This is a genomic window from Massilia sp. SYSU DXS3249 (assembly GCF_053668055.1).
Map to the genome: position 1 here is coordinate 56,355 of NZ_JBSIPX010000006.1, position 115,343 is coordinate 171,697.

Annotated in this window: 95 protein-coding genes and 1 tRNA gene (2 of these 96 cut by a window edge); 74 read left to right on the plus strand and 22 right to left on the minus strand. The window is 67.0% G+C overall.

Annotated elements, in window-relative coordinates; genetic code table 11:
• The 6 genes from ACWCIA_RS09190 to ACWCIA_RS09215 all read left to right on the plus strand — a co-directional run.
• A protein-coding gene (locus ACWCIA_RS09190) for an ExbD/TolR family protein (protein ID WP_454162889.1) crosses the window boundary here: on the plus strand, window positions 1-71 show its 3' portion. It extends 370 nt beyond the left edge of the window; 71 of the gene's 441 nt are visible here — the last part of the coding sequence; its start codon lies beyond the left edge, outside the window; its stop codon occupies window positions 69-71.
• Window positions 72-139: 68 nt separating this feature from the next.
• Complete coding sequence (gene lpxK / locus ACWCIA_RS09195) at window positions 140-1,174, plus strand: tetraacyldisaccharide 4'-kinase (RefSeq protein WP_454162575.1); 1,035 nt, start codon at window positions 140-142, stop codon at window positions 1,172-1,174.
• Window positions 1,155-1,325, plus strand: a complete 171-nt coding sequence (locus ACWCIA_RS09200; protein ID WP_379749236.1) for a Trm112 family protein — start codon at window positions 1,155-1,157, stop codon at window positions 1,323-1,325. The genes lpxK and ACWCIA_RS09200 overlap by 20 nt, the downstream gene beginning before the upstream one ends.
• Before the next feature lie 10 nt (window positions 1,326-1,335).
• Window positions 1,336-2,088 carry a 3-deoxy-manno-octulosonate cytidylyltransferase gene (gene kdsB, locus ACWCIA_RS09205; RefSeq protein ID WP_454162578.1) on the plus strand — a complete coding sequence of 251 codons (753 nt, stop codon included), beginning with the start codon at window positions 1,336-1,338 and terminating at the stop codon, window positions 2,086-2,088.
• 275 nt (window positions 2,089-2,363) lie between these two features.
• On the plus strand, window positions 2,364-3,020 hold the full coding sequence (adk, locus tag ACWCIA_RS09210) for an adenylate kinase (RefSeq protein WP_454162579.1): 657 nt from the start codon (window positions 2,364-2,366) through the stop codon (window positions 3,018-3,020).
• Window positions 3,021-3,311: 291 nt separating this feature from the next.
• On the plus strand, window positions 3,312-5,504 hold the full coding sequence (locus ACWCIA_RS09215; protein WP_454162581.1) for a sodium-translocating pyrophosphatase: 2,193 nt from the start codon (window positions 3,312-3,314) through the stop codon (window positions 5,502-5,504).
• 288 nt (window positions 5,505-5,792) lie between these two features.
• On the opposite strand, the gene ACWCIA_RS09220 is transcribed toward ACWCIA_RS09215, so the two are convergent.
• Window positions 5,793-6,308: a DsbA family protein gene (locus tag ACWCIA_RS09220; protein ID WP_454162583.1), complete on the minus strand. Its 516-nt coding sequence runs from the start codon at window positions 6,306-6,308 to the stop codon at window positions 5,793-5,795.
• A gap of 94 nt (window positions 6,309-6,402) precedes the next feature.
• Between ACWCIA_RS09220 and ACWCIA_RS09225 the strand changes: the two genes are divergently transcribed.
• Window positions 6,403-6,597, plus strand: coding sequence for a DUF1059 domain-containing protein (locus ACWCIA_RS09225; protein ID WP_454162585.1), 195 nt, complete (start codon window positions 6,403-6,405; stop codon window positions 6,595-6,597).
• 36 nt (window positions 6,598-6,633) lie between these two features.
• On the opposite strand, the gene ACWCIA_RS09230 is transcribed toward ACWCIA_RS09225, so the two are convergent.
• Complete coding sequence (locus ACWCIA_RS09230) at window positions 6,634-7,956, minus strand: acetyl-CoA hydrolase/transferase family protein (protein WP_454162587.1); 1,323 nt, start codon at window positions 7,954-7,956, stop codon at window positions 6,634-6,636.
• Between the two features lie 198 nt (window positions 7,957-8,154).
• Between ACWCIA_RS09230 and ACWCIA_RS09235 the strand changes: the two genes are divergently transcribed.
• The 5 genes from ACWCIA_RS09235 to ACWCIA_RS09255 all read left to right on the plus strand — a co-directional run bounded on the left by ACWCIA_RS09235 (window position 8,155) and on the right by ACWCIA_RS09255 (window position 16,775).
• Window positions 8,155-8,808 (plus strand): hypothetical protein, encoded by a 654-nt coding sequence (locus ACWCIA_RS09235; RefSeq protein ID WP_454162588.1) that lies wholly within the window; start codon window positions 8,155-8,157, stop codon window positions 8,806-8,808.
• A gap of 149 nt (window positions 8,809-8,957) precedes the next feature.
• Window positions 8,958-9,716 (plus strand): 3-hydroxyacyl-CoA dehydrogenase, encoded by a 759-nt coding sequence (locus tag ACWCIA_RS09240; protein ID WP_454162590.1) that lies wholly within the window; start codon window positions 8,958-8,960, stop codon window positions 9,714-9,716.
• A gap of 100 nt (window positions 9,717-9,816) precedes the next feature.
• Window positions 9,817-11,592: a gamma-glutamyltransferase gene (gene ggt / locus ACWCIA_RS09245; protein ID WP_454162592.1), complete on the plus strand. Its 1,776-nt coding sequence runs from the start codon at window positions 9,817-9,819 to the stop codon at window positions 11,590-11,592.
• A gap of 189 nt (window positions 11,593-11,781) precedes the next feature.
• Window positions 11,782-16,029 carry a two-component regulator propeller domain-containing protein gene (locus ACWCIA_RS09250; protein WP_454162594.1) on the plus strand — a complete coding sequence of 1,416 codons (4,248 nt, stop codon included), beginning with the start codon at window positions 11,782-11,784 and terminating at the stop codon, window positions 16,027-16,029.
• A gap of 65 nt (window positions 16,030-16,094) precedes the next feature.
• Window positions 16,095-16,775, plus strand: a complete 681-nt coding sequence (locus ACWCIA_RS09255) for a response regulator (protein WP_454162596.1) — start codon at window positions 16,095-16,097, stop codon at window positions 16,773-16,775.
• A 10-nt stretch (window positions 16,776-16,785) separates the two neighbouring features.
• On the opposite strand, the gene ACWCIA_RS09260 is transcribed toward ACWCIA_RS09255, so the two are convergent.
• The 3 genes from ACWCIA_RS09260 to ACWCIA_RS09270 form a co-directional block, all read right to left on the minus strand.
• Complete coding sequence (locus ACWCIA_RS09260; protein ID WP_454162598.1) at window positions 16,786-17,418, minus strand: DedA family protein; 633 nt, start codon at window positions 17,416-17,418, stop codon at window positions 16,786-16,788.
• Between the two features lie 119 nt (window positions 17,419-17,537).
• A complete protein-coding gene (locus ACWCIA_RS09265) occupies window positions 17,538-17,705 on the minus strand; it encodes a hypothetical protein (RefSeq protein WP_454162600.1) in 168 nt (55 codons plus the stop codon).
• 369 nt (window positions 17,706-18,074) lie between these two features.
• Window positions 18,075-18,149, minus strand: a tRNA-Arg gene (locus ACWCIA_RS09270).
• Window positions 18,150-18,408: 259 nt separating this feature from the next.
• Between ACWCIA_RS09270 and ACWCIA_RS09275 the strand changes: the two genes are divergently transcribed.
• From ACWCIA_RS09275 to ACWCIA_RS09405, 27 genes are all read left to right on the plus strand, one after another.
• The gene (locus ACWCIA_RS09275) at window positions 18,409-20,325 is read left to right on the plus strand and encodes an ATP-binding cassette domain-containing protein (protein WP_454162602.1); all 1,917 of its coding nucleotides are present in this window, start codon (window positions 18,409-18,411) and stop codon (window positions 20,323-20,325) included.
• Window positions 20,326-20,749: 424 nt separating this feature from the next.
• On the plus strand, window positions 20,750-21,946 hold the full coding sequence (gene epsL / locus ACWCIA_RS09280; protein WP_454162604.1) for an XrtB/PEP-CTERM-associated polysaccharide biosynthesis outer membrane protein EpsL: 1,197 nt from the start codon (window positions 20,750-20,752) through the stop codon (window positions 21,944-21,946).
• Between the two features lie 9 nt (window positions 21,947-21,955).
• Window positions 21,956-23,338, plus strand: a complete 1,383-nt coding sequence (locus tag ACWCIA_RS09285) for an undecaprenyl-phosphate glucose phosphotransferase (RefSeq protein WP_454162606.1) — start codon at window positions 21,956-21,958, stop codon at window positions 23,336-23,338.
• A gap of 335 nt (window positions 23,339-23,673) precedes the next feature.
• The gene (fcl, locus tag ACWCIA_RS09290; protein ID WP_454162608.1) at window positions 23,674-24,648 is read left to right on the plus strand and encodes a GDP-L-fucose synthase; all 975 of its coding nucleotides are present in this window, start codon (window positions 23,674-23,676) and stop codon (window positions 24,646-24,648) included.
• Window positions 24,649-24,852: 204 nt separating this feature from the next.
• On the plus strand, window positions 24,853-25,902 hold the full coding sequence (locus tag ACWCIA_RS09295; RefSeq protein WP_454162891.1) for an EpsD family peptidyl-prolyl cis-trans isomerase: 1,050 nt from the start codon (window positions 24,853-24,855) through the stop codon (window positions 25,900-25,902).
• A 43-nt stretch (window positions 25,903-25,945) separates the two neighbouring features.
• Window positions 25,946-26,734, plus strand: a complete 789-nt coding sequence (gene epsE / locus ACWCIA_RS09300; RefSeq protein ID WP_454162610.1) for a polysaccharide export protein EpsE — start codon at window positions 25,946-25,948, stop codon at window positions 26,732-26,734.
• Between the two features lie 15 nt (window positions 26,735-26,749).
• Window positions 26,750-28,159 carry a chain length determinant protein EpsF gene (epsF, locus tag ACWCIA_RS09305; RefSeq protein ID WP_454162612.1) on the plus strand — a complete coding sequence of 470 codons (1,410 nt, stop codon included), beginning with the start codon at window positions 26,750-26,752 and terminating at the stop codon, window positions 28,157-28,159.
• A gap of 12 nt (window positions 28,160-28,171) precedes the next feature.
• Window positions 28,172-29,038: a chain length determinant protein tyrosine kinase EpsG gene (gene epsG, locus ACWCIA_RS09310; RefSeq protein WP_454162614.1), complete on the plus strand. Its 867-nt coding sequence runs from the start codon at window positions 28,172-28,174 to the stop codon at window positions 29,036-29,038.
• Entirely contained in the window at window positions 29,039-30,076 is a 1,038-nt protein-coding gene (gene xrtB / locus ACWCIA_RS09315) for an exosortase B (protein ID WP_454162616.1), read from the plus strand.
• A complete protein-coding gene (gene epsI / locus ACWCIA_RS09320; protein ID WP_454162618.1) occupies window positions 30,073-30,876 on the plus strand; it encodes an exosortase-associated protein EpsI, B-type in 804 nt (267 codons plus the stop codon). Before xrtB ends, epsI begins: the two co-directional genes overlap by 4 nt.
• Window positions 30,873-32,327: an O-antigen ligase family protein gene (locus tag ACWCIA_RS09325; RefSeq protein ID WP_454162620.1), complete on the plus strand. Its 1,455-nt coding sequence runs from the start codon at window positions 30,873-30,875 to the stop codon at window positions 32,325-32,327. Before epsI ends, ACWCIA_RS09325 begins: the two co-directional genes overlap by 4 nt.
• Before the next feature lie 122 nt (window positions 32,328-32,449).
• The gene (locus ACWCIA_RS09330) at window positions 32,450-33,988 is read left to right on the plus strand and encodes an oligosaccharide flippase family protein (protein WP_454162622.1); all 1,539 of its coding nucleotides are present in this window, start codon (window positions 32,450-32,452) and stop codon (window positions 33,986-33,988) included.
• Window position 33,989: 1 nt separating this feature from the next.
• Complete coding sequence (locus ACWCIA_RS09335) at window positions 33,990-35,216, plus strand: glycosyltransferase family 4 protein (protein ID WP_454162624.1); 1,227 nt, start codon at window positions 33,990-33,992, stop codon at window positions 35,214-35,216.
• Window positions 35,200-35,967: a glycosyltransferase family 2 protein gene (locus ACWCIA_RS09340; protein ID WP_454162626.1), complete on the plus strand. Its 768-nt coding sequence runs from the start codon at window positions 35,200-35,202 to the stop codon at window positions 35,965-35,967. Before ACWCIA_RS09335 ends, ACWCIA_RS09340 begins: the two co-directional genes overlap by 17 nt.
• 428 nt (window positions 35,968-36,395) lie before the next feature.
• A complete protein-coding gene (locus tag ACWCIA_RS09345) occupies window positions 36,396-38,633 on the plus strand; it encodes a heparinase II/III domain-containing protein (RefSeq protein WP_454162628.1) in 2,238 nt (745 codons plus the stop codon).
• 246 nt (window positions 38,634-38,879) lie between these two features.
• Window positions 38,880-40,178 (plus strand): glycosyltransferase, encoded by a 1,299-nt coding sequence (locus tag ACWCIA_RS09350; RefSeq protein ID WP_454162629.1) that lies wholly within the window; start codon window positions 38,880-38,882, stop codon window positions 40,176-40,178.
• On the plus strand, window positions 40,172-41,455 hold the full coding sequence (locus ACWCIA_RS09355) for a phenylacetate--CoA ligase family protein (protein WP_454162630.1): 1,284 nt from the start codon (window positions 40,172-40,174) through the stop codon (window positions 41,453-41,455). The genes ACWCIA_RS09350 and ACWCIA_RS09355 overlap by 7 nt, the downstream gene beginning before the upstream one ends.
• A gap of 118 nt (window positions 41,456-41,573) precedes the next feature.
• On the plus strand, window positions 41,574-42,647 hold the full coding sequence (locus ACWCIA_RS09360) for a glycosyltransferase family 4 protein (RefSeq protein ID WP_454162632.1): 1,074 nt from the start codon (window positions 41,574-41,576) through the stop codon (window positions 42,645-42,647).
• The gene (locus tag ACWCIA_RS09365) at window positions 42,644-44,653 is read left to right on the plus strand and encodes an alginate lyase family protein (RefSeq protein ID WP_454162634.1); all 2,010 of its coding nucleotides are present in this window, start codon (window positions 42,644-42,646) and stop codon (window positions 44,651-44,653) included. Before ACWCIA_RS09360 ends, ACWCIA_RS09365 begins: the two co-directional genes overlap by 4 nt.
• A 49-nt stretch (window positions 44,654-44,702) precedes the next feature.
• Window positions 44,703-45,830: a non-hydrolyzing UDP-N-acetylglucosamine 2-epimerase gene (gene wecB / locus ACWCIA_RS09370; RefSeq protein ID WP_454162636.1), complete on the plus strand. Its 1,128-nt coding sequence runs from the start codon at window positions 44,703-44,705 to the stop codon at window positions 45,828-45,830.
• Window positions 45,830-46,591 carry a WecB/TagA/CpsF family glycosyltransferase gene (locus ACWCIA_RS09375; RefSeq protein ID WP_454162638.1) on the plus strand — a complete coding sequence of 254 codons (762 nt, stop codon included), beginning with the start codon at window positions 45,830-45,832 and terminating at the stop codon, window positions 46,589-46,591. The genes wecB and ACWCIA_RS09375 overlap by 1 nt, the downstream gene beginning before the upstream one ends.
• Window positions 46,592-46,756: 165 nt before the next feature.
• Window positions 46,757-47,755, plus strand: coding sequence for a UDP-glucose 4-epimerase GalE (galE, locus tag ACWCIA_RS09380; RefSeq protein ID WP_454162640.1), 999 nt, complete (start codon window positions 46,757-46,759; stop codon window positions 47,753-47,755).
• A 73-nt stretch (window positions 47,756-47,828) separates the two neighbouring features.
• The gene (locus ACWCIA_RS09385; RefSeq protein WP_454162642.1) at window positions 47,829-48,980 is read left to right on the plus strand and encodes a sugar phosphate nucleotidyltransferase; all 1,152 of its coding nucleotides are present in this window, start codon (window positions 47,829-47,831) and stop codon (window positions 48,978-48,980) included.
• Between the two features lie 11 nt (window positions 48,981-48,991).
• Window positions 48,992-50,410, plus strand: a complete 1,419-nt coding sequence (locus tag ACWCIA_RS09390) for a mannose-1-phosphate guanylyltransferase/mannose-6-phosphate isomerase (protein ID WP_454162644.1) — start codon at window positions 48,992-48,994, stop codon at window positions 50,408-50,410.
• Window positions 50,411-50,602: 192 nt separating this feature from the next.
• Window positions 50,603-51,358 carry a PEP_CTERM-anchored TLD domain-containing protein gene (locus ACWCIA_RS09395; protein WP_454162646.1) on the plus strand — a complete coding sequence of 252 codons (756 nt, stop codon included), beginning with the start codon at window positions 50,603-50,605 and terminating at the stop codon, window positions 51,356-51,358.
• Window positions 51,359-51,368: 10 nt separating this feature from the next.
• Entirely contained in the window at window positions 51,369-52,469 is a 1,101-nt protein-coding gene (locus tag ACWCIA_RS09400; protein WP_454162648.1) for a TIGR03790 family protein, read from the plus strand.
• 167 nt (window positions 52,470-52,636) lie between these two features.
• A complete protein-coding gene (locus ACWCIA_RS09405; RefSeq protein WP_454162650.1) occupies window positions 52,637-55,645 on the plus strand; it encodes an ExeM/NucH family extracellular endonuclease in 3,009 nt (1,002 codons plus the stop codon).
• 106 nt (window positions 55,646-55,751) lie between these two features.
• On the opposite strand, the gene ACWCIA_RS09410 is transcribed toward ACWCIA_RS09405, so the two are convergent.
• Window positions 55,752-56,027, minus strand: a complete 276-nt coding sequence (locus ACWCIA_RS09410) for a hypothetical protein (protein ID WP_454162652.1) — start codon at window positions 56,025-56,027, stop codon at window positions 55,752-55,754.
• 332 nt (window positions 56,028-56,359) lie between these two features.
• Here ACWCIA_RS09410 and ACWCIA_RS09415 point away from each other — a divergent pair, with 332 nt between their 5' ends.
• The 12 genes from ACWCIA_RS09415 to ACWCIA_RS09470 all read left to right on the plus strand — a co-directional run bounded on the left by ACWCIA_RS09415 (window position 56,360) and on the right by ACWCIA_RS09470 (window position 66,564).
• Window positions 56,360-56,782, plus strand: a complete 423-nt coding sequence (locus ACWCIA_RS09415) for a hypothetical protein (protein ID WP_454162654.1) — start codon at window positions 56,360-56,362, stop codon at window positions 56,780-56,782.
• Between the two features lie 140 nt (window positions 56,783-56,922).
• Window positions 56,923-57,378: a type II secretion system major pseudopilin GspG gene (gene gspG / locus ACWCIA_RS09420; protein ID WP_454162656.1), complete on the plus strand. Its 456-nt coding sequence runs from the start codon at window positions 56,923-56,925 to the stop codon at window positions 57,376-57,378.
• Between the two features lie 29 nt (window positions 57,379-57,407).
• The gene (locus tag ACWCIA_RS09425; RefSeq protein ID WP_454162658.1) at window positions 57,408-58,595 is read left to right on the plus strand and encodes a type II secretion system F family protein; all 1,188 of its coding nucleotides are present in this window, start codon (window positions 57,408-57,410) and stop codon (window positions 58,593-58,595) included.
• Between the two features lie 11 nt (window positions 58,596-58,606).
• Entirely contained in the window at window positions 58,607-60,301 is a 1,695-nt protein-coding gene (locus tag ACWCIA_RS09430) for a GspE/PulE family protein (RefSeq protein ID WP_454162660.1), read from the plus strand.
• A complete protein-coding gene (locus tag ACWCIA_RS09435) occupies window positions 60,294-61,112 on the plus strand; it encodes a hypothetical protein (protein ID WP_454162662.1) in 819 nt (272 codons plus the stop codon). The genes ACWCIA_RS09430 and ACWCIA_RS09435 overlap by 8 nt, the downstream gene beginning before the upstream one ends.
• Complete coding sequence (locus ACWCIA_RS09440; protein WP_454162664.1) at window positions 61,109-61,666, plus strand: hypothetical protein; 558 nt, start codon at window positions 61,109-61,111, stop codon at window positions 61,664-61,666. Before ACWCIA_RS09435 ends, ACWCIA_RS09440 begins: the two co-directional genes overlap by 4 nt.
• On the plus strand, window positions 61,663-62,256 hold the full coding sequence (locus ACWCIA_RS09445) for a hypothetical protein (protein WP_454162666.1): 594 nt from the start codon (window positions 61,663-61,665) through the stop codon (window positions 62,254-62,256). The genes ACWCIA_RS09440 and ACWCIA_RS09445 overlap by 4 nt, the downstream gene beginning before the upstream one ends.
• Window positions 62,253-62,786 carry a hypothetical protein gene (locus tag ACWCIA_RS09450; protein WP_454162667.1) on the plus strand — a complete coding sequence of 178 codons (534 nt, stop codon included), beginning with the start codon at window positions 62,253-62,255 and terminating at the stop codon, window positions 62,784-62,786. The genes ACWCIA_RS09445 and ACWCIA_RS09450 overlap by 4 nt, the downstream gene beginning before the upstream one ends.
• Entirely contained in the window at window positions 62,786-64,912 is a 2,127-nt protein-coding gene (locus ACWCIA_RS09455; RefSeq protein WP_454162669.1) for a secretin N-terminal domain-containing protein, read from the plus strand. Before ACWCIA_RS09450 ends, ACWCIA_RS09455 begins: the two co-directional genes overlap by 1 nt.
• Entirely contained in the window at window positions 64,909-65,409 is a 501-nt protein-coding gene (locus ACWCIA_RS09460; protein ID WP_454162671.1) for a prepilin-type N-terminal cleavage/methylation domain-containing protein, read from the plus strand. The genes ACWCIA_RS09455 and ACWCIA_RS09460 overlap by 4 nt, the downstream gene beginning before the upstream one ends.
• 4 nt (window positions 65,410-65,413) lie before the next feature.
• Window positions 65,414-65,800, plus strand: a complete 387-nt coding sequence (locus ACWCIA_RS09465; RefSeq protein ID WP_454162673.1) for a type II secretion system protein — start codon at window positions 65,414-65,416, stop codon at window positions 65,798-65,800.
• On the plus strand, window positions 65,794-66,564 hold the full coding sequence (locus tag ACWCIA_RS09470; protein WP_454162675.1) for a type II secretion system protein: 771 nt from the start codon (window positions 65,794-65,796) through the stop codon (window positions 66,562-66,564). The genes ACWCIA_RS09465 and ACWCIA_RS09470 overlap by 7 nt, the downstream gene beginning before the upstream one ends.
• Here the strand turns inward: ACWCIA_RS09470 and murJ are convergent, their stop codons facing one another.
• Window positions 66,565-68,121, minus strand: a complete 1,557-nt coding sequence (murJ, locus tag ACWCIA_RS09475; RefSeq protein ID WP_454162677.1) for a murein biosynthesis integral membrane protein MurJ — start codon at window positions 68,119-68,121, stop codon at window positions 66,565-66,567.
• Between the two features lie 210 nt (window positions 68,122-68,331).
• Here murJ and rpsT point away from each other — a divergent pair, with 210 nt between their 5' ends.
• Window positions 68,332-68,598, plus strand: a complete 267-nt coding sequence (gene rpsT, locus ACWCIA_RS09480) for a 30S ribosomal protein S20 (protein ID WP_056339242.1) — start codon at window positions 68,332-68,334, stop codon at window positions 68,596-68,598.
• Window positions 68,599-68,780: 182 nt separating this feature from the next.
• On the opposite strand, the gene ACWCIA_RS09485 is transcribed toward rpsT, so the two are convergent.
• Window positions 68,781-69,584 carry a DUF2243 domain-containing protein gene (locus ACWCIA_RS09485; RefSeq protein ID WP_454162679.1) on the minus strand — a complete coding sequence of 268 codons (804 nt, stop codon included), beginning with the start codon at window positions 69,582-69,584 and terminating at the stop codon, window positions 68,781-68,783.
• 439 nt (window positions 69,585-70,023) lie between these two features.
• Between ACWCIA_RS09485 and ACWCIA_RS09490 the strand changes: the two genes are divergently transcribed.
• Window positions 70,024-72,255 (plus strand): NADP-dependent isocitrate dehydrogenase, encoded by a 2,232-nt coding sequence (locus ACWCIA_RS09490; protein ID WP_454162681.1) that lies wholly within the window; start codon window positions 70,024-70,026, stop codon window positions 72,253-72,255.
• 94 nt (window positions 72,256-72,349) lie between these two features.
• On the opposite strand, the gene ACWCIA_RS09495 is transcribed toward ACWCIA_RS09490, so the two are convergent.
• The gene (locus ACWCIA_RS09495; protein ID WP_454162683.1) at window positions 72,350-72,910 is read right to left on the minus strand and encodes a pseudouridine synthase; all 561 of its coding nucleotides are present in this window, start codon (window positions 72,908-72,910) and stop codon (window positions 72,350-72,352) included.
• A gap of 202 nt (window positions 72,911-73,112) precedes the next feature.
• Here ACWCIA_RS09495 and icd point away from each other — a divergent pair, with 202 nt between their 5' ends.
• Window positions 73,113-74,366 carry an NADP-dependent isocitrate dehydrogenase gene (gene icd / locus ACWCIA_RS09500; RefSeq protein WP_454162685.1) on the plus strand — a complete coding sequence of 418 codons (1,254 nt, stop codon included), beginning with the start codon at window positions 73,113-73,115 and terminating at the stop codon, window positions 74,364-74,366.
• Between the two features lie 199 nt (window positions 74,367-74,565).
• Here the strand turns inward: icd and cspE are convergent, their stop codons facing one another.
• Window positions 74,566-74,769 carry a transcription antiterminator/RNA stability regulator CspE gene (gene cspE, locus ACWCIA_RS09505; RefSeq protein ID WP_020653506.1) on the minus strand — a complete coding sequence of 68 codons (204 nt, stop codon included), beginning with the start codon at window positions 74,767-74,769 and terminating at the stop codon, window positions 74,566-74,568.
• Window positions 74,770-75,137: 368 nt separating this feature from the next.
• Between cspE and clpS the strand changes: the two genes are divergently transcribed.
• From clpS to ACWCIA_RS09525, 4 genes are all read left to right on the plus strand, one after another.
• Window positions 75,138-75,440, plus strand: a complete 303-nt coding sequence (clpS, locus tag ACWCIA_RS09510) for an ATP-dependent Clp protease adapter ClpS (RefSeq protein WP_192056713.1) — start codon at window positions 75,138-75,140, stop codon at window positions 75,438-75,440.
• On the plus strand, window positions 75,437-77,737 hold the full coding sequence (gene clpA, locus ACWCIA_RS09515) for an ATP-dependent Clp protease ATP-binding subunit ClpA (RefSeq protein ID WP_454162688.1): 2,301 nt from the start codon (window positions 75,437-75,439) through the stop codon (window positions 77,735-77,737). Before clpS ends, clpA begins: the two co-directional genes overlap by 4 nt.
• Window positions 77,738-78,032: 295 nt before the next feature.
• Entirely contained in the window at window positions 78,033-81,407 is a 3,375-nt protein-coding gene (locus ACWCIA_RS09520; RefSeq protein WP_454162690.1) for a S41 family peptidase, read from the plus strand.
• 148 nt (window positions 81,408-81,555) lie between these two features.
• Entirely contained in the window at window positions 81,556-83,127 is a 1,572-nt protein-coding gene (locus tag ACWCIA_RS09525; RefSeq protein WP_454162692.1) for a methyl-accepting chemotaxis protein, read from the plus strand.
• Between the two features lie 119 nt (window positions 83,128-83,246).
• Here ACWCIA_RS09525 and ACWCIA_RS09530 read toward each other — a convergent pair whose 3' ends face one another.
• Together ACWCIA_RS09530 and ACWCIA_RS09535 are read right to left on the minus strand one after the other, a co-directional pair.
• On the minus strand, window positions 83,247-84,425 hold the full coding sequence (locus tag ACWCIA_RS09530) for a trans-sulfuration enzyme family protein (protein WP_454162694.1): 1,179 nt from the start codon (window positions 84,423-84,425) through the stop codon (window positions 83,247-83,249).
• The gene (locus tag ACWCIA_RS09535; RefSeq protein ID WP_454162696.1) at window positions 84,422-85,810 is read right to left on the minus strand and encodes a pyridoxal-phosphate dependent enzyme; all 1,389 of its coding nucleotides are present in this window, start codon (window positions 85,808-85,810) and stop codon (window positions 84,422-84,424) included. The genes ACWCIA_RS09530 and ACWCIA_RS09535 overlap by 4 nt, the downstream gene beginning before the upstream one ends.
• 400 nt (window positions 85,811-86,210) lie before the next feature.
• Here ACWCIA_RS09535 and ACWCIA_RS09540 point away from each other — a divergent pair, with 400 nt between their 5' ends.
• Entirely contained in the window at window positions 86,211-86,903 is a 693-nt protein-coding gene (locus ACWCIA_RS09540) for an Lcl domain-containing protein (protein WP_454162697.1), read from the plus strand.
• A gap of 32 nt (window positions 86,904-86,935) precedes the next feature.
• Here the strand turns inward: ACWCIA_RS09540 and prpR are convergent, their stop codons facing one another.
• Window positions 86,936-88,558 (minus strand): propionate catabolism operon regulatory protein PrpR, encoded by a 1,623-nt coding sequence (prpR, locus tag ACWCIA_RS09545; protein WP_454162699.1) that lies wholly within the window; start codon window positions 88,556-88,558, stop codon window positions 86,936-86,938.
• A 146-nt stretch (window positions 88,559-88,704) separates the two neighbouring features.
• Here prpR and ACWCIA_RS09550 point away from each other — a divergent pair, with 146 nt between their 5' ends.
• From ACWCIA_RS09550 to ACWCIA_RS09580, 7 genes are all read left to right on the plus strand, one after another.
• Entirely contained in the window at window positions 88,705-89,013 is a 309-nt protein-coding gene (locus ACWCIA_RS09550) for a DUF485 domain-containing protein (RefSeq protein ID WP_454162701.1), read from the plus strand.
• Between the two features lie 11 nt (window positions 89,014-89,024).
• Window positions 89,025-90,686 (plus strand): cation acetate symporter, encoded by a 1,662-nt coding sequence (locus ACWCIA_RS09555; protein ID WP_454162703.1) that lies wholly within the window; start codon window positions 89,025-89,027, stop codon window positions 90,684-90,686.
• Between the two features lie 246 nt (window positions 90,687-90,932).
• On the plus strand, window positions 90,933-91,820 hold the full coding sequence (prpB, locus tag ACWCIA_RS09560; protein WP_454162705.1) for a methylisocitrate lyase: 888 nt from the start codon (window positions 90,933-90,935) through the stop codon (window positions 91,818-91,820).
• Window positions 91,821-91,844: 24 nt separating this feature from the next.
• On the plus strand, window positions 91,845-92,996 hold the full coding sequence (gene prpC, locus ACWCIA_RS09565) for a bifunctional 2-methylcitrate synthase/citrate synthase (protein ID WP_454162707.1): 1,152 nt from the start codon (window positions 91,845-91,847) through the stop codon (window positions 92,994-92,996).
• A 15-nt stretch (window positions 92,997-93,011) separates the two neighbouring features.
• The gene (acnD, locus tag ACWCIA_RS09570) at window positions 93,012-95,612 is read left to right on the plus strand and encodes a Fe/S-dependent 2-methylisocitrate dehydratase AcnD (protein WP_454162709.1); all 2,601 of its coding nucleotides are present in this window, start codon (window positions 93,012-93,014) and stop codon (window positions 95,610-95,612) included.
• Window positions 95,613-95,757: 145 nt separating this feature from the next.
• On the plus strand, window positions 95,758-96,948 hold the full coding sequence (gene prpF, locus ACWCIA_RS09575) for a 2-methylaconitate cis-trans isomerase PrpF (protein ID WP_454162711.1): 1,191 nt from the start codon (window positions 95,758-95,760) through the stop codon (window positions 96,946-96,948).
• Window positions 96,949-97,125: 177 nt separating this feature from the next.
• Window positions 97,126-100,026 (plus strand): EAL domain-containing protein, encoded by a 2,901-nt coding sequence (locus ACWCIA_RS09580; RefSeq protein ID WP_454162712.1) that lies wholly within the window; start codon window positions 97,126-97,128, stop codon window positions 100,024-100,026.
• 131 nt (window positions 100,027-100,157) lie between these two features.
• Here the strand turns inward: ACWCIA_RS09580 and xth are convergent, their stop codons facing one another.
• Complete coding sequence (xth, locus tag ACWCIA_RS09585; RefSeq protein WP_454162714.1) at window positions 100,158-100,922, minus strand: exodeoxyribonuclease III; 765 nt, start codon at window positions 100,920-100,922, stop codon at window positions 100,158-100,160.
• A gap of 441 nt (window positions 100,923-101,363) precedes the next feature.
• Between xth and ACWCIA_RS09590 the strand changes: the two genes are divergently transcribed.
• Together ACWCIA_RS09590 and ACWCIA_RS09595 are read left to right on the plus strand one after the other, a co-directional pair.
• Complete coding sequence (locus ACWCIA_RS09590) at window positions 101,364-101,702, plus strand: hypothetical protein (RefSeq protein ID WP_454162716.1); 339 nt, start codon at window positions 101,364-101,366, stop codon at window positions 101,700-101,702.
• Complete coding sequence (locus ACWCIA_RS09595) at window positions 101,702-101,890, plus strand: DUF1653 domain-containing protein (RefSeq protein WP_454162717.1); 189 nt, start codon at window positions 101,702-101,704, stop codon at window positions 101,888-101,890. The genes ACWCIA_RS09590 and ACWCIA_RS09595 overlap by 1 nt, the downstream gene beginning before the upstream one ends.
• A 164-nt stretch (window positions 101,891-102,054) precedes the next feature.
• On the opposite strand, the gene ACWCIA_RS09600 is transcribed toward ACWCIA_RS09595, so the two are convergent.
• On the minus strand, window positions 102,055-103,551 hold the full coding sequence (locus ACWCIA_RS09600) for a leucyl aminopeptidase (protein WP_454162719.1): 1,497 nt from the start codon (window positions 103,549-103,551) through the stop codon (window positions 102,055-102,057).
• Window positions 103,552-103,618: 67 nt separating this feature from the next.
• Between ACWCIA_RS09600 and lptF the strand changes: the two genes are divergently transcribed.
• From lptF to ACWCIA_RS09615, 3 genes are read left to right on the plus strand one after another with little or no spacing between them, the layout of a single operon-like run.
• Window positions 103,619-104,773 (plus strand): LPS export ABC transporter permease LptF, encoded by a 1,155-nt coding sequence (gene lptF, locus ACWCIA_RS09605; RefSeq protein ID WP_454162721.1) that lies wholly within the window; start codon window positions 103,619-103,621, stop codon window positions 104,771-104,773.
• 10 nt (window positions 104,774-104,783) lie between these two features.
• Entirely contained in the window at window positions 104,784-105,977 is a 1,194-nt protein-coding gene (lptG, locus tag ACWCIA_RS09610) for an LPS export ABC transporter permease LptG (protein WP_454162723.1), read from the plus strand.
• A complete protein-coding gene (locus tag ACWCIA_RS09615) occupies window positions 105,977-106,360 on the plus strand; it encodes a sirohydrochlorin chelatase (RefSeq protein WP_454162725.1) in 384 nt (127 codons plus the stop codon). Before lptG ends, ACWCIA_RS09615 begins: the two co-directional genes overlap by 1 nt.
• Before the next feature lie 113 nt (window positions 106,361-106,473).
• On the opposite strand, the gene yghU is transcribed toward ACWCIA_RS09615, so the two are convergent.
• Window positions 106,474-107,310: a glutathione-dependent disulfide-bond oxidoreductase gene (yghU, locus tag ACWCIA_RS09620; RefSeq protein WP_454162726.1), complete on the minus strand. Its 837-nt coding sequence runs from the start codon at window positions 107,308-107,310 to the stop codon at window positions 106,474-106,476.
• Window positions 107,311-107,613: 303 nt separating this feature from the next.
• Between yghU and ACWCIA_RS09625 the strand changes: the two genes are divergently transcribed.
• On the plus strand, window positions 107,614-108,075 hold the full coding sequence (locus tag ACWCIA_RS09625) for a hypothetical protein (protein WP_454162728.1): 462 nt from the start codon (window positions 107,614-107,616) through the stop codon (window positions 108,073-108,075).
• Window positions 108,076-108,170: 95 nt separating this feature from the next.
• Here ACWCIA_RS09625 and cobA read toward each other — a convergent pair whose 3' ends face one another.
• The 6 genes from cobA to ACWCIA_RS09655 are packed head-to-tail and all read right to left on the minus strand — an operon-like array spanning window position 108,171 to window position 114,209.
• Window positions 108,171-108,953, minus strand: a complete 783-nt coding sequence (cobA, locus tag ACWCIA_RS09630; protein WP_454162730.1) for a uroporphyrinogen-III C-methyltransferase — start codon at window positions 108,951-108,953, stop codon at window positions 108,171-108,173.
• A 12-nt stretch (window positions 108,954-108,965) separates the two neighbouring features.
• The gene (locus tag ACWCIA_RS09635; RefSeq protein ID WP_454162732.1) at window positions 108,966-110,285 is read right to left on the minus strand and encodes a sulfate adenylyltransferase subunit 1; all 1,320 of its coding nucleotides are present in this window, start codon (window positions 110,283-110,285) and stop codon (window positions 108,966-108,968) included.
• Window positions 110,285-111,223 (minus strand): sulfate adenylyltransferase subunit CysD, encoded by a 939-nt coding sequence (gene cysD / locus ACWCIA_RS09640; protein WP_454162734.1) that lies wholly within the window; start codon window positions 111,221-111,223, stop codon window positions 110,285-110,287. The genes ACWCIA_RS09635 and cysD overlap by 1 nt, the downstream gene beginning before the upstream one ends.
• Window positions 111,224-111,246: 23 nt before the next feature.
• A complete protein-coding gene (locus ACWCIA_RS09645; RefSeq protein ID WP_454162736.1) occupies window positions 111,247-111,963 on the minus strand; it encodes a phosphoadenylyl-sulfate reductase in 717 nt (238 codons plus the stop codon).
• Window positions 111,964-111,973: 10 nt separating this feature from the next.
• Complete coding sequence (locus tag ACWCIA_RS09650; protein ID WP_454162738.1) at window positions 111,974-112,531, minus strand: DUF934 domain-containing protein; 558 nt, start codon at window positions 112,529-112,531, stop codon at window positions 111,974-111,976.
• Window positions 112,524-114,209: a nitrite/sulfite reductase gene (locus ACWCIA_RS09655; RefSeq protein ID WP_454162740.1), complete on the minus strand. Its 1,686-nt coding sequence runs from the start codon at window positions 114,207-114,209 to the stop codon at window positions 112,524-112,526. Before ACWCIA_RS09655 ends, ACWCIA_RS09650 begins: the two co-directional genes overlap by 8 nt.
• Window positions 114,210-114,391: 182 nt before the next feature.
• On the opposite strand from ACWCIA_RS09655, the gene ACWCIA_RS09660 reads away from it, so the two are divergent.
• A complete protein-coding gene (locus ACWCIA_RS09660) occupies window positions 114,392-115,330 on the plus strand; it encodes a CysB family HTH-type transcriptional regulator (RefSeq protein WP_454162742.1) in 939 nt (312 codons plus the stop codon).
• Window positions 115,331-115,339: 9 nt separating this feature from the next.
• Window positions 115,340-115,343 carry the start of a class I SAM-dependent methyltransferase gene (locus ACWCIA_RS09665; protein ID WP_454162744.1) on the plus strand. It continues 659 nt past the right edge of the window, so 4 of the gene's 663 nt are visible here — the first part of the coding sequence; the start codon lies at window positions 115,340-115,342; the stop codon falls past the right edge of the window.

The following is a 115,343-nucleotide window of genomic DNA, read 5'->3' on the forward strand; positions in this document are numbered from 1 at the left end:
TGCTGGAAGCGGCGCGCATCGCCGGTTACGACAAGCTGACCTTCGCTGCCCAGACCGGCGGCAAGAAGTAAGCAGCATTGACAAAGTACAGCCAGGCAGCGCGGGACGCCTGCCTGGCTGTTTCTTTTTCCACTACACCATGTCCAAGAACGCTACCCTCGAATCCCGCCTGACCCGCGCCTGGCTGCGCCGCGGTCCGCTCGCCTGCGCGCTGTGGCCGCTGTCGCTGCTGTTCCGGGCGCTGGCGGCGCTGCGGGCCGGTCTCTACCGCGCGGGCGTGCTGAAGGCCGGTCGCCTGCCGGTGCCCGTCATCGTCGTCGGCAATATCTTCATTGGCGGTACGGGCAAGACGCCGCTGACGATCTGGCTGGCGCAGGCGCTGCGCGAGGCCGGCTTTCGTCCCGGCGTGATCTCGCGCGGCCATGGCGGGGAGGGGGAGGCGCCACGTGAAGTCACCCTGGATTCCGATACCCGCGAAGTGGGCGACGAGCCGCTGCTGATCGCGCGCCGCGCAGGCGTGCCGGTGGTGGTCGGGCGCAAGCGTGTCGAGGCGGGCAGGGCGCTGCTGGCCGCCCACCCGGAGGTGGACGTCGTCCTCACGGACGACGGCCTGCAGCATTACGCCCTGGCGCGCGACATCGAGGTCGTGCTGTTCGACGGCCGCGGGGTCGGCAACGGCTGGCTGCTCCCGGCGGGGCCGCTGCGCGAAGCGCCCTCGCGCCGGCGCGATTTCACGGTGGTGAACGCGCCGGAAGTAACGTCTACGCTGGCGCGGGCCGTCGGCGGCGAGCCGTTCCGGATGCAGTTGAGCGGCGATACAGCCGAGCGCCTGGCGGATCCGGGCGAGCGCCGTCCGCTGTCCGCGTTTGCCGGCCAGCGCGTGCTGGCGGCGGCCGGCATCGGCAATCCGGGCCGCTTCTTCGCCCTGCTGCGCGGCGCCGGCCTGCGCTTTGCCGAGCTGCCCTTGCCGGACCATTACGATTTCCGCGACGACCCCTTCGCAGGTAGCGATGCCGATGTCATCCTGATCACCGAGAAGGATGCAGTAAAATGTGGGCAACTTGAAAACCTGAAGGGCGATCCGCGGCTGTGGGTCGTCCCGGTGACGGCGCGCATCGATGCCGCCCTGGCCGAACAAATTGTGGAGAAATGTCGTGGACGCTCGCCTGCTTGATATCCTGGTCTGCCCGCTGTGCAAGGGACCGCTCGAATACGATAAGAAGGCGCAGGAGCTCACTTGCCGCCCGGACCGCCTGGCCTTCCCGATCCGCGACGGCATCCCGATCATGTGGGCCGACCAGGCGCGCAAGATCGAGCCGGTCTGAGCATAGCAATATGAGTTTCACCGTCATCATTCCGGCGCGGCTGGCCTCGACCCGCCTGCCGAACAAGCCGCTGGCCGACCTCGGCGGCAAGCCCATGGTGGTGCGGGTCGCCGAGCGCGCCCGCGAGTCCGGCGCGGCGCGCATCGTCGTCGCCACCGACCACGCCGACATCCTGGCCGCCTGCGCGGCCCACGGCGTCGAGGCCCGCCTGACCCGCGCCGACCACCCGTCCGGCACCGACCGCATCGCCGAGGTGGCGCGCGAGCTGGGGCTGGCCGACGACGCCGTCGTGGTCAACCTGCAGGGCGACGAGCCCCTGATCGACCCGGCCCTGCTGGCCGCCTGCGCCGCCCGCATCGGTGCGGATGTGCCGATGGCGACCTGCGCCCATCCGCTCGATGCGGTGGCCGAGGTGTTCAATCCCAACGTGGTCAAGGTCGTGCTCGACAAGGCGGGCAGGGCCCTGTACTTCTCGCGCGCCACCATCCCCTGGCACCGCGACGCCTTCGCCGCCTCGCGCGACGCGCTGCCGGCGGGCTATGCGCCGCTGCGCCACATCGGCCTCTACGCCTACAGTAACGCCTTCCTGCAAGCCTACCCCGGCCTGGAGCCGGCGCCGCTCGAACAGGTCGAGGCGCTCGAACAATTGCGCGTCCTGTGGCACGGCTATCCGATCGCAGTCCACATCACCGACGGCGCGCCGCCGGCAGGCGTCGACACGCCGGAAGACTTGGCGAGGGTGCAATTGCACTACGCGTCTTGATCTGTGTGGCAATTGATTCTCGGACCGTCTGCGCTAGATCAAGAAACTGATTTTGCAGCTGCCGTGATTGGCGTTGGCGATTACTTTTGTGGTAAGTTTCGTACCAAGGTGATCAGATATGCATCAATTGCAATTCGCTGCCAACACAATAGGGCAGCTCGCAAAACCGTAGCGAACGACAACACTCTCATGCCAGTGGTTTTATCCACAGTGCAACACGCTCAGGTTTTTCAAGCTGTCCAATAAAATTTTTAACATCTGTCTTAGGAATCTTCATGCGTCTCATTCTGTTAGGAGCGCCTGGCGCCGGTAAAGGCACCCAGGCTAACTTCATCAAGGAAAAATACAATATCCCGCAGATCTCCACCGGCGACATGCTGCGCGCGGCGATCAAGGCCGGCACCGAGCTGGGCCTGGCGGCGAAAAAAGTAATGGACGCGGGCGGCCTGGTGTCGGACGACATCATGATCGGCCTGGTGAAGGATCGCCTGAAGGAAGCAGACTGCGCCAACGGCTACCTGTTCGACGGCTTCCCGCGCACCATCGCGCAGGCCGACGCCATGAAGGACAACGGCATCAACGTCGACTACGTGCTGGAAATCGACGTGCCCGACGAAATGATCGTCGAGCGCATGAGCGGCCGCCGCTCGCACCCGGCCTCGGGCCGCGTGTACCATACCAAATTCAACCCGCCGAAGGTCGCCGACACCGACGACGTCACCGGCGAGCCGCTGGTCCAGCGCGACGACGACAAGGAAGAAACCGTCAAGAAGCGCCTGGCGGTCTACCACAACCAGACCGAGGTCCTGCTCGGCTACTACAACAACTGGGCCCAGTCGGGCCTGCCCGGCGCCCCGAAGTACCGCAAGATCACGGGCGTGGGACCGGTCGAACAAGTACGTGACGCGGCCTTCGCCGCGCTCTCCGAGTAAGGCCAGGAGCGGACAGCGATGTCCGCTTTTTTTTCGCCCCGGATGACATCCGGGGGCGCCTGACAAAGGCTCTAGGGCAATCCCCAAGGGGGAAGCGACATCGTCGAAGACAGTACGCCAGTACGGCGAGACGAATGCAACGCCGCCATAGAGTCTTTGTCAGGCGCCCCCAGCACGAATGGTTTGAATCAAAGTGGTGCAGTACGCAGTGAGGCAGACTGCTTCGCCGAAGAGGTGAAGGGTCTTTCAATGTGTGGTTGTGAATACTTGATCAAAATCTAAGGGGACGAAATGGCAGCAAACTTTCTCACGTTCGCCGTGGCGTGCGGCGTCATCGCCGTCATCTACGGACTCTGGGCGCGCGCCTGGATCCTGCGCCAGGACGCCGGCAACACGCGCATGCAGGACATCGCGCACGCGATCCAGGAGGGCGCCTCCGCCTATCTCGGGCGCCAGTACCGCACCATCGGCATCGTCGGCCTGGTGCTGCTCATCGCCATCTACGCGCTGCTCGGTCCCATGACCGCGCTCGGCTTCTTCGCCGGCGCCGTCCTGTCGGGCGCCTGCGGCTTCATCGGCATGAACGTCTCGGTCCGCGCCAACGTGCGCACCGCCCAGGCGGCCGCCACCGGCATGAACGAGGCGCTCGGCGTCGCCTTCAAGGGCGGAGCGATCACGGGCATGCTCGTCGTCGGCCTCGGCCTGCTGGGCGTGACGCTGTTCTACTGGTACCTCACCAGCAACGCCGATGGTGGCAGCGCGACGCAAACCCGCCACGACGTCATCGAGCCGCTCATCGGCCTCGCCTTCGGCGCCTCGCTGATCTCGATCTTCGCGCGCCTGGGCGGCGGCATCTTCACCAAAGGGGCCGACGTCGGCGCCGACCTGGTGGGCAAGGTCGAAGCCGGCATTCCCGAGGACGATCCGCGCAACCCGGCCGTGATCGCCGACAACGTGGGCGACAACGTCGGCGACTGCGCCGGCATGGCGGCCGACCTGTTCGAAACCTACGTCGTCACCCTGATCGCCACCATGCTGCTCGGTGCGCTGGTGGTGAGCGACAGCGTCGGCGAGGCGATGCTCTATCCGCTGCTGCTGGGCGCCGTCTCGATCATCGGCTCGATCGTCGGCTGCTCGATGGTGCGCGCGCGGCCCGGACGCAAGATCATGTCGGCGCTGTACACGGGCCTGTGGTGGGCCGCCGGGCTGTCGCTGCTGGGCTTTGTCGTGGTGACCTGGCTGGTCTGGGAAGACCCAGCCATGCGCGCCGCCATGCTCGGCTGCGCCATCGTCGGCATCGTGCTCACCGGCCTGATGGTCTACATCACCGAGTACTACACCGGCACCGAATTCAAGCCGGTACGCCATATTGCCGAAGCATCGACCACCGGCCACGGCACCAACATCATCGCCGGCCTCGGGGTGTCGATGAAGTCCACCGCCTACCCGGTGCTGGCCGTCTGCATCGCCATCCTCGTGGCCTACCAGCTGGGCCACCTGTACGGCATCGCGATCGCCGCCACGTCCATGCTGTCGATGGCCGGCATCGTGGTCGCCCTCGACGCCTACGGGCCGATCACCGACAACGCCGGCGGCATCGCCGAAATGGCCGGCATGCCGGACGCGGTGCGCGCGATCACCGACCCGCTCGACGCCGTGGGCAACACGACCAAGGCCGTCACCAAGGGCTATGCGATCGGCTCGGCCGGCCTGGCGGCCCTGGTCCTGTTCGCCGATTACACCCATGCGCTCGACTCGGTCGGCAAGTCGATCGTGTTCGAGCTCTCCAACCCGATGGTGATCGTGGGCCTGTTCATCGGCGGCCTGATCCCCTACCTGTTCGGGGCGATGGCGATGGAAGCGGTGGGGCGCGCTGCGGGCGCGGTGGTGGTCGAGGTGCGGCGCCAGTTCCGCGACATCCCCGGCATCATGGCCGGCACCGGCAAGCCCGAGTACCACAAGGCGGTCGACATGCTGACCGCCTCGGCGATCCGCGAAATGGTGCTGCCCTCGCTGTTGCCGGTCATCGTGCCGATCGCGGTCGGCATGCTGCTGGGACCGGCCGCGCTGGGCGGGCTGCTGATGGGCACCATCATCACCGGCCTGTTCGTCGCGATTTCCATGACCACCGGCGGCGGCGCCTGGGACAACGCCAAGAAATACATCGAGGACGGCCATTACGGCGGCAAGGGCTCGGACACGCACAAGGCGGCCGTCACCGGCGACACGGTCGGCGACCCCTACAAGGACACGGCCGGCCCGGCGGTCAACCCGCTCATCAAGATCATCAACATCGTGGCGCTGCTGCTGGTGCCGCTGCTGCCGGCCGCGGGCTGGATCTCGATGTCCGAGCCGCAGATCGCCCAGCTCAAGCGGCCTGCGCACCAGGTCGTGCAGCCCGCGGGCGCCTCCGTGGCGGGCCCGGCGGCGGCCTCGACCGCTGCGACGACCGTGGCGGTCGAAGCGGGGCGGGCGCAGCAGTAAATGCCGCTGCGGCGCTGGTTTCATCAGAGTTTCCAGCGGCGCATATCGTAGGGTGAAAAAACGCGTGGAGTCAGGAGCGGTTCGCCGCCCGCTCCACCCTACATCTAGCGCGATGCGTAGGGTGTGAGGGGGGCGCCGAGCCTCCCGACTCCACGCGTTTGGAAACCCTTGCACACCCATGCTGCCTGGGCTCAGCAAATGGGCTTCATCGACCGGCATCAGGCTCCAGGCCTCGATGCCCGCACGACGCGTGCGTTTCCAAGGCCGGGATCAACCCGCCTTGGCGTCTCATGCACCACCCAACGCCTTGTCAATCGCCGCCGCCAGCGAGGCGTGATCCGAATCCCCCTGATAGCGCTCGCCATTGATGAAGAAAGTCGGCGTGCCGCTCGCACCCAAGGCATGCGCCTGCTCGACGTCGGCCTGCACCCGGGCACGGTGCCGGCCGTCTTCGAACTCGCTGCGAAAGCGCCGCCCATCGAGCTGCAGGTTGGCGGCGACGGCCGGCAGGGCGTCCTCGTCGAGCATGCCCTGGTTCTCGAACAGCGCGTCGTGCATCTCCCAGAACCTGCCTTGCGTGCCCGCGGCCTCGGCCGCTTCCGCCGCCGGCTGGGCGAAGGGGTGCAGGTCCGTCAGCGGCAGGTGGCGATACACCAGCGTCAGGCGCCCGGCGTGGCGGCGCTGCAGCTCCGTCAGCGCCCGGTGCGCTCTGGCGCAGTAGGGGCACTGGAAGTCCGCATATTCGATCAGGACCACCTCCGCGTCCTTGTCGCCGCGCACGTGGTCGTGCTCTGCGATAGCCATCCTTTCATCCATCTTTCCTCCGATCGTGTTGTCAGCTTGAAGATGCGCGGCGCCTGCCTACACTGAAGCCAGAGCCACGCGACAGGAGGTCATCATGGCACGCAAATACATCGATTGCCGCGAGTTTCCGAGCGACACGAAGTGCTCGGTCACCATTGCGGCCGACAGCGAACAGGAACTGATGGAGGTGGCGGTCCAGCATGCAGTGAGCGTCCACGGGCATCGGGACACACCGGAATTGCGCCAGCAGCTGAAAGGCACGATGCACGAGGGCCGTCCGCCGGAGTGACGGCAGCGCCCCACAGGCGGCGCCGTCACGCCGCGATTAAAACACGCACATTTTGTTCGCCTCCTCGCGCAACTGCCCGCGGAAGTCCGGGTGGGCAATCGCGATCAGCTCCTGTGCGCGCTGCTTGGCCGACTTGCCGCGCAGCTGGGCCACGCCGAATTCGGTCACCACGTAGTTGACGTCGTTCTTGCTGGTCGTCGCGTGGGTGCCCGGCGTCAGCGTCGGCACGATGCGCGAGATGGTGCCGTCCTTGGCAGTCGAAGGCAGCACGATGAAGGACTTGCCGCCGCGCGAGCGGTTGGCCGCGCGCACGAAATCGACCTGGCCACCGGTGCCGGAATAGGGCAGGTGGGCGATGCTCTCGCTGCCGCACTGTCCCAGCAAATCGACCTGCAGGCTGGCGTTGATCGACATCAGCTTGTCGTTTTGCCCGGCGATATACGGATCGTTGGTGAAGTTCGACGGGTGCATCTCGAGCATCGGATTGTGGTGCATGAACTCGTACAGGCGGCGCGAGCCGAGGGCGAAGGTGGCCACCATCTTCCCGGGCAACAAGGTCTTGCGGCGGTTGGTCACCGCGCCGCATTCGACCAGCCGCAGGATGCCGTCGCCGATCATCTCCGTGTGCACGCCCAGGTCGTGCTTGCCGGTCAGTTGCATCACCACCGCGTCCGGGATGCCGCCGTAGCCGATCTGCAAAGTCGAGCCATCCTCGATCATGTCGGCCACGTACTTGCCGATCGCCTCCTGCACCGGGCCGATGTTTGGGAGCCCGACCTCCAGGATCGGGTCCGTGCTCTCGACCAGCGCCGTCACCTGCGAAATGTGGACGTGGCATTGTCCGTGCGCGAAGGGCACGTTGGGATTGACTTCCAGCACCACGACGCGGGCGCGGGCGATCGCCGCCATCGTGTAGTCCGTGCCCAGGCTGAGCGAAAAGTAACCCTGCGCATTCATGCTCGAGGCCATGGCGAACACGACGTCGCAGGGCATCAGGCCGCGTTCGATGAGGACCGGGATCTCGGAAAAATAGTTCGGGATGAAATCGCACCAGCCGCCCTGGCCGCTGGCACGGGAGGCGCCGCCGAAGAACAGGGCCGCGTGGCGCACGTGGTGGGCGCTGTCCTGGTCGAAATACCCGTACTTGCGCATCGCCAGGATCTGCGCTACGCGGATGCCGCGCCAGCGCGTGCGCTCGTTCGAGAGCGCGGTGAGCAGGGCTGGCGGCTCGCCGACGCCGGTCGGCACGATGATCATGTCGTTGTCGCGCAGCTGCGCCAGGGCGTCGATCGCGCCGACGCGTTTTGCCTGGTAGGCCGCCTGGTATGTCGTCTCGTTTTGCTGGTGCTTCGTCTGCATTGCCGTCTCCATCCTTGTGATGGCCGCCATGCCCTCGGTGCGGGCAGCGTGCCTGCTTGTGCGGCCAGCGTAACGCGCCAAGCTGACACGTACATGACGACAACACGAAGGCCGGGCACAAGCGCGCGCCATCGCCGCCCCTGCGGGCAGATAATCGGGCCATCGGCCTAGTGCCAATCCGCTGCATGGAGGTCCATCATGAAGCACGCCAAACATCCGAAACCGCTTCGGGTCGCGCAGATCGCGCTGGCCCTGCTCGCCGTGCTGGCCGCCAGCACCGCCGCCGGGCAGGCGCCGCAGCGTACCCAGGAGCGTACGCACGCGAGCGGGCAGCAGGCCGCGCCGCACACGCCTGCCGCCCAGCAGCGCCCGCCGGCCGCGACCGGGCCGAGCTATGGGCCGGTGCTGCACCCGCAGACGACCCGTTCCGAACCCGGTGCCCAGCCCGAACAGAGCCCGCAAGCCCAGGAAGAAAAGGCCGGCGCGCAGCCGATGAACCGGCAGCAGGAAGTCGATCCGTCGGCGCGGCCGGCGCCGCAGCCGGTCGACCTCGCCAAGCCGGAAGCAAAGAAGCCGGCGAAGAAACAGGCGGCCCGCAAACCGCGCCGCTCGGTCGAACAGCGCATCGCCAGCGTGCCGGAAGTGCTGCCCAGCCCACCGCTGCCGCCCGCCGCGCCGCCGCCGCCGCAACCGGTGCCGGCGGTCGCCGGCCCGGCCCAGATCAACAGCTGCCTCGGCGGCACCTGCACCGACACCGCCGGCGGCACCTACAACACCGGCGTCGGCAACGCGGCGGTGAACAATGCCGGCCGCCTCTGCACCCGCACCGGCAACACGATGCAATGCTTCTGAACGCTTAGGCACACCCCCGGCGGAACGCCCGTTCCGCGATGCTTTTAAGACAATCGTGGTTTTTTCCCGTAAAAGTTCGCTACAATCCTGCGCGTTGACGTTAACGTAAACGTCAAAACGAAGGCACAACGGGACAACAAAGGAAAACCATGCAAATTCAGAATAATGTGTTCATCGTCACCGGCGGCGCGTCGGGCCTGGGAGCGGCCACCGCACGCATGATCACCGAAGCGGGCGGCAAGGTCGTCATCGCCGACGTGCAGGCCGAAGCGGGCGCCGCGCTGGCGGCCGAGCTGGGCGGCCAGTTCGTCAAGTGCGACGTCACCTCGGAGGAAGACGGCAAGGCGGTCGTCGCCGCGGCGGTCGGCATGGGCACGCTGCGCGGCCTGGTCAACTGCGCCGGCGTGGCGCCGGCCGTCAAGACCGTCGGCAAGGACGGACCGCACCCGCTGGACGTGTTCCAGCGCGCCGTGAACATCAACCTGGTCGGCACCTTCAACATGTCGCGCCTGGCCGCCGAAGCGATGGGCAACACGGAAGCAGGCGAGTACGGCGAGCGCGGCATCATCATCAACACCGCCTCGGTCGCGGCCTTCGACGGCCAGATCGGCCAGGCCGCCTACGGCTCCTCGAAAGCGGCGGTGGCCGGCATGACGCTGCCGATGGCGCGCGACCTGGCGCGCAGCGGCATCCGCGTGATGACGATCGCCCCCGGTATTTTCGAAACCCCGATGCTGATGGGCATGCCGCAGGAAGTGCGCGACTCGCTCGGCAAGATGGTCCCGTTCCCGCCGCGCCTCGGCATGCCGAAGGAGTACGCCCACCTCGCCAAGGCGATCATCGAAAACGTCATGCTCAACGGCGAAACGATCCGCCTGGACGGGGCGATCCGCATGCAGCCGAAGTAATCGCAGGAATATGCCACCTGACAATTTGATGTAGGATGCCAGGGTTACCGGGCGTGCACGGCTGCTTGCCGCGCACGCCCGTTTTGCTTTTGGAGACCCGATGATCAAATTGAAGATGCTTGCCTGCGCCACTGCGCTGCTGCTCGCGGGCGCCGCGCCGGCCCTGGTCCAGGAGGTCGCCCAGCGCGCCCCCGAAATCGCCACCGGCTACGCCGAAAAAAGCGGCTGGGCCGCCCGCAAGTACATGGTGGCCGCCGCCAATCCGCTCGCCGTCGAGGCTGGCTACCAGATGTTGAAGAAGGGCGGCAGCGCCATCGATGCGGCGATCGCCACCCAGCTGATGCTGACCCTGGTCGAGCCGCAAAGCTCCGGCATCGGCGGCGGCGCCTTCCTCATGCACTACGACGGCAAGAAGGTGCAGGCTTTCGACGGCCGCGAGACGGCGCCGATGGCCGCCAACGAACACCTGTTCCAGAACCCGGACGGCACGCCGCTCTCGCGCACGGCCGGCGTCGTCGGCGGGCGTTCGGTGGGCGCGCCCGGCGTGCTGCGCATGCTCGAGCTGGCGCACAAGCAACACGGCAAGCTGCCATGGAAGACGCTGTTCGAGCCGGCGATCCGCATGTCCGAGCGCGGCTTCCCCGTCAGCGCGCGCCTGAACGGCCTGCTGACCTGGGACGCCCACATCCGCAAGGACCCCACGGCGGCCAGCTATTTCTACGACAAGGACGGCAAGCCCTGGCCGGTCGGCCATGTCCTCAAAAATCCTGCGCTGGCGAAAACCCTGCGCGAGATCGCGCACGGCGGCGCCGACGCCTTCTACAAAGGCCACATCGCGCGCGACATCGCCGCCAAGGTCAAGTCGCACCCGACCAACCCCGGCCTGCTGACCAGTACCGACATCGCGAATTACCGCCCCAAGCTGCGCGAGCCTGTGTGCAGCGACTACCGCGTCTATACCGTGTGCGGCATGCCGCCGCCATCCTCGGGCGGCATCGCGGTGGCCCAGATGCTGGGCATGTTCGAGAACCGCGACATGGCCAGGCTGGCCCCAGCCGACGGCGTGCCGGGCGTGGATGCCGTGCACCTGTTCTCCGAAGTCGGGCGCCTCGCCTATGCCGACCGCAATCGCTACGCGGCCGATACCGATTTCGTGCCGCTGCCCGGCCGCGGCGTGCCCAGCCTGATCGACAAGGCTTATCTCGCGCAGCGCGCCGGCCTGATCAAGGAACGCTCGATGGGCGAAGCGCCGGCCGGCACGCCGCCCGGCATGGAAGTCGCCTGGGGCAAGGACAACGCCATCGAAACCCCGTCGACCTCGCACCTGGTGGTGGTCGACGGCCATGGCGCCGGCCTGTCGATGACGACCACGGTCGAAGACGCCTTCGGGTCGCGCCAGATGGTCGGCGGCTTCATCCTGAACAACCAGTTGACCGACTTCTCCTTCGATTCGCGCGACGCCAACGGGCCGATCGCGAACCGGGTCGAGCCGGGTAAGCGCCCGCGCAGCGCCATGTCGCCGACCGTCGTGTTCGACAAGCAGAGCGGCAAGCTGGTGCTGGCGGTCGGTTCCCCGGGCGGCCCGGCCATCATCAATTACGTTGCAAAAGTCCTGGTCGGCACGCTCGACTGGGGCCTGAACGTGCAGCAGGCGATTTCCCTGCCGAACTTTGGCAGCCGCAACGGGCCGACCGAGCTGGAAGCGGCGCGCTTCCCGCAGGCGACCGTCGACGCCCTGAAGGCGCGCGGCCATGCGGTGCGCCAGAGCGAGCAGAATTCCGGGCTGCACGGCATCATGCGCCTGCCCATCCACGGCGAGCCATGGTGGTTCGGTGGTGCGGATCCGCGACGCGAAGGGGTTGCAAAAGGCGACTGAGGCTAGCCGAAAGGCAATAAATCCCCTCTTGGTCGATTTTGTTTGCTAACCTTATGGTGTGGACAGCAAACGAAACCCCGGATCGACGCTGGCCGGAAGTGGTGCATGCCGCTTCCGGCCTGTTTTATTGCCCGCGCGGCCAGCGCAGGGGCAGGGCTTCGCCGTATCCCTACCGGCCCTGCCTGCCCCATGAAGACACTGCTGTTCGCCCTGCTGCTGGCGCTGGCCGGCTGCCTTGCCGCGCCGGCCGCGGCCGCACCGGCGCCGACCCTGCGTTTCGAGCACCTCAGCGTCGAGGACGGCATGGCCCAGGAGTCGGTGTTTTCGATGGTCCAGGACCCCGACGGCTTCATGTGGTTCGGCACCCAGTACGGGCTGTCGCGCTTCGACGGCTACCGCTTCGTCAATTTCCGCAACGTCGTCGGCGACCCGACCACGCTCCCGAACAACTGGGTCAAGGTGCTGCACCTGGACCCGAAAGGGCGCCTGTGGATCGGTACCGACGGCGGCCTGGCGCGCTACGACCCGGCAACCGGGGGCTTCCGTCACTACCTGCCGGAAGAGCCGGCCCGGCGCGGCAACGGCAACCTGCACGTGCGCGCCATCGTCGACGACCGCAAGGACGGCCTGTGGGTGGGCACCGCCGACGGCCTGCAGCATTTCGACATCGCACAGGGCCGCTTCACGACCTGGCACCACGTTCCCGGCAACCCGCAGAGCCTGTCGAGCGACGAGATCCTCACGCTGGCCCTCGACAAGCGCGGCCGCCTGTGGATCGGCAACGAGGGCGGCCTCGACAGTTTTGACCCGGCGACCGGGCACTTCGAGCACCATCGTGGCGGCGCCGGCCGCCGGCCGCCGGTGCAGGCGCTGCTGGTCGATGCCGCCGACACCCTGTGGATCGGCCTGCTCGACGGCCTGGAACGGATGCCGCTGTCGGGTCCCGATACCGGCAAGCGGCGCTACTTCGGCCCGGCGGAGGGGATTCCACGGGTCTGGATGTCCACGCTCTACGACGACGGCCACGGCCAGGTCTGGGCCGGCGCCCACGACGACGGCGCCTACCGCTGGGACGCGAAGCAGGGCCGCTTCGAAGCGCACCGCAAGGTTGCGACCGACCGCAACAGCCTGGCGGACGACCACATCACCTCGCTCTACCGCGACCGTCTCGGCACCTTCTGGGTCGGCACCTGGTATGCTGGCGTCTCGCGCGTCGACCTCGGCAGCGGCGGCTTTGCGCGCATCGTGCGCGAGCACGACGGTCCCGGTGTGCCGGCCGACAACCGCGTGCGCGGCATCGCCGAGGACGGCAGCGGCCGCCTGTGGCTGGCCTCGGCCAACACCCTGCAGCTGTACGACCCGGCGCAGCCGAAAGAGAACGCGTACCGCATCTGGCGCCACGACCCCAACGATCCAAACAGCCTGATCGACGGCTCGGTCAACGCCGTCGTGCGCGACCGCGACGGCATCGTCTGGATCGGTGGGCGCACCGGCATCACCCGCTTCGACGTCGCGGCGGGGCGCTTCACGCGCCAGGTGCTGGTGCCTCGTAATATCAATGCGAACAACGTGCGCGCGATGACGCTCGGGCGCGACGGCGCGGTCTGGATCGCCACCCGCGGCGGCCTGCACCGCCTGGAGCCGCGCACGCGCGCGCTGGAATCCTACACCCACGACCCCAGCCGGCAGTTCAGCCTGTCCGACAACATCGTGCGCCCGGTGCTGGAAGACCGGCGCGGCCGGATCTGGGTCGGTTCGTTCAACGGCCTCGACCTGCTCGACCGTACGAATAAACGTTTCCGCCACTTCCGCCACGACGCCTACGACCCGAGCAGCCTCAGCCACGACGAAATCCATGCGCTACTGGAAGACCGGGCCGGCAACATCTGGGTCGGCACCGCCGCCGGCCTGAACAAGATGATCACGGCCGCCGACGGCTCGGTCAGCTTCGTGCGCTACAGTACGCGCGACGGCCTGGTCGACGACTCGGTCGCCTCGATCCTGGAAGACCGCGACGGCATCATCTGGATCAGCACCACCACCGGCCTGTCGCGCTTCGACCCGGCCCGCAACCGCTGGCGCAGCTATAGCGGGGCGGACGGCACCATCGACGGCGCCTACTTCGACGGCTCGGCCCTGCACGCTTCGGACGGCACCCTGTACTTCGGCGGCTTCAACGGCATCACCGCCTTCGACCCGCGCGCGCTGCGCGACAACGGCGTGGCGCCGCGCGCCGTCATCACCGGCATCCAGGTCTTCAACCGTCCGGTGCAAACCGCGTATCCGCAGCTGCTGGCGGGGCCGGTGGAAAGCGCGCGCGCCATCACCCTGTCGAGCGAGCACTCGGTGTTCTCGCTCGAATTCTCGGCGCTGCACTATGCCGCCCCCAAGCGCAACCGCTTCGCCTACCAGCTCGAAGGCTTCGACCAGGGCTGGGTCCAGGCCGACGCCGGCAAGCGCTTCGCCACCTATACCAACCTCGATCCGGGGCACTACGTGTTCCGGGTGCGTGCGGCCAACAAGGACGGCGTCTGGAGCGACACCCCGGCCGAACTGGCGATCACGATCGAACCGCCGGCCTGGGGCACCTGGTGGTTCCGCACCGGCGCGCTGCTGCTGGTGGCGGGCCTGTGCTATGCAGCCTACGCGCTGCGCGTGCGCGGCCTGTCGCGCCAGAAGGCGCGTCTCGAGCGCCAGGTCGGCGCCCGCACCGAGGAGATCGCGCTGCAGAACCGCCTGCTGGAACGCCAGACCGAGGAGCTGCGCGAGCGCGAGCGCGAAGTGCGGCGCAATACGGTCGAGCTGGCGGATGCCAACCGCGCCCTCTACGAGAACGAGCAGCGCCTGCGCCTGGCCAAGCAGCGCGCCGAGGATGCGGCGCGCCAGAAATCCGAATTCCTGGCCAACATGAGCCACGAGATGCGCACCCCGCTGGCCGGCGTGATCGGCATGCTCGGCTTTGCGCTGCGCGACGAGCGCCTGCGCGAGGGGACCCGCGAGCAGATCGTGCGCGGCCAGGCCAATGCCCAGTCGCTGCTGGCGATCATCAACGATCTGCTCGACTTCTCGAAGATCGAGGCCGGCAAGCTGAGCATCGAAAACATCGACTTCGCACTCGACGCGGCGATCCAGAACGTGGTCGGGCTGTTCGCCGAGCAGGCCGCCGCCCACAGCGTCGGTTTCGCGATCGAGCTCGACGACGACCTGCCGCGCTTCGTGGTGGGCGACCCGACGCGCCTGCGCCAGGTCCTGATCAACCTGGTCGGCAACGCCTTCAAGTTCACGCCGCAGGGGATGGTGACGCTCAGGGTCGAGCGCCGGCCCGAGGACCAGGCGCAGGGGGGAACCCCCGATTCGCCGCACATGATACGTTTTTCGGTGGAGGACACCGGAATCGGTATCGAATCGAGCGCGCTGCCGCGCCTGTTCCAGAAATTCGAGCAGGCCGACGCCACCACCACGCGCCGCTACGGCGGCACCGGGCTCGGGCTGGCCATCTGCCGCCAGCTGGTCGAGCTGATGCAGGGTTCGATCGGCGTCGAAAGCCGCGTGGGCGAGGGCAGCACCTTCAGTTTCGTGCTGCCGCTGCTCGACGGCGTCGAGCCGCCGACCGTCGAGCACGCGCCACGCACGCCGCACACGCACCGCCTGCGCGTGCTGTGCGCCGAGGACTTCGCCACCAACCAGATCATCGCCCGCATGATGGTCGAGGAGATGGGGCACGAGATCGACATCGTCGACAACGGCGCGCTGGCGGTGGCGGCCTGCGCGCGCACGCGCTACGACATCGTCCTGATGGACGGGCGCATGCCGGAAATCGACGGCGCCACTGCCACCCGCCTGATCCGCGCCGGCGGCACCCTCGACGCCACGGTGCTCGACCAGCACCTGATGATCGTTGCGCTCACCGCGAATGCCAGCGACGAGGACCGCGACCGCTATCTCGCCTGCGGCATGGACGCTTTCCTGACCAAGCCGATCGACGAGGCGGCGCTGCACTTCCAGTTGAGCCGGGCGATCGAGCGCCAGCTGCAGCGCGGGATCGAACTGCCCCGGATGACGGCGCGTCCGCCCAGCACCGCCGAGCTCGACGCCATGTTCGGCATCACGGCGCCGGACGACGCCGTCCATGCTGCGCCCGTGCTGCCCGTGCCGGGCCGCGCCGCCTTCCAGAGGCATCTGCGCGCCGCCTTCGCCGCCGACCTGCCGCGCCGCCGCGCCGACCTGCGCGCCGCGCTCGAAGCAGGCGACCCCGAGGCGGCGGGACGCGTCCTGCACGGCTTGCGCGGCAGCGCCGGCCATCTCGGCGCCGCCGAACTGGTGGCGCTGTGCGCCCGGCTCGAGGAAGCGGCCGACGCCGGCCGCCTGGCCGAGGTCAGGGACGCCTTGCCGGGCCTGGAGAACCTGCTCGCCAGCATCGAGCAGCTTCCCGCCTGAGACCGGGAGTTCCGTATAATGTTCTTCAGAGCAATAAACGAAGCACAGAAACCTGAAGGAATGCGATGAAGGTGCTGGTGGTGGACGACGACGTGGTGTCGCGCATGATGCTGATGCATCTGGTCGACAGCTGCGGCAAGTACGAGATCCTCGAGGCCGAGGACGGCCTGGACGCCTGGCGCCAGCTGGAGGACGGGCTGCGTCCCGCGATCACCTTTTGCGACCTGCGCATGCCGCGGCTGTCGGGCACCGAGCTGCTGGCGCGCGTCAAGGCGCATCCCGGGCTGGCCGGCATGCCTTTCGTGCTGGTCTCGGCGGCCAACGACGGCGCGACCATCGAGGAGGCGGGCGCCCTCGGGGCGGACGGCTACGTGCTCAAACCCTTCCGGATCGACAGCCTGCGCCCGCACCTGATGGCGCTCGAAGCGGACGAAGACCCGGCGGCCAGCGCGCGCCGGCTCGGCATCGACGCGGGCCGCCTGGCGCTCTACCTCGACGCGCTCGACCGCCAGCTGCTCGACGCTGGCCCGGCGGTCGCGGCATGGCTGGCGCAGGGCGACGCCAGGCAGGCCGCCGAACGCCTGGCCCGGCTGCGCGGCGGCTGCGCCACCCTTGGTCTGCATGGCGCCGCCGCCCGGCTGGCGCATGCGGAGGCGGCGCCGCGTCCGGCAGTGGCGGCACATGCCCTGGCCGCGGCACGCGAGGCCGTGGCCCGCCAGGCCGGATTGCTGGCGTCAGGCAACTAGCGCCTGCGCGTCAGCGCACCTCCTGTTCGCTGGGCTTCTCCGTCTTCGCCGGCGTACGGTAGGTGATCACGCGGTACAGGTACCAAGCGAGCAGGGCGCCGAAGATGGTTTTCGAGACCGGATCGACGTATTTCGCGACCTCGGTGTACTTGTTTTCGAGCAGGAAGCCGGCCGCCATCAGGATGCCGGTCCAGGCGAGCGAGCCGATGCCTGAATACAGGAGGAAGCGTCCGAGCGACATGTCCGCCAGGCCCGCCGGCACCGAAATCAGGGTGCGCACGGCGGGAATCAGGCGCCCGAACATCACGGTCATGCGTCCGTGGCGCTTGAAGGTGTCAAGCGCGTGGTCGATGTCCTCGGGATCGATGGTCAGCCAGCGCCCATGGCGTTCGGCCAGCCGCTTGAGCCGCTCGCAGCCATACACCTTGGCCGCGTAGTACCAGGGCAGGGCGCCCGCCACCGAACCGGCCGTGCCGGCCAGCAAAACACCAACCAGGTTCAGGTCGCCGCGGGCGACGACGAAGCCGGCAAACGGCATGATCATCTCGGACGGGATGGGCGGGAAAATGTTTTCCAGGGCCATCAGCGCGAAGACGCCGAGGTAGCCGCTCTTTTCCAGGAACCCGGTAATGAACTCGAACATCGCACTCTCCAGGCAAGCACAGGTTTGGCGATCATATACCGGACCCGCGGCCGTGGACGGCACGATGCATCCAGGAAAAACCCGCAGCGCTCCGCTACGGCCGCCTGGCGCGGGGCATTTCAGCCCATCAGCAGATAATAAGCCCCGCCGCAGGTGAGGGCGGCACTCGCCAGGATCAGCGCCAGGCCCAGCAGGGGATAGCCATTGACGGGTGCCGGTGCGCGCTCGGTGGGCGCGCAGGTGTCGAGGGTGTCGCTGATGTGCTGGATGTCGCTGAGGTTGCTCATGTTGCTGGTACGGGTGATGCGCAAGCCTGGCTGTGGAAGCGAAGGGACGACAGTCGTCGGTTCGGCGGCAGGACGTGGGCTTGGGCGGTAAGGAGGAAAATGAAGGTCGTTCGATCCCTGGCGGTTTGCTACCGTCTAGGAAATAATGTTGCGTAAAAGAACACTATATCTTGCTTAGAGTAAATTCACAATCGGCGGGCAATGCTGCTGGTTGGCAGCAGTTTCGGCGCGCGAAAGACAAGCCGCAGCGCACGGCGGCGCGTACTGTCAGTGACTTACGGGAAATGTGGACAACGGGTGCGGAAAGGGCGGGTAACGCAGGCGGAAGGGGAGCGTTGCGCTCATCCGGGTCCTGGATGACCAAGTGGTTGGTCCCCCCGACTGGAATCGAACCAGTATCCCACGCTTAGGAGGCATGTGCACTATCCATTGTGCTACGGGGAGGACGCATGTGCTGCCGGTGGCGGCACGGTAACGCAGGCCGGGCCTGCAGTTCGGCGAGCGGACCCTGCATGTATCGCTGAGCAGGCCGGTATCGTGAACCGACTGCAATTATAGCCGAGGAAAGCGCGTTAATTGGAAGCTTAGTTGAAGCTTAGTTGCTGGTATGCGTGCCGCAATCGGTACAATGGGCGCTTCTTTCACATCCCCGCTGCGCCGCAAGCCCGTCCAGGCATGCGCGGCCGGCTCGTTCACACAGATTATGGCTGTCATTTCCCTCTCGTCCGCGCAACTCGCGTTCGGTCACGTCGCGCTGCTCGACCACGCGGACTTCTCCCTCGAAACCGGCGAGCGCATCGGCCTGATCGGCCGTAACGGTACCGGCAAATCCTCGCTGCTGAAAACCATTGCCGGCCGCTTCAAGCTCGACGACGGCCTGCTCGTCATGCAGCAGGGCATCAAGATCGCCTATGTCGAGCAGGAGCCAACCTTCGACCCCGAGTCGACCGTGTTCGACGCGGTGGCCGCCGGCATGGGCGAGCTGCAAGGCATGCTGGCCGAATACGAGGCCCTGACCGGGCAGTTCGGCCAGGGCGACGACGATGCCCTGATGGAACGCATGCACGTCATCCAGGTCAAGCTCGACGCCACCGATGGCTGGAACCTCGGCAACAAGGTCGATACCACCCTCGACCGCCTTGGCCTTTCGGCCGAAGCAAAGATGGGCACGCTGTCGGGCGGGATGCAAAAGCGCGTGGCACTGGCCGTGGCACTGGTCTCGGCGCCGGACGTGCTGCTGCTCGACGAACCGACCAACCACCTCGACTTCAAGTCCATCATGTGGCTCGAAGGCCTGCTGCGCGAATTCCGCGGCTCGGTGCTGTTCATCACCCACGACCGCAGCTTCCTCGACAACGTCGCCACCCGCATCATCGAACTCGACCGCGGCAAGCTCTTGTCCTTCCCCGGCAATTTCTCGACCTACCAGGAACGCAAGCGCGAGCTGCTCGCCAACGAGGAAGTCGAGAACGCGAAGTTCGACAAGTTCCTGGCGCAGGAAGAAGTCTGGATCCGCAAGGGCGTGCAGGCGCGCCGCACCCGCGACGAGGGCCGCGTGCGGCGCCTGGAAGCCTTGCGCCTGCAGCGCCAGGCGCGCCGGGATACGCAAGGCCAGATCAAGCTCGACGTCGGTACCGGCGAACGTTCCGGCAAGATCGTCGCCGAGCTGGAAAACGTGTCCAAATCGTTTGGCGAGAAAGTCATCGTCAGCAACTTCACGGGCACCATCCTGCGCGGCGACAAGGTCGGCCTGATCGGCCCGAACGGCGCCGGCAAGACCACGCTGCTGAAGATCATCCTCGGCGAGGAAAAGGCCGACAGCGGCACCACGCGCCTGGGCACGAAACTGAACGTGGCCTACTTCGACCAGATGCGCTCCCAGCTCAACGAGGAAGCCAGCCTGGCCGACACCATCGCGCCGGGCAGCGACTGGGTCGAGATCAACGGCCAGCGCAAGCACGTGATGACCTACCTGAACGACTTCCTGTTCGCGCCGGAACGCGCCCGTTCGCCCGTGAAATCGCTCTCCGGCGGCGAGCGCAACCGCCTGCTGCTGGCGCGCCTGTTCGCCAAGCCGGCCAACTGCCTGGTGCTCGACGAACCGACCAACGACCTCGACATCGATACCCTGGAGCTGCTGGAAGAGCTGCTCGAGGAATACACCGGCACCGTTTTCCTCGTCAGCCACGACCGCATGTTCCTCGACAACGTCGTGACCCAGGTGATCGTCGCCGAAGGGCAGGGCCTGTGGCGCGAATACGTCGGCGGCTACAGCGACTGGGAACGCGTCAAGGCAAGCGCGCCGCAGCCGGCGGCAAGCCCGGCCAAGCCGGCGCCGGCCAAGGCCGCCGAGGCCGCTCCGGCCGACACTGCGGCGCCGAAAAAGGTCAAGCTCAGCTACAAGGAACAGCGCGAACTCGAGGAACTGCCGAAGCAGATCGCCCTGCTCGAGGACGAGCAGTCGGCCATCACGGCGCAACTCAATTCGCCCGACTTCTACAAGAACAGCCCGGGCGACGCGCGCCGCATCAACGAACGCTACGCCGAGATCGACGAGCAGCTGCTCGAACTGCTCGACCGCTGGGAACGGATCGAGGCACGCTCGCGCGGCGAAGGGTAATCCTCCGGCGCCACGGGCAACGAACCCATGGCGTCGCATCGTCCACGGAGCCGTTCTCATCGATACGGCCCGTAGGGTGGACGGCTCCACCCTGCAGGTCGCATTCGTGGGGCGCCGGCGCCGTCCACGCGTTCAACCGGCACATGACACGCCGCACCTTTGTTCCCGGCTCCCGCACATCACCGCAACAAGCTTAGCACCCCTTCGATCGCACCTCCCCCGGTACATCAACTCCCCTCACGGAACTCAGGCGTATCGCCCCGAGTCTCATCCCTAGCCACTCATGAAGCAGCGGCGCGCGCCATCGCAGCCTCCGTGGCCGCCTCGCGCCAGCCCGCACGCATTGATGTAGCGCAGGCTTGATATCCCGCTTTTGGTCAGTATCGTCCTCTGAACAGCGCATTGCCTTTGAAAGACAAACGCCATGTCGAGAATTCGGTTGCATCCGTTCGCCCTCCTGGTCGGCGCCGTCGTGTCCATGCCGGCCTGCGCGATCCCCGGCACCGAGCTCGACCTGTACGGCCGCATCGGCTGGGCGCGCGACGACAACCTGCTGCGCATCCCCGAGGACGCGCCGGCCTTCGACAACCGCCGCGCCGACTCCTGGATCACGACCGAATTCGGCGCCGTCTACGACAAGAGCTACCGGCGCCAGCGCCTGCTCGCGGTGGCCAAGCTGTCGAAGGTGAAGTTCGACCATTTCCGCCAGCTCGACTACGACGGCAAGGATGTGCAGGCCACCTGGCACTGGCAGCTCGGCAACCGTTTCAATGGACAGCTCGGCGCGACCTACGTGCAAACTCTGGCGCCGTACACCGACTTCCGAAGCAACGAGCGCAACCTGCGCGAGCAGCGCCGCGGCTTTTTCGAAGGCGCATGGAAGCTCCATCCGCGCTGGGAGGCGCGCACGGCCTTGTCGCGCGAGCGCTTTGACTACGAACTGGCCGTGCAGTCGTACAACGACCGCACCGAGGACGTGTTCGAGCTGGAAGGGCGCTACCTGGCGCGCAGCGGCAGCACCGTCGGCCTGGTGCTGCGCCGCATCGAAGGCGAGTATCCGAACCGGCGCCCCTTCCTGCAAACCCTGCTGACCGACGACTTCACCCAGGACGAACTGAAGGCGCGCGTCGACTGGAAGGCAGGAGGGGCCCTCACGGTGCAGGCACTGGCGGGCTACGCGCGGCGCAGCCAACCATCCTTCGGCAGCGGCCGCACGAGCGGCGCCAACGGGCGCATTACCGCGCTGTATGTGCCGCGCGGCGCCTTCGTCTACCGCGCCTCGGCCTGGCGCGATTTCGCCCCGCTCGAGAGCACGGTGGTCAGTTACACGCTCAACAAGGGCCTCAGCCTCGGGGCCACCTGGAACGCGAGCGCCAAGGTCCGGGTCGACGCCGACGCGGTCTACGAGCGCCGCAACTACAACCCGCGCGCCGGCTTCGACGCCGCCGGCGGGCTGGAAGACTCGCTGCGCACGGCAAGCGTGAAAGCGAGTTGGGCCGTCAGGCGCAAGATCCTGCTGTCGGCCGGCTTCGTACACCAGCGGCGTGGCGGTTCGCCCGTGCTCGGGATCGGCAACTTCAAGGCCAACACCGTCGCGATCAACGCCAGCGCACAGTTCTGATTCCTTCGATTGATGGTCAACGACATCCCGATCATCTCGTTTTTCCAGCGCGTGCTTGATCCCTTGATCATCATGGGGGCACTGTACGTGTCCTCGGTGGCCTTCGAGGAGCCGTTTTCCGGCTATTCGCTGGTATTGATGATCCTCGCCTTCTTCATTTCCTCGGCCGTCTACCAGCACATCGACCCCTACCGCACCTGGCGCAGCGGGCGCATGCTGGCCTACGCGCGCGACATCGTGTTCGGCTGGTGCGTCACCATCGGCGTGCTGTACTTCCTCGGCTCGGCCAGCGGCCTCAAATACTTCTACGACGAGCGCGTGCTGCTGGCCTGGATCATCGCCACGCCGGCCACCCTGCTGGCCAGCCACATCGTCGTGCGCCGCGCCGCCGGACGGCCCGACCGCAGCCGCGAAGTGCGCTCCGTGGTCGTGGTCGGCGCCAACGAGGTCGGCGTCAAGTTCGCCGGCATCTGCGAGCGCCACCCGAACCTGTTCATGCAGGTGCACGGGTTTTTCGACGACCGCGCCGGCAGCCGCCATCCGCCCGGCCTGCGTCACCCGATGCTGGGCAAGATGGCGGAACTGAGCCAGTACGTCCGTACGCACAACATCAAGCTGATCTTCATCAGCCAGCCGATTTCCGCCCAGCCGCGCATCCGGCAACTGATCGACGAGCTGCAGGACACCACCGCCTCGGTATATTTCCTGCCCGACGTGTACGTGTTCGACCTGATGCAGGCGCGCTTCGACAACGTCGGCGGCATGCCGGTCATCGCCATTTGCGAAACACCGTTCATGGGCCTGAACAGCATGATCAAGCGCGCCAGCGACATCGTGCTCGGCAGCCTGATCCTGGTTGCGCTGGCGCCATTGATGCTGGCAATCGCGGTGGCCGTGAAATGCACCTCGCCGGGGCCGGTCCTGTTTCGCCAGCGCCGCTACGGCCTGTATGGCGAGGAAATCCTGGTCTACAAATTCCGCTCGATGCGCGTGCTCGACGACGGCGGCACCATCGTCCAGGCACGCAGGGACGATCCGCGCGTGACCCCGGTCGGCCGCTTCCTGCGCCGCACCTCCCTCGACGAATTGCCGCAATTCGTCAACGTCTTGCAGGGCAGCATGAGCATCGTCGGGCCGCGTCCGCATGCCGTTGCCCATAACGAGCAATACCGAAAACTGATCAAGGGCTACATGCTGCGCCACAAGGTCAAGCCCGGCATCACCGGCTGGGCCCAGGTCAACGGCCTGCGCGGCGAAACCGCGACCCTCGACAAGATGGAAGCGCGCATCCAGTTCGACCTCGACTACCTGCGCAACTGGTCGGTGTGGCTGGACCTGTGGATCATTTTGAAGACAATCCGCGTCATTTTGACGCGAGAGAACGCGTTTTGAAGCGAACCGCTTAACGCCGGCTTAAACGCCTCCGCGCGATGCAGTCGCCTGCCGTGCGCGGGCAGGCCGGCGCCTAGCATTGTCCTGATACGGCCTTTTTAGTTCCCCAAAAACCCTCGACGCGAGTCAAGCGGCAGGAAAGGCGCGACAGGTACGCTTGCAGCGGCGTTGTCGATGCTGGCTTAACGATTTTGGTAACGCTGCAGCGCTGCAACACAGGCGTCACAGCGGCAGAACAGCGACGTCACGGCGACATCGCCTCGCGCCGCGCCATCCAGCCCGGCACCGACGAGCGGCACCGCATGGTTTCCACCTCACACAATGGGAGTGAACCGTTGAACAATCCAGACCCCCGCATTTATGTTGCCGGCCATCGCGGCCTGGTCGGTTCGGCGATCATGCGTGTGCTGCGTGCCCGCGGCCACACGAACATCGTGACCCGCACCCACGACGAGCTCGAACTCACCGACCAGGCCGCGGTACGCGCTTTCTTTCGCGCTGAACGGATCGACCAGGTCTACCTGGCCGCGGCCCGCGTGGGCGGCATCCACGCCAACAACACCTATCCCGCGGAATTCATCTACGACAACCTGATGGTGCAGGCCAACGTCGTGCACGAGGCCTGGCGCGCCGGCGTCGGGCGCCTCCTGTTCCTCGGTTCCTCCTGCATCTATCCGCGCCTCGCGCAGCAGCCGATCCGCGAGGAATACCTGATGGACGGCGCCCTGGAACCGACCAACGAGCCGTATGCGGTGGCCAAGATCGCCGGCATCAAGCTGTGCGAGAGCTACAACCGGCAGTACGGCACCGACTTTCGTAGCGTCATGCCGACCAACCTGTACGGTCCCGGCGATAACTACCACCCGCAGAACAGCCACGTCATTCCGGCGCTCGTACGGCGCTTCCACGAAGCCAAGGCCGACGGCGCGGCCGAAGTCGTGATCTGGGGCAGCGGCAAGCCGATGCGCGAATTTCTCTACGTCGACGACATGGCCGCGGCCAGCGTGCACGTGATGGACCTTCCGCCGGAGCGCTACCGGGCGGTCACCGATCCGATGCACTCGCATATCAACGTCGGCAGCGGCACCGACGTCAGCATCCACGAACTTGCGCACCTCGTGAGCGAAGTCGTCGGCTTCACGGGCCGCATCGTCTTCGATGCCACCAAGCCGGACGGCACGCCGCGCAAGCTGCTCGACGTATCGAAACTGCGCGCTCTCGGCTGGAGCGCCGGCACGCCGCTGCGCGAAGGCCTGCACCGGGCCTACGCGGCGTTTCTTGCAAGGCAGGTCGCAGACGCAACAGCATAAGACGGCCTGCAGGCCGGCAACCAGGGCGCAGGGCGGGTCGCTTCTTTTCATGATCGGAGACGTATGGTGAACATGGTGTGGACATCGGGCGGGGCGGGCGGGTACAGGCCGGAACTGCGCGGGGCAGCGAGCTTGCCGGCCTTGCCGGCTTGGCTGTTGTCCGTGCGGACGCCGTTGCGGACGTACTTGCGGACGTTCTTGTTTGTGTTGCTGGCGGCATGCGTGCTGGCCGGCTGCGGCGACAAGGCGCCGCCCACCAAACCGGGGCAGGCGCTGGTGAACGTCAACGGCGAAGAAATCACGGTGCTGCAGCTGAACGAGGAATTGCAGCGCGCGGGCGTGCCTGCGGCGCGTCAGGAACAGGCCAGCAAGCAATTGCTGCAGGGACTGATCGACCGTGAACTGCTCGAGCATGCAGCGCTCCAGGAAAAGCTGGACCGCGACCCGAAAGTCATCGGGGCGATTGAACGCGCCCGTGCGCTCATCGTGGCCCAGGCCTACATGCAGAAGCGGCTGGCCAACGTGGCCCGGCCGACGCCGGCCGAGGTCGAAGCCTATTACAAGGAGCATCCGGAATTCTTCGAAAAGCGCAAGCAGTTCAGTCTGAACCAGCTCGTCATCGCGGCGGGCGACCTGACGCCCGAACTGCGCGCCGCCGCCGACAGCGCGCGTTCGCTGGAGGAGGTCGCCGTCTGGCTCGACGCGCACGACATCAAGTACGGCCGCGCCCAGGTCACGCGCAGTACTGCCGACCTCAACCCCGAGTTGTCGAAGAAACTGCTGGCCATGGCAAAGGGGCAGCTGTTCAGCGTCAGGGAAGGCGAGCGCGCCATGCTGCTGTCGATTGCCGAGGTGAGCGATGCGCCCTTGCCCCTGAGTGTGGCGGCGCCCCAGATCACGCAGTTCCTGGCGACCAAGAAGCACAAGGAAGTGGCGGCGGCCGAGGTCGAGCGGCTGCGCAAGACGGCAAAGATCGAATACGTGAACCAGGACCTGGCGCAGGGCGCCAGGGCGGCGCCGGCCAGCATGACGACGCCGCGCGCGGGCGGGCCCGGCGCGACCGCCGCAGGTGCAGCCACGTCCAGCGCAAGCGCGGGTGCATCCGGCGCAGGTGCTGCATCAGGCGCGGGTGCGGGTGGGACTGCATCGCCTGCGGCCGTCGATGCTGGAGGAGGCGGCAACGTCAAGCCGGGTCCCGATGACGCGGCCGCCGAGCGCGCCGCTGTCGAGCGTGGTGTCTCCGGCCTGAAGTAAGCATACGGAAACAGGCATACAAGCGACGTCAACAGGAGTAATCATGAAAGCATTTGCACACTGGATTGCCGCGGCTGTATTGGCCCTGGGCGCGGGCATGGCCGGCGCCGCCGAAGTACTGCTCGGACCGGGCGATGTGGTACGCCTGTCGGTGTACGGCAGCCCCGACCTGTCGGTCGAGACCCGCGTGAGCGAAAGCGGGACGATTACCTTCCCGCTGCTGGGCCAGGTGAGTGTCGGCGGGCTGCCGGTAGCGGAGGCGGAGAAGAAAATCGGCAGCCTGCTCGAAAAGGGCGGCTATCTCAAGAAGGCCGAGGTCAACATGCTCATCACCACGCTGGCGAGCCAGCAGGTATCGGTGCTGGGCCAGGTGAACCGGCCCGGGCGCTACCCCGTCGAAGGGCGGCGCAAGGCGCTCGACCTGCTGGCGATGGCCGGCGGGGTCAACCCCGAAGGAAGCGACCTCATCACGCTGGTGCGCACCCGCGACGGCAAGACCGTGCGCGAGACGATCGACGTGGTCGACATGGTGCGCAAGGGCGAGCTGGACAAGGACGTCGAGGTCGCCGGCGGCGACATCATCTACGTCGAGCGGGCCCCGCGCGCCTACGTCACCGGCGAGGTGCAGCGGCCGGGAGCGTTCCGCATCGAGCGCGGCATGACGGTCCAGCAGGCGATCTCGGCCGGCGGCGGCCTGACCCCGCGCGGCAGCGACAACGGCATGCGCATCACCCGCCGCAACGCCGACGGGCGCGCCGTCACGCTCGAGGCCAAGGCGACCGACCCGGTGCTGGTCGACGACGTCATCACCGTGCGCGAAAGCTGGTTCTGACCGCCCGGTGCCGCCATGAACCTCCGTCAATTCCTGATGCTGCTGCGCGCCCGCAGGCGGCTGATCCTGGCGACGCTGTTCGCCACCGTCCTGCTCGCGCTCGGCTGGAGCCTGGTGCAGGGCAGGTCCTATACCGCGACAGCGTCGGTCCTGCTGAACTACAAGGGCGTCGACCCGCTGACGGGCCTGACCATGCCGGGCCAGCTGCTGCCGGGCTACATGGCGACCCAGATCGACATCATCAGCAGCAGGAACGTGGCACTGCGCGTGGTCGACCGCCTGCGCCTGTCGACCAATCCCGTCGTGATCGAACAGTTCCAGGAGGCGACCGACGGCAAGGGCACGGTGCGCGACTGGCTGGCCGAGCTGCTGCTGCGCAAGCTCGACATCAAGCCGGCGCGCGAGTCGAGCGTTGTCGAGATCAGCTTCGAAGGCGCCGACCCCGCGTTCGCGGCCGCCGTCGCGAACGCGTTTGCCGAGGAATACCAGAACGCCAGCGTCCAGCTCAAGACCGAACCGATGAAGAAGGCAGCGTCCTATTTCAACGAACAGACGAAGCAGTTGCGCGACAACGTCGAGACCGCGCAGGCACGCCTGTCGAAGTACCAGCAGGAGAAGGGCATCGTCAGCCTCGACAACAACCGGGTGGACGTCGAGCTGGCGCGCCTGGCCGACCTGTCGAGCCAGCTGGTGGCGGCACAGGCCGCTGCGCTCGAGGCGACCTCGCGCGAGCGCATGGCCGGCGGCGCATCCGTCAATTCCCCCGACGTGGCGAACAACCCCCTGATCCAGAACCTGCGCGTGGCGCTGGCGGCGGGCGAGGCCAAGCTGGCCGAGAGCGCGGCCCGCTACGGCAGCAACCACCCGCAGTACCAGGCGGCGCGGGCCGAGGTCGACAAGATGCGCGCCGACCTCAACGCCGCGCTCGGCACGGTGTCGAGGAGTGTCGGCGGCAACGCCCAGGTGCTGCGCCAGCGCGAGGCCGAACTGCGCGCCGCGCTGGCGGCGCAAAAGACCCGCATTCTCGAGCTGAACCGTTCGCGCGACGAACTCGGCGTGCTGCTGAAAGACCTCGACAGCGCGCAGCGCGCTTTCGACGCCGCCAGCGGGCGCTTTTCGCAGACCCGCATCGAGGCCCAGGCCGAACAGTCCGACATCGCCGTGCTCAACCCGGCGGTGGCGCCGGCCGAGCCGTCCGGTCCGCGCGTGCTGCTCAATACGCTGGTGGCCATCCTGCTCGGCACCGTGCTCGGGCTCGGGCTGGCCCTGCTGCTCGAACTCCTGCACCGTCCGGTGCGCTCCGGCGGCGACCTGCAGGAACTGCTCGGCATCCCGGTGCTCGGCACCATCGAATGGGGGGCGCCGCAGCCGCGCGGCGGCCTGCGCGCACTGATCGGGCCGCGCCGCCCCTTGCGCCTGAACTGAACGGAGCTGGCGATGAACTCACCGATCCTCTCACCGCTGCCGGCCGATGTGCTCGATACCCGCATGGGTGCGCTCCTGGTCGAGTCCGGCAAACTCACGGCCGAGCATGCCGAACGCGTGCTGCGCATGCAGAAGGAACTCGGCATCCGCTATGGCGAGGCGGCCCTGCGCCTGGGGCTGGTCAGCGAAGACGACATCCGGCAGGTGCTGGCGCGCCAGTTCGGCTATCCCTACGTGCAGCCGGGGGAGGCCGGCCTCTCGCAGCGCCTGCTGGCCGCGTATGCGCCGTTTTCGCCGCAGGTCGAGGCACTGCGCGCGATCCGCAGCCAGGTGATGATGCGCTGGTTCGCGCGCGGGCGGCGCTCGCTCGCGATTGTCGGCGCCGACCCCGGAGACGGCGCCGCGCTGTTCGCCGCCAACCTTGCTGTGGTCCTGTCCCAGCTCGGCGAGCAAACCCTGCTGGTGGACGCCAACCTGCGCACCGGGCGCCAGCAGGAACTGTTCGGCCTGAAACCGGGGCCGGGACTGTCGGACCTGCTCGCCGGCCGCGCCGACCTTGACGCCATCGAGCGCATCCCCGGCTTTGCCGACCTGTCGGTGCTGGCGGCGGGGACCCTGCCGCCGAACCCCCAGGAACTGCTCAACCGCGAGGCCTACCGCAGCCTGCATACGCTGCTCGAAAGCCGTTACGATGTCGTCCTCTACGACCTGGCGCCGTTCGGCGCCGGCGCGGATGCGCTGGCGGCCAGCGCGCGGGCGGGCGGGGTGCTGCTGGTCGCGCGCAAGGACCACACCCGGGTGCACGATGCCGCGCAGATGGTGGAGCAGTTCGTCGAGACCGGCGCCGAGGTCGTCGGCGCCGTGGTCGTGGAGTTTTGAATGACGAGCGAGGCGCGCTCGCGCAACCGTGCTCCCGGCGCACCCGGCAGGGCGGACCGGGCGGCGGCGCCGGCCGCCGCCGGCGAGGCCTCCGCCCGGCCTTTCCCCGGCGGCGTGCTCGAACGGAGCCGCATGAACGTGCAGGCGGCCTGGCCCGAGTGGTGGCCGGTCTGGCTCGGGCTGGCGGTGTTGTTCGTTCCCACCTTTGCCGACCTGTTCACCGGCGCCTGGATCGGCGAGGAGCAGGGGCACGGGCCGATGATCTTCGCGCTCGCCCTCTGGCTCATGTACCGCAAATGGCCCGAGCTCGCGCTGCTGCCTCCCGCCACGTCCGGCACCTCCAGTTCCTCCGCCCCCGGCTGGGTCGTGCTGGTGCTCGGGCTGGCGCTGCACCTGCTCGGGCGCACGCAGCACATCCTGATGTTCGAGATCGGCGCCATCCTGGTCGTCCTGGCCGCGGTGGTGCTGGTCAAGCGCGGAGCGCGGGCCCTGCGCGTGCTGTGGTTCCCGTTCTTCTTCATGCTGTTCATGGTCCCGCTGCCCAGCGAACTCGTCGCGGCCGTTACCATGCCCATGAAAATGGCCGTGTCCTGGGCCACCGAGCAGCTGCTGTTCGCGGCCGGTTATCCGATCGGGCGTTCCGGCGTGGTGCTGCAGATCGGCCAGTACCAGCTGCTCGTGGCGGACGCCTGCGCGGGCCTCCAGACCCTGCTCACCCTCGAGGCGCTGGGCCTGTTCTACCTGAACCTGATGCGCCACCCTTCGGCGTTTCGCAACGTCGGGCTGGCGCTGCTGATCATTCCGATTTCGTTTTGCGCCAACGTCATCCGCGTCATCGTGCTCACGCTCGTGACCTATTACCTGGGCGACGCCGCCGGCCAGGGTTTCCTCCACGGCTTTGCCGGGATGGTGCTGTTCCTGACGGCGCTCGCCCTGATCCTGGCGGTCGATTCCAGCCTGCAATGGGCGGCACGCCGGCGCACGCTGCAGCGGGGAGCGGTGCGCGAGCAGCGCGCGGCAAAGGGGGAGGGCGCATGAACCGCCGCTTCGGCGCCAGCCTGGTGCTGGGCCTTGCCATGGCCGGCACCTCTGCCCTCACGGTAGCCCTGACGCCTTCGCCCAAGCCCATGGCGGCGCAAGCCGGGTTCAGCCTGGAGGCGATGATCCCGGCGCGCTTCGGCTCCTGGCGGATCGACCCGACCATCGTGCCGCTGACGCCCAATCCCGAGCAGCAGGGCGCACTCGAGCGGATCTACGACCAGACCCTGTCGCGCACCTATGTCGACGGGGCGGGCCGGCGCGTCATGCTGTCGATCGCCTACGGGGGCGACCAGAGCCGTGCGCTGCAATTGCACCTGCCCGAGGTCTGCTATGTCGCCCAGGGCTTCCAGGTGGCGGGCGAGGGCAGCGGCGAACTGCGGACCCGCTTCGGCGCGCTGCCGGTCCAGCGCCTGGTCGCCAGCCAGGGCGAGCGCAACGAGCCGATCACCTACTGGATCACGATCGGCGAGCACGCCACCCGCTCCGGCATCGAGCAAAAGCTGCGCCGGCTCGCCTATGGACTGTCGGGCCAGATTCCGGATGGGATGCTGGTGCGCATTTCGAACATCACGAGCGACGAGCCGGCCGCGTGGCGCCTGCACGACCGCTTCGCCGCCGAGCTGCTTGCCGCGCTCGCCCCGCCCGACCGCAAACGCCTCATCGGCGCCAGGCCCGCCGACTCCGTGCCTGCCACGCCAGGCGCACAAGCCGCGGTACAGCCCGCTTCGCAGCCGACCTCACAGTCGACCTCACAGCCCGCTTCACCGCCGGCCTCACAGCCCGCTTCACAGCCATGACCGACGCCTTGCTCGGCTATTTCTTCACCTCGCTGCCCTTCCTGGCCGCCGCGCTGCTGGCGCTGCTTGCGGTGGCCGGCGTCGGTCTCGGGCTGGTGTGGCCGCGCCTGCTCGTCTACCCCTACCTGTGCGTCTTCTTCTGGATGAATTCGACGAGCTACGGCAGCCTGTCCGTGTTCGCCACGCCCGGCGTGTACAGCCGCGGGTCCGGACTGCTGTTCTTCCCGGTGGTGCTCTGGTACGTGCTGGGCGCCTGGTGCTGCGCCCGCGTGGCGGCCGGCTTTCGTCGCAGCGGCGTCGCCGAATGCAACCTGGTCCCCTGGTTCTGGGGCTGGGCCGTGCTGCTGGTTTGTCACGCCGGCGCCGCCCTGGTGGCCGGGGTGCCCCTGAAGGATGCGCTGGCGCCGTCGGGCTTTTCGAACATTGTCTGGATGGGACCGCTGGTATCGCTGATGCTGCTGTCCTTCCGCACCCATGGCGAAGCCGTCGAGCTGGCGCGCTTCATCATGCTGGCCGGGCTGGCGCGCGCCCTGTTCGGCCTGGGACGCTGGGCCGCGTTTGGAGGCGATCCGAACAATGTGTACGCGAACATGAACGCAATCGGTATCCGCCTGACCTTTTTCGATATCAACGACAGCCTGCTGTGCATGATGGCGGCCGCCATCGCAGCAGTCAGCCTGTTCGGCGAGCGCCAGGACCACACCCGCGGCTGGCGCATCCTCGCCTGGCTGGCGCTCGGGGCCAGCGCCGCCTGCATCGTGCTGTCCTACCGGCGCAGCGCCTGGATCGGCTTCGTGTTCGGCTGCGCCGTCGTGCTGTGGCGCTTCCCGCTGCGCGGGCGCCTGCAGCTGACGCTGGCGGCGCTGCCGCTGGCCGGTGCGGCGCTCGGATACGCGGCCCTGCGCCGGCTAGGGGAAACGCCGGGGCAGGGCGGCATGAAGGGCCTGCTCTACGACATGCAGTCGCGCCGCTTCGGTCCGGAAAGCGAGCGGGTGCTGGAACTGAAGCTGGCGCTGGCCGACATCCTGTCCCGTCCGTTCACCGGCATCGGCGCCTGGGGACGCTATACCGGCTACCAGCACATTTCGTGGCAGTCCAATCCGGACGGCGGGCTGTTCCTGCACAGCGGCGTGCTGCATGTGGTGCTCAAGAGCGGCTTGCCCGGACTGGTCCTGTTCGCCGGCACGATCTGCGCCTTCGTGCTGGTCGCGCGGCGCGCGCTGCGCAGTCTGCCGCCCGATCTGCTGGGCCTGGGGACGGCCGGGGTGGCGGCGCTGGCCTTCATGGTGCCGGACGTGCTGATCGGCACGCCATTTCCGCAAGTGCGGACGACGCAGATGCTGGCCATCGCCCTGGCCCTGCCGTATGTGGCGCTGGCCGCCAGCGGCGTGCCGGCCGTACGCCGGGGAGCGGTGCGCCTGCGCCTGCGGCCGGACGTGGCGCCTGCCTGAGCAGGGCAGGGCCATGCGCAATCCTGCCCGCACCCATCCCGCCGTGCGCCGTCCATGCCGCAGCCACCGCCCATGCCATCCACGCCGCCGACGCGTGCCCCGGCAACTGCGAGCCTTGCCCGATGAACCTGCGCCTCTTCCATAACGCCTGGTCCAACCTGCTCGGCGCAGCGGTGCCGGCCCTGGTGGCGCTGGCCACGGTGCCGCTGATCGTCTCCAGCCTGGGCGATGCCGGCTACGGCGTGTACTCGCTGGTCACCGCCATCGTCGGCTACTTCGCCATCATCGACATCAACGTCACCGCCGGGTCGGTCAAGTTCATCTCCGCCCAGCATGTGCGCGGCGAGCACGACCGGGTGGCCGAGACGCTGTGCTTCGGCCTCGCGGTCTACGCCCTGATCGGCCTGTGCGGGGCGATCGGCCTGTTTGCCGGCGCCGACCTGCTGGTCACCCGCGTGTTCACGGTGCCGGCCGGCCTGGTCGCCGAGGCGGACGCCTGCCTGCGCCTGGCCGCGCTCGGCTTCTTCTTCGGCCAGTTGCAGAGCTACCTGCACAGCGTCCCCCAGGCCCTGATGCGTTTCGACGTGTCCAGCCGCCTCGAGATCGTGTTCGGCACGCTGGTGCCGCTGCTGACGGTGGCGGTGCTGCTGCTTGGCGGCGGGCTGTTCGAGGTGATCCTGCTGCGGGTCGCGGCCAGCGCCGCGCATTGCCTGGTGCTGTGGCGCGGGGTAGGGCGGCTGCTTCCCGGCCTGGACTGGCGCTGGCCGGGGCCTGGCCTGCGCGGCAACATCCTCGGCTTTTCGGCCTATTCCTTCCTGTCGCGCTTCGCGACCCTCTCGTATGCGCATGGCGACAAGCTGATCATCGGCGCGCTGGTGGGCGTCACCGGGCTGGCCTATTTCACGGTGGCGGCGACCCTGGCCAACCGCGTGCTCGGCCTGACCTTCCGCCTGTCCGGCGTGTTCTTTCCCGCCACCAGCGCGCTGGCCGCCGGCGGCGAGCCAGCGCACATGGAACACCTGGAGCGCGCCTACCTGAAGGCGACCCGCTATGTGGTCTACCTGAACGCGAGCATGCTGGTGCTGCTGGCCGTGTTCGCCCATGCGCTCCTGACCTGGTGGATGGGGGCCGCCTTTGCGCACGGCGGCGCCACCGTGCTGGCGCTGATGGCGCTGTCGCAGTTCGTCGATTCGCTCACCAGCCTGCCGTCGCTGGTGAACGACGGCATGGGACACCCGCGCCTGTCCGGGCTGTTCGCGGTGGGGCGCGCCCTCGTCGGGCTGGCGATCGTCTACCTCGGCGTGGCCGGCTGGGGCATCGATGGCGCCGCCTGGGGCCACCTGATCGCATCCGTCGTCTTCACCTCGGCCTTTCTCCTCGTCGTGCACGGGCGCACGGTGCCGACCCGGCTGGCCCGGCTGTGCGCGCAGGGCTACCTGCCGGGTTTCGGTGCTGCGGCATGCGCCGCCCTGGCGGCCGGCCTGGCCCGCGAGTGCTGCGCCCGGGACGCGCTCGGCTTCGCGCTGGCCCTGGGGGCGACGGCCGGCCTGCTCGCCGTGCTGGGCATGGCCTTCGTCGTCGAGCACGACGACCGCCGCTGGGCCTGGGCGCAGTTCCGGGCGCAGGTGAGGGCGCAGTTCCGGACCCCGGGAGGAGGCTAGCGTGCGCATCCTGCTGGTATCGGAAGATTTGCCGGGCGAGCAGCTCGGCGGCCTCGCCAGGCACGTCGTCACGCTCGGCAATGCCTTGCTAGCCGCCGGCCACGAAGTCGCCATCCTCGGGCGCAGCGACCGCGGTGGATGCGATGCGGCCGCTTGCGCCGCCCGGATCGGCTTCGCCGGCCGCTTCATCCCCGGTTTCGACTATGCACGCCCGGGCTGGAAGGAGGCGCAGCTGGGCGCCTTCAACCCGCTCAAGCGGCCCTATTTCGCCCGCAAGGTCGCGCGCGCCATCCGGCGCCATGCCGGCGAGGCCGATGTCGTCCATTACCACGGCCACCTGCCGATGGTCGGCCTGTATCTCGACCCGGGCATGAATTTCGTCCAGACCCGCCATGACCAGGGCAGCGAGTGCGTGATCCACCTGCGCTTTCGCGATGGGGCCGTGTGCGAGCGGCGCGATGCGCGCGCCTGCGCCGGCTGCGCCCACCCCAGCCCGGGGCCGCTGCGCACGTTCCTGTCGGCGCGGGCGGTATCAAGCTACCGCACGGATACCGCGCGCGCCTTTGCCCGCCACAAGACGATCTTCGTGTCGGATTTCCTGCGCCGCCAGTTCCTGCGCACCCTGCCGGACGCGGACCTCTCGCGCTCGCGCGTGATCCACAACTTCATCGACTACGGCAAGCTCGCGGCCCAGGCGGCGCAGGCAGGTCCGCCGCGCGCGGGGCAGGTGCTCGTCGCCGGCCGCATCGACACCGGCAAGGGCTTCGGCGAATTCCTCGCCGCCGCCGAGCGGCGCCTGCCGCCCGGGGCCCGGGTGCTGGTGGTGGGCGACGGTCCGGCCCGGGCCGCGCTCGAGGCGCGCTTCGCCGGCGAACAGGTGCGGTTTCTCGGCTGGCGGGCCAACCCCGAGGTGGCCGCGCTGACCGCCACCAGCCATGCCTGCGTCGTGCCTTCGGTGTGGGAAGAGCCCTGCGGCACCACGATCCTGGAAGCGCTGGCGCTCGGCCGCCCCTGCGTCGCCCTGGCGCGCGGCGGCAACCCGGAGCTCGCCGCCTATGCCGCCTGGCCCGGCCAGCTGCGCCTGGCGCCCGGCATGGACGGCCTGGTCGAGCACCTGCTTGCCGAACTGGCGGCGCCGCCACGGCCTGCGGCGCCGCCGCAACAGCCGGGAATGGACGTGCGCCAGGCCCTGCCACAAATACTGGACTTCTATGCCTGCCAGCCCTGAGTTTTCGATCGTCACCTGCACCTGGAACAGTGCCGCGACCCTCGGCGACACGCTCGCCTCGCTGCGGGCCCAGACCTGCCAGGACTTCGAGCACATCTTCGTCGATGGCGGTTCGAGCGACGCCACGCTGGCCATGCTGGCAGCCTGTCCCGGCGACAAGCGCGTGCTGCACGGCGTCCAGGGCGGCATCAGCCGGGCCATGAACGCCGGCATCGAGGCTGCGCGCGGCGCCGTCGTCGCCCACCTGCACGCCGACGATTACTATGCCGCGCCCGACGTGCTGGAGCAGGTCGCCCGCCGTTTCGCCGAGAGCGGCGCGGCCTGGGTGGTCGGCAACATCCAGGTCTTGCGCGACGGGCGCCTGGCGCCGCCGTATCCGATGCGCCCGTTCAGCTACCGCGCCTATGCGGCCGGCCACGCGACCATCCCGCATCCGGCCGTCTTCGTGCGTCGCGAGTGGTTCGCGCGCGTCGGCGCCTTCGATACCTCGCTGCGCTACGCGATGGACATCGACCTGTGGCTGCGCCTGGCCGCCGCGACGCCGCCGGCGCTGCTCGAGCGTACGCTGACGGTCTTTCGCGAACATCCCGGCAGCGTGTCCTCGGCCAACAAGATCAAGGCGCGCCAGGAGGAATTCGCGGTGCGGCGGCGCCATGCGCGGCAGGCGCCGCTGGCCTTCGCCGTGTATTGCCTGCGCTACCTGAAACGCATGCGGGCGCTGCGCGCCGCGGACCCGGCTCGGAGCGCCTGACGAAACCTTCATGGCTGGCTTGCAGCGTCCCGCCGTACAGACAGTCTGTCGTCGACGCTGCGCCTTGCGCGCGCCCGCAGCCGCCGAAAGCCGCGCCAGGCGCTCCCGGGCAGGACAGGTCGCGCGCGGACATGTTTGTGGCCCGGCGGCACAAGCAGTTTGCGAACAAAACACAGCAGTTATATGTCTGAAAATGATGATCCGACAAGCTTGACAATCGGACGTTGGATTTCTGCGATGCAATACAAAAAAAGGATGATTAACGGAAAAAAGTTGCCGCTGTTCAATTTCTTAGTGCGGTAACATCATTTCGTTCAAGCGGCGTGAACAGTAACGTCAGCAGTCAATACGCCGCTTCGCGCAGCATCGCAGGCCTGCCTTTCTGGCCGGCCTGCCTGGAAAGTCATCCATCGTTCGGAGCCTCATTCATGAAATTCAACCGACAGGGCCTGGTCCAGGCCCTCGCCCTGGCATCGCTATGCGTTTTGTCGCTGAACGCGCGTGCCGACTGGGCACAAGCGACCGACCCGCTGATCGTCCAGCCGGGCCCGGCAGGCGGTGCCGTCCAGGCGCAGAACCCGCCCGGCATTACCTGGGCGCGCCACCCGACGGGACCGGCCTCCTATGACATCGAAATCACCCCCGCGGGCGGCGCCCCAACGCTGGCCGTCGTCGAGCGCAACTGGTACCTGCCGACCAAGGCCCTCGCGCTGGGCAATTACAGCTGGCGCGTGCGCCCGACCGGCAGCAGCGACTGGTCGACCCCGCGCACCTTCTCCGTGACGACGCGCTCGACCGTGTTCGAAGTGCCCGACAACGTCACGCTGCGCTCGCGCATCAGCGCCAAGCCGCGCCCGCGCGCGCTGCCGCCTTCGTTCAACCTGTATTCGGGCTGGAGCGCCGAGAAGAAGGCGCAGCTCGATCCCTACGTCAGCCGCATGACGAACGAGATCAAGCTGCAGATCAATGCGCTGCCGGCCCTCTCCGACAGCCGCTGGCCGATCATCATCACGACCCCGCTGACGGCTGCCATGGCCGCCCAGCAGACCGACATCCGCCAGCGCATCAACGAGGCCAGCCGCCAGCTGGAAGCGGCCAGCGTGATGTGGCGCATGAAGCGCGACCCGATGTTCCTGACCGAGGCGCTGCGCAAGGGCGACCAGCTCGCCGCCCTCAATACCAGCGGCCCGACCAGCTACGTCAACCAGGACCAGGCCACGCGCCAGATCTCGGTATCGCTGATCAAGGCGGTCGACACACTCGCCGGCGACCTCGACAGCGCGCGCAAGGCGAAGTGGCTCGAGACCGTGCGCATGCGCACCGAAGAGATCTACCGCAACCTGGCCGGCGACAACGGCCGCCTCGACCAGTACCCGTTCGACTCTCACGGCAACACCAGCCTCGTATTCCTGGTGCTGATTTCCTCGCTGTCGCTGGGCGACATCCCGGAAGCGCAGAAGTGGTTCGATTTCTCGTTCCGCGCCTACGCCAACGCGCCGTCGCCATGGGCCGGCCCGGAAGGCGGCTTTGCCAACGGCACCGCCTACGCCGAGTACGCGGCCGGCTACCTGGTGCAGCTGTGGGACCCGCTCGTGCAAACCACCGGCGTGAACTTCTACGCCAAGCCCTGGGCGCTCGGTTTCCTCGACTTCGCCACCCAGTTCACGCCGCCGGGCTCGAAGGTGCATGCCTTCGGCGACGGTTCCGAGACCAAGCCCGACACCCGCGTGTTCCATGCCTTCGGTTCGCGCATGGTGTCGCCGCGCGCCGCCTGGTACGTGAAAAACCTGGGCGGCACCGAAGACACGCTCTCGCTGCTGCAGGCGCCGTACCCGATGCCGGTGGCCGATACCAAGGTCCTGTCGCCGCCCTCGAGCACCGCCTACTACCCGAGCACCGGCTGGGTGTCGATGCACAGCGATATCGGCCTGACCTCGCGCAGCTCGCTCTACTTCAAGTCCAGCCCCTACGGCTCGTTCAACCACAGCCATGGCGACCAGAACGGCCTGCTGCTGTCGGTGGCCGGCCAGCCGCTGCTCGTCAAGGCCGGCTGGTACGACTGGTACGGCTCGCCTTACTGGACCGACTGGTACCACCAGACCCGCTCGCAGAATGCGGTCACCTTCGACGGCGGCAAGGGCCAACTGGTGACCGGCTACCGCGAGCAGCTGCAGCGCAACGGCAAGATCATCGGCTACGCCGCCCAGCCCAGCTATGACTTTGCCGAAGGCGACGCCACCGCCGCCTATGGCGGGCAGCTGACGATGGCGCGGCGCCAGGTCTGGCACCTGCGCAATGCCGGCAATGCGATCCTGGTGCGCGACCGCCTGTCGGCAGCCGTGCCGCACACCTACGAGTGGAACCTGCACGCCCCGGTGGCGATCGCGGTGGAAAGCCCGAGCGCGGTCAAGATCGCGATCAACGGCCAGTCGGTCTGCATCCGCTCGCTCAACAGCAACGCCACTTTCGCCAAGTGGATCGGCCCGGGCGCGAAGACCAACGTGGTCGAGGACCACGGCGCCTTCTACCTGCCGAACGACGGCAAGTCGACCGCCGAGTTCCTGGTCCTGCTCGACGTCGGCTGCAAGCTGCCGGCGGTGCAGGTCTCGACCTCGGGCACGGTGCGCACCGTCACCGTCGCGGGGCAGAGCGTCACGCTGAACTGACCCAGGGCGGGGCCGGTCCCGCACAGGCCTGGCGCCATTCCCACGTCCCCGCGGCCGCGTGCCCCGGGGGCGTTTTTTATGGCCGGGTGCGCGGCAGCAGGGCGGGCCGGCCGGCTGCTGGAGAGCGAGTCCCGGCCTCCCTCTCTTGATCGTCCTCAATCGGGCGGGGCGCGCGCTTGCGCCCGGGGAGGGCTTCCGGCAGGGCGCCTGCGCTAGTATCGACAGCGCTACCTCGACAGGGCTTCCATGCACACCAGGCCGCTTTCAATTGCCTTCATCGTCCGCGATCCGCTGCCGCCGCTGCGCGCCGACGTGCTGACGCTGTTCGGCCGCGAGCTGCCGCGCCATGGCATCCATGCCGAGCTGGTCGGGCAGCGAGCGGACGCTCCGGAAGCCCAAGATTCCCCGAATGCGGCCTGGCAGGCGGGCGGCATGCACCTCGTCGGCAGCCTGCGCAGCCGGTTCGCCAGCCTGCTCTCGCCGCTCTGGGACGCCCTCGGCCTGCTGCGCGCGCTGCGCCGCGCCCGTCCCGACTGCATCCAGGTGCGCGACAAGATCGCCAGCGCAATGTTCGCCTGGCTGGCCGCGCGCCTGCTGCGCGTGCCCTTCGTCTACTGGATGTCGTTCCCGATCGTCGAGGGTTACGAGGCGCGGCGCGACGCTCTGGCAGGGCGGGGCAGGGGAGCACTTTGGCTGGCACACGCGGTGCGCGCCCGGGCCGCGCGCTGCGCCGCCTACCGGCTAGTGCTGCCGGGCGCCGACCACGTCTTCGTGCAGAGCGCGGCCATGCGCGACTGGCTGGCGGGGCAGGGCATCGCGCCCGCGCGCATGACCGCCGTGCCGATGGGCGTGGACGCCGCCCTGTTTGACCGCGGCGGCATCAATCCGAGCACCGACCCGCGTCTCGACGGCCGACGCGTCGTGCTGTATCTCGGGCGCGTGGCCCAGTCGCGCCGCTCCGACTTCCTGCTCGACGTCGCCGAGCGCCTGCGCGCGCAGCTGCCCACGAGCCTGCTCGTGATCGCCGGCGACGCGCCCTCCAGCGACGAAATGGCCTGGATGCGCGCCGCGATCGCCGCGCGCGGCCTGCAGGAGCACGTCCTGCTGACCGGCTGGCTGCCGCAGCGGCTGGCGCTGGGCTATGCGGTGCGCGCCGAAGTCGGGCTGTCGCCGATCCCGCGCGGCGTGCTGTTCGACGTGTCCTCGCCGACCAAGCTGGTCGAATACCTGGCGCTCGGCATCCCTGGCGTGGCCAACGACATTCCCGACCAGGCCCTCGTCATCGCGGAAAGCGGGGCCGGCCTGTGCGTGCCGATGCAGGCCGACGCCTTTGCCGCCGCCGCCCTGCGCCTCATCGGCGACCCGGCCCTGGCCGCTGCCTGCGCCGCACGCGGCCCGGCCTGGGTGCGCGCGCACCGCAGCTACGAGATCCTGGCGCGCGACGTGGCCCTGGCCTACAGCCGCATCCTGCCGCCTGCGTCCAGCGCCACCCTGGCGTCCGTCGCGCCCCCTTCACCTCCTTCGCCTCCTTCGCCGCCATGCTGACCTGGAGCCTGAAGTTCACCCTGCGTTCGATCGTGCGCACGGCGCTGCGCGGCCTCCCGGCGCGCCTGCTGGTCACCCCGCGCCTGCTCGCCGTCGAACGCTCGCCGCAACGCCTGGCCGCACTGATCGAGCGCCGCGCGCGCCGCCTCGGCATCGCCTTCGACCTCGAGGGCACGCGCCTGCGCCGCCTCGATCCCTCGGCCCGGCTGCTCACGAAAAGCGAACTGCGCCGGCGCTCGGAACGCTTCGTGCGGCCACGCACGCCGGCAACCTTGCTGCGCAACACGATCCGTACCAGCGGCACCTCCGGCAGCCCCCTGAGCCTGGTGCAAAGCCTGGGCGCCGTGATCCGCGAGGAGGCCTTCCTGCAGCGCCAGCTGCACTGGACCGGCTGGCGTCCCGGCCAGAAGCGCGCCTGGATCCGCGGCGACATCGTCTGCCCGGCCGAGCCCCCGGACGGGCGCTACTGGTGCCACGACTGGTTCGGGCGGGTGCTCATGATGTCCTCCTATCACTTGTCGAACGCCACCATCGGCGCCTACATCGCGGCGCTCGAGCGCCACGATCCGGTGCTGATCCACGCCTATCCCTCCTCGATCGCGCTGCTGGCGGCCTGGCTGGAGCGGGGCGGGCGGCGCTACAGCGGCTCCTCCCTGCGCGGCGTGCTCACCTCCTCGGAAACCCTGGAGCCGCAGGTGCGCGCCGCGGTCGAACGCAGCTTCGGGGTGCGCGTCTTCGACTGGTACGGCCAGGCCGAGCGGGTCGCGGCCATCGGCACCTGCGAGCGCGGCAACTACCATGTGCTGACCGATTACGGCGGCGTCGAGCTGCTCGAAGGCGAGGACGGCCTGTGCGAGCTGGTCGGCACAACGCTGAACAACCCGGCCATGCCCCTGCAGCGCTACCGCACCGGCGACCGGGTGCTGCCCGGGGCGGGCCGGCCCTGCGCCTGCGGGCGCGTGTTCCCGACCGTGGAAGCGGTCGTCGGGCGCCAGGAGCGCAGCCTCACCCTGCCGGACGGGCGCATCGTCACGCGTCTGGACCGCGTGTTCCAGGGGCTCGACGCCCACCTGCTCGAAGGCCAGGTGTTGTATCGCAGCGACGGCAGTTTCAGCCTGCGGGTCGTCACCACGCCGGGATTCGGCGCCGCCGACGAAGCGGCCCTGCTGGCGGCCTTCCGCTTGCGCGTGCCGAATGTGGCGGTGCGCGTCGAACCGGTGGCAGCCATTGCCCGTGGGCTAAACGGGAAATTCGAATTCATTGCCATCGACACCTGAACCGTGCGCGGATCGGGTAACACTTGATGTATGATCGAAATATTGTGCCTTTATCAAGAATCGTGAAACCTTCGCCCGCCATCGATCTCGCAGTCCCCCCGAACGCCGGAGTGCGTGCATGACAGCGCGCGCGCCGCGCATCCTGATGCTTGGCACTGCGCCCGACGGGCGCGGCGGGGTGGCGGCACTGGTATCGGTCCTGCAGGCAGGCGGCCTGTTCGAACGCGCCGCCGTGCGCTACGTCAGCACCCACCGCGAAGGCGGCCTGCTGGCGAAACTCGGCGCCGCCGCCAGCGGCTTCTGGCACGCCGCCCGCGCCTGCCTGTTCGAGCGGCCCGCGATCGTCCATGCCCATGCCTCCTCGGGCGCCAGCTTCGTGCGCAAGTCGCTTCTGCTGCTGCTGGCCCGCGCGAGCGGCTGCCAGACCATTTTTCATTTGCACGGCGGCGGCTTTCGCCAGTTTGCCGCCGTCCGCTCCGGCGCCCTGATGCGGCGCTGGATCCGCCACACCCTCGAGCGCAGTTCACTCGTCATTGCCCTGTCCGACGGCTGGGCGAACTTCGTACGCAGCTATGCTCCGCGCGCGCGCGTGACCGTGGTCCCGAATGCGGTGCCGCTCCCGAAGCAGGCAGCCAACCGATTCGAGCCAGGGCGCATCCTCTTCCTCGGCCGCGTCGAAGCGGCCAAGGGCGTGGCCGAACTGCTCGATGCCCTTGCGCTGCTGGCGCCGCGCTTTCCGCAGCTGCGCCTCGTGCTGGCCGGCAGCGGCGACCTGGCGCCCTGGCGCGAACAGGCCGCGGCGCGCGGCCTCGGCGCGTGCGTCGAGCTGCCCGGCTGGCTGGACGCGGCAGGACGCGACGCGGAGCTGGCGCGCGCCGCCGTATTCTGCCTGCCCTCGCATGCCGAAGGGCTGCCGATGTCGCTGCTGGAGGCGATGGGCGCCGGGCGCGCGGTCGTCGCCAGCAGCGTCGGCGCCATTCCGGACGCCGTGCGCGACGGCGACAACGGCCTGCTGGTGCCGCCGCGCGACACGCCGGCGCTGGCCGCGGCCCTGGCGCGGGTGCTGGACGACCCGGCCCTGGGCGCACGGCTGGGGAGCAGGGCGCGCATGACGGTGGAACAGCGGTATTCGACAGACGCGGTATGCGGCCGGTTGGCGGCAATCTATAACGAGATGGCGGGGACGAGATGAACGCAACAGTACGCATGGTGTGGTGGGTCAACCGCCTGCGCTGCATGTCGGTGGCCGAGATCGGCTACCGGGTGCGCCAGGCAGCGCGGACAAGGATGGCCCGCAGCGTCGTCCGCGGCGCCGCCGGGCGGACCGCGCCCGAACCGCTGCCGCGCGCACGCCACTTCCGCATCCAGGGCGCGCCGCAGCTGGCCCCGAGCCAGGTCGAGGCGCTGCTGGCCGAGGCCGACCGCATCTGCGCCGGCCACGTGGTCCTGTTCGCGGACCGCAGCTTCGACGTCGGCGTGCCCACCGTCTGGAACCGCGATCCCGACAGCGGCATCACCGGCCCTTCCATCTTTTCGGGCGACATCGCGATCGACAAGCGGGAGCTGGTCGGCGACATCAAGCATGTCTGGGAACTGAACCGCCACCTGCACCTCGTGCGCCTGGCCCAGGCCTGGAGCGTGAGCGGCGACGTGCGCTGGCTGCACGCACTCGAACAGCAGCTGCGCAGCTGGCTCGACCAGTGCCCGCCGCTGGTCGGCCCCAACTGGACCAGCCCGATGGAACTCGGCATCCGCCTGATCAACTGGGCGCTGCTGTGGCAACTGGTGGGCGGCGAGGCGAGCAGCCTGTTCGCCGGCGAATCCGGCCAGCGCCTGCGCGCCGACTGGCTCGACAGCATCCACGCCCACTGCCGCACGATCGCGAACAACCTGTCGCGCCATTCGTCGGCCAACAACCACCTGATCGGCGAGCTCAGCGGCCTGTTCGTGGCCGCTTCGGTCTGGCCCTGCTGGAAAGCCTCGAGCGGCTGGATGGAGCAGGCGCGACGCGAGCTCGAGCAGCAGGCGCGCCTGCAGTATTCGCTCGACGGCGTGAACCGCGAGCAAGCCTTCGGCTACCACGTGTTCTCGGCCGAATTCCTGTTCGTGGCCGGCCTGGTCGGGCAGACCGTCGACGTCCCGTTCTCGCGCACCTACTGGAGCGTGCTGCAGCGCGCGCTGCGCTTCCTGCGCTCGGTGCGCGACGTCGGCGGCCATGTGCCGAACGTGGGCGACAGCGACGACGGCAGCGTGTTCCGGCTCGATGCCGCCGGCAGCGACCGCGCGGCCCAGCTGCTGGCGCTGGGCGACACGGTGTTCGCCGCCCACACCGGTGTCCATGCCGGCGCGCCCATCGGTGCGCATTCGGCCCTGCACCCCGGCGTGCGCTGGCTGCTGCACGCGCTGCCCGGGCGCCGGCCCGACGCCGACACCCACGAACCGGATACCGGCTGGGCCTTCCCGGACGGCGGCTATCTGCTGTTCGGCTCGCACTTCGGCGAGCAGAACGAGATCAAGGGCATGCTCGACTGCGGCCCGCTCGGCTACCTCGGGATCGCCGCCCACGGCCATGCCGACGCGCTGGCGCTGACGCTCTCGGTGGCCGGCGAAGAGGTGCTGGTCGACCCCGGAACCTACTCCTACTGGCAGGACCAGAAGTGGCGCGATTATTTCCGCGGCACCTCGGCCCACAACACGGTGCGGGTGGACGGGCGCGACCAGTCGGTCTCGGGCGGGCGCTTCATGTGGCTGCGCAAGGCGCGCGCTACCATCGAGCGCATGCCGGCCTCGCCTCACGAATTCGATTTCCGCGGTTCGCACGACGGCTACACGCGCCTGTCGGACCCGGTGCGCCACCTGCGCAGCGTGCGCTTCGATGCGGCCACCTCGACTTTGGTGGTGCGCGACGAGGTAGCCGCCAAGAAGGCGCACCCGATCGAACTGTTCTGGCATTTCGCGCCTGAACTGAACGTGCGCCTGACCAGTTCGGGCCTGCACGTGCGGGGCAAGCGCTTCGCGCTGCAGATGCACGCCACCGGCGCCGACCTCAAGCTGGAACTGGTGCGCGGCGCCGAAAATCCGCCGCTGGGCTGGTACTCGCGCTGCTACGAATCGAAGCAGCCGAGCGACGTGTTGCGGCTCTCCACCGTATCGTCCGCCGTTCCGGTCGAGTGCAGGTTTACAATAACGTTTTTTTAACTATTAACATTTTTTCATAATTACTATAGTTGCAGGGAAGTCCAAACACATGCTTATTTATCTGGTCGCGGGCGCAAGGCCCAATTTCATGAAGATTGCGCCGATCGTCCGTGCGCTGCAGGCCCAGCAGGCACTGTCCTTCAAGATCATCCACACCGGTCAGCACTACGACCGCGAAATGAACGACGTCTTCTTCGAAGAACTCGGCATTCCCCAGCCTGACGTGTTCATGGCCGCCGGCGGCGGCAGCCACGCCCAGCAAACCGCGAAGATCATGGTCGGCTTCGAAGAGCTGTGCATGGCCGAGCGTCCGGCCGCCGTCCTCGTAGTCGGCGACGTCAACTCCACGCTGGCCTGCTCGATCGTCGCCAAGAAGCTCGACATCCCGGTCGCCCACGTCGAAGCCGGCCTGCGCAGCGGCGACATGTCGATGCCGGAGGAAATCAACCGCCTCGTCACCGACAGCATCTCGGACTGGTTCTTCGCCACCGAGCCGGCCGCCGTCGAGCACCTGCGCCGCGAAGGCAAGGCGGATTCGGCCGTGCACTACGTCGGCCACGTGATGGTCGACAACGTCCTGTTCCAGGCCGACAAGCTCACCCGCGCCGATACCTCGGGCTTCGAAACCGCCGCCTTCAAGGCCGCGGCCCAGCAGAAGGGCGGCCAGGGCGGAGGCAAATACGGCGTCGTCACCATGCACCGTCCGAGCAATGTCGACGATCCGGTCATGTTCGCCCGCATCGCCGGCGCCCTCAAGGAGATCGCCAACGAATTGCCGCTGATCTTCCCGGTGCACCCGCGCACCCGCGCCAACATCGAGAAGTTCGGCATCGACCTCGGCCCGAACGTGACCCTGGCCGGCCCGCAGGCCTACATGGCCTTCCTCAACCTGTGGAAGGACGCTGCCGTGGTGCTGACCGACAGCGGCGGCCTGCAGGAAGAAACCACGGCGCTGGGCGTGCCTTGCGTCACCATCCGCGAAAACACCGAGCGCCCGGTGACGGTGGAAGAGGGCTCGAACGTGCTGGCCGGCACCGATCCGGCGAAGATCATCGAAGAAGCACGCAAGGTCCTGCGCGGCGAAGGCAAGCAGGGCCGCCGCCCGCAGCTGTGGGACGGCAAGGCTGCCGAGCGCATCGTGGACGTCTTGACGCGGGAACTGACCCGGGGACACTGATGCCCGACTCCATCATGCTGATGGGCTGCCGGATCGATAATTTGTCGATGGAGGAAACGCTTGTTCGAATAGGCGAGTTCATCCGTTCCGGCCAGCCCCACCAGCATGTGGTGGTGAACGTGGACAAGCTGGTCAAGGCCAGCCGCGATCCCGGCCTGCGCCGCATCATCAACGAGTGCGCGCTGGTGAACGTCGACGGCATGCCGGTCGTGTGGGCCGCGCGCCTGCTGGGCCGGCCGCTGAAGGAAAGGGTGGCGGGCGTCGACCTGTTCGAGGCGCTGATGCGCCGCGCGAGCGAGGTCGGCTGGCGCGTGTTCCTGCTGGGCGCGCGCGAAGAAGTCGTGTCGCTGGTCGCCGATACCTATCGCCGGCGCTATCCGGGCCTGGTCGTGGCCGGCTGGCGCGACGGCTATTGGCAAGGGGAGAGCGAAGAGGCGGCGGTGGCCGAGCAGGTGCGGGCCAGCGGCGCCGATGTGCTGTTCGTGGCCATCAGTTCGCCGAAGAAGGAACAGTTCCTCGGCCGCTGGCAGGCGCAGATGCGCATCCCGTTCGCGATGGGGGTGGGCGGCACCTTCGACGTGGCGATCGGCCGCGTCAAGCGTGCCCCGCCCTGGATGCAGCGGGCCGGCCTGGAATGGTTTTACCGTTTCCTGCAAGAGCCGCGCCGCATGTTCCGGCGTTATTTCATCGATGACATGGCCTTCGTCTGGCTGTTCATGAAGGAAGCGCTGCGCGGCCGCAAGGAAGCGTCCGACAAGTAATGAAGCCGCCCGCGACGGAGCCAGCGTGTTCCGGCAGGGCAGAGAAAACATAGGGAAAACGCGGTCGCAGAACCGTCACCGAAAGACAAGAGGGGGATGGCGCCGTGCGCCGTTCTGGAGCGCCGATACAGGTGCGCAACAACAGCTTAATAGAGAGTAACGACAATGAAGATTCTGGTTACGGGCGGCGTGGGCTATATTGGCTCCCACACCGTCGTCGAGTTGCAGCATGCCGGGTACGACGTGGTCGTGGTCGACAATCTCTCCAACGCCCAGCGCTCGGTGCAGGAGCGCGTTCAACAAATCACCGGCAAGACCTTCGAACTGGTCGAAGCCGACATCCGCGACCGCGCGGCCATGGAAGCGGCCTTTGCCGCCCACAAGCCGGAAGCGGTCATCCACTTCGCGGGCCTGAAGGCGGTCGGCGAATCGGTGGCGCAGCCGCTGCGCTACTACGACAACAACGTCTCCGGCAGCGTGGTGCTGTTCGAGACCATGGCCAAGTTCGGCTGCAAGACCCTCGTGTTCAGCTCCTCGGCCACCGTCTACGGCGACCCGGCTTCGGTGCCGATCCTGGAAGACTTCCCGCTGTCGGCCACCAATCCCTACGGCCGCAGCAAGCTGATGATCGAAGACATCCTGCGCGACCTGATCAAGGCCGAGCCGGACTGGCGCATCGCGCTGCTGCGCTACTTCAACCCGGTGGGTGCCCACGAGAGCGGCCTGATCGGCGAATCGCCGTCCGGCATCCCGAACAACCTGGTGCCCTACATCGCCCAGGTCGCCACCGGCCAGCGCGACAAGCTGTCGGTCTTCGGCGGCGACTACCCGACCCCGGACGGCACCGGCATGCGCGACTACATCCACGTGGTGGACCTGTCGATCGGCCACGTCAAGACCCTGGACAAGCTGGCCCAGGGGCCTGGCCTTGTCACCTACAACCTCGGCACCGGTCGCGGCAACAGCGTGCTGGAAATGGTGCGCGCCTTCGAAGCGGCTTGCGGCCGTCCGATCCCCTACCAGATCGTCGACCGCCGTCCGGGCGACATCGCCAAGTGCTATGCCGATCCGGCGAAAGCACGCGACGAGCTCGGCTGGGTCGCCACGCGCGACGTCGCCCAGATGTGCGCCGACACCTGGCGCTACCAGACGTCGAACCACTGAGCGCCACCAGCGCACAAACGCATACAAAGCACAGACAAAGCCACTACAAAACATATTCGTAGAAGGACGCACAATGAAAGCAATGATTCTCGCGGCAGGCAAGGGCACGCGCGTTCGCCCGCTCACGTACGACCTCCCGAAACCGATGATTCCCCTGCTGGGCAAGCCGGTCATGGCTTACCTGGTCGAGCACCTGAAGAAGCACGGCGTGACCGAAATCATGGTCAACGTCAGCTGGCTGCACGAAAAAATCGAGGAATACTTCGGCGAGGGCGAGCAGTTCGGCGTCCAGATCGGCTACTCCTTCGAGGGCTACACGACCGACGACGGCACCATCGTGCCGGAGCCGATCGGCTCGGCCGGCGGCATGAAGAAGATCCAGGAATTCGGCGGCTTTTTCGATGACACCACGATCGTGCTGTGCGGCGACGCCCTGATCGACCTCGACCTGAAGGCGGCGCTGCTCGAGCACCGCCGCAAGGGCGCGATGGCTACCGTCATCACGAAGGAAGTGCCGTGGGACAAAGTATCCTCGTACGGCGTCGTCGTCACCGACAAGGAAGGGCGCATCACCGAGTTCCAGGAAAAGCCGAGCCAGGAAGAAGCGAAGTCGAACTTCATCAGCACCGGCATCTACATCTTCGAGCCGGAAGTGGTCGACCTGATCCCGTCGGGCGTGCCCTTCGACATCGGCTCCGAACTGTTCCCGCTGCTGGCCGAGCGCGGCCTGCCGTTCTATGCCCAGGGCCGCCCGTTCAACTGGCTCGACATCGGCACCATGTCGGACTACTGGGAAGTGCTGCAGACCGTCCTCACGGGCGAGGTCAACCACATGGACGTGCCGGGCACCCAGATCGAGCCGGGCCTGTGGGTCGGCCTGAACACCAGCATCGACTGGAACGGCACGAAGATCGAGGGTCCGGTTTACATCGGCTCGGGCGTACGCATCGAAGCGGGCGTGCACATCGTCGGACCGACCTGGATCGGCCACGGCAGCCATATTTGCGAAGGCGCCGAAATTGTGCGCAGCGTGTTATTTGAATATACTCGTGTGTTGCACGACGTAACATTGAATGAAATGATCGTCTTCAAAGACTACAGTGTCGATCGTTCCGGAGAGATGAAACACGCTTCCGACTACAGTTCCGAGGAATGGCTGAACGCGCGCGACCGCCGCCGCAGCAGCCGCAAGGAAATCGCAAGCCAGAAGAGTAACAACCAATAGAAAGCAAGCGCATGAAAATTTATCCAGTGATCCTCTCCGGCGGCGCCGGCACCCGTCTGTGGCCGCTGTCGCGGGCCGTGCTGCCCAAGCAGCTTCTGCCGATCGTGGGCGAGAAGACCATGCTGCAGGACACCGCCCTGCGCGTGGCCGGCCTGCCTGGCCTGATGGCGCCGCTCGTCGTGTGCGGCAACGACCACCGCTTCATGGTGGCCGAGCAGCTGCGCGCGGCCGGGATCACGCCCCTGGGGATCCTGCTCGAGCCTGTCGGCCGCAATACCGCTCCGGCGGTGGCCGCGGCCGCGCATTACCTGAAGTCCATCGATCCGGAAGCGGTCATGCTGGTGCTGCCGGCCGACCACGTCATCACCGACACGCAAGCCTTCCGCGACGCCGTCACCCGCGCCGCCACCCAGGTCGCGGGCGGCAGCCTGGCCACCTTCGGCATCGTGCCCCAGAGCCCGGAAACGGGTTACGGCTATATCCGCCGCGGCTCCGCCTTGCCCGGCTGCGACGACTGCTTCAAGGTCGAACGCTTCGTCGAGAAGCCGGACCTGGCCACTGCCGAAGCCTTCGTCGCCGACGGCGGCTACTACTGGAACAGCGGCATGTTCATGTTCGCCGCCGAGCGCTACCTGGCCGAACTGGCCAAGTTCGCGCCGGAGATCGCCGCCGCGGCCGAGAAGGCCGTCGGCACCGGTTACCGCGACCTCGACTTCTGCCGCCTCGACGAAACGGCCTTCTCGGCCTGCCCGTCGGACTCGATCGACTATGCGGTGATGGAGCACACGGGCGACGCCGTCGTGGTGCCGGCCGACATCGGCTGGAGCGACGTCGGCTCGTGGTCGGCCCTGTGGGAAGTGCAGCAGCACGACGAGAACGGCAACGCCCAGCGTGGCGACGTCTACCTCGACGGCGTCAAGAACTCGCTGGTGCGCGCCGAAAGCCGCATCGTCGCGGTGGTCGGTGTCGAGGACATCGTCGTGGTCGAAACCCAGGATGCCGTGCTGGTGGCCCACAAGAGCGCGGTCCAGCGCGTCAAGCAGGTGGTCGAGCACCTGAAGTCGAAGGAGCGTACCGAGCACCTGCACCACACGCGCGTCTACCGCCCATGGGGCCACTACGAGGGCATCGACGCCGGCGACCGCTTCCAGGTCAAGCGCATCACTGTCAAGCCGGGCGAGAAGCTCTCGCTTCAGATGCACCACCACCGTGCCGAGCACTGGGTGGTCGTGTCGGGCACCGCGCGCGTCACCTGCGGCGACAAGATCAGCCTGCTGTCGGAAAACGAATCGACCTACATCCCGATCGGCATGAACCACCGCCTCGAGAACCCGGGCAAACTGCCGCTGCACATCATCGAAGTGCAGTCGGGCAGCTACCTCGGCGAGGACGACATCGTGCGCTTCGAGGACATCTACAAGCGTTCCTGATTTCAAGGCCGGGCGCCTGCAAGGGCGCTCTCCTGGACGTATGAGAACGGGCGGCGACGCCCGTTTTTTTTCGTCCGTCGCCGCCGCAGAATCGGCCTGCCGACAAGGCAAGATCGCCAAGTCAACAGTGTGTGGCCCCCTGCGCACGCGGCATACAATGGGCCGTCGGTGAACCCCGTCCCGGAGGTGAACATGAAGACGCTCCTTGCCGCCGGCGCGCTTGCGCTGGCCCTTGCCGCACCGCAGGTCCTGACGCCCGCCAGCGCCCAGACCGGCGCGCCGCCGCTCGACCCCGCGCTGGAGGGGCAGCTCGAACGCTGGCTCGGCGCCGGCGACCAGATTTTCTCGAATCTCTACACACGCCAGCCCGGCGACGATTCGGTCGACTTCCACGCCGCCGCCGACGAGCGCGGCCCGACCTTCACGCTGCTGCGCGTGTCCGACCGCGCTGGCAACGCCTGGCTGATCGGCGGCTACAATCCGCAGAGCTGGTCGTCCGACGATGGCTGGCATATCACGGAGCGCGATTTCCGGCGCACCGCCTTCATCTTCAACTACACGGAACAGGCGGTCTATCGCCAGGTGCCGAGCAGCTTCGAGCTGCCCAGCCAGGGCGCCTACCAGACCTTCAATGCGCTCGACCAGGGGCCGACCTTCGGCGCCGGGCCCGACCTGCTGGTCAACGACCGGCTCGACACCGCGCTGTCCTGGCGCCTCAGTTACGGCGACCCGAGCGGGGAAGGGCAGAGCATCATCGACGCCTCGGTCGGCGGGCAATTCTTCGACATCGACGCGCTCGAACTGTATGCGATCTCGCCGATCCCCGAGCCGGGCGCGGCGGCGATGCTGGCCGGAGGGCTGGGCCTGGTGGCGCTGGCGCGGCGACGGCGGCTGCGCGCGCGTGCAGTGCCCAAGCCTGTAGCCGAAGTAGCGGCGGGACCGGCCTGACGCGCCCGCCATGGCGCGGCGGCTGCGTTTCCACTTCCCGGCATGGGTGCGCGCCTGCGCGCTCGCGCTGGTCCTTGCATCCATGCTCGCGCCGCGCGCGGCGCCGGCTGACGCCGCCCTTGCCGGCGCGCCCGACGGGCCGCCCGACGGACCACTTCAGGCGCGCCACCTGGCCCTGGTCATCAACGAGGACGACCCGGACAGCGTCGCGGTCGGCCAGTACTACCAACGGCGACGCGGCATCCCGGCCGCCAACGTCGTGCGGGTGCGCATCCCGGGCCGGCCGCGTGCGCTCGACCCGGCCCGGTTCCGCCTGCTGAAAGCGGAAATCGACAGCCGCCTGAAGCCCGAGGTGCAGGCGGTGCTGATGGCCTGGACCGCGCCCTACCAGGTCGGCTGCAACGCCATCACGGCCGCCTACACGCTCGGCTACGACGGCGCGCTGTGCCTCGACACCTGCCGCCCCAGCGAGCCGAGCAGCTACTTCAACTCGACCAGCCGCCGTCCCTGGACCGAGCACGGCATGCGCCTGGCGATGCTGCTGCCGGTCGAGACGGTGGGCGCGGCGCGCGCGCTGGTCGACCGCGGCGTCGCCAGCGGTTTTCACATCCCGAAGGCGCATGCGTGGTACCTGGAAACCCTGGATGGGGCGCGCAACGTCCGCGTCCCGTTTTTTCCGCGGGCAGGGCAGCGGGCCGATGGGCGGGTAACGGTGCACCGGCTGCGCGCCGATGCCTTGCGCGATACCGGCGACGTGCTCGTCTACCAGCTCGGCAAGGCGCAGGTCGAGGCGCTCGACACCGTGCGCTTCGTGCCGGGCGCGCTGGCCGACCACCTCACCTCGCACGGCGGCGACCTGCTCGGCACCGCCCAGATGAGCAGCCTGCGCTGGCTCGCCGCCGGCGCCACGGCCAGCTACGGCACCGTCAGCGAACCCTGCAACCACTGGCAGAAATTCCCGAACCCGGCGGTGCTGCTGCGGCATTACCTGGACGGGGATAGCGCGATCGAAGCCTATTGGAAAAGCGTGGCCTGGCCGGCCCAGGGCCTGTTCATCGGGGAGCCGCTGGCCGCACCGTTCCGCCGCAATCCGCGCACGCCTGTGCGTTAAGTTTCCGTACAGAATTAATGTGTTGTCGCCGTACCTCATCCGGCGATGATCGGTACTGTGCTTCGTCATTCTCCTGTCAAATTTTGTTCCTAGAATTGTTTCTGGTAATAAAATGCCTATCAGCACCGACAACACATGTTTCGCCCCCATTCTTCTTTAGGAAGCCCATGAAAATGCATGTTGCAACGAATACTCCGGCCGGTAGGCTGACCATCCTGGCCGCACTTTTGGCAGGCCTGTCGGCAAACGCCTTTGCCGCGTCCGACGTCGTCATCAGCCAGGTCTATGCCGGTGGCGGCGGTACTGGCGCAACGACTACCTGGAAACGCGACTTCGTTGAACTATTCAACCGCGGCGCCACCCCGGTGAATCTGAAGGGCATGAGCCTTCAGTATCAGTCGGCAACGGGTACGACCTGGGCAGCCGGTGCATTGCCTGAGAAAGAGTTGCAGCCGGGGCAGTACTTCCTGGTGGCGGCAGGTCAGGCGGGGACGGCCGGAGCCGACCTGCAGAACACCGACCACTCCTGGAGTTCCTCGCTGGCTGCCGGAGTCGGCAAGGTAGCGCTGGCCAACATCGCGACGGCGATGAAAACCCCAGCCGGCGAGGCCATTGTCGACGTGGTGGGCTACGGTGCGACGGCCAACGTTGTCGAGACGGCGCCGGCGCCTGCGCCGACGTCGGTCGCACATGCATTGCAGCGGGCAGCTCTGGGTTGCACGGATAGCGACGACAATTCGAAAGACTTCAGCAACGTGTCGGCGGCCAGCCCGCGCCACATGGGCTCGCCACTTAACGCCTGCGCCCCTTCGGGCCCGGTCGTTCAGCAAATCATCACCGAGTGCCCGGCCAGCCTGCAGGCCGAGCAGGGCGACGGCGCCAGCGCAGCGCTGGCCGCGCGCGACGGCGACAGCATCGTCAACAGCGCCGTCATCGAGTCGGGCGCGGTTCCCGGCATCAGCCTGGCCAACTTCGTGCCGGCCACGGCGACCGGCGCCAGCGCCAGCGCGAACCTGCTGGTCGACGCCAGCGTCGCCGCCGGCAGCTACCCGATCAAGATCAGCTTCGGCAACAACGACAGCCAGAACGCCAGCTGCACCGTGAGCGTGCGCGTCGCCGGCCAGCTCGCCATCCCGCTGATCCAGGGCTCCGGTCCCAAGACCGCCTACCACAACACCGTGCAGACCACCCAGGGCGTGGTCACCGCGACCGTCGGCAGTGGCTACTTCCTCCAGGACATCAAGGGCGACGGCGACCCGGCGACCTCGGACGCGATCTTCGTGTTCGGTTCGAGCACCGGCCTGGCCGTGGGCGACCTGGTGAAGGTGACCGGCACCGTGGTCGAGTACACGCCTTCGGGCGCGAACCGTTCGTACACCGAATTCAAGGACGTGACCAAGGTCGCGAAGCTGGGCAGCGGCTACAGCATCGAGCCGACCAATGTCGAGATGCCGAATGCCGACCTGGCGCGCTTCGAGGCGATGCTGGTGCGCTTCAGCACCCCGCTGACGGTCAACGGCAACGGCTACCTGGGCGAGCGCGGCGAACTGACCTTGTCCGCCGGCCGTCGCGAAATCCCGACCAACCGCTACGCCCCGGGCACGCAGGAAGCGCGCGACCTGGCAGCCGCCAACGCCGCCAACATCGTCGTGCTCGACGACGGCATCTTCACCACGCCTTCGACGATTCCTTACCTGTTCGCGGACGGCACCGTGCGCGCCGGCGACACCGTCACCGACCTGACCGGCGTGCTGGACTTCGGCGCGATGGGCGGCGGCGGCGCGGCCTTCAAGCTGCAGCCGACCGTGACCCCGACCTTCTCGCGCACCAACGAGCGCATCCCGGCTCCGCAGGTCGCGCCCGGCAACGTCCGGGTGGCCAGCGCCAACGTGCTGAACTTCTTCACCACCTTCACCAACGGCGCCGACGCCTGGGGCCGCACCGGCCAGGGCTGCGCCATCGGCGGCGGCACCCCGCGCGCATCGAACTGCCGCGGCGCCGACAACCTGGCCGAATTCGAGCGCCAGCGCGACAAGATCGTCGCCTCGCTCTCGAGCGTGAACGCCGATGTCGTGGGCCTGATGGAGATCCAGAACAACGACGACATCGCCGTCTCCTACCTGGTCGAACAGCTCAATGCGAAGATGGGCGCCGGCACCTATGCCGTCGTGCCCAAGCCTGCCGCGACCGGCACCGACGCGATCCGCGTGGCGATGATCTACAAGCCGAACGTGGTGAAACTGGTGGGCGCCGCGCTGTCGGACGGCGACAGCGTCAACAACCGCGCCCCGATCGCCCAGACCTTCAAGGCGGCCAACGGCGGCAAGTTCTCGCTGGTCGTGAACCACCTGAAGTCGAAGGGCGGCTGCGGCGGCTCGACTGGCGGCGACCGCGACAGCGGCGACGGCCAGGGCTGCTGGAACGCCAGCCGCGTGGAACAGGCCGCACGCCTGCGCGACTACTTCCTGCCGCAAGTCGTGGGCGCCGCCGGCGACACCGACGTGCTAGTGGTGGGCGACATGAACGCCTACGGCATGGAAGACCCGATCCGCCTGCTCAATGCGGCCGGCTACGTCAACGAGATCGAACGCTTCGTGCGTCCGCACGGCATTCCGTATTCGTACGTGTTCGACGGCGAGAGCGGCTACCTCGACCACGCGCTGGCAAGCGCCAGCCTGTCGCCGCAAGTGGCCGGCGTGACCGAATGGCATGCGAACGCCGACGAGCCGGAAGCGATCGACTACAACCTCGAAAACGGTTCGCAGGCCGATCCGTTCGCGAACGATGCCTTCCGCGCGTCGGACCATGATCCGGTGGTGGTCAGCCTGAACCTGCCGGCGACCTTCGCCGACGTGACCGCATCGACCAAGATCGTGCGTACCGGCCTGGTGCCCCAGCATGACAGGGGCCAGTTCAGCGGCAAGTTCGCCGGTACCGTGCGCATCACCAACCGCGGCAACGTAGCCCTGAACGGTCCGCTGCACCTGGTGATGGAAGGCTTGACGACCGGCGTGACGCTCGACTACATGAGCGGCGAGCAGGGCGGTTCGCCTTACGTCACGCTGCCGAGCGTCTCGCTGGCACCGGGCGCGACGGCCATCGTCGAGGTCAGCTTCACCAGCCCATCGAAAGGCGTGATCGAGTACGCGCCGAAGCTGTACACCGGTACCTTCTAAGCAGAAGACAGACGGGATAGGGAAATGGAAAAGGCACATCCGGCTTCGGCCGGATGTGCCTTTTTTTTATGATGAATGGGAGCCGGCGCGCAAGGCGCCGCGGGAATCAGCTGCCCTGTGCGGCGCGGCGCATGGCGTCGATGCGGAAGGCTTCGGCATTGGCGTCGATGATGCGCAGGCCCTGGCAGCCTTCCGGAGCGCAGTCGGGCGCCGGGGTCTTGCCGCTGGCCGCCGGATCGGTCGAAAGGTCGACCACACGGATCACGGCTGCAGTCTGGACCGGGGTACCGTCGGCGACCGGGCCGGCTTCGCCACCGCATGCGGTCAGCAGCAGGGCGATCAGGGGGAGGCTCAACAGGGTGCGGAAAGAGGTGGCGTTCATGGCAGAAAAAGCGAGCTGGTCAGTGATGGCTCTATTGTAGGCGGGAAATTTTCTGCAAATCAATTGCTTTGTGAGATTTATCTTACAAATTAAAAGATCATGAACATCTTTTGCACGAAGATGAGCGACGATAGGTAGTGTTTCTAGGAAATGTTTCTAGAGAAACTTACGATTCTGAAGAGAAACAAATCATCCCGTCGCGTGCAGGCCACACCGTGCGAACCGGGTCTGTCCGTAGCGCTGGCCACTCCCTGCGGCACGGCGCGACCGATCCTGCACAAGGCGAGCGTGCGCACGCTTGACCTGCGCCCGGGGCAGGGTATGATGCGCTCATGAAAAAACTTGCCATTCTCTTCATGCTCGCCTGCGCGGCCTGTACGACGCGTGCCGGCGATCCCCCGGGCGCCGTTGCGGGCCAGCCGTCCAAACCGGCTGCGCCGGTCGCTGCGACGCGACCGGACACGCTCGGCCAGATCCGCTCGCTGATCGGCACGGCCGCATGCAGCAGCGACAACCAGTGCCGCATCGTGCCGATCGGCGCCCGTCCTTGCGGCGGCCCGTCCAGCTACCTGGCCTGGTCGAGCGCGAGCACCGACGCGGCGCAGCTGCAGGCGCTGGCCGATCGCTACAAGGCCGAGCAGCAGGCGAGCAACGAGGCATCGGGACGGATCTCGACCTGCATCGCCATCGCGCCGCCGGCCGTGGCCTGCCGGGCCGGAACCTGTCAGCTGACGGACGCACTGGCGACCCAGTAAACGCCGGTTAGCGCAGCAGGCCGCCGGCGCCACGCGAGCCGGTCGACCCGCACACGCGAGCGCGGCAGTAGTTGCCGCGACTATATGACCGTGTTACGCTGGACAAGCTTTGATCAAGCGGTCAACTCAGGAGTATCCGGATGCATGTTGTAACCTACAAGACCTTGCGCACGTGCAAGGCCATTCGCCTGCGCGCGGCCGGCTTCACGCTGCTCGAGCTGCTGGTCGTGATCGTTATCATCGGCCTGCTCGCCGCCTACGTCGGCCCCAAGTATTTCTCCCAGCTCGGCAAGTCCGAAGTGACGATCGCCAGGGCGCAGATGGAAGCCTTCGAAAAGTCGCTCGACACCTATCGCCTGGACGTCGGCCGCTATCCGACCGCCGAGGAGGGCCTGGCGGCGCTGATGACCGCGCCGGCGAGCGCCGGCACCAAATGGAATGGTCCCTACCTGAAGAAGGGCGTGCCGCCCGACCCGTGGGGCCAGCCGTATCAATACCGCTCGCCCGGCAGCAAGGGAGAATACGAGATCGTTTCTCTCGGCAAGGATGGCCAGCCCGGCGGCACCGGCGACAACGCCGACATCTCGTCCCAGTAACTCCACCCCATACATCCGGGCACGTCTTCATGCAGTTTGCAGTTCGCACCCTCGCGCCCGATCTGTCGATCGCGAGCGTCCTCATCGACGCTCTCGATGAAGCCGATGCCCGCCGCCAGGCCGAGGCGCGCGGCCTGTTCGTCAGCGCCGTGGAGCCTGCCGCAGGTGCACGCCTGGCGGCGCGGCGCGGTCCCAAACTCTCGCTCGTCCTGTTCAGCCAGGAGCTGCTGGCCCTGCTCAACGCGGGCCTCGGTATTGTCGAAGGCCTCGAGGCCCTGCTGGAGAAGGAAGCCAATCCGGCCGCGCGGGTCGTGCTCGAGCGCCTGCTGGCCGGCCTGCGCGAAGGCCAGCGCTTTTCCAGCGTGCTGGCGGGCCAGCCGGCCATGTTCCCGCCGCTGTATGTCGGCATCGTGCGCGCCGCGGAAGGCACCAGCGACCTGCCGCGCGCGCTGTCGCGCTATATCGACTACCAGCAGCGCATCGACACCGTGCGCGCGAAGATCGTCAGCGCCTCGATCTACCCGGTCATCCTGCTCTGCGTGGGCGGCGGCGTGAGCGCTTTTCTCATCGGCTATGTGGTGCCGCGCTTCGCCGAGGTCTACCAGGGGGCGGGGCGCGACCTGCCGTGGATGAGCAAGCTGATGCTCGAATGGGGCCAGTTCGCGGCCGGCCACGGCATGGCGATCCTGCTCTGCCTGGCGGCGCTGGTGGCGCTGCTGGTAACGGGTGTCCGGCGCGCGATCCGGAGCGGCGGCATCACGCGCTTACTTTCGCGCCTGCCCGGCATCGGCGAACGCGCCCGCATCTATGAACTGTCGCGCCTCTACCTCACGCTCGGCATGCTGACCGAAGGCGGCATCACCATTGTGAACGCCATCGAGACCGTGCAGCCGATGGTGTCGACCACCCTGCGCCAGTCGCTGGCCGGGGCGCGCGCCGCCATCGAATCGGGCCAGCCGCTGTCGACCGCCTTCGAGGCGCACGGCTTGAGCACGCCGATTTCGCTGCGCATGCTGCGTGTCGGCGAGCGCACCGGCGACATGGGTCCGATGCTGACCCAGTCGGCCGCCTTCTACGATGGCGAGATCAGCCGCTGGATCGACCGCTTCACGCGCACCTTCGAGCCGCTGCTGATGGCGGCCATCGGCCTGGTGGTCGGCGCCATCGTAGTGCTGCTGTATATGCCGATCTTCGACCTGGCCGGAGATATGTCTTGAAAGGCGATGTCTTGAGTACGACGATCGATAGCGCGCTGCTGGCGCGCGCCCGCGCACAAAGCCGCCTGTCGCAGCGCGCGCTGGTGGCCGAACTCGAAGCTTTGAGCGGGCTGGAGCCGCGCCAGGTGGTGGCCGCGCTGGCCGAGCCCTTCGGCCTCTCCGTCATGGAGACCGCCGAGATGCTGAGCCAGGAGCCGGCCTTCGACCTGCTGCCGCTGGCCCACAGCATGGCGCGCCACTGCGTGCTCCTGCGCGACCCGGCCGGCATGCTGACCGGGGTGATCGCCGACCCCTTCGACCTCGATTTGCAGACCTGGCTGTCGGCCCAGGCCCGCGCCACGCCGCGCGCGCCGCTGCACCTGCGCCTGGCGCTGGCGTCGGACATCCAGGCCTACCTGTCGCGCCAGGAAGCGTCGGCGCGCGCGGTCGATACCCTCGCGCCCAGCAACGGGGATGGCAGGAATAAAGGCGGGCGCGACGGCAAGACCGCCGCCGTGCTCTCCTTTGCTTCGGTGTCGGAAGCGGGCAGCCCGGCCGTCAAGCTGGTCAACTCGACCCTGTACGACGCCTTGAAGGCGGGCGCCTCCGACATCCACCTCGAGAGCACGGCCACCGGCCTGGCGGTAAAATACCGCGTCGACGGCGTGCTCGATCATGCGACTTCCGTCGGCGGCATCGAGCTGGCCGAGCACATCATCTCGCGCCTGAAGGTGCTGGCCGAACTCGACATCGCCGAGCGCCGCATCCCGCAGGACGGCAGCTTCCGGGTCGAGTCGGGCGGGCGCGACATCGACCTGCGCGTGTCGATCATGCCGAGCATCCACGGCGAGGACGCGGTGATCCGTATCCTCGACAAGCGCGCGATGGTCGAAGCCTATGGCGCCCTGACGCTGGAAGCGCTCGGTTTCGATGCGCCCTCGCTGGCGACCCTGCGCATGCTGGCCCAGGAAGCCTACGGCATGCTGCTGGTGACCGGGCCGACCGGTTCCGGCAAGACGACCACGCTGTATGCGGCGCTGACCGAGATCCACAACGGCCGCGAAAAGATCATCACCATTGAGGACCCGGTCGAGTACCAGCTGCCCGGCATCCTGCAGATCCCGGTCAACGAAAAGAAGGGGCTGACCTTCGCGAAGGGCCTGCGGTCGATTTTGCGCCACGACCCGGACAAGATTATGGTCGGCGAGATCCGCGACCGCGAGACCGCCGAGATCGCGGTGCAGTCGGCGCTGACCGGCCACCTGGTGCTGACCACCGTCCACGCCAACAACGTGTTCGACGTGTTCGGCCGCTTTACCCACATGGGCATCGATCCCTACGCCTTCGTGTCGGCCCTGAACGGCATCTGGGCCCAGCGCCTGATCCGCATGAACTGCCCGCACTGCGCGGTGCAGTACGACCCGAGCGAGGCCGAGCTGGCCTCGGCCAGGCTGGAACGCGAGGCGGTGGCGGATTACCTCTTCATGCGCGGCAAGGGCTGCGGCGACTGCCGCGGCACCGGCTATAAGGGCCGCCGCTCGATCGCCGAAATCCTGACCCTCAACGACGAGATCCGCGAGCTGATCGTCGACAAGCAGCCAATCCGCCGCATCAAGGCCGCCGCCCACGCGAACGGCACGCGCAGCCTGCGCCTCGCGGCGCTCGACCTGGTGCGGCGCGGCGCCACCACCCTCGAGGAAATCAAGCGGGTGACCCAGCATGCGTAGGTGGCCCGGACAGGTATTGCGCCTCGGCGTCGGCCACGACAGCCTGGCGCTGGTGAAGACGAGCCGTTTCAAGCGGCACAGCACGGTGCTGGCCGAAACCCGCATCGACGATGCCGCCCGGCCGGAAGAACTGGCGCGCGGCCTGCGTACGCTGCTGGCCGACGTCGCGATCGCCGGCTGGCCGGTCGTGGTGGTCGTGGCCGACGAGCTGGCGCGCATGTGGCAGGTGGCGCCGCCGCCCGCCGCGGCCTCGCCGACCGACCTGCAGGCGGCCGCCGCCATGCGCCATGCGGCGCTGTTCGGCGAAGCGCACGCCGGCTGGACGATTGCGGCCGACTGGCAGGCCACGCGGCCTTTCCTGGCCGCGGCGCTGCCCGCCGCGCTGCTGGGCGCCTTGCAGGGCTGGGCGCGCGAGGCGGGCTGCCACCTGGTCGAGATCGTGCCGCAGTTCGTCGCCGCGATGAACGGCTGGCGCAAGCTGCATCGGCCGGGCGCCTGGTTCGGCCTCGTGCACGGGCAGGTGCTGACCCTGGCCGCCTACGACGGCCCGCTGCTGGCCGCGCTGCGCAGCGCCGTGGTGCCGCCGGGCGCCGACCGCGACTGGCTGGAAAGCCACGTGGCGCGCGAAGCCTTGCGCGTCGGAGTGGGGCGGCCGGAACGGGTGCAGTTGTGCGGGACCGCGCCGCGCAGCTGGAACAGCCATGAAGGGCGCCTGAAATTCGCCTGCACGCTGCTCGAAGACGACGCGGCCGATGCGGCGCAGCCCCGCTCGGCGGCGGTGCGCCTGGCCTGTACCGGGAGCCCGGCATGAAGCGCGTCCACCTCGATTTCGCGGCGCCTGGCCTGCAGCGCAGCCTGTACCGCGCGCCGCACGCATGGGGGCCGCTGCTGGCCGGCCTGGCCGTGTGCGCGGTGGCGCTGTCGGCTGCACTGGACTACCGCGAGGCGGCCGAGGAAGTCGACGCCCAGCGCGCGGCGCTGCAGGCGCGCGCCGCCGCTCCGGTGGCGGCCACGCAGGCGGCGCAACTGGCGGCACGGCGCGCACCAAACGTCAGCGAAGCGCAGGCCGCTGCGACCAATGCCGCCATCATGCAGCTCAACCTGCCCTGGCGCGCGCTGCACGACGCCGTGCGCGGCGCAACGCCGGCCAGCGTCGCGCTGCTGGCGCTCGAACCCGATTCGCGCAAGCGCGTGCTGCGCATCAGCGCCGAAGCGAAGAACAGCGACGACATGCTCGCCTACGTGGAAGCCCTGGGGCGCGAGGAATCCTTCAGCGCCGTCACGCTGGTGCGCCATGAAGTGGTAGAGCAGGACCCGAACCGGCCGCTGCGCTTCCAGGTCGACGCCGGATGGGGGGCGCCATGAAGAACAGGAACCTGGCGACGAAGTTAAGCACAGCCTGGCTGCAGCTGCGCCTGGCGGCGCGCCGCGTCAGCCCGCTGACGCAGGCGGCCTTGCTCCTGTTCGCCGCCGGCTTCGGTACGCTGCTGTGGCTGGCGCCGGCGCGCGAAGGGCTGGAAGCGGAGCGCGAGCAGTTGCGCCGCGAGGCGGCAACGCCGCCGCCCGTCGTCGCCGCGCCGATTCCCGTCAGCAGCGCCGCCGAGCGCCTGGCGAGCTTCCACGCGGCGCTCGGCGCGCAACGCGACGTCGAGCCGGCCATGAAGACCCTGTTCCAGCTGGCGGCAAAGACCGGCCTGGTGCTGCGCCAGGGCGAGTACAAGCGCGGCCATGACCGCAACGCCGGGCTGTACACCTACCAGGTCAACCTGCCGGTCAAGGGCAGCTATGCCCAGGTCTGGCAGTTCGCCTTCGATGGTTTGCGCGCGCTTCCCTTCGCCTCGCTCGACGACGTCAGCTTCAAGCGCGACACCATCGGCGAAACGGCGGTCGAAGCGCGCCTGCGCCTGACCTTGTATCTCCAGGATGCGCCGGGTGCGCGGGGAGGGTTGCCATGAAGCCGCGCCATATCGCGATGGGCGTGGCGCTGGCCGTGTCCGCCGCCCTGGTGGCCTTCGGCGACCGGTCGCCCGAAGTCGAGGTGGCCGAGGCGGTCGAGCGTCCGGGCGCCGTGCCGGCCCCGGTCGCGCCGGCACGCAGCACGACGGCCGCGCCTTCGGCCGAACCCGACATCAAAGCCCTGGTGCCGCGCGAAACGCTGATCGGCGACGGCAAGGACCGCTTCGGGGCGGACGAGCATGCCCTGTTCGGCCGTCAGGACTGGACCCCGCCGCCACCGCCGCCGCCGAAGCCCGCGCCACCGCCGCCGCCGAGCGCGCCGCCGCTGCCGTTCACGTTCATCGGCAAGTCGCTCGAGGACGGCAAGTGGGAGGTCTACCTGGCGGTCGGCGACCGTACCCACATGGCGAGCGAAGGCGCCACTCTCGAAGGTTCCTGGCGCGTCGACCGCATCGCGCCGCCCATCATGACCCTGACTTACCTGCCGCTGAACCAGGTTCAGCAGCTAAACATTGGAGTATTCGAGTAATGGTTCGTTTCCGGAATCCTGGCCTGGCAAGCGCCCTGGCCGCCGTCGCGCTGCTCTCCGGCTGCACGGCGCAGCGCGCCTACCAAGAAGGCAATGCGCTGGTCGCGCAGGAGCAGGTGAGGGAGGGCCTGGTCAAGTACCGCGAGGCGGTCGCGGCGGACCCCGGCAACCCGCTGTACCGCGCGGCCCTGCTGCGCGCACGCGACGCCACGGCGACCCGCCTGATCGAGCAGGCCGAACGCGAACTGGCCGCCGGCCGCATCGACGCCGCGCGCGCGGCCTACCTCCAGGTGCTCGACGTCGACCCGGCCCACGAGCGCGGCCGCGCCGGCATGCGCCAGATAGAGGCGGCGCGCCGCCACGCCGCGCTGCTCGATGCGGCGCGCGCCGACATCGAGAAGAAGGAGCTCGACGCCGCCCGCCAGAAACTGGGCGCCATCCTGACCGAGCGCCCGGCGCACGAGGAGGCGCGCCTGCTGCTGGCCGAGATCGAGGACAAGGCCGCCGTGCCGGCCGGGGAGGCGACCCTGGCGGCCGCTTTCCGCAAGCCGATCAGCCTGGAATTCCGCGAAGCGCCGCTGCGCCAGGTCTTCGAGATCATCGCGCGCCACTCGGGCCTGAACTTCGTCTTCGACAAGGACGTGCGCTCGGACACGCGCACCTCGATCTTCCTGAAGAACAGCACGGTGGAAGCGGCGGTGCACTTCCTGCTGGTGACGAACCAGCTCGAGCGCCAGGTCATGGACGGCAACACGATCCTGATCTACCCGAACAGCGCGGCCAAGCTGAAGGAATACCAGGAGATGACGGTCAAGACCTTCTATCTCGCCAATGCCGACGCCAAGAGCATCGCCAACACCTTCAAGACCATCCTGAAATCGCGCGACGTGGTGGTCGACGAGAAGCTCAACCTGGTGATCCTGCGCGACAGCCCGGAAGCCATCAAGCTCGCGACCCAGCTCGTCGCCCTGCAGGACGTGCCGGAGCCGGAAGTCATGCTCGACGTCGAGGTGCTCGAGATCAAGCGTTCGCGCATCATGGACCTGGGCGTGAGCTGGCCGCAGAGCCTGGGCTTCGCGCCGCTGATCGGCGGCGACGGCGGCGCGATCACGATCGACGAGCTGCGCGGCATCAACAGCGGCCTGATCGGCGTGACCGGCGTGCGTGCCACCCTCAATGCGAACAAGCTCGATACCGATTCGAACACCCTGGCCAACCCGCGCATCCGCGTGCGCAACAAGGAAAAGGCGAAGGTCGTGATCGGCGACAAGGTGCCGAACATCACCACCACCGTCTCGCCGGGGGCAGGGGGCTTCGCTTCCGAGTCGGTCAATTACGTCGACGTCGGCCTGACGCTCAACGTGGAGCCGACCATTTACCTGAACAACGAGGTCGGCATCCGCATCTCGCTCGAAGTGAGCAACCTGATCGACACGATCCAGACCAATTCCGGCTCGGTCGCCTACCGCATCGGCACCCGCTCCGCGCAGACGATGCTGCAGCTGAAGGACGGCGAGAACCAGGTGCTGGCAGGCCTGATCAGCACCGAAGACCGCACCAGCGGCAGCAAGGTGCCCGGCGTGGGCAGCCTGCCCATCCTCGGCCGCCTGTTCGGCAGCACCCGCGACAGCAACGACAAGACCGAGATCGTGCTGTCGATCACGCCGCACCTGGTGCGCACGATCCAGCGCCCGGCGGCCGGGGCCTCCGAATTCGGCGCCGGCACCGAGGCCAGCTTCCGCCGCCGTCCGGATACGGCAGTGCGCCAGCCGACGGTCCAGCCGGGCGGTCAGCCAAACGGGCGTCCGGCGGCGATGCCGGTCCAGGGAACCCCGGGCGGCATGCCGGTCGCGCCGCCGCTCGGCCAGCCGGCCGTTTCGGGTATGGTGCCGCCGGTGAGCGGCATGCCGCTGTCGCAGCCGATCGGCACCACGCCGCCGCTCCCGTACACCCCGCCGGCGAACGCACCGAACGTGCCGCCTGCGCAGATGCCGTATGTGGTGCCGGCCCCGTCGCCGGCCGGTGCGCCGCCGGTGCCGGTGCCGCCACCGGCGCCCGCGCCGCCGGGCGCGCAGGTCACGCCGATCCCCGCGCCGACGACCACGCCGCTGCCGCCTGCGCGATGAGCCTGGTTGCATCGCCCGCCGCACGCGGCCGCAAGCGGGGGTTCACCCTGATCGAACTGCTGGTCACCCTCGCCATCCTGGCCCTGCTGGCGACCCTGGTGATCCCGGTCACGCAAACCGTGGTCCAGCGCAGGAGCGAAGGGGAATTGCGGCAGTCGCTGCGCGAGATCCGCGCCGGGATCGACGCGTACAAGCGGGCCAGCGACGAAGGCCGCATCCAGAAAACGGCGGGCGCCACTGGCTATCCGCCCCGGCTCGAACTGCTGGTCGAGGGCGTGCCCGACATGCGCAGCCCGACCAAGGCCAGGATCTTTTTCATGCGCCGCCTGCCGCGCGACCCCTTCCACACGGACGCGGATGCGACCGACGCCCAGACCTGGGGCAAGCGCAGCTACGCCAGCGAGGCAAACGAGCCGAAGGAGGGCGACGATGTCTACGACGTGTATTCGACGTCCGAGCGCATCGGCCTGAACGGCATTCCCTACAAACGGTGGTGACGCGATGACCTCGATGAAGTGCAAGCGTGGTTTCACGCTGATTGAGCTGCTGGTGGTGCTCGGCATCGTCGCGCTGCTCCTGACCCTGGCCGTGCCGCGTTTCTTCCCGAGCGTGGACAAGACCAGAGAGACCATCCTGCTTGAGAACCTGCGCAACACGCGTGCCGTGATCGACCAGTTTTATGCGGACACGGGGCGCTATCCCGATTCGCTGGAACAGCTGGTCGAGAAAAAATACCTGCCGCGCCTGCCGGTCGACCCGATCACCGAGAGCGACAGCAGCTGGGTCATCGTGCCGCCGGAAGAGGAGGGGACGCCGGGCGCGGTCTACAACATCCGCAGCGGCGCGCCCGGCAACGACCGCGCGGGCCGGCCCTACGCCGAATGGTAAGCAGGCGCGCCAGGCCGCCGGAGGCAGGCTTCACCTATGTCGGGCTGGTCGTGTTCGTGGCCATGCTCGGCCTGGTGGGCGCCGCCACCGTGAAGGTGGACGGCCTGCTGCGCCGCGCGGCGGCCGAACGCGAACTGCTGGAAATCGGGGCGGCCTTCAGCGAGGCCCTGCGCAGCTATGCCGCCGCCACGCCGCGCGGCTTTCCGACCGCGCCGCCGACCCTGCAGGACCTGCTGAAGGACCCGCGCTTTCCCGGCACGCGGCGCCACCTGCGCAAGATCTTCGTCGATCCGGTGACCGGCAAGGACGAGTGGGGCGTGCTCTACCAGGGCGACAAGGTGGGGGTGCTGGCCGTGTACAGCCTGTCCCAGGCCCAGCCCCTGAAGGTCGCGAACTTCGACGCGCGCTTCCAGAATTTCGAGAACAAGGAACACCTGTCGGAGTGGAAGTTCACGGCGCAGGGGCAGGGCCTGTCCGCCGCGCCCGCGGCGCGCTTGCCGGGACAGCCGCCGCCGCTGCCGGCGCCGGTGAAGCCGCCGCCCGGCACGATCGAGACGCCGCCTCCGCCGAACGCCCCCGCCGAGCCGGCCGAGCCGCCGGAACCGCCGGCGCAGCCCGAGCCCGAGCCCGCGCCGGAACCGCAACCCGAGGCGGAGCCCGATGCGAAGCCGGACCCCAGGCCCGAACCGGAGCCGGCCGAGCCGCCGGTCCCGCCGCCCGATCCGCCCGCCGCGGGCAGCGCACGGACTGTATCGGGCCGGTGATTACTTGGCGCGGCGCTTGAAGTCGCGCGGCCGGAAGCCCATCGCCATCAGCATGCCGAAATAGCTGGCGGCGCTGGCGACGATGATGGCAAGCAGGACGCCGGCGCGCAGGAAGGGCTGGGCGCGCAGCGCGATCCAGTCGAATTGCAGCTGGCCGAACCAGGCGACGGCCCCCATCACCGCCACGGCGACGAGCAGCTTGAAATAGAAGCCGGTCCAACCCGGCTGCGGCACGTAGATGTCGCGGCGGCGCAGACCGGAATACAGGAGGGCGGCGTTGACGCAGGCGCCGACGCCGATCGACAGCGCCAGGCCGGCGACGCCGAGCCCGAGTCCCCATACGAAGACGATGTTCAGCAGCTGCGTCACGACCAGCACGCCGAGCGCGATGCGCACCGGCGTGCGCACTTCCTGGCGCGCGAAGAAGGCCGGCGCCAGGGTCTTGACCAGGATGAAGCCCAGCAGGCCGGCGCTGTAGGCCATCAAGGGCATGGTCGAGGCGGCAACGTCGGCGCTGTCGAAGGCGCCGTAGTGGAACAGGGTCGCGATCATCGGCTCGGCCAGGGCCGCCATGCCGACCGCCGCCGGGATTGCCAGCAGGAAGGTCAGGCGCAGGCCCCAGTCCAGCAGGGAAGAGTATTCGCGGGTATCGCCCTCGGTGTTCGCCTTCGCCAGTCCGGGCAGCAGGATGGTGCCCAGGGCCACGCCGAGCAGGGCGGTCGGCAGTTCCATCAGGCGGTCGGCGTACTGCAGTGCCGTGACCGCACCGGCGGCGAGGCTGGCGGCGATGGTGGTGTTGATCAGCAGGCTGATCTGGGCCGCCGCCACGGCGAACACGGCCGGGCCCATCTTGCCGAGCATGCGGCGCACGCCGCTGTCGCGCAGGCCGACCAGCGGATTGAGCGACAGGCGCGGCAGCATGCCGAGCTTGAGCAGCGGCGGGAGCTGGAGCGCCACCTGCAGCACGCCGCCGATGCAGACGCCGACGGCCATCGCATAGATCGGCTGCTCGAAGTAATCGGCCAGCACGAGGGCGGCGAAGATGAAGGACAGGTTCAGCAGCACTGGGGTAAAGGCCGGAATCTTGAACTGGCGCCAGGTATTGAGCACGCCGCTGGCCAGCGCGACGAAGGCCATGCAGGCGATGTAGGGGAACATCATCCGCGTCATGACGACGGCGGCGTCGAAGGCGGCCGGCTCGCGCTGCAGCCCGCCGCCGATCCAGTAGATCAGGACCGGCGCGGCGAGGATGCCGGCGATGCTGGTCAGCATGGTGGCCCAGATCAGCACCGTTGCCACGTGGTCGACCAGGGTCTTGGTGGCTTCCTGGCCGTGCTTGGTCTTGTACTCGGTGAGGATGGGTACGAAGGCCTGCGAGAACGCGCCTTCGGCAAACAGGCGGCGCAGCAGATTCGGCAGGCGGAAGGCGATGTTGAAGGCGTCGGTGAAATTCGAGGCGCCGAAGGCGGCGGCGAAGAGGCTTTCGCGCAGCAGGCCGGTGACGCGCGACACCATGGTCATGCTGGAGATGGCAGCGAGGGTTCTGAGCAGATTCATGGGGCGAGATTATAGCTGTGCAACACTTCGCACGGCGTGTCTCCGCCACCAAATAATCAATAATGAATTGCCGGTAAAGGAATCCTTCGCTATAATCGTGGGCTGTACTGAATTCTGTTAGCAGACACAATGTTTTGGCAGGCACTGGAATGGGCCAGTTTGACTCGCTAATGTTTGCAAACGCAACTTGACCCCGATTTAGGAAATTCCATGGCAAATACCGCACAAGCGCGCAAACGCGCTCGTCAAGCAGTTAAGCAAAACGCACACAACAGCGCTCAGCGTTCGACCCTGCGTACCGCAATCAAGGCCGTTCGCAAGGCCATCCAGGCTGGCGACAAAGCCGCTGCAACCAGCATCTTCCAGTCGTCGGTTTCGACCATCGACAGCATTGCTGACAAGAAGATCATCCACAAGAACAAGGCCGCTCGCCACAAGAGCCGCCTGGCTGCTGCCCTGAAAGCCCTGTCGGCCTAATAGACCGGTTGGCGCGCGGCGACCCGCCGCGCTGGCAGTACAGTGGAAGAAACCCGCCCGACTTCGGTCCTGGCGGGTTTTTCTGTTTGCGGCGTGTTGTTGGCACGGTTGACTGGTCGAATCGCAGCTTCTTTGCGCGACCGCTGAGACCGCGTGGGCACGAGTGCCCACCCTACAACCGATCAACCGCCCCGGGCCGAGGTCCAGGCCAGGCAGCCGGCTGCCAGCATCGAATTGCTGACCAGGAAGGCGCCGTGGCCGTAGAGTAAATCCGTCTTCGATTTGTCCCGCACGTCGAGCGCCCACACGTCGCCGCTGGGCGCCGACCACAGGATGCGGCCGTCGACCGCGTCGATGCCGGCGAACACCTGCGCGGGCGTCGTGCCCGGCTTGAAGAACACCATCACGGTGTCGACGTTCGGCGGCGGCAGCGCCGCCACCGGCCCGCCCACGGTCACGGCCAGTACCAGCGCAGCAACGCCGCTGCGCCCGCCCAGCGGCCCCTCGCGCCGGCGCAGCCACCAGCCGAGCGCCACGAAACCCACGCCGAACACGAAGAACCACAGCAAGTCCCAGAACAGCACGTTCTCGCTGTCGAGCCGGATGCGGTGGATCCCGAGGATCCAGTGCGACAGCACGCCGTCGAGGATATGCCAGACGCCGAAGCCGCCCAGTGCATTGGCCAGCAGCAGACGCTCGCCGCCAGGGGTGGCGAAACCGGCGCGCGCGCGCCACAGTTTCCAGAGGCCGGCAAAGGCGACCACGTACATCAGCAGGTGGAACAGGCCGTCGGCCAGGATCTGCACGCGGATGTCCTGGAAGGGCGGCCGCGTCACCAGCGACAGCAGGTGGTGCCATTGCAGGATCTGGTGCAGCAGGATGCCGTCGAAAAAGCCGCCCAGCCCGAAGCCGAGCAGGTAGCCGGCCCAGCCCAGGGCGCGCTGCGAGGATATGGCGAAAGCATCGGATTGGCGTACGCCAGTCATGGTCTCTCCTGTCGGTTGCACGCGGCCCCGGGAAGGGAGGGGCGGCCGTGCGCCCATCCTAGCCTGTTCGGCCGCCGCGTGCGTCGTGTGGAGCCAGCCGTGCGCGCCCCTGCGGCCGCCTTCCCCTCGTTAAAGCTGTAGCGCACAGTAAAATACTGGTGCATAATGTGAAACGCCCGTCTTATGTCTTATAGAAGACTTCGACGCAGGCAGGTCGCCCTGGCCCGCCAGGCAGCCGGTTGCGAAGCCGTCGGCGCTCCCTTCCGGAGCCCGGCTCGCCGTCCGTCGTGCCGAGCGGAAAACGACCTGCACGATCTGTCCATCGCGCCGCGAAGCGGGGTAACATGATCGCTGCCGCGAGCGAAGACAGGCGTCACGTTTGAGTTATACGTTATACACATCGATCGCGAACAACCCGCGAGAACCGAGGAAAAAGCGCATGAGCAGTGATCCGACCATCATCTACACCCTGACCGACGAGGCGCCGCTGCTGGCGACCCACGCCTTCCTGCCAGTCGTCAGCACTTTCACCAAGCCGGCCGGCATCAAGGTCGAGCAGGCCGACATTTCGGTCGCGGCCCGTATCCTGGCGGCCTTTCCGGAAAACCTGACGCCGGAGCAGCGCGTGCCCGACGTCCTGGCCGAACTGGGCAAGAAGACGCTCGAGCCGGACGCGAACATCATCAAGCTGCCGAACATCAGCGCCTCGGTCGGCCAGCTGGTCGCCGCGATCAAGGAACTGCAGGGCAAGGGCTACAACCTGCCCGACTACCCGGCCGATCCGAAGACCGACGAAGAAAAGCAGATCAAGGCCCGCTACGGCAAGTGCATCGGCTCCGCCGTGAACCCGGTCCTGCGTGAAGGCAACTCGGACCGCCGCGCACCGCGCGCCGTCAAGGAATACGCACGCAAGAACCCGCACTCGATGGCCGAATGGTCGCCTGCCTCGCGCACCCACGTGTCGCACATGACCGGCGGCGACTTCTACCACGGCGAAAAGTCGATGACCCTCGACCGCGCCCGTGAAGTGCGCATGGAACTGGTCACCAGGAGCGGCCAGACGGTCGTCCTGAAGCCGAAGGTCGCGCTGCAGGAAGGCGAGATCATCGATTCGATGTTCATGAGCCGCAAGGCCCTGCTGGCCTTCTACGAGAAGCAGATCGAAGACGCGCGCGAAACCGGCGTCCTGTTCTCGCTGCACGTCAAGGCGACGATGATGAAGGTCTCGCACCCGATCGTCTTCGGCCACTGCGTGCGCATGTTCTACAAGGAAGCGTTCGAGAAGCACGGCGCGCTGTTCGACAGCCTCGGCATCAACGTCAACAACGGCATGGCCGACCTGTACAACAAGATCGCCGACCTGCCGGCCTCGCAGCGCGAAGAAATCGAGCGCGACCTGCACGCCTGCCAGGAACACCGCCCGGCGCTGGCCATGGTCGACTCGAGCAAGGGCATCACCAACTTCCATTCGCCGAACGACGTCATCGTCGACGCGTCGATGCCTGCGATGATCCGCGCCGGCGGCAAGATGTACGACGCCAACGGCCGCCTGAAGGAAGTCAAGGCAGTCATCCCTGAATCGACCTTCGCCCGTATCTACCAGGAGATCATCAACTTCTGCAAATGGCATGGCGCCTTCGATCCGCGCACCATGGGCACGGTGCCGAACGTGGGCCTGATGGCCCAGCAGGCCGAGGAATACGGTTCGCACGACAAGACCTTCGAAATCCAGGAAGACGGCGTGGCCAACATCACCGACATCGCCACCGGCGAAGTGCTGATGAGCCAGAACGTCGAGACGGGCGACATCTGGCGCATGTGCCAGACCAAGGACGCGCCGATCCGCGACTGGGTCAAGCTGGCCGTGACGCGCGCCCGCAACTCGGGCATGCCGGCCGTGTTCTGGCTCGACCCGTACCGTCCGCACGAGAACGAGCTGATCAAGAAGGTCCGCACCTACCTGAAGGACCACGACACGAGCGGCCTGGACATCCAGATCATGTCGCAGGTGCGCGCGATGCGTTACACCCTGGAGCGCGTCAAGCGCGGCCTGGACACCATCTCGGTCACCGGCAACATCCTGCGCGACTACCTGACCGACCTGTTCCCGATCCTGGAACTGGGCACCAGCGCCAAGATGCTGTCGATCGTCCCGCTGATGGCCGGCGGCGGCATGTACGAAACCGGCGCCGGCGGCTCGGCTCCGAAGCACGTGCAGCAGCTGGTCGAAGAGAACCACCTGCGCTGGGACTCGCTGGGCGAATTCCTGGCCCTGGCCGTGTCGCTGGAAGACCTCGGCATCAAGACCGGCAACGCGAAGGCGAAAGTGCTGGCCAGGACGCTCGACGCGGCCACCGGCAAGCTGCTGGACAACCGCAAGTCGCCTTCGCCGAAGACCGGCGAGCTCGACAACCGCGGCAGCCAGTTCTACCTGTCGCTGTACTGGGCCCAGGAACTGGCCGCGCAAACCGACGACGCCGACCTGGCCGCCGCCTTTGCACCGCTGGCGAAAACCCTGGCCGAGAACGAGTCGAAGATCGTGGCCGAGCTGCTGCAAGTGCAGGGCAAGCCGGTCGACATCGGCGGCTACTACAAGGCCGATGACGCCAAGGTGAAGGCCGTGATGCGTCCGAGCGCGACCTTCAACCAGGCGCTGGAGACGGTTGCTTAAGCTCCCTGGTTGCTGAATGAGAAAAACCCGCCGGGCTTGCGCCCGGCGGGTTTTTTTTCGTAGGGTGGACGGGTCTCCCGTCCACCCTACAGCGTCAACCCCGCAACGCTCCCACCGGCACCTCGATGAACTCCCCTGGCATCAAAGGATGCGTCGCCAGCGAAAATGGCCCGATACTGCTGCGCACCAGGCGCAGGGTCGGCAGGCCGACCGCCGCCGTCATGCGCCGCACCTGCCGGTTCTTGCCTTCCTCGAGCGTGATCGCGATCCAGCTGGTCGGCTTGTCTGCGCGCGCACGGATCGGCGGGTTGCGCGGCCACAGCCATTCCGGCTCGGCGATGCGCACCGCGCGGCACGGTTTGGTAACGAAATCGCCCAGATCGAGCGGTGCCTGCAGGCGCGCCAACGCCGCCGCATCCGCCACCCCGTCCACCTGCACCAGGTAGGTCTTGGCTTCCTTGTGGTCAGGGTGCGCGATCTTGTGCTGCAGCTTGCCGTCGTCGGTCAGCAGCATCAGGCCTTCGCTGTCGGCGTCGAGCCGGCCGGCGGGGTAGATGCCGGGGATGTCGAGATAGTCGGCCAGCGACTCGCGGCCTTCCTGCGGCGAGAACTGGCACAGGACCTGGAAGGGTTTATTGAAGAGAATGAGGGGCATGGAAGCGGTCTGGATCGAATAGGGCGCGGCGCGGGCATATGCCGGGCGCTTAGGCGTGGCGCGGGCAAACTTACTGGTGCATAATGCAAGACACCATTATGCTGTCTTATACAAGACTCGCAGCACCGCCATTGTAATGTAGATCGCAGACCCTGCCGGCCGTGCTTGATGCGCCGGCGGCGCGACCACCTGGGAGAAGACGATGTACCAGCATATCGAAGTGCCCGCCGACGGCCAGAAAATCACCGTCGGCGCCGATTTTTCGCTCAACGTTCCCGATACGCCGATCATTCCCTACATCGAAGGCGACGGCACCGGCATGGACATCACCCCGGTCATGATCAAGGTCGTCGATGCCGCCGTGGCCAAGGCCTATGGCGGCCGCCGCAAGATCAGCTGGATGGAAATCTATGCCGGCGAAAAGTCGACCGGCGTGTACGGCCCGGACGTCTGGCTGCCCACGGAAACGCTGGATGTGCTGAAGGATTACGTGGTCTCGATCAAGGGCCCTCTGACCACGCCGGTCGGCGGCGGCATCCGCTCGCTCAACGTCGCGCTGCGCCAGGAACTCGACCTGTATGTCTGCCTGCGCCCGGTGCGTTATTTCGCCGGCGTACCTTCGCCGCTGAAGCAGCCCGAGAAGACCGACATGGTCATCTTCCGCGAAAACTCGGAAGACATCTACGCCGGCATCGAATGGGCCGAAGGCTCGGAGGGCGTGAAGAAGGTCATCGAATTCCTCACGAAAGAGATGGGCGTCAGGAAGATCCGTTTCCCGGAAAGCTCGGGCCTGGGCATCAAGCCGGTCTCGCGCGAAGGCACCGAGCGCCTGGTGCGCAAGGCGATCCAGTACGCGATCGACAACGACAAGCCTTCGGTGACCATCGTCCACAAGGGCAACATCATGAAGTACACCGAAGGCGGCTTCCGCGACTGGGGCTATGCCCTGGCGCAGCGCGAATTCGGCGCCGAGCTGATCGACGGCGGCCCATGGTGCCGCTTCAAGAACCCGAAGACCGGGCGCGACATCATCGTCAAGGATTCGATCGCCGACGCTTTCCTGCAGCAGATCCTGCTGCGGCCGGCCGAGTACAGCGTGATCGCCACCCTCAACCTGAACGGCGACTATATCTCGGACGCACTGGCGGCCCAGGTCGGCGGCATCGGCATCGCGCCGGGCGCGAACATGTCCGACTCGGTGGCCATGTTCGAAGCGACCCACGGCACCGCGCCGAAGTATGCGGGCAAGGACTACGTGAACCCGGGGTCGCTGATCCTGTCGGCCGAGATGATGCTGCGCCACATGGGCTGGGTCGAGGCGGCCAACCTGATCATCAGTTCGATGGAAAAGGCGATCCAGTCCAAGCGCGTCACCTACGATTTCGCGCGCCTGATGGAAGGCGCGACCCAGGTCTCGTGCTCGGGCTTTGGCGAGGTGATGATCGAACAGATGTAAAGAACAGACGCATTGCTCCATGCAGTTCATCTGGAGAAGCCCCACCGCGCGAGCGGAACGGGGCTTTTTCTTTGGCTGTGGTACGGTGTGCTTGTGGCGCCTGGGGAGGCGCGTCCGTCGCGCAGTGGCGGAGGAGGGCACGTGCGCCGGGCGAAAAAAAACCCCGCGGTTGGCGGGGTTTCTCGCTTCCCAGGGGAAATTACATGCCCTGGATGTTGGAAGCTTGCTTGCCTTTAGGGCCTTGCGTGACTTCGAATTGGACTTTCTGACCTTCTTTGAGGGTCTTAAAACCGTTCATGTTGATTGCGGAGAAGTGCGCGAACAGATCCTCACCGCCGTCATCTGGAGTGATGAAGCCAAAGCCTTTGGAATCATTGAACCACTTAACAGTACCAGTTGCCATAAAAGAACTTTCAAATATAAACAAATCACACGAGCCATAAAAGCAAGAAGCTTCTTGCCCCCTCCTCAGCCTGCTCACTTCTTATCAACAAGTACATAAGTACATGTCAATGTTTCCATTGTTGATGCACTAAACTTGTAAGTCAAGCCCTTTGATGCGTCTGTTGTTAATTTTTTCATACCATGTGCATAGCGTCGGCAAAGCCCGCGCTAACCCGGCCCTTGATTTCCGCAATCGGGACGCCATCTGCGCTTTCACTGGAAAACAAGTAAGATAAAGGCGAATCGAAGTGAGCTGATCGAAGTGATCTGTTGAAGTGATCTGATATTTACGCTTTGCATCATCCTTGAACGCTTTAGAATACGCCCATGGCAACCAAGCACGATACCGAACAGCTGCTGGAGCGGCAAGTCGTAAAACCACCGCCGCTGTATCAGGTGGCTTTATTGAATGACGATTACACTCCGATGGAGTTTGTAGTGGCGGTCATACAGGAGTACTTCAACAAGGATCGCGAAACGGCGACGCAGATCATGCTTTCCGTGCACCGTCATGGTAAAGGAGTGTGCGGGGTGTTTTCCAAAGATATAGCGTGTACCAAAGTGGAGTTTGTCTTAACGCATGCGCGCAAGGCGGGGCATCCCCTGCAGTGCGTGATGGAGGAAGTATGATTGCGCAGGAACTTGAAGTATCCCTACATATGGCCTTTGTCGAAGCTCGACAGGCACGGCACGAGTTCATTACCGTGGAGCACCTGCTGCTTGCGCTCCTCGACAATCCCTCGGCCGCTGAAGTCCTGCGTGCGTGCGCGGTCAACATCGACGACCTGCGCAAGACCCTGACCAATTTCATCGGTGACAACACCCCGACCGTGCCGGGCACGGGCGAGGTCGACACCCAGCCGACGCTCGGCTTCCAGCGCGTGATCCAGCGCGCGATCATGCACGTGCAGTCGGCTTCGAACGGCAAGAAGGAAGTGACTGGCGCAAATGTGCTCGTCGCCATCTTCGGCGAGAAGGACTCGCACGCTGTTTACTACCTGCACCAGCAGGGCGTGACCCGCCTCGACGTGGTCAACTTCATCTCGCACGGCGTACGCAAGGACCAGCAGATCGACAGCCAGAAGGCGTCGGAAGGCGTGGAAGAGGCGCAGGTCGAAGGCGCGACGAAGGAAAGCCCGCTCGACCAGTTCACGCAGAACCTGAACAAGGCTGCCGCCGACGGCAAGATCGATCCGCTGATCGGTCGCGAAGAGGAAGTCGATCGCGTGATCCAGATCCTGTGCCGCCGCCGCAAGAACAACCCGCTGCTGGTCGGCGAAGCCGGTGTCGGCAAGACCGCGATCGCGGAAGGCCTGGCATGGCGCATCGTCCAGGAAGACGTGCCCGAGATCCTGCAGAACGCCGTCGTGTTCTCGCTCGACATGGGCGCGCTGCTGGCCGGCACCAAGTACCGCGGCGATTTCGAGCAGCGCCTGAAGGCCGTCCTCAAGCAACTGAAGGACACCCCGAACGGCATCCTGTTCATCGACGAGATCCACACGATCATCGGCGCCGGCTCGGCTTCGGGCGGCACGCTCGACGCTTCGAACCTGCTGAAGCCGGCCCTGGCGAACGGCCAGCTCAAGTGCATCGGCGCGACCACGTTCACGGAATTCCGCGGCGTGTTCGAGAAGGACCATGCATTGAGCCGCCGCTTCCAGAAGGTCGATGTCAACGAGCCGTCGGTCGAGCAGACCGTGCAGATCCTGCGTGGCCTGAAATCGCGCTTCGAAGAGCACCACGGCGTGAAATACTCGTCGTCGGCGCTGTCGACCGCGGCCGAGCTCGCCGCACGCTTCATCAACGACCGTCACCTGCCCGACAAGGCGATCGACGTCATCGACGAAGCGGGCGCGGCCCAGCGCATCCTGCCGAAGTCGAAGCAGAAGAAGACCATCGGCAAGACCGAGATCGAGGAAATCATCGCCAAGATCGCGCGTATCCCACCGCAAACGGTCAACCAGGACGACCGCAGCAAGCTGCAGACGATCGACCGCGACCTGCGCAACGTCGTCTTCGGCCAGGATCCTGCGATCGACGCGCTGGCGTCCGCCATCAAGATGGCGCGCGCGGGCCTGGGCAAGCAGGACAAGCCGATCGGCTCCTTCCTGTTCTCCGGTCCTACCGGCGTCGGCAAGACCGAGGTGGCCAAGCAGCTGGCCTTCATCCTCGGCATCGAGCTGATCCGCTTCGACATGTCGGAGTACATGGAGCGCCACGCCGTGTCGCGCCTGATCGGTGCGCCGCCGGGCTACGTCGGCTTCGACCAGGGCGGCCTGCTGACCGAGGCCATCACCAAGAAGCCGCACGCGGTGCTGCTGCTGGACGAGATTGAAAAAGCCCACCCGGACATTTTCAACATCCTGCTGCAGGTGATGGATCACGGCACGCTGACCGACAACAACGGACGCAAGGCCGACTTCCGCAACGTGATCATCATCATGACCACGAACGCGGGCGCCGAGAGCCTGACCAAGCGTTCGGTGGGCTTCGTGGATTCGAAGGCGGCCGGCGACGAGATGGCCGACATCAAGCGCATGTTCACGCCGGAGTTCCGCAACCGCCTGGACGCGATCATCAGCTTCCGTGCGCTGGACGAGGAAATCATCCTGCGCGTCGTGGACAAGTTCCTGATGCAGCTGGAAGAGCAGCTGCACGAGAAGAAGGTGGAAGCCATCTTCACCGAGAAGCTGCGCAAGTTTCTCGGCGCCAAGGGCTTCGATCCGCAGATGGGGGCACGTCCGATGTCGCGCCTGATCCAGGACATGATCCGCAAGGCGCTGGCCGACGAGCTGCTGTTCGGCCGCCTGGTCAACGGCGGTCGCGTCACGGTCGACATGAACGAGAAGGACGACGTCACGCTCGAGTTCCCGGAAGGCGACGCCCTGCCGCCACCGGCCCCGGCCGAGACGGTCGAGATCGAGTAAGGCTCGACACTCCGCAAAAAACCGCGCCCCGTGCGCGGTTTTTTTTCGCGTGACCGGACTCGAATGCAGCTGTAGGGTGGACGGCTTTACCCATCGCTTTGAGTGCCCCGCCGCGTGTGCGCCGTCCACGCGTCCAACCAGCGTATGCTCAGCCGCGCCATACGGGCAGAGGTAGCGTTGCGTACGCATCTACGCCGGTTGGCGATGGCGCCATGTCTTTTTTTGCATGTATGCACGCCAACACCGCCTTGCGCTATGGCAAACTCATGTTCCCTAGCAAACTTTGCCTCTGAACATGAACGTGTCCCGCACCATCCTCGCGCTGTCGCTGGCCCTGATCGGCCAGCACGCCACCGCCGCCGATCCTTATTTCCGTTTCCCCGCCGTGCGCGGCGACACGATCGTGTTTACCGCCGAGGGCGACCTCTGGCGTACCAGCACCGCCGGCGGCAAGGCCACGCGCCTGACCACCCACCCCAGCGCCGAGACCCATGCCGCGATCTCGCACGACGGCAAGTTCGTCGCCTTTGCCGCCTCGTACGAAGGCGCCCAGGAAGCCTACGTGATGCCGATCGAGGGCGGACTGCCGCGCCGGATCACCTTTGAGAATGGCGGCGTCACCGTGCTCGGCTGGACGGCCCAGGGCGAGGTGCTGGTCAGTACCGAAAACTCGACCGGCCCTTCGAAACACCGCGTCGTCGCAGCGCTCGACCCGTTCAAGCTGGCGCGCCGCGTGCTGCCGCTGGCCGATGCCAACGATGCCGTGCTCGACGATGCCGGCCGCACCGTCTACTTCACGCGCATGGGCCTGTCGATGACCAACGACAACGTGAAGTCCTACCGCGGCGGCGCCCACGCCCAGCTGTGGCGCTTCGACCTGGCGTCGAAAGGGGAGGCCCAGCCGCTGTTCAAGGCCGACCAGGCCAACAACCGCCGCGCCATGTGGTGGCAGGGCCGCCTGTACTTCGTCAGCGATGCCGGCGGCGCCGACAACCTCTGGACTTCGAACCCGGACGGCAGCGACCGCCGCCAGCTGACCCAGCACAAGGAATGGGACGTGCGCACGGCCTCGCTCGGCGACGGCCGCATCGCCTACCAGCTGGGCGCCGACCTGCGCGTGTTCGACATCGCCAGCGGCCAGGACACGCGCCTGAACGCCAGCCTGGTGTCGGACTTCGACCAGCAGCGCGTGCGCCGCGTGAAGTCGCCGCTCGATGCGCTGACCGGGATCGAGGTCGCCAACAAGGCCGAGCGCATCGTGCTGACCGCGCGCGGGCGCGTGACGATTGCGGGCACCGGCAACTACCGCCGCGTCGAGATCGCCGTGCCCGAGGGCGCGCGCGCCCGCGGCGCCGTGTTCAGCCACGACGACAAATGGGTCTACGCGATCGTCGACACCAGCGGCGAGAACGAGATCTGGCGCTACGCGGCCGACGGCTCCGGCCACGGCGAGCGCCTGACGACGGACGGCGCCAGCCACCGTAACAGCCTCTACCCGTCCCCGGACGGCCGGTGGCTGGCCCACACCGACAAGAAGGGCCGCACCTGGCTGCTCGACCTGCTTGCCAAGACCAACGTCATCATCGACGATGCAGGCCTGGTCGGCCTCGATCGTTCGGACCAGGTGGTCTGGTCGCCCGACAGCCGCAACCTGGCGTTTGTCCGCGCCGGCAGCAGCGAGCGGCGCGACCAGATCGGCATGTTCAACCTGACGTCCAAGGCGCTCAGTTTCGTCACGACCGACCGCTACGAGGCGACTTCGCCTGCCTTCTCCCCGGACGGCAAATGGCTGTACTTCCTGTCCTCGCGCCACTTCAACCTGGGTAACGCCTCGGTCTGGGGCGACCGCAACATGGGGCCGGTGTTCGACAAGCGTGTCGGCGTCTTCGCACTTGCGCTGCAACCTGACAGCCGCTTCCCCTTCAAGCCCGAGGACGAGCTGACCCGGCCGGAAGAAAAGTCGCCCGAAGCGGCGGCCAAGGCGGCCGTGAAGTCGCCCGGCGCGGACGAGAAAGACGGCGATAAGAGCGCCGCGGTCGCGGCGGCCACGGCAGCGGCGGCAGCCAACAAGAGCGATGCAGACAAGCCCAAGCAGCCCACGCCCGGCATCATCTACGCCGGCCTGCGCGAGCGCCTGTACGAAGTGCCGGTCGCGCCGGGCAACTACCGCGCGCTGGCCGTCGACGACAAGCGTCTCTACCTGCTCGACGCCGACGACGAACCGGGCAAGGCCACGCTCAAGACGCTCGCCATTTCGCGCAGCGCGCCCAAGCCCGAGACGTTTGTCGCCGGCGTACGCGAATTCGGTCTCTCCGGCGACCGCAAGCACGTCTATTACCGCACCTCGGCCAAGGGCGCGCCGGGCGACATGATCATCGTCGACGCCGCCGCCAAGGCGCCGGCCGACCTGTCGAAGGCCAAGGTCAAGATCGACGACTGGGCGGTGACCTCGAACCCGCGCATGGAATGGAAGCAGATGTTCAACGACGCGTGGCGCATGCACCGCGACTTCCTGTACGACGCGAAGATGCGCGGCGTCGACTGGAACGCCGTGCGCACGCGCTACGCGCCGCTGGTCGAGCGCGTGACCGACCGCGCCGAGCTGGACGACGTGCTGGGCATGATGATCGGCGAAGTCGGCGCGCTGCACTCGCAGATCCGTCCGGGCGACGTGCGCCGCGCCGCCGCCGAAGGCGTGCCGGCCAGCCTCGGCGCGGTGCTCACCCGCACGGCGGAGGGCTACCGCGTCGACCGCGTCTACCGCAGCGAGCCCGAGCTGCCGTCCGAAGCGGGCCCGCTGTCCGCGCCCGACGTCAACGTCAGGGAAGGCGACATCATCACCGCCGTCAACGGCAAGTCGCTGCGTGAAGCGCGCGACATCGCCGACCTGCTGCTCGATACCGCCGGCAAGCAGGTGCTGCTGCACGTGAAGGCCGCCGACGCCAAACCGGGCAGCAAGCCGCGCGCGGTCATCGTCACCCCGGCCACGATGGCGACCCACGCCAGCCTGCGCTACGCCGACTGGGAACAGGGCAGGGCGCAGCAGGTCGACACCGCCTCCAGGGGCAAGATCGGCTACCTGCACCTGCGGGCGATGGTGGCGCGCGACATCAACGCCTTCGCGCGCGACTTCTACGCCAACATCAACAAGGAAGGCCTGATCATCGACGTGCGCCGCAATAACGGCGGCAACATCGACAGCTGGATCATCGAAAAGCTGCTGCGCCGTCCATGGGCCTTCTGGGCCTCGAACGGCCGCCAGCCCTACCCGAACATGCAGAATTCCTTCCGCGGCCACCTGGTGGTGCTGATGGACGAGCTGACCTATTCGGACGGCGAGACCTTCGCGGCCGGCATCAAGGCCCTGAAACTCGGCCCGCTGGTGGGCAAGCGCACGGCCGGCGCCGGCGTCTGGCTGAGCGACGGCAACGGCCTGGCGGACAACGGCATGGCGCGCGTCGCCGAGAACGGCCAGTTCTCGAGCGACGGCGAGTGGCTGATCGAAGGCGTGGGCGTGGCGCCCGACGTCGAGGTCGACAACCTGCCGCACGAGACTTTCAATGGCCGCGACCGCCAGCTGGAAGTGGCGCTCGAACTGCTCGAGAAGAAGCTGAAGGAGCAGCCGGTGAAGCAGTGGAAGCCGGCCGACATTCCGGCCCTGAAGCGCTGAGCCAGCCAGGCTTCATGAAGACGCGCTCTCGACCGGGCGCGTTTTTTTACGCCCATCTATTCCCACATCGCAATAAATCTTGCCTCTTCATGAAGCTGTCATAAACACATCCTAGACTGCGGGGATTGCCACTTTCCCTTCCTCCGCAATGCGCCTCGCACAGCTCCACACCGGCACCAAAATCCTCGGTTCCTTCTGCCTCGTTTCCCTGCTCATCGTGATCATCACCGGGGTCGCGCTGTGGCGCATGCAGGCGGCCGACCGGATCGCCTCCGACCTCGTCAACGACAAGCTGGCCAAGCAGCAGCTCACTTCGGACCTGCTCGGCGTGGCCCAGTTGAACGGCCTGCGCATCATGTCGATCGCGCGCAGCGACAGCATCGAGCTGGCCGACCTGTACAAGGCCCAGCTGCAGCAGGGCGAGCGCCGTGCGGCCGGGATCGAAGCCGCGATTCACGCCTTGCCGTCCTCGCCCGCCGAACAAACCCTGCTGGAGGCAACGCTGCGCCACAAGACGGCGCTGGCCGCGGTGGCGAAGGTCGTCTTCGAGGCCAAGGACATCGGCCGCATCCAGGAGGTCGACCGCCTGCTCGGCGCCGAGCTCGAGCCGGCCTTTGCCCGCTATGCCGCCAGCCTCGACGCGCTGCTCGACTACCACACGCGCCAGGCCCACGCGCTGGTCGGCGCGTCGGCCAGCGCGTCCAGTTTCAGCCGCACCGTGCTGCTGGTGCTGGGCGCGACGGCGCTCGTCACCGGCGGCCTGCTCGGCTGGATGCTGACCCGGAACATCGTCGGCCCGCTGCAGCAGGCCGTGGCGCTGGCCGAGCAGGTCGCGCGCGGCGACCTGCGCCCGGTCATCGAGCACAAGCGCGCGGACGAAATCGGCCGCCTGTTCGATGCCCTGAACGCCATGACGAGCGGCGTGTCGGCCACGGTCTCGCGGGTGCTGAGCGGCGCCCGGGCGATCGACAGCGCCTCGACCGGCATTGCCGACGGCAACATCGAGCTGACCGGGCGCACCGAGCGCCAGGCCGGCGCCCTGAAGCAGACCGCCGCCGCCATGCACGACCTGACCGGCGCGATCGCCCGCAACAACGCCAGCGCCCAGCGCGCCAACGCCCTGGCGCAGGATGCCTCCCGGGTCGCCGCCGAAGGCGCCCGTGCGGTCGAGCAGGTCGTGGCGCGCATGGACGCGCTCAAGGGCTCGGCCGAGAAGATCGTCAACATCACCGGCATGATCGACAGCATCGCCTTCCAGACCAACATCCTCGCGCTGAACGCGGCGGTGGAGGCGGCGCGGGCCGGCGCCGAAGGACGCGGCTTCGCGGTGGTGGCGGCCGAGGTGCGCAGCCTGGCCCAGCATTCGGCGGCGGCGGCCAAGGAAATCAAGGGACTGATCGGCGCCTCGGCCGGCGAGATCGAAGCGGGCACCGGCATCGCCAGCGCAGCCGGCGCGACCATGCGCGCGGTGCTGCACCACGTGCAGGAAGTGGCGCAGCTGCTGGCGGCGATCGATGCCGACAGTTCGGGACAGGCGAGCGGCGTGGCCGAAGTCGGGCGGGCGATTGCCGACATCGACCTGGCGACGCGGCAGAATGCGGCGATGGTGGAAGAAGCTGCTGCTGCTGCGGAGGCGATGCGGAGCCAGGCGGCGGAGTTGTCGCAGCTGGTGGGGACGTTCAAGGTGAAAACGCAGGGCAGGGAGCTGGCCCTGGCCTGATGCACAGGTTCCAAACGCGTGGAGTCAGGAGGCTCGGCGCCCCCCTCACACCCTACATCTGGCGCGATGCGTAGGGTGGGGTCCCGACCCCACGCGTTACAACGCCCGCAGAACCGCGATCAAATCGCCGCCAACGCCCTCCGCAAATCCGCCCGCTGGTCTTCCAAGTGCTCGATCCCCACCGACAGCCGGATCAGGCTATCGCTGATCCCCAGCTCCGCCCGCTGCGCAGGCGGAATCGTCGCGTGCGTCATCAGCGCCGGATGCTCGATCAGGCTTTCGACCCCGCCCAGGCTCTCGGCCAGCGTGAACACCTTGCACGCTTCCAGGAAGCGGCGCGCCCCAGTCAGGTCGGCGTCCAGCTCGATCGAGATGATGCCGCCATAGCCGTTCATCTGGCGCCGCGCCAGCGCGTGCTGGGGATGCGATTCCAGGCCCGGATAAAACACCTTGCGTACCTTCGGTTCCTGCTCGAGCCACCCGGCCAGCGCCAGCGCATTGGCGCTGCTGCGCTCGACGCGCAGGGCCAGGGTCTTGATACCGCGCAGCACCAGGAAGCTGTCGAAGGGCCCCTGGATCGCCCCGACGGCATTCTGGATGAAGCCCAGCCCTTCGCGCAGGTCGCGGTGGTGGGCGGCGCTGCCGACCACCGCGACCCCTCCTATGACGTCCGAGTGGCCGTTCATGTACTTGGTGGTCGAGTGCACGACGATGTCGATGCCGAGCTCCAGCGGACGTTGCACAATCGGGCTGGCGAAGGTGTTGTCGCAGACCGTGAGGATGCCGCGCTCGCGGCACAGGCGCGCGATCGCCGCCAGGTCGGCCAGTTTCAGCATCGGGTTGGTCGGCGTCTCGACCCAGACCAGGCCTGTCTCCGGGCGCAGGGCGGCTGCCAGCGCCTCCGGGTCGGCCAGGTTCACGTAGGTGAAATCGTGCCCGGCGCTTTTCCGGCGCACGCGCTCGAACAGGCGGTAGGTGCCGCCGTACATGTCGTCGCCGGCGACGATGTGCGAGCCCGCCGGCAGCAGCTCGAGCACGGCGGAAATCGCCGCCAGGCCCGAGGCGAAGGCGAAGGCTGCGCTGCCGCTCTCGATGTCGGCCACGCAGCGCTCCAGCGCCCAGCGCGTCGGGTTGTGCGAGCGGCCGTAGTCGAGGCCCTTGTGCACGCCCGGGCTCTCCTGCGCGAAGGTGGACGTCGCGAAGATCGGCGGCATCACCGCGCCGGTGCCGGGTTCGGGCGACTGGCCGCCGTGGATGACGCGGGTGGCGATGTGCTGTTTGTTCTCTGGAGTGCTCACGATAGGGTCCTGCGCAGGTGGTTGAGGAGGTCGAAGCGGGTGATCAGGCCATAGAAGCGCTCGCCGTCGCAGACGACCGCGGTCAGGCCGCGGTCGAGGATCTCGCGCAGTGCCTGCATGCCGGCGGATGGGGCGAGCGTTTGCAGTTGCGAAGTCATGGTGTCCGCGACCGGCGAGCCGAAATGCCTGGCGTCGGTGGTCACGTGCAGCAGCAGGTCGGACTCGTCGATGATGCCGACCAGGCGGCCATTGTCGATCACGGGCATCTGCGCCAGGTCGCTGCTGCGCATGCGGTTGAAGGCGGTCAGCAGGGTGTCGGTGGGCGCCACGGTCACCACTTCGCCGGCGTCGAAGCGGCGGCCGATCAGGTCGCGCAGGTCGCCCGTTTTCGGACGCTGCAGCAGGCCCTGGTCGACCATCCAGCCGTCGCTGTAGACCTTGGTGAGGTAGCGGGTTCCGGTGTCGCAGACAAAGGTGACGACGCGTTTCGGCGTGGTCTGGGCGCGGCAGTAGCGCAGGGCGGCGGCCAGCAGGGTGCCGGTCGAGGAGCCGGCCAGGATGCCTTCCTGCTGCAGCAGGGCGCGCGCCGTGTTGAAGCTTTCTTCGTCGCTGATGGTGTAGGCGCTGCGCACGCGCGACAGGTCGGCGATGCCGGGGATGAAGTCCTCGCCGATGCCCTCAACCGCCCAGGACCCGGCATCCTTCGAGAGGTGGCCGGTGTTCACGTACTCGGCCAGGATGGACCCCTGAGGATCGGCCAGCACGAATTCCAGGTTCGGCTGGACGCGGCCGAAGTAGTTCGACAGGCCGGTCAGCGTGCCCGAGGAGCCGACGCCGACCACGATCGCATCGAGCTCGTGGCTGGCCTGTTCCCAGATTTCGGGACCGGTCGTGGTTTCGTGGGCGCGCGGGTTGGCCGGGTTGTTGAACTGGTCGGCGAACCAGGCGCCGGGAATCTCGCGCGCCAGCCGCGCCGCGTAGTCCTGGTAGTACTCGGGATGGCCCTTGCCGACGTCGGAGCGGGTCAGGTGGATCTCGGCGCCCAGCGCTTTCAGGTGCAGGATCTTTTCGGCCGCCATCTTGTCGGGCACCACCAGCACGACCCGGTAGCCCTTGATGCGCGCCACCAGCGCCAGGCCGAGGCCGGTGTTGCCGGCCGTGGCCTCGACCACGACGCCGCCGGGTTTCAGGCTGCCGTCGCGTTCGGCCGCTTCGATCATGGCGCGGCCGATGCGGTCCTTGATCGAGCCGCCGGGATTCTGCGACTCCAGCTTGAGGAACAGCTGGCACGGACCGGTATCCATGCGGGTGACCTGCACCAGCGGGGTGTTGCCGATCAGGGAGAAGATTGCCGCTTGGGACGGGTGCTGCAGTGTGCGTTGCATATTGCCTCCAAAGGCGCCTGGTGGGCGCCGCGACTGCGGAAAGAGGGCGCGCGGATAGGCGCCGGGGCCGTGTAAAAAAGACATCGTACGGCGCTTCCACACCGGAGAGTTTGAAATGGCGCGAAGGATGTTCACTGAGATCGTCACGCAGATTTCATGGTCCCCGCAATCCAGCATAGCACTGCAAAGCATTGCCTTAACAATAAGAAATCCTCATGTCGATATGCGATTTATCAGACGTGCTTCTGGATCGGCGGCTAGAGTATGCGCGGCCCTCGAGTCCGGCGTGAAGACGGGGAAAACCCGCCATGCATGAGGCCTTCGCCCTTAAATGTTTGCCAATAAGTTAAATCGAGAATGTTATACTTGAGCAATTAAAATGCCTGTCACTCCCGAGACCATGATCCTCAAGCGCACCCTTTCCCTCGCCGTTGCCGGCGCCCTGTTCCTGTTGGCGAGCTGCGGCGGCCACGACGGCGTGGAGCTGGGCCCATTCCCGGCGATCAACGTGACCGAAGGCGACGCGCCTGTCACGCTGATGGCGCCGAGCTCGAAGAGCCCGGGAACCTTCAGCTATACCAGCAGCAACGAGCGCGTCGGCAGGATCGCGGGCGACTTGATCATCATCGGCGAACCCGGCACCAGCACGATTACCGCGCAGCAGGGGCGCGTAGGCAGCTATTACCCAACCTCGACCAGCACGACACTCACCGTCGCGGTGCGCGTGTGCGAGCCGCCTGCGGTGAAAGAGCAGGGGGTGTGCGTCGTGCCGGTAAGCACTGCCGGCACGATCACCAGTGGAGGCCTGGCATGGATGCCCGCCAGCGCGGCGACCCTGACCTGGTCCGCGGCCTACTCCTTCTGCAAGACCTCGAAGATCGGGGGCACGACGGGCTGGCGCCTGCCCACCCAGCCGGAGTTGAACACGCTCCATGCGTCCGGCCAGTTGGCCGGGAAAGCGTGGACGCTGGGGGATACCTGGACCTCCACAATCGGCGTCCCCGAGAAATCGTTCGTCGCCGTCAATCTGTCGAGCAATGTCTCGACGCAGGTGGAATACGACAAGAAAATATTCGTCAGCTGCGTGCGCTAAGCCGGCTGAGCTGAACGGCGCACCGGCGCCCGTCAGGTCCCGGCGCGCAGCCGCCGCCACAGGGTCGTGCGGCTGATGCCGAGGTGACGGGCTGCGGCGTCGCGCTGGCCGCCGAAGCGCGCCACGGCCTCGGCGGCGGTTTCAAGCGCCGCCGCGGGCAGGGCAGGTGGGGGCAGGGCGCCATGCGCCGCCGCTTCCTGGCGCCCCAGTTCCGGCGCAATCGCCAGTAAAAAGCTCGGCCCCAGGGCCTGCAGCGGCTCGGCCGCGAGGAACAGGGCCAGGCGCTCCATCAGGTTGCGCAGTTCGCGCACGTTGCCCGGCCAGCCGTAGCGCTCGAGCAGCGGCGCGCAGGCCCGCACCTCGGCGTGCAGGTTCGGATGCGGCCGGGCGCCCAGCGCGGCCAGCGCGCCCTTGAGCGACCATTCCGCCAGCGGCACGATGTCCGGCACCCGCGCGCGCAGCGGCGGCAGGGCCAGGCGCAGCACCGCGAGGCGATAGAACAGGTCGGCGCGGAAGCGCCCCTCGCGCACGCGGCTTTCCAGGTCGCAGTGGGTGGCGCTGATCACCCGCACGTCGATCGGCACCGGGCGCGTGCCGCCGACCCGCATCACCTCGCGCTCTTCCAGCACGCGCAGCAGCCGGGTCTGCAGGGCGAGCGGCATTTCGCCGATCTCGTCGAGGAACAGGGTGCCGCCGTTGGCCGCCTCGAACAGCCCCGCATGCCCGCCGCGTCGCGCCCCCGTAAATGCCCCTTCCTCGTGCCCGAAGAGTTCGGACTCCAGCAGCGACTCGGCGATCGCGCCGCAGTTCACGGCCACGAAAGGCCGGTTCGCTCCCAGGCTGCGCGGCCCCTCGCGGTGTATCGCCTGGGCCACGAGTTCCTTGCCGCTGCCGGTTTCGCCCTGGATCAGCACCGTCGCCGGCGAGCGCGCATACAGCACCACGGTCTGGCGCAGGCGTTCCATGGCGTCGGACTCGCCGCGCAGGTCGTTCAGGCCGCGCCGCGCGCGCCGCGCTTCGGTCGCCGGGCCGCGCCGGATGCGGTTCGCTTCCAGGTGGGTCAGGCGCGCCACTTCCAGCGCATCGTCGAAGGCCTGCCGGATCGACGCCGCCGAATACAGGAACACGCTGCCGACGCCCGCTTCCTCGGCCAGGTCGGTGATCAGGCCGGCGCCGACGATGACCTCGATGCCGGCCGCCTTCATTTCCTTGATCGCCGCGCGCGCATCCTCGCGCGTGACGTAGCTGCGCTGGGCGATGTCGAGGCCGAAGGTAGCGGCGAACTCCGCCAGTTCGGGCAGCGGCTGCTGGTAGCTGATCACGCCGATACGGGACGAGGCCTTGCGCGCGCGCGCCAGCGCCTGCAGCACGTCGTAGCCGCTGGCCTTGGCGACAATCACCGGCGCCGAAATCCGCCCGCGCAGGTAGGCGCCATTCGAGCCCGCCGCGATCACCACGTCGCAGCGCTCGGTCGCCATGCGCTCGCGGATGTGGCGCGCAGCTTCGTCGAAGCCGAGGTTGATCGGTTCGATGCTGGCGAGGTGGTCGTATTCGAGCGTGATGTCGCGGAATAGGTCGGACAGGCGGGACACGGACACGGTCCAGATCACCGGCTTGTCGCCCGCTTCCGGCGTTGAGCGGGAGGCATGTTTCATGTTTCAAGTGTAACGTATTTCGGTACCATGTTTCAGGTGAAACACCACGCGCGGCGTGCGCCGCAAGTCGGCAGTCAGTGGCAACCTAGAGGTTCAATTCGCCAGTAACCCGTGATTGCCTACGAACCGCATACTAGGAGAAAAAAATGGACGAGGATCTTGTTCAAACAATCAAGGCGGATCCGAATTACCAGAAGCTCGTCAGGACCCGCTCGCGCTACGGCTGGACCCTCACCTGGCTCATGATGGCCGTCTACTACGGCTTCATCCTGCTCGTCGCCTTCAACAAGGAAATGATGGGCGCGCGCCTGGGAGACGGCGTGATGAGCTGGGGCATGCCGATCGGGCTGGCGGTGATCGTCTTCACGATCGTCATCACGGGCATCTACGTGCGCCGCGCCAACAGCGAATTCGACGAACTGACCGCCGCGATCCGCGAGCGGGCCAAGGCATGAGGAGCGCCGCCATGATCCGCATCCAGCATCTCTGCGCCGCCGTCCTGTCGAGCTTTGTTGCCGGCGGCTCCTTGGCTGCCCCCGTCATCGGCGAAGCGCAGAAGCAGCCGACCAACTGGACGGCGATCTCCATGTTCGCCGCCTTCGTCGTCTTCACCCTGTTCATCACCAAGTGGGCCGCCGGCCGCACCCGCTCGGCCTCGGACTTCTACACCGCCGGCGGCGGCATCACCGGCTTCCAGAACGGCCTGGCGATCGCCGGCGACTACATGTCGGCCGCCTCCTTCCTCGGCATCTCGGCCGCGGTCTTCCTCGACGGCTACGACGGCCTGATCTACGCCATCGGCTTCCTGGTCGGCTGGCCGGTCATCACCTTCCTGATGGCCGAGCGCCTGCGCAACCTGGGGCGCTTCACCTTCGCCGACGTCGCCGCCTACCGCTTCGCGCAGACGCCGATCCGCCTGTTCGCCGCCTCCGGCACCCTGGTCGTGGTGGCCTTCTACCTGATCGCGCAGATGGTCGGGGCAGGGCAGCTGATCAAGCTGCTGTTCGGGCTCGAGTACTGGATCGCGGTCGTCATCGTCGGCATCCTGATGATGGTCTACGTGCTCTTCGGCGGCATGACCGCCACCACCTGGGTCCAGATCATCAAGGCCGTGCTGCTGCTGTCGGGCGCCTCCTATATGGCCTTCGCGGTGCTGGCGCAGTTCAACTTCAGCCCCGAGGCGCTGTTCGCCAAATCGGTCGAGGTGCATGCCAAGGGCGACGCCATCATGGGGCCGGGCTCCTTCATCAAGGACCCGATCTCGGCCATCTCCTTCGGCATGGCGCTCATGTTCGGCACCGCCGGGCTGCCGCATATCCTGATGCGCTTCTTCACCGTGCCGAGCGCCAAGGAGGCGCGCAAGTCGGTGTTCTGGGCGACCACCTGGATCGGCTACTTCTACATCCTCACCTTCATCATCGGTTTCGGCGCCATCGTCCTGGTCGGCACCAATCCCGCGTTCAAGGATGCGGCCGGCAAGCTCGTCGGCGGCAACAACATGGCGGCGGTGCACCTGGCGCAGGCGGTCGGCGGCGACGTCTTCCTCGGCTTCATTTCGGCGGTCGCCTTCGCCACCATCCTCGCGGTGGTGGCCGGCCTGACGCTGTCGGGCGCGTCCGCCGTCTCGCACGACATCTACGCCACCGTCATCAAGCAGGGCAGGGCGGGCAGCGCCAAGGAGCTGAAGGTGTCGCGCCTGACCACGATCGCGCTCGGCATCGTCGCGGTGTTGCTGGGCATCGCGTTCGAGAAGCAGAACGTGGCCTTCATGGTGTCGCTGGCCTTCGCCATCGCCGCCTCGGCCAATTTCCCGGTGCTGTTCATGTCGGTGCTGTGGAAGGATTGCACGACGCGCGGCGCGACCATCGGCGGCTTCATCGGCCTCATCACGGCGGTGGTGCTGACGCTGCTGTCGAAATCGGTCTGGACCGATGTGCTCGGCTATGGCGAGGCGCCTTTCCCCTACACCTCGCCCGCGCTGTTCTCGATGTTCGCCGGCTTCGCCAGCATCTGGCTGATCTCGCTGGTCGACAAGAGCCCGCGCGCGCGCCTCGACCGGGCCGGCTATGAAGCGCAGGAAACGCGCTCGGAAACCGGGATCGGCGCGGCAGGGGCGTCCGGGCACTGACGTCTGCCTAGGGGACGAAACCCCGCACGCGTTGCGGGGTTTTTTTCGCCCGGCGCTCCACTCTGTGTTTCAATGGGTGTTTCAAGGTGAAACACTGTGTTGCTGGCGCAACACGGGTAGGGGCCGTTGCTGGGTGCACTGCCAAGCCAAGTGCCTGATATCAAAGGAGAAGCAGCGCCGCCCCCGAGCTGGCACGGCCCTTGCATAATCCCTGCCATTCCAACGTCACACCAGAAAGGCCAGGTCATGAGTCACTATTCCGCAGGCGCCGCGTTCCGCAAGGCCGTGCAAGAAGAATCCCCACTGCAAGTCGTGGGCGCGATCAACGCCAACCATGCGCTGCTGGCCAAGCGCGCCGGCTTCAAGGCCATCTACCTGTCGGGCGGCGGCGTCGCTGCCGGCTCGCTCGGCCTGCCTGACCTCGGCATCTCCAACCTCGACGACGTGCTGACCGACGTGCGCCGCATCACCGACGTCTGCGACCTGCCGCTGCTGGTCGACGTCGACACCGGCTTCGGTTCCTCGGCCTTCAACGTCGCGCGCACCGTGAAGTCGATGATCAAGTTCGGCGCGGCCGCCATCCACATCGAAGACCAGGTCGGCGCCAAGCGCTGCGGCCACCGTCCGGGCAAGGAAATCGTCTCGAAGCAGGAAATGGTCGACCGCATCAAGGCCGCCGTCGACGCCCGCACCGACGAGAACTTCGTCATCATGGCGCGCACCGATGCGCTGGCCGTGGAAGGATTCGATGCCGCCATCGAGCGCGCCGTGGCCTGCGTCGAAGCCGGCGCCGACATGGTGTTCCCGGAAGCGATGACCGAACTCGGCATGTACTCGAAGTTCGCGAAAGCCGTCGGCGTGCCGATCCTGGCCAACATCACCGAATTCGGCTCGACCCCGCTGTTCACCGTGGAAGAGCTGAAGACGGCCGACGTCGGCCTCGTGCTGTATCCGCTGTCGGCCTTCCGCGCCATGAACAAGGCGGCCGAAAACGTCTACACGGCGATTCGCCGCGACGGCAGCCAGCAGGCCGTGGTCGACACCATGCAGACCCGCGCCGAACTGTACGACCGCATCAACTACCACGACTTCGAGCAAAAGCTCGATGCACTCTTCGCAGCACAGAAAAAATAATTGACACCTGATTTGGAGACCAACATGACCGAACAAGCCCCAGCTTTCAAGCCAAAGAAATCCGTCGCCCTGTCGGGTGTCGCCGCCGGTAACACCGCCCTGTGCTCGGTCGGCAAGTCGGGTAACGACCTGCACTACCGCGGCTACGACATCCTGGACGTGGCCAACTCCTGCGAATTCGAAGAGATCGCCTACCTGCTGGTGCACGGCAAGCTGCCGACCATCGCGGAACTGAAGGGCTACAAGGCCAAGCTGCGCAGCCTGCGCGGCCTGCCGCAGGCCGTCAGGCTCGCCCTGGAAGCGCTGCCGGCCGGCAGCCACCCGATGGACGTGATGCGTACCGGTGTCTCGGCCCTGGGCTGCGCGCTGCCGGAAAAGGACGACCACAACATCGCCGGCGCGCGCGACATCGCGGACCGCCTGATGGCCTCCTTCGGCTCGATGCTGCTGTACTGGTACCACTACAGCCATAACGGCAAGCGCATCGAAACCGAGACCGACGACGACTCGATCGGCGGCCACTTCCTGCACCTGCTGCACGGCCACGCGCCGAAGGAAGAGTGGGTGCGCGCGATGCACACCTCGCTGATCCTCTATGCCGAGCACGAATTCAATGCCTCGACCTTCACCGCGCGCGTGATCGCCGGCACCGGCTCGGACATGCACTCGGCCATCACCGGCGCCATCGGCGCGCTGCGCGGCCCGAAGCACGGCGGCGCGAACGAAGTGGCGCTCGACATCCAGAAGCGTTACGAGAACGCCGACGAAGCCGAAGCCGACATCCGCAACCGCGTGGCGAACAAGGAAGTCGTGATCGGCTTCGGCCACCCGGTGTACACGATCAGCGACCCGCGCAACGTCGTCATCAAGGAAGTAGCGCGCTCGCTGTCGCAGGAAGCCGGTTCGATGAAGATGTTCGACATCGCCGAGCGCCTGGAATCGGTCATGTGGGAAGTGAAAAAGATGTTCCCGAACCTGGACTGGTTCTCGGCCGTGTCCTACCACATGATGGGCGTGCCGACCGCCATGTTCACGCCGCTGTTCGTCATCTCGCGCACCTCGGGCTGGGCCGCGCACATCATCGAACAGCGCATCGACAACAAGATCATCCGCCCGAGCGCGAACTACGTCGGTCCCGAGGACCTGCAGTTCGTCCCGATCGAAGAGCGCAAATAAGTTACTGAGTTTGAAATGAACAACGCATACCGCAAACCCCTGCACGGGACCAATCTGCATTACTTCGACGCGCGCGAAGCCGTCGACAGCATCCAGCCGGGCGCCTGGGACGGGCTTCCCTACACCTCGCGCGTGCTGGCCGAAAACCTGGTGCGCCGCTGCGAGCCGATGGCCCTGGTGCCTTCGCTCAAGCAATTAATCGAGCGCAAGCGCGACCTCGACTTCCCCTGGTTCCCGGCGCGCGTGGTCTGCCACGACATCCTCGGCCAGACGGCGCTGGTGGATCTCGCCGGCCTGCGCGACGCCATCGCGCAGGAGGGCGGCAACCCGGCCCTCGTCAACCCGGTGGTGCCGACCCAGCTGGTGGTCGACCACTCGCTGGCCGTGGAATGCGGCGGCTTCGACCCGGACGCGTTCGAAAAGAACCGCGCCATCGAGGACCGCCGCAATGAAGACCGCTTCCACTTCATCGACTGGACCAAGAAGGCCTTCCAGAACGTCGACGTGATCCCGCCGGGGAACGGGATCCTGCACCAGATTAACCTCGAGCGCATGTCGCCCGTAGTGCAGGTCAAGGACGGCGTCGCCTTCCCGGACACCCTGGTCGGCACCGACTCGCACACGCCGATGGTCGACGCGCTGGGCGTGATCGCCATCGGCGTCGGCGGCCTGGAAGCGGAAAGCGTCATGCTGGGCCGCGCGTCCTACATGCGCCTGCCCGACATCGTCGGCGTCGAGCTGACCGGCAAGCCGCAGCCGGGCATCACCGCCACCGACGTGGTGCTGGCGCTGACCGAGTTCCTGCGTGCGTCGAAAGTGGTCTCGACCTATCTGGAATTCTACGGCGAGGGCGCAGCCAACCTGACCCTGGGCGACCGCGCGACCATCTCCAACATGGCGCCGGAATTCGGTGCGACCGCCGCGATGTTCTACATCGACGAGCAGACCATCAAGTACCTCAAGCTCACCGGCCGCGAGGACGAGACCGTGAAGCTGGTCGAGCTCTATGCCAGGGAAACCGGTTTGTGGGCGGACAGCCTGAAGACAGCCGAGTACGAGCGCGTACTGCGGTTCGACCTGTCGAGTGTCGTGCGCAACATCGCCGGCCCGTCGAACCCGCACAAGCGCGTGCCGACCTCGGAACTGGCCGCGCGCGGCATTTCGGGGGTGGTCGAGAACGAGCCCGGCAAGATGCCGGACGGCGCCGTCATCATCGCCGCGATCACCAGCTGCACCAACACGAACAATCCGCGCAACATGATCGCCGCCGGCCTGCTGGCGCGTAACGCCAACGAGCGCGGCCTGCTGCGCAAGCCCTGGGTGAAGTCCTCGCTGGCGCCGGGCTCGAAGGCCGTGTCGCTCTACCTGGAAGAAGCCGGGCTGATGCCGGAACTGGAAAAGCTGGGTTTTGGCGTCGTCGCCTTTGCCTGCACCACCTGCAACGGCATGAGCGGCGCGCTCGACCCGGTCATCCAGCAGGAGATCATCGAGCGCGACCTGTACGCGACCGCCGTCCTGTCGGGCAACCGCAACTTCGACGGCCGCATCCACCCGTATGCGAAGCAAGCCTTCCTGGCCTCGCCGCCGCTCGTCATCGCGTACGCCATCGCGGGCACGATCCGCTTCGACATCGAGAAGGACGTGCTGGGCACGGACGCGCAGGGCAACGAGGTGAAGCTGGCCGACATCTGGCCGAGCGATGCCGAGATCGACGGCGTCATCGAGCAGAGCGTGAAGCCCGAGCAGTTCCGCAAGGTGTATACGCCGATGTTCGCGCGCGTGGCCGACGATGGCGAGCTTGTGTCCCCGCTCTACGACTGGCGCGAGATGAGCACCTACATCCGCCGTCCGCCCTACTGGGAAGGCGCGCTGGCCGGCGAGCGGACCTTGTCCGGCATGCGTGCGCTGGCGGTCCTGGGCGACAACATCACGACCGACCACCTGTCGCCGTCGAACGCCATCATGATGGACAGCGCCGCCGGCGAATACCTGTTCAAGATGGGCCTGCCGGAGGAGGACTTCAATTCGTACGCCACCCACCGCGGCGACCACTTGACGGCGCAGCGCGCGACCTTCGCCAACCCGACCCTGAAGAACGAGATGGTGCGCAATCCGGACGGTACTGTCCGTGCCGGTTCGCTGGCACGGATCGAACCGGAAGGGCAGGTCACGCGCATGTGGGAAGCCATCGAGACCTACATGGAACGCAAGCAGCCGCTGATCGTGATCGCCGGCGCCGACTATGGCCAGGGCTCGTCCCGTGACTGGGCGGCCAAGGGCGTGCGCCTGGCGGGCGTGGAAGCAATCGTCGCCGAAGGCTTCGAGCGCATCCACCGCACCAACCTGGTGGGCATGGGCGTGCTGCCGCTGGAGTTCATGCCGGGCGTGAACCGCCTGAGCCTGGGCATCGACGGCACCGAGACCTTCGACGTGATCGGCGAACGCACCCCGCGCGCAACGCTCACCCTGGTGATCAACCGCCGCGACGGCCAACGCATCGAGGTGCCGGTCACCTGCCGCCTCGATACGGCCGAAGAGGTGTCGATCTACGAGGCCGGCGGCGTGCTGCAGCGTTTTGCGCAGGACTTCCTGGCCTCATCTAAAGTCGCAGCGTAAAACCGTAGGGTGGACGGGTTTCCCGTCCACGCGTTCAACCTACGTTTGCGTGCCGCGGCGTAAATTCGCACCGCGACCGATCGTCGGCTGGTTGAACGCGTGGACGGCAGAGCCGTCCACCCTACGTCATCATGGAATCAAACAAATGCAACACACCCCCCAAATCAAAATCCCCGCCACCTACATGCGTGGCGGCACCTCGAAAGGCGTCTTCTTCCGCCTGCAAGACCTCCCCGAAGCCGCCCGCGTCCCTGGCCCGGCCCGCGACAAGCTCCTGATGCGCGTGATCGGCAGCCCCGACCCCTACGGCAAGCAGATCGACGGCATGGGCGGCGCCACCTCGAGCACCAGCAAGGCCGTCATCGTCGCCAAGAGCACGCGCCCGGAGCATGACGTCGACTACCTGTTCGGCCAGGTCTCGATCGACAAGCCTTTTGTGGACTGGAGCGGCAACTGCGGCAACCTGTCCTCGGCGGTCGGTTCGTTCGCGGTCAACGCCGGGCTGGTCGAGCGCGAGCGCGTGCCGCGCGACGGCATGGTCACGGTGCGCATCTGGCAGGCCAACATCGGCAAGACCATCGTCGCCCACGTCCCCGTGACGGGCGGCGAGGTGCAGGAGACGGGCGACTTCGAGCTCGACGGCGTGACCTTCCCGGCCGCCGAAGTGCAGCTCGAGTTCATGGACCCGGCGGCGGACGAGGAGGGCGCCGGTGGATCGATGTTCCCGACCGGGCAGCTGGTCGACCAGCTCGACGTGCCCGGCCTCGGCACGATCCCGGCGACGATGATCAACGCCGGCATCCCGACCATCTTCGTGAATGCCGAAGACATCGGCTACACGGGCACCGAACTGCAGGAGGCCATCAACGGCGACCCGCGCGCGCTGGCGCTGTTCGAAACGATCCGCGCCCACGGCGCGCTGCGCATGGGCCTCATCAAGAAGCTGGGAGAGGCCGCGAGCCGCCAGCACACGCCGAAGGTCGCCTTCGTTGCGCGCCCGCGCGACTACGTCTCCTCGAGCGGCAAGCCGGTGGCAGCGGCCGACATCGACCTGCTGGTACGCGCCATGTCGATGGGCAAGCTGCACCACGCGATGATGGGCACGGCGGCGGTGGCGATCGGCACCGCGGCGGCCGTGCCGGGCACGCTGGTCAACCTTGCAGCCGGCGGCGGCGAGCCGGCCGCGGTACGTTTCGGCCATCCGTCGGGCACCTTGCGGGTGGGCGCCGAGGCGGCCCTGGTCGACGGCGAGTGGAGCGTGACCAAGGCCGTCATGAGCCGCAGCGCACGCGTGCTGATGGAAGGCTGGGTGCGGGTGCCGGGCGACTGCTTCTGAGCACTTGCAGGGCGCCGTTCTACCCGCGCCGCATGAAGGTGTAAAGCGAAAACCCGGGGGCTGTGCGGTCCCCGGTTTTTTTTGTAATGACGCTGTAGAGATTCCGGCCGCACTGGTTTATCATCCAGCAACATTTGTTGGCCTGTATTCAGGCCGCATGCCAGGGGAATCGCGGGGATGGACAGAATTACGAGCAAACCAGCTTTTGTGGCCGATGCGCTGGGCCTCATCGCGGGGGCGGCCTGCGCGGTCGATGCGTCCGGCATCGTCTTCGCAAGCAATCACGCGATGGCCACGCTGGTGGGCGAGTCGCCCGAGGGCCGGTCGCTGCTCGACCTGTTCAGCGGCCGGGCCGCCCGCGTCGCCGTCTTCGAGCTGCGCCGCGCCATGCGCGGCGAGCGCTGCTGGAACACCCGCCTGAGCGCCGGCGGCGTCGACATCGCCGTGCAGGTGCGCTCCAAACCCCTGGCGCCGGGAGCGGGCGCGCCAGGCGCCACCTTCGTGTTCACCGACGTCAGCGACTACGAGCGCGGCCAGCAGGCGCTGCGCACGGCCATGCACCAGCAGAAGGCGATCTTCGACAACGCCCCGGTCGGCATCGTCTTCACCAAGCCCGGCCTCCTCAAGGAATGCAATCCGCGCCTGTCGAGCATGGTCGGCTACAGCGTCGAGGAACTGGCCGACCGCGACGCGGGCGAGATGTTCGCCTCGCAGGAAGAGTACCTGCGCTTCCGGGACGAAGCCTATGCGGCGCTCGGCTCGGGCAGCATCTACGAGAAAGCCGAGTGCCAGTTCCGGCGCCGCGACGGTTCGCGCTTCTGGGCGCGCGTGCGCGCCAGCGCGGTGGTGCCGGGCCGGCGCGACGCCGGCACGATCTGGATCATCGAAGACGTCAGCGAAACGCGCCACGCGCGGCGCGAGCTGCAGGCGCTGATGAACAACGCCTCGCTGGCGATCATGTTCACCCGCAAGCAGCGCGTGCGCCGCTGTAATGCCGGCTTCCTCGACATGTTCGGCTATACGGACGCGGAGGCCGAGCGCCTGGAGGTGCGGGCCCTGCACCCGAGCGCGGACCACTTCAACCGCATCGCGGCCGAAGCCTATCCCATGTTCGCGCAGGGGCAGACCTACCAGGGCGAATCGGAGCTGGTCCGCCGCGACGGCACGCCGATCTGGGCCAAGATCATCGGCTATGCGGTCAATCCCGACCAGCTCTCGCACGGCTATGTGTGGATCGTCGAAGACCGCACCCGCCAGAAGCGCGACGAGCAGTCGCTGCGCGTGGCGCTGCTGGAGAACCAGGCCATCCTCGACACCGCGGTGCTCGGGATCGCCGTCGTCGAGAACGGACGCACGGTCCATTGCAACCGCAAGATGGAGGAGCTGTTCGGCTACGCGCCCGGCGCCTGCAACGGCACCAGCATCCGCTCGCTGTATCCGGACGCCCGCGGCTGGCAGGCGGCGCGCCGCGAGACGGCGCGCGACTTCGCCGCCGGCCGCGTCAGCGTCGGCGAGTACGAGATGATGCGGCGCGACGGCGCGCGCTTCTGGGGCCGGCTCTCGGGCAGGCCCTTCGACCTGGCCGACCCGGGCGGGCGCAGCCTGTGGCTGGTGGACGACGTGACCGCGCAGCGCGAGGCCGCCGAGGCGGTGCGCCGCGCGCGCGACGAACTCGAGGTGCGCGTGATGGAGCGCACCGCCGAACTGGCCGGCGCCAACGCGCTGCTGCAGGAAGAGATCCTCGAGCGGCGCCAGGCCGAGGCGCGCGTGCACCACATGGCCTACCACGACAGCCTGACCGGCCTGCCGAACCGCGCGCTGCTGGCCGACCGCCTCGAACGCGCGATCCAGGCCGCGCGCCGCGCGAAGGGCAAGCTGGCCGTCATGTTCCTCGACCTCGACCGCTTCAAGAACATCAACGATTCGCTCGGCCACGCCACCGGCGACTACCTGCTGCAGGAGGTGTCCGGGCGCCTGTGCCGCGCGGTGCGCGCCAGCGACACGGTGGCGCGCCTCGGCGGCGACGAGTTCGTGGTGCTGATCCCGAGCGTGCAGGCGATCGAGGAATGCAGCGCGGTGGCCGACAAGATCATCGAGGCGCTGGCCACGGCGGTGCCCTTCGAGGGCCACCACCTGCACATCTCTCCCTCGATCGGCATCTGCCTGTATCCGGACGATGGCCTCGACGTGGAAACCCTGATGCGCAACGCCGACGCCGCGATGTACCAGGCCAAGGCCGCCGGCCGCAACAACTACCAGTTCTTCACCCAGCGCATGAACGGCGCCGCGGCGCGTCATTTCGAACTCGAATCGAGCCTGCGCCAGGCGCTGGCGAACGGCGAGTTCGAGCCCTTCTACCAGCCGATCATGGATATCGCCACCGGCCGCGTGCATGCGCTGGAAGTGCTGCTGCGCTGGCGCAAGCCGCAGCCGGGAGGAGGGCGCGAACTGGTCCTGCCCGACGACTTCATCCCGGTGCTGGAAGAGAACGGGATGATTGTCCCGGTCGGCGAATGGGTGATCCGGCGCGCCTGCGAGCAGAGCGTCGCCTGGCAGCGGGCCGGCATGGCGCCGGTGCCGCTGGCGATCAACCTGTCGGCGCGCCAGTTCATGCACAAGGCGCTGGTGGAGTCGATCCGGCGCATCGTCGAAGAAACCGGCATCGACCCGGCGCTGGTGGAATTCGAGATCACCGAGACCGCGCTGATGCAGCACGGCGAGCAGACGCTCGACATCCTCGGCCAGATCAACCGCATGGGCATGCGCCTGTCGATCGACGACTTCGGCACCGGCTACTCGAGCCTGGCCTACCTGAAGCGCTTCCCGGTCAGGAAGATCAAGATCGACCGCACCTTCGTGCGCGAGCTCGAGGACAGCAGCGAGGACCAGGCCATCGTCGCCGCCGTGATGGCGCTGGCCAACAGCCTGCAGCTGCAGGTCGTGGCCGAGGGCGTGGAGACGGAGCAGCAACTGGCGCTGCTGCGCGGCTACGGCTGCCAGTACGTGCAGGGCTGGCTGTTCGCGCGGGCGCTCGATAGCGAGGCGACCGGACAACTGCTGCGCGACGGCGGCATCTGAATCCGTAGGGTGGACGGCTCCGCCGTCCACGCGTTCAATAGGTCCTAAATCATTCGCGAGGTAGCGACGGCTGGCTGAACGCGTGGACGGGAAACCCGTCCACCCTACGTCCCTCCGTTTGGCATCCCGGATTAATTTAGCGTTGCAATCACCGGCGTATGATCCGACGGCTGCTCCCACGTCCGCGGCTCGCGGTCGATGACGCAGCCCGTGCAGCGCTTCGCCAGCTCGCCGGACAGCAGGATGTGGTCGATGCGCAGCCCGCGGTTGCGGCGGAAGCCCATCATGCGGTAATCCCACCAGCTGTACTGCTTGTCCGGCTGCTCGAACATGCGGAACGAATCCACCAGTCCCAGGCCCCCTAAAGCGACCATCGCCGCCCGTTCGCGTTCCGAGCAATGGATCTTGCCTTCCCATTCGACCGGGTCGTGCACGTCGCGGTCTTCCGGCGCGATGTTGTAGTCGCCCAGCAGCGCGAGCTGCGGATGCTGCGCCAGTTCCTCGGCCAGCCACTCGTGCAGTGCGCTCAGCCAGGACATCTTGTAGACATATTTGTCCGAATCGACCGCCTGGCCGTTCGGGATATACGCGCACACGAAGCGCACCCCGCCGATGGTGGCGGCGATGATGCGCTGCTGCTCGTCCTCGAAGCGCGGATTGTTTTTGACGACGTCGAGAATCGGCAGGCGCGACAGGATGGCGACGCCGTTATAGGTTTTCTGGCCAGTAAAGGCGACCTGGTAACCGGCCGCGTTGATTTCCGCGACCGGGAATTTATCGTCCGTGAGTTTGGTTTCTTGCAGGCAGAGGACGTCGACCGGATGCGTTTCCAGCCAGCGCAGCAGATGGGGCAGGCGGACTTTCAGCGAATTGACGTTCCAAGTAGCTATTTTCATTGAGTAAGTAGGTGATCAGTGTCGGATGCGGCAGACCTTCTGCCGCAGTGCGTGCGCAGTATCGAGCCTGATGAGAATTCTTGCAACTTTGGAGGAGTGTGCACAAATCGCACACATCTGCAATTCATTTGCTTGAAAAGCAAGCACGATGCTCTAAAAACAAGTTAGTAGTTTAAAATATATTGCCAATACGATTGCAATTTAGTGGTAGCGGGAAGTAACACTTACGGTGTAGCATGTCACATTCTGTGGATGTTACTCAGAGGTAATATCCAGTTGTTTCCGGATAACGTGCGGGATAGTATTTTCCAGGACATCTCCCGCTCCGAGGCCGCGCACGATTGAGTTCATCCGTGCAAGGGTCTCGGCGCTGGAATGGTACTATGGTGAAATATTGCTGTTTCGATAGCGAATATCCGTACCCACATGAAAAGGACAGAGATGCGCAGTGCATTTGAAGCATGGGCCCAGCGCGATGGCCACATTGTTCGTCGCCGTGAGGACAAACCCGAGGAATACCTCGTCTACGAAACCCAGCGCCGCTGGGTGATCTGGCAGGCAGCCCTGGCGCATGGCGCCAAGACGGCAGCCGAGACGCCATCCAAGTTCGAGGGCGCCGTCAAGGCGGTCCAGCCCGACGAGGCAGCCGTGCGCAATCGCGTGCTCAACGAGGTGCTGGACGCCTTCAGCGACCTCGACGAGACCGCCGGCATGGAAGGCGTGCTGAAGGTCATCCAGGGCCTGAAGAAGAAGCAGAAGGCCACGGCCGAGCAAGCCTGATGCAATACAGGCATTACAAAGGCGGTCTCTACGAGCTGGTCTGCGAGGCCACGCTCGAGGCCGACCTGACGCCGATGATCATCTACCGCGCAGCCGACGGCTCGATCTGGGCGCGGCCGAAGGCGGTGTTCTTCGAGCCGGTCGAGGTCGATGGGGTGATGGTGCCGCGCTTTGCGCCGGTGTCGTAGGCTGAAATAAGATTTCATTGATGAGCCGCGCGTGAAATAATCTTTCACGCGCGGCTTTTGTTCGCTTACGCCAGCATGTTCTATATGTAGGGTGGACGGGTTTCCCGTCCACCCTACGAAAAACGGGCCGCATCAGCGGCCCGTTCTCATTTCAGCTTACCGGATCAAACACGGTTCATCAGGAAGGTCGTCAGCAGCGGAACCGGACGGCCGGTCGCGCCTTTTTGCGCGCCGCTCTTCCAGGCGGTGCCGGCGATGTCCAGGTGGGCCCAGGTGTAGTTGCGGGTGAAGTTCTCGAGGAAGCAGGCCGCAGTGATCGAGGCGCCGCCTGGCGTGCCGATGTTGGCCAGGTCCGCGAAGTTCGACTTCAGCTGCTCGTTGTACTGCTCGCCGATCGGCAGGCGCCATGCGCCGTCGCCGGTCTGCTTGCCGGCGTCCAGCAGTTCGTCGGCCAGGGCGTCGTGGGCGGCGTCGTGGCGGGTGAACAGGCCGCTGTTGTGGTGGCCCAGCGAGACGATGCAGGCGCCGGTGAGGGTGGCGATGTCGACCACGGCCGCAGGCTTGAAGCGCTCGGCGTAGGTGAGGGCGTCGCACAGGATCAGGCGGCCTTCGGCGTCGGTATTGAGGATCTCGATGGTCAGGCCGTTCATGGCGGTGACGATGTCGCCCGGCTTGGAAGCGCGGCCCGACGGCATGTTCTCGCAGGCGGCGACGATGCCGATCACGTTCAGCTTCAGGCCCATTTCGCCGATGGCGCGGAAGGTGCCCAGCACCGAGCCGGCGCCGCACATGTCGTACTTCATTTCGTCCATGCCGGGGCCCGGCTTGATCGAGATGCCGCCGGTATCGAACGTGATGCCCTTGCCGACCAGGACCACCGGCGCGTCCTTCTTGCCGCCGCCCATGTGCTTGAGGACGATGAACTTCGGCGCCTCGTCGCTGCCCTTGGCCACCGACAGGAAGGAACCCATTTTCAGTGCTTCGAGCTGCTTGCGCTCCAGGACTTCGATCTCGAAGCCGTGGTCGTCGGCCAGCTTGCGGGCGACGGTGGCGAGGTAGGTCGGGGTGCAGATGTTCGGCGACAGGTTGCCCAGTTCCTTGGTCAGGCTCATGCCGTTGGCGATCGCGATCGCCTGCGCCAGCGTGGCCTTGGCTTCCGCGTTCGACAGCGGCACCGCCAGGGTGATCTTGCGCACGCCGGTCAGGGCAGGGTCCTTCTTGCTCTTTTGCGCGTCGGTGCGGAATTCGCCTTCGGTGGCGGCGATGACGATGGCGCGCATGGCCCACTCGGGCTCGCGCTCTTTCACTTCGGTGGTCGGAAATGCGATAATGGCATCCGCCGCGCCCAGCGACGCGAAGGCTTTGAGCGTCGCGCCGACCGCGGTATTGAAGCTCTTCTCGCCCACCGCCTCGTCGGCGCCCATCCCGACCAGCAGCACGCGCTGTGCGGCCACACCGGCCACGCCGCGCAGCAGCAGGGTCGTACCGGCCTTGCCGGTGATGTCGCCCGACTTCAGTGCCGCAGTGATTTCACCGGTTTGATCGAGGGCTTTCGCAGCCTGCGACAGTTTTTTGTTTTCGAACACCGCCACTGCGACACAGCCGGTCTTGGCCGCGGCCAGGGTGTTTTTTGTGTCGAATGCTTTTATGCTAAAGTCCATTTGATTCTCCGTTTCGTTTTGTGCGCAGTGTGCTTGACGCTGCCTAACCTGCAATTATAACTATCGAATGATTTTCCAACGCGCCCTGCATCGTGAACTGGCCAGCGCAGCCGGGGCAACCTTCACGGTATTGTTCACGGTGTGCGTCACCTGGACCCTGATCGCCATCCTCGGCAGGGCCGCGGGCGGGCGTGTGGCATCCGGCGACGTCGTCGCATTGATTGCCTTTCAATCACTGAATTATCTGCCAACTGTCCTGATTCTCACCAGTTTTATTTCTGTGCTGGTGGCCGTCACGCGCAGTTACCGCGATTCCGAAATGGTCGTCTGGTTCGCCTCGGGCCAGTCGCTGCTCGCCTGGATCCGTCCCGTGCTCACCTTTGGCCTGCCGCTGGTGCTGCTGGTGGGGACGGTGTCGCTGGTGGTCGCGCCCTGGGCCAAGATGAAGAGCGCGGAATTCATCCAGCGCTTCGAGAAGCGCGAGGACCTCAAGCGGGTGGCGCCGGGCCAGTTCCGCGAGTCCTCGTCCGCCGACCGCGTCTTCTTCGTCGAAGGCAGCACCAACGGATCGACCGTGGTGCAGAACGTGTTCGTCAACACCGACCAGGGCAAGGACGGCAAGTCGATCGTCGTCGCGCGCGAAGGCGTGATCGAGGCGGACGGCAAGGGCGGCCAGTACCTCGTGCTGAAAAACGGCCGCCGCTACCAGGGCGTGCCGGGGCAGGCCGATTTCCAGTCGATGGAGTTCGAGCGCTACAGCATGCGCGTGGCGACCACGGTGCCGGTGCTCGGCGCCGACGTGCCGCTCGACGCCCAGTCGACGCCGACCCTGCTCGCGATCGAGAACCAGTACACGCGCTCCGAGCTCCTCTCGCGCATCTCGCAGCCCATCGTCTGCCTGGTGCTGATCCTGCTCGCCATCCCGCTCGGCTTCGTCAATCCGCGCGCCGGCAGTTCGGCCAACCTTATTTTGGCCCTGCTGATCTTCTTTACCTACAATAACCTCGTCAAGATGGTCGAGGCCAGCGTCAAGCAGCAGAAGGTCGACTTCGCGCTCGCCTGGTGGCCGCTGCACCTGCTCGTCGCCCTGATCGTCTTCGGCCTCTTCGCCTGGCGCCTGAACGTGAACCACCATTACCACCCGCTGGTCCTGATCAATGCCTGGAAGCGCCGCCGCCACCAGCGCAAGACGGCGGGCGCCGACCTGGTGCAGACGCGATGAAAGCCCAGCGATGAAAGTCTTACAGCGTTATTTTGCGATCAACATCACGCAGGCAGTCGTCTTCGTCCTGATCGCCTTCCTCGGCCTGATCGCCTTCATGGACCTGACGCGCGAGCTGCCCCATGTCGGCAAGGGCAACTACATGTTCCAGCACGCGCTGCTGTACGTGGCGCTGATGATCCCGGGGCACGTCTACGAAGTCATGCCGGTCGCCGCCCTGATCGGCACCATCTATGCGATGGCGCAGTTCGCCCAGACCTCGGAATTCACCATCATGCGCGCCTCGTCGATGACGACGCGCATGGCGGGCTGGATGCTCTTCAAGATCGGCATCGTATTCGTCGTCATCACCTTCATCTTCGGCGAACTGATCACGCCGCGCACCGCGCCGCTGGCGGAGAAGGTGCGCCTGTCCGCGAAAGGCGCCACGCTCGCCTCCGAGTTCCGCTCGGGGATGTGGACCAAGGATAACGTGCATGCGGAAGGCGCCAACGGCGCGCGCGGCCCCATCGTCGGCTCGCGCTTCTTCAACGCGCGCACGATCCGCCCGGACGGCTCGCTGGTCGACGTGCGCCTCTACGAATTCGACAACGCGCTGCGCATGCGCGCCCTGATCACGGCGCAAAGCGCGAGCTTCAGCGGCAACGGCACCTGGCGCCTGAACGACGTCACCGAGACCCTGTTTTCCAACAGCCGCGAGCTGCCCGCACCCGGCACGCCGGTCCCGAAAGGGCAGAGCATCCAGAGCACCTACGGCCAGGAGACGAGCGCGGTCGCCACCCGCAAGGTCGCCAGCCTGGACCTGGTGTCCGAGATCACGCCGAAGATCCTGCAGGTCTCGCGCCGCGATCCGGAGCGCATGTCGGCCAACGAACTGGCCGTCTACTCGCGCCACCTGGTCGAGAACCGCCAGGAGAGCGAGCGCTTCAAGATCGCGTTCTGGAAGAAGCTGATCGACCCGCTGGCGATCTTCGTCCTGATGGCGCTCGCGCTGCCCTTCGCCTACCTGCACACCCGCAGCGGCGGCGTCAGCCTGAAGATCTTCATCGGCATCATGATCGGGGTCGGCTTCATCCTGATCAATTCGCTGTTCGCCCACCTCGGCCTGCTCTCGACCTGGCCCGCCTTCTTCACGGCGGTGGCGCCGAGTTTGCTGTTCCTGCTGCTGGCGATCGCCGCGCTGCGCTGGGTGGAGCGACACTGATGGACGGGAACATGGAGCGGCGTGCACTGGTCCTGTTCGCCCACGGCGCCCGCGCCGCCTCCTGGGCCGCGCCCTTCGAGCGCCTGCGCGACGCCACACGCGCCCGCATGCCGGGGGTGGAAGTGCGGCTGGCCTTCCTCGAGCTGATGGAGCCGCGGCTGCCGGAAGCCGTCGCCGAACTGGTGGCGGGCGGGGTGGAAGCGGTGACGGTCGTGCCGGTGTTCCTGGGGCAGGGTGGGCATCTGCTGCGCGACTTGCCGCTGCTGGCCGAGGGATTGCGGGCGGCGCATCCTGGGCTGCGCGTGGAGATCGTGGGGGCGGTCGGGGAGGATCCGGGCGTGCTGGCGGCGATGACGGAGTACTGCGTTAGTGCTTTATCGTAGGGTGGGCTCTTGAGCCCACGCGGTATGGAACGCTTGACGAATCGAACATTGTCGAGCGCCGCGACGTGTCATCAACCGTACCGCGTGGGCACGAGTGCCCACCCTACAACACCTCAATCCAGGTCCGACGCGTCGTGGCGCTCGGCGACCTGCTCCTCGGGCTTGCCGCGTACGCGGTTGACCTTGCGGCCGCGGATCACCGCCGGGCGCGCCGCCACTTCATCGGCCCAGCGCCGCACGTGCTTGTACTCGTGCACCGACAGGAATTCGCCCGCGTCGTACAGCTCGCCTAGCACCAGGCCACCGTACCACGGCCAGATCGCCATGTCGGCGATGGTGTACTCGTCGCCGGCGACGAAGCGGTTCGCGGCCAGCTGGCGGTCCAGCACGTCGAGCTGGCGCTTGGCTTCCATCGCATAGCGGTTGATCGGGTACTCGTACTTCTCCGGCGCGTAGGCATAGAAGTGGCCGAAGCCGCCGCCGACGAAAGGCGCCGAGCCCATTTGCCAGAACAGCCAGTTCAGGGTCTCGGTGCGCGCCGGGACTTCCTTCGGCAGGAAGGCGCCGAACTTCTCGGCCAGGTAGACCAGGATCGAACCCGACTCGAACACGCGCACCGGCTGGTCGCTGCTGCGGTCCATCAGCGCCGGGATCTTCGAGTTCGGATTGACCTCGACGAAACCGCTGGAAAACTGCGCGCCCTCGTTGATGCGGATGAGCCAGGCGTCGTATTCGGCGCCCCGGTGGCCGGCGGCGAGCAGTTCTTCCAGCATGATCGTCACCTTCACGCCGTTCGGCGTGGCCAGCGAATATAGCTGCAGCGGGTGCTTGCCGACGGGGAGTTCGGCCTCGTGGGTGGCGCCGGCGACGGGGCGGTTGATGTTGGCAAAGGTGCCGCCAGATTCGGCCGGGGCCCAGACCTTGGGCGGCACGTAGGGTTGATCGGACATGGCAATCTCCTCGGATGCGAAGTGGTAACAGGTCGCCCGCCGAAACACGCACCTCGGAGATGATGTCGGCATGGCATGTCCTGCGAGCTTACCCGAGTCCATCCGATCGCGCTCGACGCGTCCGGCTTTCATGAGCATCGTTGAATCCGATATCGCCCTGCCAACAAACGCGGCGATCACGCCACGGATTGTTCCGAATCATGCACGCGGGGCGCCGGGTCGTTTGACAGCCCTGGAGATGTCGAACACACTGCTCGGGCACTTCCGGCCGCATCCAGCCTTCCCAACCACCAGGTGCGCTCCATGCTCCCATCCATCCTGAAGCAGATTGTTGCCAAGCTCCTGCGCCCGCGCGCCGGCGAGACGCCGTTCTGGGACGGAATCCGGCTGCCCGGCGGCCTGTTCGCGCAGACCCGCTGCGCACGCCGCATCGAAGCCACCGCGCGCCGCATCGCTGCGATGGGCATCAAGATCGCCACCCTCTCGAAACGCCTGCACGCGGGCAGCATCCCGGGCATGGTCGACGCCGACCGCAACCTGCGCCGCATGCTGTGCGAACTGAAGGACGACCTGGCCGGCATGCGGCGCGACCTCGCCTTGTGGCGCACCCGCGAATGCCGCGGCCAGGCGGGCGCGAGGCTGGAAGAGGCGATCGCCCACCTGAACCGCATTGCGGCGGACACCCATGCGGCGGCCGACAGGTTGGTCAGGGAAATCGAAGAGTACGACAGCGCCCGGGAGGCGCGCCTGGCAAAGCCCTCATGACCGCGTTGCAGCGTCTCGCCGTACTAGCGTACTGTCTTCGACGCTGCGCCTTGTCCTGAGGGCTTTTGCCTGGCGCGCCAGGGGCAGGCAAACGCTCAGGCGCTGTGAAGTAAAGCCGGCGCGGAAGCGTCCAGCGCAGGCTGGTGTTCCCGCAGCCGCAGCGCTTCGCCGATCATCACCAGCACCGGCCCATGCGCCGTGCCCAGTCCCCGCGCCAGGTCGGCCAGGGTCAGGCGCTCGATACGTTCATCGGGCCGGCTGCAGTTCTCCACCACCACCACCGGCGTGTCCTGGCTGCGCCCTTGCGCCAGCAGGCGTTCGGCGGTGGCCGCGGCTTCGCGCCCGCCCATGTACTGCACCATCGTGTCGGTGTGGGGCAGGGCGGGGTGTTCCGGCTGGTCCGGTCCCGTGCTCGAGGTGAAGAAGGCGACGCTGCGCGCGACGCCGCGTTTGGTGAGGGGTTGCTTGGTGGCCGCCGCGGCGGCGACGGCGGTGGTGATGCCGGGGACGATCTCGACTTCGATACCCTCGGCTTCCAGCGCGCGCAATTCTTCGTCGGCGCGCCCGAACAGCATCGGGTCGCCGCCTTTCAAACGCACGACGCTAGAAAACTTGTAGGCGCAATCGACCAGCAAGGCGTTGATCGCATCCTGGGCGGTGGAGCGCTGGCCGGAGCGCTTCCCGACCGAGATCAGCTCGGCCCCGGCGCACAGTTCCAGCATCTCGGGCGTCACCAGCGCGTCGTAGAGCACGACGTCGGCTTGCGCCAGCAGGCGCGCGCCGCGCACGGTGATCAGGTCGGCGGCGCCGGGCCCGGCGCCGATCAGGTACACCTTGCCCGCCGCTGCCTTGTTCACCGCTGCCTTGTTCGCCGGCATGTGCCGCTCCTCTTATTCGCCCAGGCGAATCATACCCGCAGCAACGGTCTGGTGCGTGACTTCGTCGATCAGGATGAAGGCGCCGGTGGCGCGGATGTCGGCATAGGCGTCCGCGGCCAGGGGCTGCTGCACCGTCAGGTGGATGCGGGCGATGTCGTTCAGCTTCAGGCCCGCTGCCTGGTTTTCGACCGCGTGACGGACTTGCGTGTTGATGTCGAGCAGGGTGTCGACCCTGGTTACCTTGGCGCCCGTCTGGCGCGTGCCGTGCTTGATCCAGTACTTGCGGCGCAGGTCGAGCGGCTCGTCCGACATCCAGCAGACGTCGGCCACCACCTGCTTGAGCAGGGTGGCGGGCGCCGCGGCGCCGGACAGGGTGTCGCCGCGCGAGATGTCCAGGTATTCATCGAGCAGCAGCGTGACCGACTGGCCGGCGGCGGCCGTGTCGAGCGAACCGTCGAAGGTGACGATGTCCTTGACGGTCGCGCTCTGTCCCGAAGGCTGCACGGTCAACTTGTCGCCGACGGCGACGCTGCCCGACTCGATGCGGCCCATGTAGCCGCGGAAGTCGTTTGCCTCGTGGCCGTTGTGGCGGGCCACCAGTTGCACCGGGAAGCGGAAGGGCGCATCGTGCGCTTCGTCGTAGACCGAGATCGACTCGAGCAGCTCGATCAGGGTCGGGCCGGTGTACCAGCCCATGTTCTCGGAGCGCTCGACCACGTTGTCGCCGGCCAGGGCAGACAACGGGATCGCGGTCACGTCCTTCAGGCCGAGCGAATCGGCAAATTGCTGGTACGCGGCGACGATGCGCTCATACACGGACTGGTCGTAGTTCACCAGGTCCATCTTGTTGACGGCGACGATCACGTGCTCGATCTGCAGCAGCTTGGCGATGGTCGAGTGGCGCTTGGTCTGGATTAGCAAGTCGACGCCGCCATCTTCGCGCAGCTTCACTTTCGACACGTCCACCAGGATGATGACCGCGTCGGCCGTCGAGGCGCCCGTCACCATGTTGCGGGTGTACTGCTCGTGGCCCGGCGTGTCGGCGATGATGAACTTGCGCTTCGGGGTGGCGAAGTAGCGGTAGGCCACGTCGATCGTGATGCCCTGTTCGCGCTCGGCCTCCAGGCCGTCGGTCAACAGCGACAGGTCGATCGTGTCGCCCACGGTGCGCTTGTGCTTCGAGCGCGACACGGCGGCCAGCTGGTCCGCGAAGATGCCCTTGCTGTCGTACAGCAGGCGACCGATCAGCGTGCTCTTGCCGTCGTCGACGGAACCGGCGGTGATGAAGCGCAGCAGGCTGTGCTGGGTGAGCTTGTCGTTGAGGGCGTTCATCAGAAATATCCTTGCTTCTTGCGTTTTTCCATCGAGGCTTCCGAGGTCTGGTCGTCCATCCTGGTCGCGCCGCGTTCGGTCACTTGCGTGACGGCGGTTTCGGCGATGATCGCCTCGACCGTGCTGGCATCGGAAGATACCGGGCAGGTGCACGAGATGTCGCCCACGGTACGGAAGCGGACCGTTTGCGTTTCCACCGTCTCGCCTTCGCGCGCCGGGGTCAGCGGGGTCAGCGGCACCAGCAGGCCGTTGCGCGGGATCACCTGGCGCTGGTGGGCGAAATAGATCGGCGGCAGGGCCAGCTTTTCGCGGGCGATGTACTGCCAGACGTCGAGTTCGGTCCAGTTCGAGATCGGGAACACACGCATGTTCTCGCCGGGGTGGACGCGGGTGTTATACAGGTCCCACAGTTCCGGGCGCTGTGCCTTCGGGTCCCACTGGCCGAATTCGTCGCGGAAGGAAAAGATGCGTTCCTTGGCGCGCGCCTTCTCTTCGTCGCGGCGGGCGCCGCCGATGCAGGCGTCGAAACCGTGTTCGGCGATCGTCTCCAGCAGGGTCACGGCCTGGGCCGCGTTACGCGAATCGGTCTGCGGGTTACGCAGGCGCACCGTGCCCTTCTTGATCGAGTCCTCGACCGAGCCGACGATCAGGCGCTCGCCGAGCTCGGCCACGCGCGCATCGCGGAAGGCGATCACTTCGTCGAAGTTGTGGCCGGTGTCGATGTGCACCAGCGGGAAGGGAAATTTGCCCGGGCGGAAGGCCTTCTCGGCCAGGCGCAGCAGCACGACCGAGTCCTTGCCGCCCGAGAACAGCAGGGCAGGGTTGCTGCATTCCGCCGCCACTTCGCGCAGGATGTGGATCGCTTCGGATTCGAGCGCGTCGAGGTGGCGCGCGTTGACGTCGGCGAGGACGCCCGTGGTGTCGGAGAGGTTCGTCATGAGGTGCCTTGTTCTTGTGTGGCTCAGGCGGCCACGGATTTAATACGGATCAGCTTGCCGTCGACTACATGGAGGCCGCATTCTTTCGATTCCGGGTTTTCCCACCACCAGCGGCCGGCGCGCACGTCCTCGCCCGGCTGGGTCGCGCGGGTGCAGGGCTCGCAGCCGATCGACGGATAGCCGCGGTCATGCAGCGCGTTGTACGGCACATTGTTCGCGCGGATGTATTCCCAGACGTTTTCTTCGGACCAGTCAGCCAGCGGATTAAACTTGGTCATGCCGTGCGCCGGATCGTCTTCCTGGACGTGCAGGTCGGAACGGGTGGCCGATTGCGCGCGGCGCTGGCCCGTGATCCAGGCCTTGTTGCCGGCGAGGGCGCGGCCCAGCGGCTCGACCTTGCGCACGCGGCAGCATTCGCGGCGCATCTCGATGCTGTCGTAGAAGGCGTTCAGGCCGTTCTGGGCGACGTAGGCATCGACGGCCTCGGTTTGCGGGCGGAACAGGGCGATGTCATGGCCGTAAGTGGCTTTGACGGCATCGAGCACGGCCAGCGTTTCCTTGTGCAGGCGGCCCGTCTCCAGCGAGAAGATGCCGATCGGCAGCTTCGCCTTCAGGATCAGGTCGGTCAGCACCATGTCCTCGGCAGCCAGGCTTGAGGCGAACACGGCGGGCGTGAAGTCGGCGGCGATGCGCGCAAGGATCGCTTCGGTTTCACGCACGCGGATGGCGAGGTCGCTCATGCTGTTTTCCTCAGATGCCGGCGCCGGCGTCGGAGTGTTCCGGCGGAATGTCGCGTTCCTTGCGGCGGAACAGCGGCAGCGGTTGGTCGACCGAAGCCTGGTAGGTTTCCGAGAACACGGTCAGACCCTTCAGCGCGTCGTGGATCGAGCGGTCCTGGCGCGTCGCATAGGCATTGAAGCCGACGCGCGACATCGAGAACAGCTGGTCGCGCAGCACGTCGCCGATTGCGCGCAGCTCGCCGGTGTAGCCGAGGCGCTTGCGCACGTTGTAGGCGATCGAATAGCCGCGGCCATCGGAAAATTTCGGGAAGTCCACCGCGATCACGGCGAAGCGGTCCGAGTCGCCCTTGAGCTGCTCGAAGCGCTCGTCGGCGGCGATCCACACGCCCAGCTCGGTGCGCGGCGACAGGCTTTCTTTTTGCGCCAGCCAGACGGTCAGCGGCACGATGACCTTGCCTTCGGGGACAACGACGCTCTCGGCGGCGTCGCCTTCGGCCAGGCGCAGCACGCTCCAGTCGTCGGCCACCACTTCGCGGCCGCGGATAATTTCTTTATGTGCTTCAAGCATGGTCTTCCCCAACCAGTTCGCCGGCCGAGATCGGCGTGGCATACACGTGTTCCTTGAATGGCGCGATGCCGAGGCGCTGCGCGGTGTCGACGAAGCGCTCGCCTTCGAAGCGGTTGCCGACATACACCTGCAGCAGGCGGGCGATCACTTCCGGCATCTGGCTGCCCGAGAACGAAGGGCCGATGATCTTGCCGATGGCCGAGTTGTTGCCCTGGGCGCCGCCGATCGACACCTGGTACCACTCGCTGCCGTCCTTGTCGACGCCGAGCACGCCGATCGAGCCGACATGGTGGTGGCCGCAGGCATTGATGCAGCCCGAGATGTTCAGTTCGATGTCGCCGATGTCGTGCTGGAAGTCGAGATTGTCGAAACGCTCGGCAATGGCCGCCGCGATCGGGATCGACTTCGCATTTGCCAGCGAGCAGAAGTCGCCGCCCGGGCAGGAAATGATGTCGGTCAGGAGGCCGATGTTCGGCGTCGCCAGGCCCTTCGATTTGGCCAGCTGCCAGACCTCGAACAGGTCGGACTGCTTGACGTCGGCCAGCACCAGGTTCTGCTCGTGGGTCACGCGCAGTTCGCCGAAGCTGTACTTGTCGGCGAGGTCCGCCACGAAGTCCATCTGCTCGGCGGTGGCGTCGCCCGGCGGCACGCCGGTTTTCTTCAGCGACAGCACGACCGACGCGTAGCCCGGCACTTTGTGCGGCTTGACGTTGCGCTGCAGCCAGTTCGCAAAGGGCTTGCTGTCGGCGTGTGCGGCCAGAGGATCGATGGCTGGCAGGGTTTCGTAGGCCGGCGGCACGAAATAGGCGGCCACGCGGTCGTATTCTTCGCGGCTCAGGGTTTCCGGACCGTCCTTCAGGTCTTGCCACTCTTCCTCGACCAGGCGCGCGAATTCTTCCACGCCCAGGGATTTCAGCAGGATCTTGATGCGGGCCTTGTACTTGTTGTCGCGGCGGCCATACGAGTTATAGACGCGCATCACGGCTTCGGTATAGGTCAGCAGGTGCTGCCACGGCAGGAAGTCGCGGATCACGCTGCCGATGATCGGGGTACGGCCCATGCCGCCGCCCGCCATGAACTTGAAGCCGACTTCGCCCGCCTCGTTGTGCACGAGGGTCAGGCCAATGTCGTGGATGGCGATCGCGGCGCGGTCTTCGACGGCGCCGTTGATCGCCACCTTGAACTTGCGCGGCAGGGCGATGAACTCGGGGTGGAAGGTGCTCCACTGGCGCAGGATCTCGGCGAAGGGTCGCGGATCCATGATCTCGTCGGCGGCGACGCCGGCGAACTCGTCGGTGGTGATGTTGCGGATGCAATTGCCCGAGGTTTGGATCGCGTGCATTTCGACGGATGCCAGGTCGGTCAGGATGTCCGGGGTCTGCTCCAGTTCGATCCAGTTGTACTGGATGTTCTGGCGCGTCGTGAAGTGGCCATAGCCGCGGTCGTACTTGCGCGCGATGTGGGCGAACATGCGCAGCTGTGCCGTGGACAGCAGGCCGTACGGCACGGCGACGCGCAGCATGTAGGCATGGCGCTGCATGTACAGGCCGTTCTGCAGGCGCAGCGGCAGGAACTCTTCTTCGGTCAGCTCGTCGTTCAGGCGGCGCGCAACCTGGTCGCGGTACTGCGCAATGCGTTCGCGGACGATGAGGTGGTCGTACTGGTCGTAACGGTACATATCAGGAATCCTGTAAGGGCGGGTTGTTATGAACCCTTTAAGCTAGGTGTGATGGTAAGGGGAGAGGGCTTTATTCCAAACTACTGACAATTTATTTGCTTATATACGGTAGGGGTATAAGCAATCGCATAAAATAGCGAGTAAGAATGTAAAAAGCGTTTCCACACCACACAAGAACAGGAATGAACCTCCACCAACTGCGTTTCGTGCGCGAAGCCGTGCGCCAGAACTACAACCTGACCGACGCGGCCAAGGCCTTGTTCACGTCCCAGCCGGGCGTCTCCAAGGCCATCATCGAGCTGGAAGAAGAGCTCGGCGTCGACATCTTCACCCGCCATGGCAAGCGCATCCGCGGGCTGACGGAGCCGGGCCGGCTGGTGCTGCAATCGGTCGAGTTGATCATGCAGGAAATCGACAGCCTGAAACGCATCGGCAAGGAATACGCGGCCCACGACAGCGGCAGCTTCACGATTGCCACCACGCACACCCAGGCGCGCTACATGCTGCCCAAGGTGGTGCAGGCCTTCATGGGCAAGTTCCCCAAGGTGCGCCTGTCCCTGCTGCAAGGCAATCCGAAGCAGATCGCCGACATGGTCAAGACCGGCCAGGCCGACCTCGCCATCGCCACCGAAGCGATCGCCGCCATCGATGGCCTGGTGACTTTGCCCTGCTACCAGTGGGAACACGTGATCGTGGTGCCGCCGGAGCATGAGTTGCTGCGCTCGAAGGCGATCTCGCTCGAGGAAATCGCCGCCTACCCCCTGATCACCTACGACGCCGCCTTTGCCGGACGCAGCAAGATCGACCACGCCTTCACCCTGCGCGAACTGAAGCCGGACGTGCTGCTCGAAGCCATCGACGCCGACGTCATCAAGACCTATGTCGAGCTGGGCATGGGCGTGGGCATCATCGCCGGCATGGCCTTCGATCCCGAGCGCGACCGCAACCTGCGCACGATTCCCGTCGGCCACCTGTTTGGCATGAACGTGTCGCGCGTGGCGGTGAAGCAGGGCGCCTACCTGCGCAGCTACATTTATACCTTCATCGAACTGCTGGCACCGAGCCTGAACCGCAAGATGGTCGAGGCGGCGATGCGCGGCGGGGACAATTACGAGTTGTAAGAGAAAAGCATGA

Coding starts and splice junctions, on each gene's coding strand:
- lpxK (WP_454162575.1), top strand. CDS start 140: ATGTCCAAGAACGCTACCCTCGAATCCCGCCTGACCCGCGCCTGGCTG.
- kdsB (WP_454162578.1), top strand. CDS start 1,336: ATGAGTTTCACCGTCATCATTCCGGCGCGGCTGGCCTCGACCCGCCTG.
- adk (WP_454162579.1), top strand. CDS start 2,364: ATGCGTCTCATTCTGTTAGGAGCGCCTGGCGCCGGTAAAGGCACCCAG.
- ACWCIA_RS09215 (WP_454162581.1), top strand. CDS start 3,312: ATGGCAGCAAACTTTCTCACGTTCGCCGTGGCGTGCGGCGTCATCGCC.
- ACWCIA_RS09220 (WP_454162583.1), bottom strand. CDS start 6,308: ATGGCTATCGCAGAGCACGACCACGTGCGCGGCGACAAGGACGCGGAG.
- ACWCIA_RS09225 (WP_454162585.1), top strand. CDS start 6,403: ATGGCACGCAAATACATCGATTGCCGCGAGTTTCCGAGCGACACGAAG.
- ACWCIA_RS09230 (WP_454162587.1), bottom strand. CDS start 7,956: ATGCAGACGAAGCACCAGCAAAACGAGACGACATACCAGGCGGCCTAC.
- ACWCIA_RS09235 (WP_454162588.1), top strand. CDS start 8,155: ATGAAGCACGCCAAACATCCGAAACCGCTTCGGGTCGCGCAGATCGCG.
- ACWCIA_RS09240 (WP_454162590.1), top strand. CDS start 8,958: ATGCAAATTCAGAATAATGTGTTCATCGTCACCGGCGGCGCGTCGGGC.
- ggt (WP_454162592.1), top strand. CDS start 9,817: ATGATCAAATTGAAGATGCTTGCCTGCGCCACTGCGCTGCTGCTCGCG.
- ACWCIA_RS09250 (WP_454162594.1), top strand. CDS start 11,782: ATGAAGACACTGCTGTTCGCCCTGCTGCTGGCGCTGGCCGGCTGCCTT.
- ACWCIA_RS09255 (WP_454162596.1), top strand. CDS start 16,095: ATGAAGGTGCTGGTGGTGGACGACGACGTGGTGTCGCGCATGATGCTG.
- ACWCIA_RS09260 (WP_454162598.1), bottom strand. CDS start 17,418: ATGTTCGAGTTCATTACCGGGTTCCTGGAAAAGAGCGGCTACCTCGGC.
- ACWCIA_RS09265 (WP_454162600.1), bottom strand. CDS start 17,705: ATGAGCAACCTCAGCGACATCCAGCACATCAGCGACACCCTCGACACC.
- ACWCIA_RS09275 (WP_454162602.1), top strand. CDS start 18,409: ATGGCTGTCATTTCCCTCTCGTCCGCGCAACTCGCGTTCGGTCACGTC.
- epsL (WP_454162604.1), top strand. CDS start 20,750: ATGTCGAGAATTCGGTTGCATCCGTTCGCCCTCCTGGTCGGCGCCGTC.
- epsE (WP_454162610.1), top strand. CDS start 25,946: ATGAAAGCATTTGCACACTGGATTGCCGCGGCTGTATTGGCCCTGGGC.
- epsF (WP_454162612.1), top strand. CDS start 26,750: ATGAACCTCCGTCAATTCCTGATGCTGCTGCGCGCCCGCAGGCGGCTG.
- epsG (WP_454162614.1), top strand. CDS start 28,172: ATGAACTCACCGATCCTCTCACCGCTGCCGGCCGATGTGCTCGATACC.
- xrtB (WP_454162616.1), top strand. CDS start 29,039: ATGACGAGCGAGGCGCGCTCGCGCAACCGTGCTCCCGGCGCACCCGGC.
- epsI (WP_454162618.1), top strand. CDS start 30,073: ATGAACCGCCGCTTCGGCGCCAGCCTGGTGCTGGGCCTTGCCATGGCC.
- ACWCIA_RS09325 (WP_454162620.1), top strand. CDS start 30,873: ATGACCGACGCCTTGCTCGGCTATTTCTTCACCTCGCTGCCCTTCCTG.
- ACWCIA_RS09330 (WP_454162622.1), top strand. CDS start 32,450: ATGAACCTGCGCCTCTTCCATAACGCCTGGTCCAACCTGCTCGGCGCA.
- ACWCIA_RS09340 (WP_454162626.1), top strand. CDS start 35,200: ATGCCTGCCAGCCCTGAGTTTTCGATCGTCACCTGCACCTGGAACAGT.
- ACWCIA_RS09345 (WP_454162628.1), top strand. CDS start 36,396: ATGAAATTCAACCGACAGGGCCTGGTCCAGGCCCTCGCCCTGGCATCG.
- ACWCIA_RS09350 (WP_454162629.1), top strand. CDS start 38,880: ATGCACACCAGGCCGCTTTCAATTGCCTTCATCGTCCGCGATCCGCTG.
- ACWCIA_RS09355 (WP_454162630.1), top strand. CDS start 40,172: ATGCTGACCTGGAGCCTGAAGTTCACCCTGCGTTCGATCGTGCGCACG.
- ACWCIA_RS09360 (WP_454162632.1), top strand. CDS start 41,574: ATGACAGCGCGCGCGCCGCGCATCCTGATGCTTGGCACTGCGCCCGAC.
- ACWCIA_RS09365 (WP_454162634.1), top strand. CDS start 42,644: ATGAACGCAACAGTACGCATGGTGTGGTGGGTCAACCGCCTGCGCTGC.
- wecB (WP_454162636.1), top strand. CDS start 44,703: ATGCTTATTTATCTGGTCGCGGGCGCAAGGCCCAATTTCATGAAGATT.
- ACWCIA_RS09375 (WP_454162638.1), top strand. CDS start 45,830: ATGCCCGACTCCATCATGCTGATGGGCTGCCGGATCGATAATTTGTCG.
- galE (WP_454162640.1), top strand. CDS start 46,757: ATGAAGATTCTGGTTACGGGCGGCGTGGGCTATATTGGCTCCCACACC.
- ACWCIA_RS09385 (WP_454162642.1), top strand. CDS start 47,829: ATGAAAGCAATGATTCTCGCGGCAGGCAAGGGCACGCGCGTTCGCCCG.
- ACWCIA_RS09390 (WP_454162644.1), top strand. CDS start 48,992: ATGAAAATTTATCCAGTGATCCTCTCCGGCGGCGCCGGCACCCGTCTG.
- ACWCIA_RS09395 (WP_454162646.1), top strand. CDS start 50,603: ATGAAGACGCTCCTTGCCGCCGGCGCGCTTGCGCTGGCCCTTGCCGCA.
- ACWCIA_RS09400 (WP_454162648.1), top strand. CDS start 51,369: ATGGCGCGGCGGCTGCGTTTCCACTTCCCGGCATGGGTGCGCGCCTGC.
- ACWCIA_RS09405 (WP_454162650.1), top strand. CDS start 52,637: ATGAAAATGCATGTTGCAACGAATACTCCGGCCGGTAGGCTGACCATC.
- ACWCIA_RS09410 (WP_454162652.1), bottom strand. CDS start 56,027: ATGAACGCCACCTCTTTCCGCACCCTGTTGAGCCTCCCCCTGATCGCC.
- ACWCIA_RS09415 (WP_454162654.1), top strand. CDS start 56,360: ATGAAAAAACTTGCCATTCTCTTCATGCTCGCCTGCGCGGCCTGTACG.
- gspG (WP_454162656.1), top strand. CDS start 56,923: ATGCATGTTGTAACCTACAAGACCTTGCGCACGTGCAAGGCCATTCGC.
- ACWCIA_RS09425 (WP_454162658.1), top strand. CDS start 57,408: ATGCAGTTTGCAGTTCGCACCCTCGCGCCCGATCTGTCGATCGCGAGC.
- ACWCIA_RS09435 (WP_454162662.1), top strand. CDS start 60,294: ATGCGTAGGTGGCCCGGACAGGTATTGCGCCTCGGCGTCGGCCACGAC.
- ACWCIA_RS09440 (WP_454162664.1), top strand. CDS start 61,109: ATGAAGCGCGTCCACCTCGATTTCGCGGCGCCTGGCCTGCAGCGCAGC.
- ACWCIA_RS09445 (WP_454162666.1), top strand. CDS start 61,663: ATGAAGAACAGGAACCTGGCGACGAAGTTAAGCACAGCCTGGCTGCAG.
- ACWCIA_RS09450 (WP_454162667.1), top strand. CDS start 62,253: ATGAAGCCGCGCCATATCGCGATGGGCGTGGCGCTGGCCGTGTCCGCC.
- ACWCIA_RS09455 (WP_454162669.1), top strand. CDS start 62,786: ATGGTTCGTTTCCGGAATCCTGGCCTGGCAAGCGCCCTGGCCGCCGTC.
- ACWCIA_RS09460 (WP_454162671.1), top strand. CDS start 64,909: ATGAGCCTGGTTGCATCGCCCGCCGCACGCGGCCGCAAGCGGGGGTTC.
- ACWCIA_RS09465 (WP_454162673.1), top strand. CDS start 65,414: ATGACCTCGATGAAGTGCAAGCGTGGTTTCACGCTGATTGAGCTGCTG.
- ACWCIA_RS09470 (WP_454162675.1), top strand. CDS start 65,794: ATGGTAAGCAGGCGCGCCAGGCCGCCGGAGGCAGGCTTCACCTATGTC.
- murJ (WP_454162677.1), bottom strand. CDS start 68,121: ATGAATCTGCTCAGAACCCTCGCTGCCATCTCCAGCATGACCATGGTG.
- rpsT (WP_056339242.1), top strand. CDS start 68,332: ATGGCAAATACCGCACAAGCGCGCAAACGCGCTCGTCAAGCAGTTAAG.
- ACWCIA_RS09485 (WP_454162679.1), bottom strand. CDS start 69,584: ATGACTGGCGTACGCCAATCCGATGCTTTCGCCATATCCTCGCAGCGC.
- ACWCIA_RS09490 (WP_454162681.1), top strand. CDS start 70,024: ATGAGCAGTGATCCGACCATCATCTACACCCTGACCGACGAGGCGCCG.
- ACWCIA_RS09495 (WP_454162683.1), bottom strand. CDS start 72,910: ATGCCCCTCATTCTCTTCAATAAACCCTTCCAGGTCCTGTGCCAGTTC.
- icd (WP_454162685.1), top strand. CDS start 73,113: ATGTACCAGCATATCGAAGTGCCCGCCGACGGCCAGAAAATCACCGTC.
- cspE (WP_020653506.1), bottom strand. CDS start 74,769: ATGGCAACTGGTACTGTTAAGTGGTTCAATGATTCCAAAGGCTTTGGC.
- clpS (WP_192056713.1), top strand. CDS start 75,138: ATGGCAACCAAGCACGATACCGAACAGCTGCTGGAGCGGCAAGTCGTA.
- clpA (WP_454162688.1), top strand. CDS start 75,437: ATGATTGCGCAGGAACTTGAAGTATCCCTACATATGGCCTTTGTCGAA.
- ACWCIA_RS09520 (WP_454162690.1), top strand. CDS start 78,033: ATGAACGTGTCCCGCACCATCCTCGCGCTGTCGCTGGCCCTGATCGGC.
- ACWCIA_RS09525 (WP_454162692.1), top strand. CDS start 81,556: ATGCGCCTCGCACAGCTCCACACCGGCACCAAAATCCTCGGTTCCTTC.
- ACWCIA_RS09535 (WP_454162696.1), bottom strand. CDS start 85,810: ATGCAACGCACACTGCAGCACCCGTCCCAAGCGGCAATCTTCTCCCTG.
- ACWCIA_RS09540 (WP_454162697.1), top strand. CDS start 86,211: ATGATCCTCAAGCGCACCCTTTCCCTCGCCGTTGCCGGCGCCCTGTTC.
- prpR (WP_454162699.1), bottom strand. CDS start 88,558: ATGAAACATGCCTCCCGCTCAACGCCGGAAGCGGGCGACAAGCCGGTG.
- ACWCIA_RS09550 (WP_454162701.1), top strand. CDS start 88,705: ATGGACGAGGATCTTGTTCAAACAATCAAGGCGGATCCGAATTACCAG.
- ACWCIA_RS09555 (WP_454162703.1), top strand. CDS start 89,025: ATGATCCGCATCCAGCATCTCTGCGCCGCCGTCCTGTCGAGCTTTGTT.
- prpB (WP_454162705.1), top strand. CDS start 90,933: ATGAGTCACTATTCCGCAGGCGCCGCGTTCCGCAAGGCCGTGCAAGAA.
- prpC (WP_454162707.1), top strand. CDS start 91,845: ATGACCGAACAAGCCCCAGCTTTCAAGCCAAAGAAATCCGTCGCCCTG.
- acnD (WP_454162709.1), top strand. CDS start 93,012: ATGAACAACGCATACCGCAAACCCCTGCACGGGACCAATCTGCATTAC.
- prpF (WP_454162711.1), top strand. CDS start 95,758: ATGCAACACACCCCCCAAATCAAAATCCCCGCCACCTACATGCGTGGC.
- ACWCIA_RS09580 (WP_454162712.1), top strand. CDS start 97,126: ATGGACAGAATTACGAGCAAACCAGCTTTTGTGGCCGATGCGCTGGGC.
- xth (WP_454162714.1), bottom strand. CDS start 100,922: ATGAAAATAGCTACTTGGAACGTCAATTCGCTGAAAGTCCGCCTGCCC.
- ACWCIA_RS09590 (WP_454162716.1), top strand. CDS start 101,364: ATGCGCAGTGCATTTGAAGCATGGGCCCAGCGCGATGGCCACATTGTT.
- ACWCIA_RS09595 (WP_454162717.1), top strand. CDS start 101,702: ATGCAATACAGGCATTACAAAGGCGGTCTCTACGAGCTGGTCTGCGAG.
- ACWCIA_RS09600 (WP_454162719.1), bottom strand. CDS start 103,551: ATGGACTTTAGCATAAAAGCATTCGACACAAAAAACACCCTGGCCGCG.
- lptF (WP_454162721.1), top strand. CDS start 103,619: ATGATTTTCCAACGCGCCCTGCATCGTGAACTGGCCAGCGCAGCCGGG.
- lptG (WP_454162723.1), top strand. CDS start 104,784: ATGAAAGTCTTACAGCGTTATTTTGCGATCAACATCACGCAGGCAGTC.
- ACWCIA_RS09615 (WP_454162725.1), top strand. CDS start 105,977: ATGGACGGGAACATGGAGCGGCGTGCACTGGTCCTGTTCGCCCACGGC.
- yghU (WP_454162726.1), bottom strand. CDS start 107,310: ATGTCCGATCAACCCTACGTGCCGCCCAAGGTCTGGGCCCCGGCCGAA.
- ACWCIA_RS09625 (WP_454162728.1), top strand. CDS start 107,614: ATGCTCCCATCCATCCTGAAGCAGATTGTTGCCAAGCTCCTGCGCCCG.
- cobA (WP_454162730.1), bottom strand. CDS start 108,953: ATGCCGGCGAACAAGGCAGCGGTGAACAAGGCAGCGGCGGGCAAGGTG.
- ACWCIA_RS09635 (WP_454162732.1), bottom strand. CDS start 110,285: ATGAACGCCCTCAACGACAAGCTCACCCAGCACAGCCTGCTGCGCTTC.
- cysD (WP_454162734.1), bottom strand. CDS start 111,223: ATGACGAACCTCTCCGACACCACGGGCGTCCTCGCCGACGTCAACGCG.
- ACWCIA_RS09645 (WP_454162736.1), bottom strand. CDS start 111,963: ATGAGCGACCTCGCCATCCGCGTGCGTGAAACCGAAGCGATCCTTGCG.
- ACWCIA_RS09650 (WP_454162738.1), bottom strand. CDS start 112,531: ATGCTTGAAGCACATAAAGAAATTATCCGCGGCCGCGAAGTGGTGGCC.
- ACWCIA_RS09655 (WP_454162740.1), bottom strand. CDS start 114,209: ATGTACCGTTACGACCAGTACGACCACCTCATCGTCCGCGAACGCATT.
- ACWCIA_RS09660 (WP_454162742.1), top strand. CDS start 114,392: ATGAACCTCCACCAACTGCGTTTCGTGCGCGAAGCCGTGCGCCAGAAC.